The sequence below is a fragment of the Kitasatospora sp. NPDC101183 genome (genome assembly GCF_044767945.1).
GTDB lineage: Bacteria > Actinomycetota > Actinomycetes > Streptomycetales > Streptomycetaceae > Kitasatospora.
Genome location: NZ_JBIWOW010000004.1, coordinates 53,914 through 165,398, shown reverse-complemented (window position 1 = coordinate 165,398; position 111,485 = coordinate 53,914). Strand labels below are relative to the sequence as shown.

Sequence of the window (111,485 nt, the reverse complement as noted above, 5' to 3'; positions counted from 1 at the left end):
TGGCGGGCGCCGAGTCCGGTGGGCGGACGGTCCTGCTCGCCCTCGCGGCCGTCGCCGCCTCGGCGGCGCTGCTGAGCGGGCCGGTCGGCGGCGGGGCCGCAGCCGGGGCGGGCAGGGTCGTCAGACGGCGGGCGTGACGTTCAGCGCGTCCTGGGCCCGGTTCAGGCCGAGCCGCACCAGCGTCTCCAGGGCGTCCGCGCAGCGGTCCAAGTGGCCCGGCATCGCGGCCAGTTCATCCTCCGTGAAGCTCTTCAGCACGTAGTCGCCGACGCTCTGCCCCTTGGGCGGACGGCCGATGCCGAAGCGCAGCCGGACGAAGTCGCGGGTGCCGAGCACGTCGCCCACCGAGCGCACGCCGTTGTGGCCGCCCGGCCCGCCTCCGCGCTTGAGCCTGCCGGTGCCGTACGGGAAGTCCAGGTCGTCCTGCACGACCACCAGCCGGTCCACCGGCACGCCCCGGCGGCGCATCAGGGCGGCGGTCGGGCGGCCGGCCCAGTTGATGACCCACAGCGGCTTGGCCAGCAGCACCCGGCGGCCGTCCACCTCGATCTCGGTGACCATGGTGGCGATCCCGCTGCGGCGGAACCGGGCGCCGTGGCGCTCGGCCAGCCGGTCCACGGCCAGGAAGCCCGCGTTGTGCCGCGTCCTGCGGAACCACGGGCCGGGGTTGCCGAGGCCGGTGATCAGCCAGGGGGCGTCGGGGGTCATGCGCTGTGCTCCAAGTGGGGTGAACGCGGGCGGCCGGGGTGCGCGTCGAGTGCGCACCCCGGCCGCCCGGGGCGGTGCGGGGCTCAGGAGGCGGGAACGCCGGGGGCTGCGCCGCGCTCCTTGAGCATGTCGGTCATCAGCTGGACCTCCGAGGTCTGGGCCACGACCATCGACTGGGCGAGCCGCTTCTCGGTGTCGTTCTTCGCCGCGTCGACGTAGCCCTGGGCCATCTCGACGCCGCCCTTGTGGTGCTCGATCATCAGCTGGAGGTAGAACACCTCGGCGTCGCGCCCGCTGAGCGAACGCAGCTTCGCCAGCTGGGTGTTGGTGGCCATGCCGGGCATCAGCGAACCGTCGTGGGCCGCGTACTCGTGCCCCATCCTCATCCACGCCATCGGTGCGGCCGCCGAGTGCTGGGACAGCCCCCACTGGTCGATCCAGCCCATCATCATCCCGCGCTGGTTGGCCTGGGTGTTGATGATGTCGAAGGCGAGGGTACGGGTCGGCTCGTCGGTGGTGCGGTCCCGGACGATGAACGACAGGTCCACCGCCTGCTGGTGGTGGGTCGCCATGTCGCGGGCGAACCCGGCCTCGGCCGAGTCGTCCGCCGGGACGGACAGCGAGGACGAGCCGGAGGCCGACGACCCGCCGGCGACCAGGGCCGGCACGCCGAGCGCCAGCGCCACCGCGGCCGCGAGGGCGGCCGGCCACCACAGGCGCCGGCGCGGCGCGGGGGCCTGAGCACCCTCCTCGACGGCACCCTCCTCGACGGCGCCCTTCTCGACGGCGCCGTTCCCGGCGGCGTGCTCCTCGTGCGCGGGGCCGGTCACATCTGCCCCATGGTGCAGGAGGCGCCGGGCTCCTGGGTCTGCTTGCCCTGGACGTACTTGGTGAAGAACTGCTCCACGCGCGGGTCCGTCGCGCTGTCGACGACCAGCTGGGTGCTCCAGGCGTTCAGGGTGATGGTGCCCTGCTCGTCCGGGTACGGGCTCATCAGCGAGTACGGGGTCTTCTTCACCTTGTCGGACAGGGTCTTGATGTCGTCCGGGGTGGCCTTGCCGTTGTACGTCACCCACACCGCGCCGTGCTCCAGGGAGTGGACGGCGCGCTCGTTCTCCACCGGCTGGTCGTAGACGTGGCCCATGCAGTCCAGCCAGATCGCGTTGTGGTCACCGCCGACCGGAGGGGTCATCGGGTAGGTGACCTTCTCCTTGACGTGGTTGCGGGTCAGGTCGCCGAAGGTCTTCACACCGGGGATGTCCGCGTTCGCGGCCGCCTGGCGGTCCTCCTTCTGCTTGTTCTGGTCCATCACGACCCAGGTGCCGGCGGCGATCGCGCCGACGACCAGCACGCCCGCCGCCACCGAGGCGATGATCTTGTTGCGGCGGTCGCGGCGCTGCTCGACGGCGCGCAGCTCGGCTATCCGGGCGCGACGGTCGACGTTGGCCTGCTTGCCGCCGGACTTGTTGGACTGCTTCGAGGCGGAACCCATGGTGGTCGTCCTTCTCTTCACCGCGCTCCGGGGGCGGGCGCGGCGGTCGTGTGAGGTGGGAGGAGGTGCGGTCGAGTCCGCCGGCGGGGCACCGGCGGGTGGGTTCCGCTCAGGACCGTTGGACTTGGAGCAGGTGCAGGTCGGGCGCCGGGCGCGGACCGTCCAGCAGTCCGGCCCGCAGCACGCGGGGCGGCGCCTCGGGCACCACCGGGACGAGGGTCACGGCGGGCTGCGGCTGTGGCGGCGGGTTGGGCAGCTGGGCGTCCTGCGGGCAGAACGGGTGGCTGGAGCAGCCGTTGCCGCGGCGCTGCTCGCCGTCGGCGGTGCACAGGATCCAGTGGCTCTGGTCCCCGCCGTAGTACGGACGGTCCGCCGCGTGCGCGGGGCCGTCCTGCGGGCCCGGCTGCTGGTCGCCCGTCGCGACCGTCACCAGGGTGACGGCGGGGGAGCGGGTCGGGGCCGGGTGGGCGGCGGCGTCCAGCGCCTTCGCCTGGCCCGCGCAGGGCAGCATCGCCAGCAGCGCGACCAGCAGCAACACCCACAGAGCCGCCGGGCGGCCCGCCATCGCGGCCCTCCCCGGTCGGGGCGAGCTGGGGGCCGACGCGGTCATGCGGACATTTAATCAGCCGAACGAGTGAAGCGATGCCCCTCCTGGCCCGCCATTTTCCGCCGTCGGGGAGCGGGAACGGCCAGGAAACGGCCTGCTCCGGGTACATCCGGCAAACGCGGACGGAACGGGTCGGAGGCGGCACCGGAGCCCCCGGTGAACGGGTGGAGAAGCCCCAGGCGAAACGGCTGGTCGAGGCCGTGGCCGGGATGCTCCGGTCGATGACCGGTTGTCGCCGAAACCCGGACACGGTCGTTGCACTTGGAGACAATGACGTCGAGCCCGGCCCGCCGGGGGCGGCGCGGGACCATGGACGACCAGGAGCCGCCAGATGAGCAAGCAGGGTGCACCCGCACAGCCGCACCGGCCGGACGACGGCTGGTGGGACGCGGTCTACCAGGGCCCTGCCGGCACCCTCCCCGACACCCCGGACGCGGACGCGGGGGCGGGCACCGTCGACGACTGGTTCGACACGGCCGTCGGGCTCATCGGGCGGCAGCGGACCGCGGAGCCGGAGGTGGCGCCACCCCCTCCTCCCGTTCCTGCAGCCGCCCCTGAACCCGCCGCCGCCCCGGAGGTGCGGGACAGCGAGGTACGGGACAGCGACGTGCGGGACAGCATCGACGACTGGTTCGAGACCGCGATCGACGTCATCGGCCCCGAGTACGCCCCGGAGGCCACCCACAAGTTCCCCGCCCCCTCCTTCACGGCCGAGCCCGTCTCCCTGGACAAGACCCCGGCGGAAGCCGAACGCGACGCCGAGCCCGAGGCTGATCCGGAGCCCGAACCCGAACCGGAAGCCGAACCGGAAGCCGAATCGGAGCCCGATCCGGAGCCCGAGCCGGTTCCCCCGACCGCCACCGTCCCCGACCCGCGCGTCGCCATCGCCCGCCCCCCGATCGCCGAACCCGAGCCGGTTCCCCCGACCGCCACCGTCCCCGACCAGCGCCCCGCCGCCACCCGCTCCCCGCTCGCCGAGGAGCCGCCCGCCGTCCCGCACGTCGGCGAGCGCCCCCCGACGTACGGGCCCGAGCCGACCGCCGTCCCCGAGGCCGACCCGCACGAGCTCGCCGCGCTCGCCCCCGACACCGCCCTGGAGGGCGCCCAGTACGGCCCGACCGTGCTGCGCGCCGTCTCCGTCCGGGGCGACTCCGCCCGCTACCGCGGCGAACCCCGGCGCGACACCCTGCTGGTGACCAGGTTCGGCGACGGCCCGGACGGCCTCCTGCTCGCCGTCCTCGGCGGCTTCGGCCGCACGGGCTCCGCCGAGGAGCAGGCGCTCACCCCGCAGGCCGTCGCCACCGCCGCCGGCGAGGCCGCCCGCCAACTCGCCGCCGCGATCGGGCGCAGCCGCGACGGCCTGGCCGCCGACCTTCGCGCCGGGGCCCGCGACCGCCTCCGCTACGGCCTCCAGCGCCTCGCCACCGGCGCCGCCGCCCCGCTGCGCGCCCTGGCCCCCGGCGAGGAGACGGCCTCGCTGCACTGCCTGATGGTGTCGCTGGACCCGGAGGCCGGCTACCGGGCCGCCTTCGGCGTCGGCCCGGGCGGTCTCTACCTGCTGCGCTCCGGCCACTGGATCGACGCCTACGCGGCCCGCCTCCTCCACCACCCGGACGGCCAGCCCCCCGCCCCGGAGGCCCCCGCCCCGGAGCCGCGCCCCTTCCGCTTCCGCCTCGTCCCCGCGACCCCGGGCGACATCCTGCTCCTCTGCACCCCCGGCCTGGCCCGCCCCCTCGCCGACGAACCCGCCGTCGCCCACTTCCTCTCCTCCCACTGGACCCACCCCCACCCCCCGGGCACCGTCGACTTCCTCCGCCAGGTCCAAGTCCGCGCCAAGGGCTACGCCGACGACCGCACCGCCGCCGCCATCTGGACCGAATAACCCCCACCCGAGCCCAACCGTCGCAGGAAGTCGACCCCCTCGACTTCCTGCGCCACCACCGCATGTGCGTTCCGGGTCGGCCCCTTACGCCACCCACAGGGCCTGCGCACGAGAAGTCGGCTGAGCCGGGGAGAGGTCGATGGACGCGATCTGCTGTCGTCTGCCGCAGGCCGTCGAGGCCAACGCATGGGAAGTCGGCCCGGCCGACTTCCTGCACCGCACAGAGGCGGCGGCCTCTTCCTCAGGCTGCACAAGGGCGTTGATCGCCCCGGGCGCACAGCAGGGCTTCTCGACTGTGTCCGGCCTCCCCAGCGGGGCGGCGGCTGTCGGGGCGCTGTGGCAGCATCCGCGGTGTAGGGGATGTGGACTGGTCCGGGCTCTTTCACGCCGAGGGGCCCGCGAGCGATACGCCGCGGCGCCTGGCGGCTCTCCTCGGGGACGATGCGCGGGCCCTCGCCGACGGGTACTCGCACCTGTGGGCGGTGACGATCCGTCGGGGTTGCGGGGCCTGGCCCGCGACGGCGCCGACCGCGCTGCGCGCCGCCGGGCTGCTGGACGATCCGATGCTCGGCCCCGACGACCCCCACGCCGGCGGACGTGATGCTCGTTCACCTGTACGCGGTCGGCGTCTCCGCCGACCTCGGCGACCGGGCCGCAGACGTCCGCGTCCGGGGCCAGGCCCGCGCGCCGGAGCTGCGGGCCTGGACGAAGGGCTACCTGTCAGCCGCCGACGATCGCGAGCGGTACCGGCAGGACGGTACGGGCATCGGTGAACTCGTCCTGGACCAGGCGGCGTTGGCTTGCTTCGACCTCGCGCCGACGCTCCTGCGGCGAGTGCTGCCGCACCTCGCCTCGGGGCGGGGCAGGCGCAGGGCGTGTGCCGCCGCAGCCGTCGGCTCGCCGGCCCGCCACTCGGAGACCGCGGCGCAACGCCCGTTGGTCCTCCGGCAGTTGGCAGCGGCGGCGGCCGGGGCCCCGTACGACCTCGCGACGATCCTGCTGGCGGTCGGCCGCCTCGGCGGTGACATGCGCCCCTGGCTCGCCGATTCGAACCTGGGGTCCGGGGCTGTGCGGCGCGAACTGGCCGAGGCGCCCCACGAGTTCACCGGGTCCTTCGGCGACATGATGGCCCCGTCGCCGCAGTTCCCGTGCGAGCCCCTACTCCCCCCGCCCCGGAGTCGGTCAGCTGCGCAGCAGGGCACGGGCAGCGGCCATGGCGTGGCTGAGGGTCGTCGAACGGTGGGTGTCGGGGAGGCCGATGGCGAGGGGGACGGAGAGGCCGTCGAGGAGGGCGCGGAGTTGGAGGGCGCGGGGGGCGGAGGGGCCGGGGGTGAAGTGGCCGGTGGCGGTGCCCTCGTCGATCAGGGCGACGAGGTCGGCCTGCCAGGGCGCCTCGATCTCCTGCTGGCCCCGGCGGATCTCGGCGCTGGCGGGGGAGCGGCCCCACACCTCGACCCAGAGGATCCAGCGCGGGTCGCCGGCTCCTTCGGGCAGGTAGAGGCGCAGGTAGTCGTCGAGGCGGGCCCAGGGGTCGCGGGTGCGGTCGGCGAGGGCTTCGCGGCGGCGGGCGCCGAGCTGGTCCTCGCTCCAGCGCAGGGTTTCGAGGAGGAGCTGGTCCTTGCTGCCGAAGTAGTAGAGGAGGTGGCCGGCGCTCATCCGGAGCTGTTTGCCGAGCCCGGCCATGGTGAGTTTGGCCAGGCCGTGTTCGGCGATCGCGGCCCGCGCGGTGGCGTAGACCTCTTCGCGGGGGCGCGCGGGCCGGCGCGGGCGGGCGTCCGCCATGGGCACTCTCCCTCGGTGGTGCGGAGTGAGGAAGGCTACCCGGGCGGGAGCGCGCGGCTCCCGCCCGGGGCAGCCCGGGGCGGAGGTCAGGCCCGGGGCTGCTGCTGGGTGATGCAGTGGATGCCGCCGCCGTTGGCGAAGATCTCGCGGGCGTCGACGAGTTCCACGGTGCGCCCGGGGTAGGCCTCGGCGAGGACGGCGGCGGCCTGCTGGTCGCGCGGGTCGTCGAAGGCGCAGAGGACGACGGCGCCGTTGGCCACGTAGTGGTTGATGTAGGAGTAGTCGACCGGCTCGCCGTCCTCGTCCAGCAGGACGGTGGGGGCGGGCAGTTCGACGACCTCCAGCGGCCGGCCCTTGGCGTCGGTGGAGGCGCGCAGGATCGCGACGAGCTCCTGGCAGACGGCGTGGTCGGGGTGGGCCGGGTCCGGCTGGACGTGGGCGAGGACGACGCCGGGGCGGACGAAGGAGGCGACGATGTCGATGTGCCCGCGGGTGCCGAACTCGTCGTAGTCGCGGGTGAGTCCGCGCGGCAGCCAGATCGCCTTGGTGGTGCCGAGGAAGGCGTGCAGCTCGGCCTCGACCTCCTCCTTGGTCCAGTCGGCGTTGCGGCCCTCGCCGAGCTGGACGGTCTCGGTGACGAGCACCGTGCCCTCGCCGTCGACGTGGATGCCGCCGCCCTCGTTGATCAGCCGGGAGGCGAAGCGGCGCACGCCCGTCAGCTCGCCGATGTGCTCGGCGATGTCCTCGTCCTTGTCCCAGCGGGCCCAGGACTGCGCGCCCCAGCCGTTGAAGATCCAGTCGGCGGCGGCCACGGAGCCCTTGCCGTCGACGAGGAAGGACGGGCCGATGTCGCGCATCCAGGCGTCGTTGAGCGGCCGCTCCACGATCTCGACCCGCTCGGAGACGTACGTGCGGGCCTCCTCCGTCTCCCCGGTGTTGACGATCAGCGTCACCGGCTCGTACCGGACGATCGTGTCGGCGACGGCCGCCCAGGCCCGGCGGGCGGCGTGCAGCTGCTCGGGGCTCTCGAAGGTGGGGTTGACCGTGGGGAAGGCCATCCAGGTGCGCTCGTGCGGGTGCCACTCGGCGGGCATCCGGTAGCCGAGGGAGGCGGGCGTGGGGGTGGTCATCGTGGAGTCCTATACGGGTCGGAGGCCTCAGGGGACGTTTAGAACGGCGTTCAAACCTCTCGGGCCATTGAACCCGGCACACCGCGCCCTGTCCAGCACTGCCGTGAGGACCGTCGGGGCGGGGCCGGGGGCGCAGCCCGGGGCGCGGGGGCGGCCGGGCGGGGCGGACGGCGGCCGGGTGTGCGCGGGGCCGGGCGGACGGGGGCTCGAATGCGGCCCCCGTGCTTCGCAAACCCGTCCGGCGCGGGCAGTTGGATCACGCGGGCCTCCCCGTGCCCCTTTCACCCCGGGTGATCGGACGCACACTGTTGCAAACGCCGCCAACTGGGCATGACGATGGGTGGCCGGATCGACGAGGCCACCCGGCCGGCGGGGGTTCCGGAGGCGGGGGCCGGATTTCAGGGCGGGGGCACGTGGAGATGGACGGTCAGTCGCGATTCCCGCGGCAGCGGACGGGCTCGGGCGACGCCTACCGGGCGAGCCCGCCCCAGGGCCCGGCCGGGGGCCCGATGGGCGGCACGGGTACGAGCACGGGCACGGGCACGGCGCTGCCGGGTGCGCCCGCCCCCGGGTGCGCCCTGCACCGCCGCCTGCACCTGACGCTGGACCCGGCCGATCTGGTCGCGGTCGGCTCGGTGCGCCACCGGCTGCGCACGGCGCTGAGCCGCTGGGGGGTGCCGGAGCTGTCCGACACCGCCGAGCTGCTCTCCTCCGAGCTGGTCACCAACGCGCTGCTGCACACGGGCAAGGGCGCGGTCTTCGACGCCGTGCTCGGCACGGACCACCGGCTGCGGATCGAGGTGCAGGACGGCACCAGCCGCCTGCCCGGCCGCCGCCGCGACCCGGACGCCGAGTACGCGACCTCCGGGCGCGGCCTGCAACTGGTGGAGGCGCTCGCCGACTCCTGGGGCGTCCAGCTGCGCGGGGAGGGGAAGGTCACCTGGTTCGAACTCGCGACGCCCTGAACCGGGCCTCGGTTCGTCGTCGAAGCAACCCCTGAACAGAAGGCGGAACGGAAGGTTTCCGACCCGTTGCCATTGCCGCCCGGCCGAACATTGGACAGGATGGTGGGAATGTGTGTCCACGTGCGGGAAGCAGCGGGGAGACCGAACCTCGACTGACCACCGCCCGTCGCACCGACCCGATCCAGCACGACCACCACACCGCCACGCGGCCCGTCCGAACGGCCGGCGCGGTCCGTCACGGCAGCGGCAGGAGCAGCATGCCCACTGAGCCCGAGTCGCCGGGGCCGGCACTGCCGCCCGGCGCGTCCGCCGCCGAACCGCGGCCCACCGGCCGTACCGCCGACCCGCAGGCCGCCGACCGGGCCCGCCCGCCCGCGCAGTCCTCCCGCCGCGGCTCCCAGCGGATGCCCCCGAACCTGGCCACCGCCCGTCTGGCCCCGGTGCTCTCCGGCGGACTGCCGCCCGCCTCCGCCGACACCATGCCGGACTGGCTGGAGCCCGCGATGGCCGCCAACGGCATCGGCTCCTTCGACTGGGACATCCGCCGCGACGTCCTGGAGGGCGACCAGCGGGCCTGCACGATCGTCGGCCTGGACGCGGGGAAGAGCCGCTTCGACCGCACCGCCTCCTCCTTCCTCGCTCTGCTGCACCCCGAGGACGCGCCCGTGGTGCGCCGCCGGGTCGAGCGCGCGGTGGCGGAGCTCGGCCAGTGCGGCGCGTACTACCGCACCGTCGGCCCGGGAGGCGGTCTGCGCGCCGTCCGCTTCCGGGGCCGGGTGCTGGCCGACGCCTTCGGGCGGGCGTCCCGGATGGTCGGCTTCGTCTGGGACGCCACGGTCGAGCTGCACAAGCGCGACCACGCCGACCGGATGGCCCTGCTGCGCGAGGATCGCTCCCGCTTCATCAAGGAGGCGGCCCGCGCCCTCTCCGAGGCCGTCACCGTCCGCGACGTGGCCCGGGTGTTCACCGAGCTGCCCCTGCCCGGCCTGCCGCCGGACGGGCTGGTGCTCGCCTCCTTCGAGGCCGGACGGGCCCAGATCCTCGGCGCCTCCGGCTACCGCCCCGAGGGCCTGGCCCTGTGGGACCGCACCCTGCTGCCGCACGGCCACCCCGCCTCGGAGGCGCTGCGCCACCGGGCGCCGGTGTTCATCTCCACCCGCGAGGAGTTCCGCGAGGGCTACCCCGAGGTGTGGGAGCCGACCAGCCGCAACGGCAAGGGCTCCTGGGCGTACCTGCCGCTGGTGGCCAGCGGCCGGCCGATCGGGATCTGCGTGGTCAGCTTCGACGACGAGCGCGAGCTGGACGCCGACGAGCGCACCCTGCTGACCACCCTGGGCGGGCTGGTCGCGCAGTCCCTGGCCCGCGCCCGGCTGCACGACGCCGAGCACGAGCTCGCGGCGGGCCTGCAGCGGGTGATGCTGCCGCGCACCGTCCCGTCCGTCCCCGGCGTGACCACGGCCGTGCGCTACCTGGCGGCCGGCTCCGGCCTGCAGATCGGCGGCGACTGGTACGACGTCGTCCCGCTGCCCGGCGGTCACGTCGGCCTGGTGATCGGCGACGTCCAGGGCCACGACGTGCACGCGGCCGGGATCATGGGCCAGCTGCGGATCGCGCTGCGCGCCTACGCCGCCGAGGGCCACCCGCCCGAGGCCGTGATGGCCCGCGCCTCCCGCTTCCTCGCCGACCTGGACACCGACCACTTCGCGACCTGCACCTACGCCGAGGTCAACGTCGACTACGGCGTGGTCTACGCGGTGCGGGCCGGCCACCTCGACCCGATGGTGCGCCGCGCGGACGGCAGCGCCGCCGTGGTGCCGGTCGCGGGCGGGCTGCCGCTGGGCATCGGCCCCGACCAGGAGTACCGCGTCACCCGGTTCAGCCTGGACCCGGGCGAGACCGTCCTGCTCTGTACCGACGGCCTGGTCGAGGCGCGCGGCATGGACCTGGACGAGGGCATCGACCGGCTCGCCCGGGCCCTCGCCCGCCACCTGCCGGACCCGGAGACGGCCGAGCGCGACCCGCTGGAGGAGCTGGCCGACCGGATCGCCTCCCAGGCCGCCGACTCCAGCGAGCGCGAGGACGACATAGCGCTGCTGCTCCTGCGCTGGGACGGCCCCTCGGGCGGGCTCGCCGCCCAGCAGCTGCGCAGGCGCGTCGGCCAGGCCGACCTGGCGCGGATCGCCGAGGTCCGGGCGGAGCTGCGCGACGCGCTGCGCCGTTGGGGCGTGGCCGAGTTCATCGACACCGCCGAACTGCTCTCCTCCGAGCTGGTCACCAACGCCATCCGGCACACCGACCGGGACGCCATGTTCACCGCCCGGCTCTACCGCGAGCCTGCGGCGGACGGCGGCCGGGCGCGGCTGCGCGTCGAGGTGGAGGACGAGTCGGACCTCTGGCCGACCCGCCGCACGCCCGGGGAGCAGGCCTCCTCCGGGCGCGGGCTGATGCTGGTCGAGGCGCTCGCGGACGCCTGGGGCGTGGAGCCGCGCGGCTCCGGCAAGCGGATGTGGTTCGAGCTCAGCGGCACCACGGCCGCCTGACCCGCCCGCTCACCGGAGACGACGCTCACCCGAACTGCTGCTCCAGGTCCTTGAGTTTGCGCTCCAGCTCGTTCAGCCGGGGCAGCGTGACGGTGTCCTCGTCGACGGTGAGGTCGATGGTGCGCCGCTCCGGACGGGCCGGGAGCCCGGGCTGGACGACGGTGCCACCGGCCGCGCCGCCCGCCGCGCCCTCCGGCGCCTCGGCCGTCCCGCCCGCCTCGACGGCCCGGGGCGCGGGCGGCCCGCCGGTTATGGCGGTCTCCGAGCCGGGCTCCAACTGCCGTGCGGCGGGCGGGGTTCCGCGCCCCCGCCAGCCGCCGCTGCCGCGGTTGATGGCCCGGATCTCGGCCCGTTCGCGCCGTCCGGCCAGCTTGCGCCGCTCCTTGTCCAGCGCCCGCTCCCGCTTGTCGTCGCGGACCTCGTCCACCGCCTCGTCGAGGCTGCGCACGCCCTCCAGGAGCATCAGCGACCAGGCCGCGTACGTCTCCCGGGGCGCCCGCAGCCAGCGCACGATGCGGATCTGCGGCAGCGGACGGGGGACGAGCCCCTGCTCGCGCAGCGCCGCCCGGCGGGTCTGCTTGAGCGCCCGGTCGAAGAGGATCGCCGCGGACATCGACATGCCGGAGAAGAACTGGGGGGCGCCGGCGTGGCCGAAGCCGCGCGGGGCGTGGACCCAGTTGAACCAGGCCGAGGCGATGGCGAAGACCCAGACCAGCAGGCGGGAGCCGAGGGCGGCGTCGCCGTGGCTGGCCTCGCGCACGGCGAGGACGGAACAGAACATCGCGGCGCCGTCCAGGCCGAACGGGACGAGGTACTCCCAGCCCCCCGACAGGCCCAGGTTCTCGATGCCGAATCCCACCAGGCCGTGGAAGGACAGGGCCGCCGCGACGCCGGCGCAGCAGAACAGCAGCGTGTAGGAGGCCGCGCCGTACAGGGATTCCTTGCGCCGGCGCCTTTCCTCGGAACGCTCCCAGGAATCCGCCCCGCCGGCGGGGGAGGAGCCCCGGCTCCGGGCCAGGGCCACCAGGAGGGCGCTGACCAGCAGCCCCGCCACTGCGGTGACGGCCCAGCCGAGCGGTATGTCGGACAATTTCATCGCCGGAACCAGCCTCGCTTTCTGCCTCGCGCTTCCTGCACCGGATGTGCCACCGGATGTGCACACCGCGGTGTGCGCCGTGATGGCGGGGACCATCATGTCCGATGCTCGGCGGGGGAATGACCGATTCACCGTCAATGCGCTGAGTAGAGGGATTTCTGACCTCATACCGAGCTGATTGTCATAGGAATTCGGCGGCAGGAATTCCCGGAATTCCGGGCTTTTTCGGTTTCGGTTCGGGCGGGTGTTCGTCAACCGCGCATGACGCGGGGGCAGCCGCCGCACATGTCCCGGGGGGCCACGGTGTAGACGAGGCAGCAACTGGCCCGGGAGCGCGGGCAGCCCTCGGGGGCGTCGCCGCGATCGGGCGCCGGGGCCGCGAAACCCGCGCCCGGGGTGAAGGGGGACGGGGCGGGAGCGGGCCCGGCCGGTGCGCCGGGCGCGTGCGCGGTCCCAGCGGGCGCGTCGGCCCTGCCGGACGGGTGTGCGGCGGGCGCGAGCAGCGCGGACAGCTCGTCGCGCGCCCGCTCCGCCTCCCCGAGAAGTCCGCCCGCGTACCAGAGCCCCTCCACCACCGCGTCGGTGGCCATCGCCCACAGCACCCGGGGGCCGCGCCGCACCTCGGGGCGGAAGGCGGCCAGCACCGGGGCGAGGAACCCGTCCAGCGCGCACCGCAGTTCGGCCGCCAGCGCCCGCTCGTCGGCCGCGACGCGAACGGCTGCGGCGGGTGCGGCCGAGGCGGGCACGGCTGCCGCGGGTGCGGCTGCCGCGGGGTCGTCCGGCAGGCAGACGAAGCCCCGCGGACGGACCGTCAGCTCCGCCGACCCCGCGCCCCGGCGCAGCGCGACGTCCCCGGCCCCGAGCAGCGGCACCCGCCGCTCCAGGAACCAGGGCAGGGTGAACACCAGCGACAGCGGCCAGACGGCCCGGTGCAGGCCGAACCCGGCGGCCACGTCCGGCCGCAGGGGCCGTTCGTAGCGGGCCAGGCCCTGGCGGGCGTCGTGGCCGATCAGCTCGCGCACCGCCTCGGGCCGTTCGGCGAGGTCGGCGGCGGTGAGCCAGCCGTCGCCGGAGGGGGGCGGGCCCAGACGCACGCTCAGCAGCGGGGAGAGCGCGGCCAGCCGGTGGTACGCGGACGCGCCCGGGGTGCGGGGGTCGGCGGCGGGAGCGGGGGTGTGCGCCGGGGTGGTGAGGGGGGCGCACGGCGCGGGGCCGGGCCGGGTGCTGCTCGCGGTCATGGTCGGGCCCCATCGGGTCGACCGGGGCCGCGCATGGGGCCGGGTGGGGCCCGCCGCGCCGCACCTCGGCCCGTCGGGCCCGGCCGGACCGGGGCATGGCGGTGCCCGGGGAACGGCAAGGCGGAACCCGGCCGGAGTGCTGCTCACTCCGGCCAGGTTAGGCTCACCTTAGCTGATCGTGCCCCGGGTCTCGCTCCCGATGCGTCCGTCCGGGGGAGGCCCCGGCGCGCGCAGGGCGCCCAGCTGGCGCGCGAGCCAGACCGGCACGCCGCCCAGGGCGTGCACCAGCCGGGCGGCCTCGGCGCGCAGCCGGGCCGCCTCCTCCGGCTCGGAGACCTCGGCGAGCGCCGCGAGCGCCGGCGCCACCCCCACCGTGAAGCCGAGTTGCTCGCGCAGCCGCAGGGAGGCGTCGAAGCCCTCCCTGGCCCGGATGTGGTCCCCCCGGGAGAGCGCCAGCGCGGCGAGGTGGCGCCAGGTGTAGGAGCGCAGGAGCTCGTCCCCGCGCTCCCCGGCCGCGTCGTGCGCCCGGCGGTAGGCGATCCAGGCGGCGCTGCGGTCGCGCAGCAGGTTCTCGGCGACGAGCCCGCGCCGGAAGTCCAGCAGCGGGCGCCCGGGCGCGTCCGGCGGCAGGAGCGCGGAGGTGCGCCCGAGCGCCGCCTGCGCCTCGTCGAGCCGGTCGCGGGAGCCGAGCACGCTGGCCAGGTACGCGAGGAAGCCGCGGGCGCAGGCGGCGGCCGCGCGCTGCTCGGTGCCGGCGGCGAGGGCCTCCGCCAGCCGTAGGGCCTGTTCGGCCTGCGTCCAGTGGGAGGCCGTGAACAGGCACTGCTCGATGAGGAGTTCGGCCCGGCCGAGGGCGACCGAGGGGTCCTGCTCGGCGGCCGGGCGCAGCAGTTCGCCCGCCTCCTGCCAGCACCCCCGGGAGCGCAGCCGCCACACGGTGTCGCCCGTTTCCTCCGCCCGCCCCCGCCCGTCCGGGCCGCTCGGGCTCCATCCGTGCTCCGACAACGCCACCTCCTTGTGTGCGCCATCCAGCAGGGCGCGCACCCTCCCCCGGGCGCCCCGGCCGCGGCCCGTCCGCCGGAAAGCGGCAGGGCGGGGCGGCAGGGCGGACGTCGGGGCGAAGGGCCCGCGCTGTGGCGGCAATTCAACACGGGGGTGAGCTTGTGCACCAGATCACGAGCGGAGGTTGTTGCTTTTTCACGGTGGATGATCTAGTGGATCTCAGGAGGTCCAGCCGGTCTCCATGAGGGCCTCGGCGGCGCCGTTGGCGGGCTGGGGGACCCCGGCGAGGTCGAGGCTGAAGAGGGCGACGAGCAGCTGCTCGCCGCGGACGGTGGCCTGGTGGGAGTACCCGGCCAGGGTGAACATGGCGGCGGCCATCTCCTCGGCGTGGAGGGTCTGCATCCACAGGCACTCGACGGACTTGACGTCGGCCGGCTCCGTCCAGGTGTCGACCTGGGCGACCATCCGGGCGCCCAGCAGGGTCACGCCGTCGCGCTCCTGGGCCTCCGTCAGCTCCAGGTCGTCGAAGCCGAGCCACTCCAGGTAGCGGGCGGCGGTGAACACCGCGTCCTGGGAGGTGCGCACGGGGTGGGGGCGGAAGGGTGCGCGGTGGCGGAAGGGGCGGGTGCGGCCGGCGGAGGTGCCGGGCGCGGCGGGCGGGGTGGGGACGGGCGCGCCCATCGGGTGGGTGGGGTAGGGGCGGGAGGACTGCGGCCCCGGGGCGGCGAGCGGGGCGGCGGTGCCGGAGCCGAGGCGGGTCGCGCGGTCGACGGGGAGGCGGACGGTGGCGCCGCAGTTGCAGGTGAACTCCGGCTGCGGCCACTGGTCGGAGCGGCCGCAGTGCGGGCAGCGCATGCTCAGCCAGGAGTCCTCCCAGGAGCGGAAGCGCACCTGCACCGGCACCCCGCCGCGCAGCAGCGGGACCTTCAGGGAGGCGCCGCAGGGGCAGGGCAGCGAGGGCGGCTCGTAGAGGTGCTCGCGGCGGCAGGCGGGGCAGCGGATGGCCCGGGCGCCGCCGCCCGCCCCCGGTCCCGACCGCGCGGGGTCGTGTCCGGTGAAGTCGTCGGGCAGTCCGGCCATCGCGGGCTCCGTCCGTTGGGGTCGGGTGGGGGACTGTTCCCATGCTCCCCGATGCGGAGGGTGGTTGGCGCGGAATGCGGCAATCCTCAGGGATGGATCAGGGACGGTCGTCCGGCAGGTGGAGCGTGGGCGATCCGGACTCCTCCCCAGTGGTCACGCGGCCGGCCCGGCGGTGGTCATCCGGCTCCCCACCGGGCCAGGTCGGCGGGGGTGTCCAGGTCGTCCGGGACGGCCACGTCGGCGCACTCGACGAGGACCACCTCGGCCGCGTGCGCCGACAGCAGCGCCCGCGCGCCGGAGTCGCCCCGCGCGCCCGCGGCGGCCTCGGCGAAGTGCCGGGCGCCGATCAGGACGGGATGCCCGCGCCGGCCGCCGTAGGAGGCGGCGGCGAGGCCGGCGCCGGCCCGGTGCGCGGCCAGCAGCCGGGCGACGGCGGCCGGGGTGACGCCGGGGGTGTCCACGAGCATCACCAGCGCCGCCGAGGCGCCGGGCGGCAGGGCGGCGAGGCCCGCGCGCAGCGAGGAGCCCATGCCGCCCGCCCAGTCGGGGTTGGCGACCAGCCGGCAGCCCGGCAGGTGGGCGGTGGCCCGGACCCGCGCGGCCCCGGCGCCCAGCACCACCGTCACCTCCGGGCAGCCGCCCGCCCGGACGGTCGCCACCGCGTGCTCGACCAGCGGGCGGCCCCGGTAGCGGAGCAGCGCCTTGGGCCGCCCGCCGAGGCGCCGCCCGCCCCCGGCGGCCAGGACGAGCGCGGCGACGGGCCCTCGGGTGTCTGTCATGCCCCCAGCCTGCCCGCTCGCGGGGGCCGGGCGCATCGGAGGAAGCCACGAGCCGGACGCGGTGTCAGGGCCGGGGCCCGTCCTGTCGCCCGGCCCGGCCCGGCCCGGGCTGTCGCTCGGCCCGGCCCGGGCTGCGGGGTCAGGCCCCCGGGCCCGGTCGGGGTGTGAGCTTCGACATGCTCCTTGGCCTTCGCGTGGCGTCGCCTTGACCAGGTCTTGGGGCGGCTGGTCTGCTGGTTCGCCGTCACCCCGCCCCTGACCTTGGGAGTTCCCCGTGCCCGCCCGCCGTACCTGGCTCTCCGCCGCCACCGTGTTCCTCATATGCGCGCTCGCGCTGGTCGGTTGGCTGGTCGGCGGCCGCGACCACGACACCCCCTCCGCCTCCGGGGGCGCCCCCGCCGGGGGCCTGGGCACCAGCCCGCTGCAGAACCCGGACGGCGTCAAGCCGGGCCTGGCCCCGCTGCGCACGGCCGAGGAGCAGAAGGCCGGCCGCGACCTCATCGCCAAGGTCGCCACCGCCGCCCCCGGCGCCAAGGACGGCTACGACCGGGGCGAGTTCGGCCCCGCCTGGACGGACAGCGTCGAGGGCGTCCCGTTCGGCGGTAACAAGTGCGACACCCGCAACGACCTGCTCGCCCGGGACGGCACGGGCGTGGAGCGCAAGGACGGCTCGGACTGCGTGGTCACCGCGATGACCATCTACGACCCGTACACCGGCAAGAACGTCCAGTGGACCAAGCAGCAGGCCACGAAGATCCAGATCGACCACGTGATGCCGCTGTCCTACGACTGGCAGATGGGCGCCGCGAAGTGGGACAAGCTCAAGCGCGTCCAGATCGCCAACGACCCGCTCAACCTGATCCCCGCGGACGGCTCGCAGAACGCCTCCAAGGGCGACTCCGGCCCCGCCGCCTGGCTGCCCGCCAACACCGACATCCGCTGCTCGTACGCGGTGCGCTTCGCCCAGGTGTCGCTGAAGTACCAGCTGCCCGTCACCGAGGCGGACAAGAAGGCCATGCTCCAGCAGTGCGGAGGCTGACCGCGCCGAACCAGGGGGAAACCTTTCGCCGCACCCCCCGGTCCGGGGCCCAAATGTGACCCGGACCGGGGGTGGATGGTATCCGTGAGGGGTGGACTCGAAGATCCAACGCCCGCCCCGCAGCGCCCTGCCCGCGCTCGCCGCCGCGCTCGCCGCCGCGCTCGCCGCCGTGCTCACGGCCGCCGGCTGCACCGGCACGCCCTCCGCGAGCGCCCCGACCGCCCGCCCGCCGCTGGCGGACCGGGCCCCCGCGGCCGCCGCACCCGAACTGCGCGCGCTCTACGACCAGCGGATCGACTGGAGACCCTGCTCGGACGCGGCGGACGGCGACGAGTCGGCCGCCCAGTGCGCCACCATGAAGGCGCCGCTCGACTACGCGCACCCCGACGGCGAGACCATCGACGTCGCCCTCAGCCGGGTGCCCGCCGCCGACCCGGGCCGGCGCCTCGGCGCCTTGGTCCTCAACCCCGGCGGGCCCGGCAACTCCGGCACCACCATGGTGCAGTGGGGCTGGAAGGCCTACCAGGGCCCGCTGCACGACCGCTACGACCTCGTCGGCTTCGACCCGCGCGGCGCCGGCCGCACCACGCCCCTGCACTGCCTCGACGACCGCACCCGCGACGAGTGGACCTCCACCGACGACCCCGGCTACGACCACGGCCGCGTCCTCGCCGACGCCTGCCGGGCCAAGGACGCCGCCCTCCTGCCCCACCTGGGCACCCGCGACACCGCCCGCGACATGGACGTGCTGCGCAGCGCCCTCGGCCAGCGCAAGCTCGACTTCCTCGGCCTGTCCTACGGCACCTACCTCGGCGCCCTCTACGCCGAGGAGTTCCCCGAGCGCACCGGCCGCCTCGTCCTCGACGGCGCCGTGGAGCGCAGCACCGACCTGATGCACCTCAACGGCGAACAGGCCGTCGCCTACGAGGCCGAGTTCACCGCCTTCGCCACCGACTGCGCCGTCAACGACGACGGCTGCTTCCTGGGCAACGACCCGGCCACCGCCCCGCGCCGCCTCGCCGACTTCCTCGACGGCCTGCGCGAGCACCCCATGGCCACCGCGGACGGGCGCAGCGTCACCGCCGCCCTCGCCTGGGCCGGAGTCCAGGGCGTCCTCTCCGACGGCCGGCGCTCCTTCGAGCGGCTGCGCGACGCCCTGGAGCCGGCCGTCGCCCACGGCTACCCGGACGAGCTGATGCGCCTGGCCGACAGCGCCGACGGCCGTGACCAGGACGGCCGTTACGACACCCCCGCGGACGCCTACGCGGCCATCCACTGCGCCGACGCGGCCCTCGCCCCCAGCGCCGAGGACCTGCGTGCCTCCCTCGCCGACCTCGCCGCCCGGGCCCCGCTCACCAGCCGCCACGACACCCGCCTGGCCCTGCTCGACCCGGACTGCCGCCCCTGGCCGTACCGTTCGCCCGAGAAGCCGCACACCGTGAAGGCGCCGGGCAGCGCGCCGATCCTCGTCGTCGGCTCCACGGGCGACCCGGTCACGCCGTACCCGTGGGCGCAGCGGATGGCCGCCGGGTTCGAGCACGGGACGCTGCTGACCCGCGACGGGGACGGGCACACCGCGTACGACAAGAGCGCCTGCGTGCGCACGGCGGTGGCGGACTACCTGGTGGACGGGCGGATGCCGGCCCCGGGGACGCGCTGCGCCTCGGACTGACGGCGGCGGCGCGGGCCGGACACGGCGAAGGGGCGCTCCGCGCTGCTCGCGGTGCGCCCCTTCGCCGCCGGGGGTCGGGAGGTCGGGTGCTCAGGAGGTCGGGGCCGTCAGGTCGTAGAAGGTGGCCGTGCCGACGGTCCGCTTGGTGAAGTGGGAGGTCACCCAGGCCTCGATCTGGGCGCTCTCGGACTGCTGGCCGCCCTCGTCGGCGCCGGTCTCGCCGCCGCCGCCGAAGCCGCGGTGGGAGCCGCCGGAGAGGAACCAGTGGACCTTGCCCTGCTCGACGTCCTTCCGGAAGTCGGCCAGGCTCAGCGACGGGTCGGTGCCGTTGAAGCCGCCGAGGGCCATCACGGGCTTGCCGGTGGCGAGTTGGTAGCTGGCTGCGGTCTGGGAGCCGACGGTCGCGGCGGCCCAGGTGTAGTGGTCGGCATCCTGCTTCAGGAGGGCGGCGGCCTCCTCGCTGACCTTGGTGCCGCCGAGCAGGCCGCCCATGCCGCCCGCGCCGCCCATGGCGCCGGGGAAGCCCTCGGGGTCGGTGCCCGTGGCGCCGGGGAAGCCGGGGGCTCCGGCGGTGCCGTTGCCGCTGCCGGCAGCGCCGCGCTCGTGGCGGCCGTTGGCCTTGTCGGAGCCGCTGCCGGAACCGCCGCCGCTGCCGGAACCGCCGCCGAAGCCGGTGCCGTTGCCGCCGCCGGGGGCGGCACCCGCGCCCGGGAAGCCCGGGAAGCCGTTCTTGCCGCGCGGCGCCTGCCCGCCCGGGAACGCGCCGCCCCGGTGCCCGCCGCCCGGCCCGAAGGAGCCCTTGACGGACGGCCCGGCCGTGATGATCGAGCCGTTGTGCGCGGTGGTCACGGTGTCCACCGCGTACGCGGCCGGCCCGCCGAAGGCCGCGGCCAGGCCCACCAGGCCCGCCACCGAGGCGATCCGCGCCCCGAGCAGGCCCGAGGACCGCCCGGCCGCCCGGCCCCAGACCAGCGCGCCCGCGGCCGCCAGCCCGCCGACCAGCACCGCCCAGCGCAGCCAGGGCAGGAAGTCCGAGCTGCGCCCCAGCAGGACGAAGGCCCAGACCGCGGTGACGGCGAGCGTCCCGGCGAGCACCAGCGCCCACGGCAGCCGGTGCCGCGCCCGCCACAGCCCGTCCACGCCCATGCCGACCAGGGCGGCGACGGCCGGGGCCAGCGCCACCGTGTAGTACTGGTGGAAGATCCCGGACATGAAGCTGAAGACCAGCGCCGTGGAGATCAGCCAGCCGCCCCAGACCAGGAACGCCGCGCGGGCGGTGTCGGTGCGGGCGTAGCGGCGGGTCGCCCAGAGGCCGACGACCAGCAGGATCAGCGCGGCCGGCATCAGCCAGGCGATCTGCCCGCCGATGTCGGAGCCGAACAGCCGGGTGATGCCGGTCTGGCCCCAGCCGCGCCCGCCGTGCTGCGCGGCGCCGCCGGGCAGGTCCAGCCCGGCCGCCTGCCGCACACTCCCGCCGCCGACGCTGCCGCGCTCGTTGCCGTCGACCCGGCCGAGGCCGTTGTAGCCGAAGGTCAGCGAGAGGAAGCTGTCGTCCTGCGAGCCGCCGACGTACGGGCGGGCCGAGGCGGGCAGCAGCTCGACCACCGCGACCCACCAGCCGCCCGCGACGGCCACGGCCGCGCCCGCGAGCAGGGTCTGGCGCACCCGGCGCCACAGGCCGGTGGGCGCGACGACCAGGTAGACCACGGCGAAGGCCGGCAGGATCAGGAAGGCCGCCAGCGTCTTGGTGAGGAAGGCGAAGCCGAACATGGCCCCGGTGAACAGCAGCCACCGGGTGCTCGCCGACTCGACGGCCCGCACCATCCCGTACGCGGAAAGGGTGAGCAGCAGCACGAGCAGCGCGTCGGGGTTGTTGAAGCGGAACATCAGCGCCGCGACCGGCGTCAGCGCGAAGGCTCCGGCCGCCAGCAGGCCGCCGAGCGGGGAGAAGCGGCGGCGCACGGCCGCGTACAGCACGCCCGCGGTGGCGGCGCCCATCAGGGCCTGCGGGGCCAGGATCGACCAGGAGGAGAGGCCGAACAGGCGCACCGACAGGGCCATCGGCCACAGCGACATCGGGGGCTTGTCGACGGTGATGAAGTTCGCGGCGTCCGAGGAGCCGAAGAAGAAGGCCTTCCAGCTCTGGCTGCCGGCCTGGACGGCGGCGGAGTAGAAGGCGTTGGCCCAGCCGGAGGCGCCGAGGCCCCACAGGTAGAGCAGGGCGGTGGCGGCGAGCAGGCCGAGCAGCGCGGGGCGGACCCAGCGCGGGTCGTCCTCGCGGCCGCGCCAGGCGCGGGCGGGCAGCGTGCGAAGCCGCCCGGACCAGGAGGCGTACCCCTTCGGTCCGGCGGGCGGCAGGGGCTGCTCGGGGAAGAGCGGGGCCGGACGGTCGGCGTCCGGCTGCGGCACCTGCGGCGGCGGGTAGTTCGCGGCCTCGGGCCACGGTTCGCCGGCCGGAGGGGAGTAGCTGGTCGTGGTCATGCGCCATACGGTGCGTGGCGTGACTGAGAGAACCGTGAGACGACGCTGTGAGGTGGGTTTGATCTGCCGGATCTCACCCGGACGGGGGAGCCGTCAGGCCGCGGCGGGCATGGTGAGGTGCTTGCCGAGCCACTCCAGGGCCGGGGGGATCTCCCTCGTCCAGGTGTGGAAGTTGTGGCCGGCGGTGTCCAGGGTGATGGTGGACATCTTCGTCGGGGCCTTGAAGGCGCCGACCATGGCCTGGGTCTCCGCGTAGTTGTTCTCGTCGTTCGCGGTGGTCAGCAGCAGGGAGACGGGCGCCGGCGGCTGGTTCTTGAGCCGCCACAGCAGGTCGTTCTCCTGCTTGAGCCTGTCGTCGCCGCCGAAGAGGTCGCCGGTGGTCGGGTCGTGGGCGGCGCTGTAGTAGCCGGAGAGGGCGACGGCGGCCTGGTACGAGTCGGGCTTGCGCAGCGCGAACTTCAGGGCGCAGTAGCCGCCGGTGGAGTTGCCGATCACGGCCCGGTTGGAGGGCTCGGTGCCGATCCGGTAGGCGGAGGCGAGGGCCTTGGGCAGGTCGGTGGTGAAGAAGGTCTCCACCTGCGGGCCGTTCGGCACGTCGACGCACTCGGTGTCCCGGTCGACGAGGGTGGGGCGGGTCATCACCAGGATGGTCGGGGGCAGCTTCTTGCGCTCGATCGCGTCGAGGGTCGAGGCCGGGTACTGCATCAGGGAGATCAGCTTCTCGGGGGTGCCCGGGTAGCCGGTGAGGACCAGGGCCATCGGAAAGCGCTGCTTGGCGAAGTCCGGCTGGAAGTACTGCGGGGGCAGGTAGACGTACGCCTCGGTGCTCAGGCCGCTGCCGGCCCCTTTGACGGCGACCTTCTGGATCAGCCCGGAGCGGTCGGGCTCGGAGCCCTGCGCGGAGTAGAACTTCTGCTCGCCGGTGACGGCCACGCCGGAGGCGTTCGGCTGGTGGTCGACGACGGTGCCGAGGCCGCCGCTGGTGCCGAGGAGGTCGGTCCAGGAGCTGTAGAAGCCGAAGTAGCTGTTGGCGATCAGGCCCATCGCGACCAGCACCGCCACCTGGGCGGCCAGGAAGGCGCCGAGCCGGCCGAGCCAGGACTTCCACCCCTTCCCGCCGAACCTCGGCCAGAGCCACATGGTGGCGGCGAACACGAGGATCGCGACCACGGAGGCGACGATCTGGAGGGGGAGGCCGGTGAGACTGAGCACCCGCCCGATGGTAGTTGACCACCTGGGAGCTTCCTGGGCGGCCCCTGGGTTGGTGATCTCCGGGTAAGCGCTTGACCATGCCATTACATGATCGGGACGATGTGTGTGGAGTGTTGTCGTTCTGGGGTGGGGTCATGAAGTTCACGGGTAGGGCCGCTCTGGCGTTCGGCGGGGTGCTGGTGCTGGCGGCGTGCTCCGGAGGAACCGGGGAAGGCGCGTCGGCCGAGGCGTCGAGTTCCGCCGCGTTCGGATCGGCTCTGAAGGAGGCACTGGATCCGATCAATCAGGGGCTGGCCAAAGCAGTCGAGGCCAAGACCCCGAACGAGCTCTGGACCGCGCTCGGTACGGTCGGCTCCTTCGCGGGCCGCGCCAATCGGACCTTGAAGGCCGTCAGTGCGCCGTCCAGGGCGGAGCCGGCTCGTACGGAGCTGGTGAACGCCCTGGACGTCCTCTTCACCGAGGCGGGGACGCTCGGCGCGGATCTCTCGGACAAGAAGGTGTGCACCGTGGGCACCGGTCAGGGCCGCCTCGGCGCGGGGAAGGGCCTGCCGGGTGTCTCGGCGGCTGTGGCCAAGCTGACGGCGGGCGGATTTCCGGCCGTCTTCACCGTTCCGAAGCTGCCCGAACTGCCGCCGCAGTCGCGCGCGTTGGAGAACGGAACCGTGGTCCGCGAGGGGGCCAAGGACGGCAAGAGTACGTTGGAACTGACGAACAACGGCTCGGTGGACACGCTCTTCATCCTCGCCCAGAACAAGGCGTCGGTGACCTCGGTGTATGCCGCCAAGGGACAGAAGATCGTCATCGACGGCATCCGGGACGGGGTGTACGACCTCTACTACGCCTACGGGGTGGACTGGGACTCCGGGGCGAAGCAGTTCACCCAGGACTGCGCGTTCGCCAGGCTCCGGGAGAAGTACGACTTCGACGCGGCGGGCGGTGGAACCGTCTGGACGGTCGACATCAAGCCGGAGAAGGCCAAGGGCACCACCAAGGCGGAGGCCGAGACGATCTACACCACTCCGCAGCCGTAGATCTGTGTTGAGTCGATTTCCGTCCTAACTGTTGATTCCTTGTAGTGCGCATGGCACTTTCGTGCGTCGCGGGTCACGGCAACCAGCCGGGGCCCGCGATCCCCCACAAGGAGAGCCATGTTCAAGAGACTTGCCGCGACCGCCGCTGCGAGCGTCGTCGTCGCGGGCGGGCTGACCTTCGCCGCCGCCCCCGCGAACGCCGTCCAGGCCGCCGACCTGACCTCCACGATCGCCCTGAGCAACTGCTCGGCCTCGCTGGTCCGTTACCCCACCTCGGTGGCCGGCGACCGCGCGCTGATGCTCACCAACGGGCACTGCCTGCCGACGATGCCCTCGGCCGGGCAGGTCATCCAGAACGTCAGCGCCAGCCGCAGCGGAACCCTCCTCGACGGCGCGGGCAACAGCCTCGGCACCGTCCAGGCCGACAAGGTGCTCTACGCGACGATGACCGGCACCGACGTCGCGCTGTACCAACTCACCGACACCTACGGGTCGATCAGCTCCAAGTACGGCGCCACCGCGCTCACGGTCAACGACTCCCACCCGGTCGACGGCGCGGCGATGTACATACCCTCGTCGTACTGGAAGCAGGTCTGGAACTGCTCGGTCAACGGCTTCGTGCCGACCCTGCGCGAGGACCAGTGGACCTGGCACGACTCGCTGCGCTACAGCGCGGGCTGCAACACCACGCACGGCACCTCCGGTTCGCCGATCGTCGACACCGCCAGCGGGCGGATCGTCGGCATCAACAACACCGGCAACGACGACGGCGCCATGTGCACCCTCAACAACCCGTGCGAGGTGGCGGCGGACGGCACCACCACCGTCACCAAGGGCCAGAGCTACGGTGAGGAGACCTACTGGTTCACCACCTGCCTGGGCACCAACCGCGCCATCGACCTCAACGTCGCCGGCTGCCTGCTCACCAAGCCGGCCGGCAGCGGCGCGGTGTCGGTGAGCAACCCCGGCGGCCAGTCCACCGCGGTCGGCGGCGCGGCGAGCCTGCAGATCAACGCCTCCGGCGGCACCGCCCCGCTGTCCTACTCCGCCACGGGCCTGCCGGCCGGCCTGGCGATCAACGCCTCCACCGGCGTGATCTCCGGCACCGCCTCCACCGCCGGCAGCTACAACGTCACCGTCACGGCCACCGACGCCGCCGGCAAGTCCGGCTCCACCGCCTTCGCCTGGACGGTCACCGGTGGTGGCGGCGGGACCTGCACCCCGGCGCAGCTGCTGGGCAACCCGGGCTTCGAGACGGGTACGGCCGCGCCGTGGACCACCAGCTCCGGCGTGGTGGACAACAGCTCGGGCCAGGCGGCGCACGGCGGTTCCTGGAAGGCGTGGCTGGACGGCTACGGCTCCGCCCACACCGACACCCTGGCGCAGACGGTGACGATCCCGGCGGGCTGCAAGGCGACGCTGAGCTTCTGGCTGCACATCGACACCGCCGAGACGGGCACCACCGCGTACGACAAGCTGACGGTCTCGGTCAACGGCACCACGATCAAGACCTACTCCAACGTCGACGCGGCGGCCGGCTACCAGCAGCGCACCTTCGACCTCTCGTCCTACGCGGGCCAGAGCGTCACCCTGAAGTTCACCGGCACCGAGGACGCCTCGCTGCAGACGAGCTTCGTGATCGACGACACCTCGATCCAGACCAGCTGACGCACGGTCACGGCGCGAGCCGTCGAAGGGGCCCGGCGCAACCGCCGGGCCCCTTCGCGCGTGCACCCGGCGTTTCCCCGCTGTTGGGGAGGAGTTGGGGAGGGGTTTCTGAGGGATCGTCACCCACGCGCCGGAAGTCCCCCAACTCTCGTGCGTACCAAGACCTTAACGCTAAGCTCGCTGAGCGACGCGGCCCGGGGGAGTGATCCGGCGGCGCGGATTCCGTCGTGCCCTGGAGGAACCCGAGTGACTGACCTGGACTTCGAGCGGAAGGTCAACCCCTGGCTCTTCGACGCCAACGGGAAGCTCACCGACGCGGCGAAGAAGGAGCACCCGGACCTGGCCGCCGCCGAGTCCGGCACGGCGGCCCCGGGCTGGACCCCGCCGTCCACGCACACCACGGGCGGCGGCGGGACGGTGAAGGTGAGCCCGGACGCGCTGCGCAAGGCCTCGGGCAACGCGACCACCCTCAACACCGCCTTCGGCAAGGCCTGCAAGGACGCCTGGAAGGACCAGCCGTCCGCCACCCAGGGCATGGCGAAGGACTGGAAGGTCGTCGGCGCGCTCGCCACCGCGCAGGAGGTGTGGGCCGCGCAGGCGCAGGCCACCGGGGGACTGCTCGGGCGCATCTCCAACGCGCTGTCCGTCAACGCCGAGCAGTACGCGCGCGCCGACCAGCAGAACGCCAACAACTTCCCCACTCCCTGAGGCCGGCGGCATGAGCACCTACACCAACCTGCGCCAGGAGACCTTCCAGGGTCTCGACACCCTGGCCACGGCCTTCGAGGGCCTGACCCGTACCTGGACGTTCTCCTCCGAGCTCACCGGCGACGTGATCACGCCGCTGCGGGGCTCCAACTGGACGGGCACCACGGCCGAGGAGGCCGCCACGGCCGTCACCAAGGCCCGCAACGAGCTCGACGCGGCCTTCGAGGAGGCCGGCGCGATCGGCCGGGCGCTGCGCGAGGCGCACACCGAACTCGCCGCCGCCCGCACCGATCTGGACGCCGCCCTGAAGAAGGCCGCCGACAACTCCCTGACGGTGGACGCGACCGGGGCCGCCATCACCTGGCCCCCGCCCGACCCGGCGGCGGAGAAGACCGACCCGCACTACTCCGAGGCGTACAAGGAGACGAAGCGCAAGCTCGCCGAGGGCGTCGCCGCCGACATCGCCAAGGCCGTGGCCAGGGCCGAGGCGGCGGACGCCGCGGCCGCCACCGCGCTGGGCGGCGCCACCGGCACCGACAGGACGGCCTTCCGCCCGTCCTCGGGCCCGGAGGAGCAGGGCAAGCAGGCGGCCGACCTCCTCAAGCTCGCCGGGAACCTCAGCGACGCCCAACTCGACCAGCTCAACAAGCTCCTGAAGGACCACGCCAACGACCCGCAGTTCACCACGGCCTTCTACAACCGGCTCGGACCGGACGGGTTCCTCCAGTACTACGGGAAGCTGGCCACGGCCTCGGCCGACAAGGGCGGCAACCGCCCGCAGGCCATCGCCGACCTGCAGAAGAACCTCGGCCTCGCCCTGGCCAGTGCCACCGACACCCACAACCTCCCGCACCTGGACGACGCCTGGGAGGAGGGCCTGCGCAGGGCCGGCTACGCCCGGCAGGACATCTGGCCGCCCAACGCCCCGGGGCACGCCCAGAACCCGCAGGGCTACCAGATCCTGGCGAACATCCTGCGCAACGGGACGTACGACCCGCACTTCCTCGTCCCCATCGCCGAGCACGTCACCCAGCTCAGCCAGGGATCGGGCCAGTGGACCTCCGACCGCTGGAGCAACGACGACTTCCACTACCTGACGTACCTGGGCCTGCCGCCGGGCGCGGGCCACGGCGGCCACAACCCGATGGGCGGGGTGCTGGACGCGCTCGCCCACAACCCCGACGCCTCGGTGCAGTTCTTCAACGGCCAGGCCACCACGTACACCATGGACGGCAGGGTCAAGGCCGTCGGCCAGGACAACCACTACATCGAGATCCTGGCCAGGCCGGGCGCGGACTCGCCGCTGCGGGACGTCTGGCCGGGCCACGACGCGATGCGCGACCACGCGAACGCGCCGCTCGCGGAGTCCTTCTCCCACGCCCTGGAGGCGGGCGTCACCGGCCGCCCGTACGGCTCGCAGGACGCGCTGACGCCGCACACCGCGGACCAGGCCGGGATGATGGAGAAGGTCGTCCACGTCTTCGGCAACAAGGACGAGGTCAGGGCGCTGCGCCCCGGCGGGGACCTCGCCGTCATGGCGCCCGGCCTCGGCCACATGGCGGCCGCGTACATGGGCGACGTGCAGGGCGCCCTCTCCCCGGACGACAAGTCCCTGCCGCGCTTCGGCCACCCGGCCGCGCTGGAGCAGGCGGGCACGGCGAAGCTGCTCGGCGCGCTGGGCCGCGACCCCGACGCCTTCGGCGCGATCGCGCAGGCGCAGCAGGCGTACACCACCTCGCACATCCAGGACGTGTTCCAGCACCGGGCCGACTACGGCGCCCACGCCGACGCGGCCGTGCACAACGCGGCGCACGCCGGCGGCGAGGTCGCCGGGATCATCACGGCGGCGCGGACGCAGGAGATCGTCCACGACGTGAAGGCCCAGACGGAGGCGTACAACCGGGGCGTGGCCGAGAACTCGATGTGGGCGAAGTCGGCGTGGCTGATGACGGGCGGCGAACTGGGCAAGGCCGTGCCCGTGGTCGGCCCGGCGCTCGCGGAGCCGGTGAAGTTCTACATCGACGACATCTCCCGCAACTACTACATCGAGTCGAAGTTCGCGGACCCGGCCTCGCTCTCGCAGACGGACGGCGCGAACGCGGCGTCGGCCTCCGCCAAGGCCGCGGTGTTCGACGCCGCCCGGAACTCCGGGATGAGCGTGACGGAGGCCGAGGCCATGGCCACGGACACGGCGAACCAGGTGCGCTACGCGCACGCCGACGGGTCGGCGTTCTTCACCTCGGCCGTCAATGACTGAGCGCCGGCCTTCCCGGCCCTCCCGGCTTCCCCGGCGGCGTCGGCTCGCCGCCGGGGCCGCCGTGGTGGTCCTCGCCGGGGGCGCCTGGTGGTGGCGGTCGGCCCACGCCCCGGCCGAACTGCCCTCCGCCGCCTGCTGGTCGCTGCTCACCCGGGCGGACCTGTCGCCCCTCGCGCACGACGCGACCGGGACGTTCGTCGAGCAGGACACGACGTTCGGGCCCGGGTTCTCGGACGCCCTGCAACCGCGGCTGCGCCCGGTGGCGGGCGACCAGGACTGCGAGGTGCGCCGGGACGCGGGCGGCACCCTCGTGCGGGTCCTCGTGCGGGAGATGGACGAGCCGACAGCGACGGGCCACTACGGCAGCGGCGCGAAGGCGAGCAGCCGGCTCGACCTCGGCGCGGACGTGCAGGGGTGGGTCGGGGCGAGCGAGGTGGGTCTCGCGATCCGCTGCGACACCCCGGAGGGTGCGGGCCGGGGCCGTCCGTACGTGGGGATCGAGGTCGGCAGAGGGCTCAACCCCTCGCCCGCGACGGACGGGACGCACCGGGCGGTCCTCGACATCGCGCTGAAGGCGGCCAAGGGGGTCGTGAGGGACTACCCGTGCTCGAACGGGCTCCGTCTGCCGGACAGCGTCCCCGAGTCGGCGGGGAACTTCCCTGCCTTGGATCATTGAATCGGTCCTATGCTGATCCGATGATTCGGATGATCAAGCCGATTGACCTGGTGATATTCGACTGCGACGGCGTCCTGGTCGACAGCGAGGTCATCGCCGTGCGCGTGGTCGCGCGGCTGACGGCCGAACTCGGCTGGCCGCTGAGCGAGGCCGAGGTCGTCGAGAGGTTCGTCGGGCGGTCGGAGGCGGCCAACCACGCGATGGTCGCCGAGCGGTTCGGGGAGGCGGCGGCGACGCTCTTCGACGAGCGCTTCCGCGCGCTGCACGCCGAGGCCGTGGACGCCGGGCTGACCCCGGTGGACGGCCTGCCGGAGGCGCTGGACGCGCTCGCCCTGCCGACCTGCGTCGCCTCCAGCGGCACGCACGCGAAGATGCGGCACACCCTGGGCCGCACCGGGCTGTACGGGCGCTTCGAGGGCCGGATCTTCAGCGCCACCGAGGTCGGGCGCGGCAAGCCCGCGCCCGACCTCTTCCTGCACGCCGCCAAGGCGATGGGCGTCGACCCGGCCGCCTGCCTCGTGGTGGAGGACAGCGGCCCCGGCGTCCTGGCCGCCCGCGCCGCCGGGATGCGCGCGCTCGGCTACGCGGGCGGCGTCACGGCGGCGGAGCGGCTGGCGGGGCCGGACACGGTGGTCTTCCACGACATGCGGCAACTCCCCGCCCTCATCGCCGCCTACCAGTCGTAAGTGCCGCCCTCGGGGTTGAAGAACCGCCCGGACGCCCCGGTCAACGCCTCGCCGAGCTGCCGGGCGACCCGGCGCCCGCCCTCCTCGGCGGTGGCGGGCCCGGAGTTGTCGTTGAGGTCGGTGGCGCAGTAACCGGGCTCCAGCGCGCACACCTTGATGCCGTCCTCACGCAGCGCCCGGGCGTAGACCAGGGTGACGGCGTTGAGCGCGGCCTTGGAGGAGTTGTACGCGAGCAAGGTCGCGTGCTCCCAGATCGGGGAGTCCGGGTGGGCCAGGAAGTGGGAGAAGCTGCCGAGCCCGCTGGAGACGTTGCCGATCAGCGCGGCGGGGGAGCGGCGCAGCAGCGGCAGCAGGGCGTTGACGGCGGTGACGACGCCGAACACGTTGGTCTCGTACGTCTCGCGGACGGCCTCGACGGGCAGGTCCTGCGGGGCGCGCCGCCAGTCCCGGGCGACTCCGGCGTTGTTGACGAGGGTGTCGAGACGGCCGTACTCGGCGTCGATCAGCGCGGCCGCGGCGGCGGCCGTCGCCGGGTCGGTCACGTCCAGGTGGACGGGCCGGGCGGCGAGGCCCTGGTCGGCGAGCCCGGCGGCCGCGGCCCGGCCGCGCTCGGGGTCGCGGGCGCCGATCAGCACGGTGTGCCCGGCGCGGGCGAGTTCGGCGGCGGTGGCGAGGCCGATGCCCCGGGTGGCGCCGGTGATCAGGACGATGCGGTGTTCGGTGCGGGTCATGGGCTCCACGGTGGCGGCGGCGGACGGCGGCCGGGAGGGCAGTGTCGAGGGTGGTATCGGCGGTCCCATGGTGAACGGGCGGCGCGCGGGCGAGACTTGCGGCGTGGAACACGTGGACCGGGCGGAGCTGGCCGCCTTCCTGCGGGCCTGGCGGGCCCGCGTCCAGCCCTGTGACGTCGGCCTGCCCGCCGGCGGCCGCCGGCGTACGCCGGGCCTGCGCCGCCAGGAGGTCGCGCAGCTCGCGGGCATGTCGGTGGAGTACTACATCCGCCTGGAGCAGGGCCGGGGGCCGCGCCCGTCCCGGCAGATGATCGGGGCGATCTGCCGGGCGCTGCGACTGTCCGAGGACGAGAGCGCGCACCTGCACCACCTGGTGGGCGAGCCGCCGCTGCCGCCGAGCGGCCTGGTGCGCGAGGTGCGGCCGGGCGTCCTGCACCTGCTGGACCGGCTGGACGACACCCCCGCCATGGTGTGCAGCGCCGCCCGGGACGTGCTGGCCTGGAACGCCATGGCGGCCGCGCTGTTCGGCGACTTCTCCGCGCTGGCGCCCGCCGACCGCAACCTGGTGTGGCGCTTCTTCACGGACCCGACCTCCCGTGCCCGCCACCCGGAGCCGGACGCGTCGCGGTTCGCGCGCCGCGCGGTCGCGGACCTTCGGGCCGCCGCCGCCCGCTACCCCGCCGACAGCGGAGTGCGCCGCCTGATCGAGCGGCTGCGCGCGGGGAGCGGCGAGTTCCGCGAGCTGTGGGCGCTGCAGGACGTCGAGGTGCGCCGCTCCTCCCACAAGCGGATCCTGCACCCGGTGGTCGGCCCGCTGGACCTCGACTGCGAGGCGCTGCACGACCCGCACCGGGACCAGTGGACGATCTTCTACACGGCCGCGCCCGGCACGCCGTCGCACTCGGCGCTGCGGCTGCTCAAGGTGGTCGGCCACCAGGACCTGGCGGTGCGGGCGTAGGCCCTGCCCGGCTTAATCCGTTTGCCGGGGGCGGCGGTTCAGGAGCATCGTCGGGTCCCATGGCGACGAACCGCAGGATGCACGCCAACCAGGTGGACGTGGACGAGGCCCTGGTGGGCCGGCTGGTCGCGGGGAGCTTCCCCGAGTGGGCCGGTCTGCCGATCGAGCGGGTGGAGTCCCACGGCTCCACCAACGCGATGTTCCGGCTGGGCGAGGAACTGGTGGCGCGCCTGCCGATCAGGCCCTCGGCGGCGCAGGACGTCCTCGGGGAGCAGCGGTGGCTGCCGCACCTGGCGCCCTGGCTGCCCGTGCCCGTCCCCGAGCCGCTGGGCACGGGCGGGCCGACGGAGGAGTACCCGCTGCCCTGGTCCGTGCTGCTGTGGCGCGAGGGGGTGAACCCGAGGCCCGGGCGGCCGGACGCGCCCGGGCAACTGGCCCTGGACCTGGCGGAGTTCACCAACGCCCTGCACTGGGTGCACCCGGAGGGCGCGCCGCCTTCGTACCGTGCCGAGACGCTGCGGGACCGCGCCCCGGGCATCGCGGCCACGCTGGCCGAGCTGTGCGGGGTGATCGACGTCGGCGCGGCGGAGGACGCCTGGGAGGAGGCGCTGGAGGCGCCCGAGGCCGGAGGCCCGCCGGTGTGGATCCACGCGGACCTCCAGCCCGGCAATCTGCTGGTCGCGCCGGACGGGCGGCTCTGCGGCGTGATCGACTTCGGCTGCGCGGGCCTGGGGGACGCGGCGGTGGACCTGTTGCCCGCCTGGTACGTGCTGCCGGCCTCGGCCCGCCCCGCGTTCCGTACGGCCGTCGGCGCGGACGACGCGGCGTGGGCGCGGGGGCGGGGCTGGGCGCTGTCGGTGGCGCTGAACGAGCTGCTGTACTACCGCCGGAGCAACCCGGTGATGGCGGACACCGCGCGGTACGTGATCGGCGAAGTCATCGACAGCAGGGACTAGGCGGGCGGTGGGCGCGGGGTCGGGCTCCCGTCACGCCGGTACGGCGCAGAAGACGGAATCGGGAGTCTCCGCAATGCCTTCGAGGCAGAAGATGTCCATGGGGATGGGCCCGAGCCGCGCCACGATGAACGCGTTGGTGAACGGACCCTGTGCGGGAGCGCCGTTCGAGGCGGCGCAGTGGCCGAGGCCGCCGGTGACGCTGACCAGGTCGCACGTGTAGGTCGGAACGCTGGCGGCGTGGGCGGCGGGCGCGGCGATCGCCAGCGGGACGAGAGTCAGGGCGGCGGCGGTGGCCGCGGAGGCGATGAGACGTCGAACGGACATGAAGGGTCTCCTTGGGGCTGTGTCGGAACACTTGCCATCAGCCTCAACGGGCAGTGGCCGAGCGGCAACCGTGCGCATCCGAACGGGTCTTCGGTCGTCGAGCCTCACCGACTCCTCGTGCGAGCATTCACGACGCGGTCTCCTCGGGTGGCAGTCGCCAGTCGTAGACCCACAGGTCGTCCGCCCAACGGGGGAGGCCGGGGCGGGCCTGCTCGTCGGCGGGGACGCGCAACAGGCAGCGGTGGCGCAGGAGTTCGCGGCGTTCGGCGGGGGTGAGGCGGCGCTCGTCGGGGCCGAGGTTGTGCGGGTGCTCCTGCGGGAGGGCGGGGTCGCCGTCGATGGGGTGCTCCCCGGCGACGTTGAGCCGGTCGCCCTCGGCGGTGCGGTAGTCGAGCCTGAGGTCGGTGCTCCACTGGGAGTTGTTGCCCCAGCCGTGCGAGAGGTCGTGGGTGGGGCGGTCGGCGCGGCGGTGCGTCCAGTAGAGCGCGGAGCGGTCGGCGATGCCGCGTTCGGCGTGGGCGGCCCCCGCGCGGACGTGGACGCGGGCCCGGGTGAACAGCAGTTCGCCGAGCATCAGGCCGGGGGTGCGGACGGCGAGGAGTTCGATCGGGGCGTGCTCGTCCTCGGCCTGCTCGACCTCGGCGATCTCGTGCAGGAACGGGTCGAAGCCGGTTTCCGCGCTGTCGAAGGGTGTCATGCCGAGGTCGGTGAACAGCCGGAGGTAGGGCGGGATGTGGGGGTCGAGGAGGAGGTAGTCCGCGATCCTGCCGAGGGCGTAGAGCTCTTCGACGAGGCGGCCGTCGCCGTCCTTGCCGGCCCACCAGCCGGTCCCGTGGCGGGCGGCGGTGTGCAGCCGGGCGCGGTACTCGGGGGTGGCCCCGGTGGCGAGCCAGTGGTCGACAGCGCCCTCGTACGGGCCGTCGGAGTCGAGCAGGCTGTCGTAGAGCGTGCGGGCGTTCACCGGGCCGATCCTGGCAGGTTTTACCCTCCGGTCAACCACCTTTCCCGGCGGCCCCGGTAGCGTCCCCGATCATGGATGCGGAGAGCGAGAACATCGAGGTCGACGCCCGTGCGGCCGAACTGCCGGACGCCTGGCGGTCGGTGGTGCTGGCGAGGGTCGCGACGGCGGCCGTGAAGCTGCTGCGGATGGACGGGCGGGAGCTGCCGCCCGAGGTGCACGGGACGGACGAGGTGCTGTTCGTCGCCGAGGGGCGGCTCGAACTGGAGCTGGACGGCGCGGAGTTCAGCCTCCGAGCCGGCGGGCTGTGCCGGGTGCCGGCGGGTGCGCGGCACTCGGTGCGGGCGGGCAGCTCCGGGACGCTGCTGATCGTGGAGGTGCCCGAGGACTGAACCGGTCACCGGGGCACCCGGTGGCGCCACTCGCGGGTGAACACCACCGAACCGGCCTCCAGGGCCCGCAGCTGGACGACGCTGAGGAAGTGCCCGGCGTCGCACCGCAGTTGGGTGCGGGTCTGGACGGTGACGTCCCAGCCGAGGTCGGGGCGCTCCAGCCGGACGGTGTGGTCGGTGCGGGCCTGGGCGCTGAGCGGGGCGTCGGTGAGGACGCGGTAGGCGGTGACGGTGTGCTCGTCGCGGACCAGCCCGTCGGGCAGGGTGCGGGTGCCGTCCGAGGCGGGGGACAGGTCGGTGCGCCACTCCTGGCGGCCGAGGTCGTGGACGGTCACGCGCTCGGGCCGGGCGGTGAGCGGTTCGGTGAGGTGGACGTCCAGCGGCTCGGGCAGCGCCGGCTCCTCGAAGGTGACGGGCGCGGCGCCGACGTCGGCGGCGAGGTGGCGCACGGGCAGGCTCAGCACCGAGCGGGACGGGTCCACGGCGTAGCCGGAGTCCTCGGCGGGCGGCCACACCCAGGGCCAGTAGACGGAGGAGAGCGCGAGGCGCAGCCGGTGCCCGGCGGGGACGGTGGCGGCGCAGGCGGCGAGTTCGACCTCGGCGTCCGGGCCCGCGCCGACCCGTACGCCCCGGGTGAGCAGCCGCGAGGTGCCGTCGGGGCCGACGGTGCACAGGCGGGCGGTGAGCTGGGCGGGGCCGCCGTCCGGGCGGTCCCGCAGCCGCAGCCTCAGGACCGGGGCGCCGAGCAGCTCGACGGGCTCGGGCAGCGGCAGGGAGTCGAAGCAGACCGAGCGGCCGTCCTCCTCGCGCTGGTCCGGCGGCTGGTCGGCGGGGCGGCCGTGCGGGACGTACGCGCCGGCGTTGAGGCCGGTGTGCTGCGGGGAGCGGACGTGGACGTAGCGGTCGTCGGAGGCGGTGCCGGCGGTGCGCAGCGGGCCGTCGAGGCCGTAGTGGATCTCGCGGACGTCGGGGGAGGGCCAGGTCTCCTCGGCGGTCCAGCGGGTGCCGAGGCGGCTGCGCAGGGCGGGTTCGTCCAGGGCGCCGGTGTCCTGGCCGCGCAGCCAGTGGTCCCACCAGCGCAGGGTCTCGGGCAGGGCGGCCTCGGGCAGGCCGTGCGGCCAAGTGCCGATCAGGGCGCGGGCGGTGGGGGAGCCGGCGAGCAGGCGCAGGACGAAGGAGCAGGAGGGGTCGCCCCAGCCGGAGAGGGCGAGGACGGGGACGGGCACGGGGACGCTCGGGTCCCCGGCGGCGAGCCAGGTGTCGACGGGCGGTTCGAGGGCTTCGAGGCGGGCCAGCCAGTCGGCGCGCCAGGTGTCGCCGGCGTGGCGGGGGTCGGGCGGCAGGGCGGCGTCGGCGACGAGGGCGGTGAGGCGGGTGTGCAGGTCGTCGGCGAGGAGGGCGCCGCCGAGGCGGTGGCCGCCCTCGGGGCAGGCGGCGACGACGGCGGCGACGGTGTCGGCGGTGCGGGCGGCCAGGCGCAGGGCGGTGGTGCCGGCGGCGCCGACGCCGAGCAGGCCGAGGCGGCCGGTGCACCAGGGGCGGTGGGCGAGCCAGTCGACGACGGCGGCTCCGTCGGCGAGTTCGGTCTCGTCGCCGGGTTGGCCGGGCAGGCCGCCGGAGTTGCCGTGGCCGCGCGTGTCGACGCGTACGGCGGCGTAGCCGTGGCCGGCGTACCAGGGGTGGCGGCGGGCGTCCTCGGCGGCGGTGCGGTCGGTGAGGCGGCCGGAGGAGTACTCCAGGAGGGCGGGGACGGGCTGTTCGCCGACCGGGCGCCAGACCCGGGCGGCGAGGCGGGTGCCGTCGGGCAGCGGGATGCGCAGGTCCTCGCGGGTGGTGTGGAAGGGGTAGGACGGCATGGCCGCTCCCATCGGGTCCCGGGCCTCGGCAGTTCGACCCTTTCGACCCTAGGGGAGGATTCGGCTGATTTCCTGACGAATTGACCCGGAGTGGGGCTTGACCGGGGGTGGAAATTGACCAGGGAAACCATGCAACTCGGAAAAGTAAGCAACCCGGTCAGGAATCTGACCGGGTTGCCTGCTGAGGCGGGTACGGCTACCGCAGCGCGGCGAGCACCGCGTCCGCCATCGCCTTCTCGCCGGTGGCGTTCGGGTGGAACGGCACGGCGGGCGAGCCGGGCAGCGCGCCCTCCACCCAGCGGTCGTCCGAGCAGGCGTCGTGCCCGGCGGTCGGCGTCGCGGTGTCCACGTAGACGGCGCCGTTGGCCGCCGCCGTGGAGGCGAGCATCGCGTTGAGCCGCTGGAGCGTGGCGTGCAGGTAGGGGATGTCGCGCGGGGCGATCGGCTGGCGCAGCACGCAGGAGGCGCCGTCCGCCGGGAGCACCGAGGGGTAGCCGACCAGCAGGACCTTGGCCCGGGGCGCCTTGGCGTGGATGCGCCGCAGCGCGTCGGCCAGCTGCGGCCGGGCGCCCTCGATCCGCGCGGCGAGGTCGTCCTGGCCGTACTGCCAGGACAGGCTGCTCCAGTCCCAGTAGCCGTGGTTGAACACGTCCCGGCAGGGCGTGCCGAGCGGGTTGACGACGGCCCCGGCCACGCAGGTGGCGATGACGTCGCCCACGCCGAGGTCGGTGACGCCCAGGTCGTTGCCGCCGATCCCGAGGGTGACGAGGTCGGTGTCGGCGGTCACCGCGTCCAGCTGCGGGTCGTTGACCTTCAGGAAGGCGTCGTACTGCGGCTGCGTCATCGCCTTGACCTTGGCGGCGGAGCAGGTGACGTCGGTGTAGGCCTTCGCCCCGAGGGAGGCGGCGACGAGGTGGCCGTAGTTGTGGTCCGAGCGCAGGCACAGGCCGGCCGACTGGCCGGGCACGCCCGCCCCGGCGGCGTAGGAGTCGCCGAGCGCCACGTAGTGCCGGGGCGCGGGGGCGGCGGCCTGGGCGGTGGCGGAGGTGAGCGCGAGGGTGGCGCCCAGGGCGACGGCGGCGAGGGCGGTGGAATTGCGTACGCGGCGGGGCGGGCGGGAATTCCGGGCAGGGCTGAGCACGGGTTCCTCCTGGGGGAGAGAAACGAAGGGTGTGGGGGTCGTGCGGAGCCGCGGCCACAGCTACTCGCAGGTAAGTTACTGCCAGGTTTCGCCCGCGTCCATGCTTTCGGCGGGAATTCCCGAAATTCCGTCAGATGGCGGCCGGAGATATTTCGAATTCCGCTCCGCCGCGTATCGGAGCGATTTCCGAAACGGGTCGGAGCGGAATTCCCGCCGCTGCTTGTTACCGGCCGGTTGACCGGACGTCACCCCAGGCCGCAGTATCGGGCGCACATCGACGGCGCCCACCCCGGCGCGCCGCCGCCCGTGAGCCGCCACGGAGGACTGCGCATGGCCCTGGACGCCGACGTCATCGTCATCGGAGCGGGCCTCGCGGGCCTCGCCGCCACCGCCGAACTCGCCGACGCCGGGCGGAAGGTGGTCCTGCTCGACCAGGAGCCCGCGGCCTCGCTCGGCGGCCAGGCGCACTGGTCCTTCGGCGGCCTCTTCCTCGTCGACTCGCCCGAGCAGCGCCGGATGCGCATCCGCGACTCCCACGCCCTCGCCCGGCAGGACTGGTTCGGCACCGCCGGCTTCGACCGGCCCGAGGACGCCTGGCCGCGCCGCTGGGCGGAGGCCTACGTCGACTTCGCGGCCGGCGAGAAGCGTGCCTGGCTGCACGCGATGGGCGTGCGGTTCTTCCCCGTCGTCGGCTGGGCCGAGCGCGGCGGTCAACTCGCGGACGGGCCCGGCAACTCGGTGCCGCGCTTCCACATCACCTGGGGCACCGGGCCCGGGCTGCTCGAACCCTTCGTCCGCCGGGTGCGCGCCGCCGCCGCGCGCGGCCTCGTCGACCTGCGCTTCCGCCACCGGGTCACCGGGCTGGCCGCCACGGCCGGCGTCACCGACACCGTCACCGGCGAGGTGCTGGAGCCCAGCGCCGCCGCGCGCGGCGAGGCCAGCTCGCGGACGGTGGCCGGGCGGTTCGAGCTGCGCGCCCAGGCCGTGGTCGTCACCTCCGGCGGCATCGGCGGCAACCACGAACTGGTCCGCAAGGCCTGGCCGCAGCGCCTGGGCACCCCGCCGGCGAAGCTGCTCTCCGGCGTGCCCGCGCACGTGGACGGGCTGATGCTGGGCATCGCCGGCGCGGCCGGGGGGAACCTGATCAACGGCGACCGGATGTGGCACTACACCGAGGGCGTCGAGAACTGGGACCCGATCTGGGCCCGGCACGGCATCCGCATCCTGCCCGGCCCCTCCTCGCTCTGGCTGGACGCGACCGGCCGGCGGCTGCCCGTCCCGCTCTTCCCCGGGTTCGACACCCTCGGGACCCTCGAACACATCATGGCGAGCGGGCACGAGCACACCTGGTTCGTGCTCAACCAGCGCATCGTCGAGAAGGAGTTCACCCTCTCCGGCTCCGAGCAGAACCCCGACCTGACGGGCAGGTCGGTGCGCGGCGTGCTCGGACGGGCCCTGCCCGGCGCGCCCGGGCCCGTCCAGGCGTTCCTGCGGCACGGGCCGGACTTCGTCGTCGCGGGGAACCTCGCCGACCTGGCCCGGGGCATGAACGCCAGGACCCCCGAGCCGCTCATCGACCCGGAGGAGCTGCGCCGCACCGTCGAGGACCGCGACCGGCAGGTGGCCAACCCCTTCGCCAAGGACCTCCAGGTCACGGCGATCCACGGCGCCCGGCGCTACCTCGGCGACAAGCTGATCCGCACCGCCTCCCCGCACCGCATCCTCGATCCGGGCGCGGCCCCGCTGATCGCCGTCCGGCTGAACATCCTCACCCGCAAGTCGCTCGGCGGGCTGGAGACGGACCTCTCGGCGCGGGTGCTGCGCCCCGACGGGGAGGTCCTGCCCGGGGTCTACGCGGCGGGCGAGGCGGCGGGCTTCGGCGGCGGGGGCCTGCACGGGTACCGGTCGCTGGAGGGCACGTTCCTGGGCGGGTGCCTCTTCTCCGGCCGCACGGCGGGCCGGGCGGCGGCCCGGGCGGTGGGGTAGCGGGTCCTGCGGTAGCGGGCCGGGGGTAGAGGCCGACGGTCGTTCCGGCGCCCGGATACTGCTCTCCCGGGCGCCGGAACGGCAGCGGCCGGTCCGTCTCGTCCCCCGTACGGGACGCAGCGGCCGTTGCAGGGATCCAGACTGCCCGGGCGGGGAGCCCGGGGACTATCCGTTCCCGTGCACCCCACCCGTAACTTTTTGGATAGTCATACGCCGCCCTGGTCAGCGGGCACGGCGCAGCGTCTCCGAGGGCGTACGGCCGTAGGCCCGGCGGTACTCGGTGCTGAAGCGGCCGAGGTGGGTGAAGCCCCAGCGGCAGGCCACCTCGGTGACGGTGCCCGCCGCCCGGCCCTGCGCGACGGCGAGCAGGTCCTGGTGGGCCCGGTCGAGCCGGACGCGGCGCAGGTAGGCCAGCGGCGTGGTGTCGAGGTGGCGGCGGAACCCCTCCCGCAGCGCGCGCAGGCTGACCCGCGCCGCCTGCGCGATGTCGGCCACGGAGACGGCCTGGTCGGCGTGCTCCGCGCAGAAGTCCGTGGCCCGGCGCAGCGCGCTCGGCAGCACGGCGGGCCCGTGCTCCGCCGCCGTACGGCTCCAGGAGTGCGGCTGTGTGTCCAACAGCCCCTCGATCAGCAGCCGTTCGAAGTGCTCCAACGCCAGGGGCGAGCGGCGGCCGAGCGGGGAGACGACGAACTCCCGGAAGTGCCGGATGAGTTGGAGCCAGGCCTGGACGGTCGGATCGGCCGGGTCGAGCGCGGGCCGGAAGCGCACCGGCTCCCGGGGCACCTCGCCCGTCCGCGCGGCGAGCGACTGCTCGACCGCCTCCCGGGCGATCGCGAACGCGCCGTTGAGCGCAGGGTGGCCGAACTCCATCAGGACGACGTCCCCCGGCCCGGCGACGGACAGCGGCGAGGGCAGGGCGGTGCCGTTGGCGATCACGGTGCCCTCGCCGGAGTGCGGGAGGATGACGTTGTAGAAGTCCGGGATCTCCTCCGTCCGCAGGCGCACGGCCGCGCCGTAGCGGAGGTCGTAGAGCGCCACCCGGCCCTCGTGGAAGGCGCGCAGGCGGCTGGTGGTGTGCCGGCCGTCCCGGGTGCCGAGGACGGTCAGCCGGTGCGGGGAGAGCCGGTGGCTCACGGCCTCGCGGAACTCCTCGATGTCCCCGCCCTCGTAGAGGCAGAGCGGCCCGGTGGTGTCGGCGGGGGCCTCGGCCTCAGTGGTCATGGAGGACCTCCCCGACTCCGGGGCCGGGCGCCGGGGCGGCGGCCGCGGCCGCGCGGCGGCGGGCCCGGAGGGCGGTGGCGGCGGAGCAGGCCGACAGGAGCAGGCCGAGGCCGGTCAGCACGAGCGAGCCGACCAGCTTGCCGGGCAGGTCGGGCGGCTCGGGGCCGGTGTGGAAGACCACCCGCTCGCGCAGCCGGGCGAGGTCGACGGTGCCCCGGTGCTCGTCGCCGGCGTACGTACGGGAGTCGATCGCGGCGGCGCGGCTGTCGCCGAGCAGGAAGGCCCGGCCGAGGGGGACGGTGACGTCGAAGTCCTCCCGGCAGGTGCCGGCCTGCCGGGCGGGCGGTTCGTCCAGGGGGCGGCCGTCGAGGGTGAGCCGCCCGCCGGAGCAGACGAGGCGGTCGCCGCCGAGGGCCAGGACGCGGGAGGCGATCCGGCCGTGGAGGTCCCAGGGGGAGTCGACCAGGTAGACCTCGCCGCGCAGGACCCAGCGGGGGTCGGCGTGTTCGGCGAGCATCCGGTCGCCGGGCCGCAGGCCGGGGGCCATGGCCTCGCCGGCCATCCGGTGGACGGAGTAGCCCCCGGTGAGCACCACGCCGAGCCCGAGCGCGGTGCTCGCCACGCCCAGCACGGCGAGCACCGCCGCCGCGCGCCGTCCGCGCACCCTCGTCCCCGGCGTCTTCTTCGCCACGGCCGCCGACCTCCCCCCGATCCGGTCCCGGCAGCCTACGGGCTGGGGGCGCGCGGTTGTTCGTGAGCGGGGTAGGTGGGTTGGCGAGGGGCGGCCGCGGCCCGGGGCGGCACCGGTTCGTGGGCGGGGTGGTGGAGGGCGGGGCGGGACCGCCTGCGGGCTCCGGCGTGCGTCCGTTCGTGGGCGGGCTGCCGGGTTGGGGGCGGAGCGGGGCGGGCAGGGGTGCCGGTCGGCGCGGGAACGACGACGGATAGGGTTCCCGGGTGCCGCACGGGCACCGACCAGGAGGGGAGCCCCAGCGATGAGCCGCCGAGACCGCGACAGCCGCGACCGCCGTACGGGCGCGGGCGCCCCGGTCACCGTCACCGTCTGCCGGGGCTGCTGCTGCGGCACCGAGGCGAAGCACCCGGGTGTGGACCACCGGGGCCAGTTCGAGCGGCTGCGCACGGCGGTCGGTTCGGCGGGCCGGGTCCGGGCGGTGGGCTGCCTGGACGTCTGCACCCAGTCCAACGTCGTGGTGGTCGGCCCCTCCAGCGAGGGCCGCGCGGCCGGGGGCCGTCCGGTCTGGCTCGGCTTCGTGATCGCCGACGAGATGATCGACGAGATCGCCTCCTGGGTGCACGCGGGCGGCCCGGGCCTCGCCGATCCGCCGGGCCTGCTCGACCTCCAGCTGATCTCCGTCTCGCGCCGCGTCCGTGAGGCCCTGCCGGAGTGACCGCGAATATCGTCGGACGATCCGTCAGATCCGCTTCTCCCCGGCGCCCGTGCGGGCGTCACCACTACCATGACCGGAGGCATCGGGCGGTTCCGGGGGCAGGAGGACGAGGATGACGCTGGTCTGCCGCATCTGTGCGGGCACCGGGCGGACCGCGGGCCTCAGTTGCCGGACGTGCCAGGGCACCGGCACCACCGAGATGGGCGGCGGGGGCGGCAACTGCTTCCTCTGCGACGGCACCGGCGTGTACGTCCGCTACCGCGTGGACGCGGCGGGCACTAAGCAGGCGTACCGGGACGAGATCTGCCGCACCTGCGACGGCACCGGCAACCGGGCCGCGACCCGGTGGGACGAACCGGCCTCCTGAGCGGCTTTCCGACGCACGGTCAATCCGTGGTCCGGGTGGGGGCAATGATGCGCTGTCTCCCCGGTGTGTACATGCTCTTTACCGATTCATGGTCGAACGTTGGTGTTCGAAGGGGGCGCACGCTGCGACCCGTTCACCGCGCGTCCGTGTGCGGTCAACGCTCCACTGGGAGAGTCCCGCGCATGGATATTCCCAACATGGGCGTGCCGGCCGAGCTCGCCGACCGCATGAGCATGGCCGAGCAGCACGAGTACCTTCGGGCCCGTTTCTCCCGTCGCCGCATGCTGCGCGCCGGCGCCGTCACCGTGGGCGCCATCGCCGTCGGCGGCACGCTCGCCAGCGGCACCGCCTTCGCCGCCCCCGCCAGCCCCCAGCTGCTGACGGACGGTACGACGGCCGGCATCGACGGCGCGCTGGTCGCGCCGGTCGGCCGCCACCTCCAGTTCGGCCCCGAGCCGGACACCCAGTTCCGCATCTCCTGGCAGGTGCCGGCCCCGGTCAAGAAGCCGTTCCTGCGCTTCGGCAAGCACCCGTGGGACCTCAGCCACAAGGTCCAGGCCGAGGTGCGCGCCCTCCACACCCCCGCGCTGACCCCGACCGGCCAGCCGGTGGACCAGTACTACCTGCACGTGGCGCTGGAGGACCTCCAGCCCGACACCACGTACTACTACGGTGTCGGCCACCAGGGCTTCGACCCGGCCTCGCAGCAGCAGATCTCCACCCTGCACACCTTCCGCACCGCGCCCTCGCGCGACCACCGCTGGGGCAAGGTGTACGAGCCGTTCACCTTCACCGCCTTCGGCGACCAGGGCGTCAGCTCCCACGCGGCGGGCAACGACCACATCATCAAGGCCCAGAACCCGGCCTTCCACCTGCACGCCGGCGACATCTGCTACGCCGACCCGGCGGGCTCCGGCACCGACCCGGACAAGTCCGTCTTCAACGCGAAGACCTGGGACGACTTCCTGGTCCAGACCGAGACGGTCGCCGCCGAGGTCCCGTGGATGGTCGCCTACGGCAACCACGACATCGAGGCCTGGTACTCGCCGAACGGCTACGGCGGCGAGAACTCCCGCTTCTACCTGCCGAACAACGGCCCGGACCCGCGCACCGTCCCCGGCGTCTACACCTTCCGCTACAAGAACGTCGGCGTCATCTCCCTCGACGCCAACGACGTCTCCTACGAGATCCCGGCCAACCTCGGCATCTCGGCGGGCAAGCAGACCAAGTGGCTGGAGCGCACCCTCAAGGACCTGCGCAACGACGAGACCATCGACTTCGTCGTGATCTTCTTCCACCACTGCGCCTTCTCCACCACGGTCGCGCACGCCTCCGAGGGCGGCGTCCGCGAGGCCTGGGTCCCGCTGTTCGAGAAGTACCGCGTGGACCTGGTCATCAACGGCCACAACCACATCTACGAGCGCACCGACGCCATCCTCGGCAACAAGGTCTCGAAGCAGGTGCCCAGCGGCGCCACCCTCGAGCCCGCGAAGGACGGCGTGGTGTACGTGACGGCCGGCGCCGCCGGTCGCAGCCTGTACAAGTTCGACGTGCCCGACACCTACGAGGGCCACGAGAACCACCAGGACGAGGTCAAGACCTACTACTGGAGCAAGGGCAAGGTGAAGACCACCGAGACCATCCAGTGGTCGCGGGTTCGCTACACCGGCTACTCGTTCATCAAGGTCGACGTCACCCCGGCGCACCTGGGCCAGAAGTCGGCCATGAAGGTCACCGCGCTGACCGAGGACGGCAAGCAGATCGACAACTACACGATCCTGCGCAAGGTCGGCGAGGGCTGGGACTCCAACCGCGACGACGACGGCGAGGGCGGCGGCTGGGGCTGGTAACACCCCGTCGGGGCCCCGGCGCCGAGGCTCGCAGCCCCGGCGCCGGGGCCCAGTGCCTCAGCGCCGGGGCCCGTACATGATCACGGCGACCCCGGCCAGGCAGACCAGGGCGCCCGCCACGTCGTAGCGGCTCGGCCGGAAGCCGTCCACGACCACGCCCCACAGCAGCGAGCCGGCCACGAACACCCCGCCGTACGCGGCCAGCACCCGCCCGAAGTTGGCGTCCGGCTGCAGCGCGGCGACGAAGCCGTACGCGCCCAGCGCCACCACGCCCAGCCCGGCCAGCCACCACGGCCGCTGCTCGCGCACGCTCTGCCAGACCAGCCAGCAGCCGCCGATCTCGGCGAGCGCGGCGAGCACGAACAGGGCGGCGGAGCGCAGGACGGTCATGGTCGGCAACCCTACGGCGCTCAGACCTGCCGGTACGTCGCCAGGAAGCGCCCGATCCGGTTGATGGCCGTCTCCAGGTCGTCGGCGCGCGGCAGGGTGACGAAGCGGAAGTGGTCGGGGCGCGGCCAGTTGAAGCCGGTGCCCTGGACGACGTGGATCTTCTCGCGCAGCAGCAGGTCCAGCACGAACCGCTCGTCGTCCACGATCCGGTGCACGGCCGGGTCGAGCCGGGCGAAGGCGTACAGCGCGCCCTTGGGCTTGACGCAGCTGACGCCCGGGATCTCGTTGAGCGCCTTGACCGCGATGTCGCGCTGCTCGGTGAGCCGGCCGTTGGGCAGGACCAGGTCGTTGATGGACTGGTGGCCGCCGAGCGCGGCCTGCACGGCGTACTGGGCGGGCACGTTGGGGCACAGCCGCATGCCGGAGAGCATGGTCAGGCCCTCCAGGTAGTCGCAGGCGTGCTGCTTGGGACCGGAGACGACCAGCCAGCCGCTGCGGAAGCCGGCCACCCGGTAGGACTTGGAGAGGCCGTTGAAGGTGAGGGTGAGGACGTCGTCGGCGAGGGCGGCCAGGCAGTGGTGCTCGGTGCCGTCGTAGAGGATCTTGTCGTAGATCTCGTCGGCCAGGACCATCAGGTGGTGGCGGCGGGCCAGATCGAGGATGCCCTCCAGCAGCTCCTTCGGGTAGACCGCGCCCGTGGGGTTGTTGGGGTTGATGACGACGATGGCCTTGGTGCGGGCGGTGATCTTCGAGGCGATGTCGTCGAGGTCCGGGTACCAGTCGGCCTCCTCGTCGCACAGGTAGTGCACGGCCTTGCCGCCGGCGAGCCGGACCACCGCCGTCCACAGCGGGTAGTCGGGCATCGGCACGAGCACCTCGTCGCCGTCGTCCACCAGCGCGGTGACGGACATCTGGATCAGCTCGGAGACGCCGTTGCCGAGGAAGACGTCGTTGACGGTGACGCCCTGGACGCCGCGCTGCTGGTAGTACTGCACGACCGCGCGCCGGGCCGGCAGGATGCCCCGCGAGTCGCTGTAGCCGTGCGCCCGGGTCAGGTTGCGGATGATGTCCTGGACGATCTCCTCCGGCGCCTCGAAGCCGAAGGGCGCCGGGTTGCCGGTGTTCAGCCGCAGCACGCTGTGCCCGGCCTCCTCCAGGGCGTTGGCCTGGTCGACCACCGGACCCCGGATCTCGTAACACACGTCGTTCAGTTTGCTCGACTGCCGAAACTCCATCTGCGGCCTCCCGACCGTCCGAGCACCACCCGATTCACTGCTGATGCTTTGTTCTACCAAGTGAGTACTTGGAAAGTCCAACCTCTTGGCTATGCTGATCCCCATGTCACGCCGAAGCTACGACCAGTACTGCGCCGTCGCCCGCGCCCTGGACGCGGTGGGGGAGCGCTGGAGCCTCCTGATCGTCCGTGAACTCCTCGCCGGCCCGCGCCGCTACACCGACCTCCACGCCGACCTGCCCGGAGTCTCCACGGACATCCTCGCCGCCCGGCTCAAGCAGCTGGAGGGCGACGGGCTCGCGACCCGGCGCAAGCTGGAGCGGCCGGCCAGCGGCACGGTGTACGAGCTGACCGGGCGCGGGCGCGAACTGCGGCCGGTGATCGAGGCGTTGGGGGAGTGGGGGCTGCCGGCCCTGGGGGAGCAGCGGCCCACCGACGCGGTGCGCGAGCACTGGGTCACGGGTGCTCGGGTCACGGCTGCCGGGGGCGCGACCGTCGCGGGGTGAGCGGCGCACGCGGGGAGGGCTGGGCTGAGCGGGGCGGCGGCAAGGCCCCCGTCGCCGGCCGCCGCCCCGTGGGACCAGGATGGCGCCCGCCGATAAACGGACGGTCGACGCGGAATGAGCGTGCGCCTCCCCGCGCACGCGCCGCCCTGTGCGCCCCCGTACGATCGTCGGACCGTGAACACTTCCGAGGGAGAACGGAGCCGTCCCGTGCCCACCACGCCCCGCAGCTACGCCAGTTACGTCGCGGTCGGCGACTCCTTCACCGAAGGCATGTGCGACGAGCTGCTCCCTGACGGGCACTACCAGGGCTGGGCCGACCGCGTCGCCTCCGCCCTCGCCGCCGAGACCCCCGCCGGAGGCTTCCGGTACGCCAACCTCGCCGTCCGGGGCAAGCTCATCGGCCAGATCCACGACGAGCAGCTCGCCCCGGCCGCCGGGATGGGCGCCGAACTCGTCACCCTCGCGGGCGGCCTCAACGACGTGCTGCGCCCCGGCTGCGACCTGCAGCGCGTGGAGCGGCTCCTCGGCCACTGCGCCGCCGAGCTGAGCGCCGCCGGCGCCACCGTCGTCCTGTTCACCAGCACCGACCCCACCCGCCGCCTCGCGGGCAGCGCCCGGCTGCTGCCCGCCATCCTGCGGATGAAGTCCTTCGTGCAGGAGCTCGGGCGGCAGGACGGCTTCGCCGTCGTCGACCTCTTCTCCGCGCCCTGCTTCGACGACCGCCGCCTCTGGGCCGAGGACCGCCTCCACCTCTCGCCCGAGGGCCACCGCCGCGTCGCCGCCGGAGTGCTGGAGGCCCTCGGCCGCCCCGCCGGCTTCGACTGGCGCGCCCCGCTGCCGCCCGCCGCCCCGGCCGGGCGCGGCGAGAAGCTGCGCTCCGACGCCCGCTGGCTGCGGACCCACCTCGGCCCCTGGCTCGGGCGCCGCCTCACCGGCCGCTCCTCCGGCGACGGGCGGCCGCCGAAGCGGGCGGAGCTGCTGCCGTACTCGTAGCTCTCAGTGCTTCGGGGGGTCCAGGACGAGGCTCGCCATCGGGGAGCGGGTGATCCAGCCCATCGTGCGGTAGAGCGCCTGGCCGTCCGAGGTGCCGACCAGCACGCCGGTGCGGGAGCCCCGCTCGTGCGCGGCGGACTGCAGGGTGCGCATCACCACCCGGCCGAGGCCCCGGCGGCGGTGCTCGGGCGCGGTGGTGATCTGGTCCGGCACGGCCACCGGGCCGGCCAGGCCCGCCTGGCCCCGGGCGGCGAAGTGCCCGTCGGCGGTGCGCACCAGCGTCCGCAGGACGCCGCCGCGCTCCCAGGTGGTCACGGTGTAGCCCGCCGGGGGCGCGGCCGGTTCGTGGCGGAGCGGGAGGGTCATCAGGAAACCCGGCTGGTCGAGGCGCCAGCGGTCGTCCAGCCACGGGCGCACCACGGCGTCCTCGACGAACAGCTTGAGCCAGGTGGTCGGGGCCGTCGTCTCCTCGTCGATCTTGCGGACCTCGGCCTCGGTGGGCTCGGGCAGCACGTGCCGGGCCACCTCCCGGTCGGGCGCGCCGACGTCGATCGTCCAGCCCCACGGCTGCTCCACCGGATCGGCCGCTCCGCGCGAGACCGTCCAGCCGGACATCCAGGCCCGGACGAGGTCGGTGGTGCTCTGGTCCAGCATGCGAGTCCCCCGAGTGTTATAGGTGAAATGCTGTTGCACACCTTACGCGGGGAGGGCTCGGCCGCCCAGTAGAATTCTGGGGTTCACAGCTCCGGTTCCGCTGGAAGGACCCTCGCACGTGCCCGAGACCGAGCCGACCCCGCTCGACTCCGACTGCCGCAACTGCTTCGGGCTCTGCTGCGTCGCCCTGCCCTTCTCCGCCGGCACCGACTTCGCGGCCGACAAGCGGGCCGGCAGCCCGTGCCGCAACCTGCAGACGGACTTCGGCTGCGGAATCCACGAGCGGCTGCGCGGCGAGGGCTACCCCGGCTGCACGGTCTACGAGTGCTTCGGGGCCGGGCAGCGGGTCTCCCAGGTCACCTTCGGCGGGCGCAGCTGGCGCGAGGACCCGGCGGGCGCGGCGCCCATGGTCGAGGTGTTCCCCGTCGTGCGGCAGCTCCACGAACTGCTCCGCCACCTCACCGAGGCGCTCACCCTCGACGCCGCCCGGCCGCTGCACGCGGAACTGCGGGCCGCCCTGGAGGAGACCGACCGGCTGGCGGGCGGCACCCCCGAGGAGATCCGGGCCGTCGACGTACCGGCACTGCGGGGGCGGATCGCCGAACTCCTGCTGCGCGCGAGCGAACTCGCCCGGGCCTGCGTACCGCGTCGCCGCGAACACCGGGGCGCCGACCTCTTCGGCGCCCGCCTGCGCGGCGCCGACCTGCACGGGGCCAACCTGCGCGGGGCGATGCTCGTCGCCGCCGACCTGAGCGGCGCGGACCTGCGGCTCGCCGACCTCACGGGCGCGGACCTGCGCGACGCCAACCTCGCCGGGGCGGACCTGGGCACGGCGCTCTTCCTCACCCAGTCCCAGCTCACCGCCGCCCGCGGCGACGCCTCCACCCGCCTCCCCACCACCCTCACCCGCCCCACCCACTGGCCCACCACGGCCACCCCCGCCCCGGCTTCCCGCCCGGGCGGCCGCCGCCCGTCCCGCCGTAGGTAGGGGCGTGGGAGCCCCCCGGCTCCCACGGCGGCCGAGCTCGCCCCTGCGCTGCGGCAGCGGGGCGGGCGATTCGGGTGCGGCGGCCATGGGCGTTCCCGGCTCCCACGGCGACCCGGCTTTCCAGCGCGCCGCCGCCGGACGGCGGCTGGCAGGGACGCGATTTCAACCCCACGGCAACCCGGCTCACCACCCCGCTGCCGCCGGGCGGCGGCAGCGGGGCATGCGATCGTCGCTGTAGCGGCCTGGGCGCTCTCCAGCTCACGGCTGTCCAGCCCGCCGCTCGGCATCTTGCTCCGGCACGACTGGATCCGGCCCCGGGCGCAGGTACATCGGAGGCGGCCGCCCGTCCCGCCGCCGGTAGATGCGTGGGAGCCCTCCGGCTCCACGGCGACCGAGCGTGCCTGTCTTGCTGCCGCCGGGCTGCGGCAGCAAGACAGGCGATTACGCGCCCATGGCAACCCGGCTTACCGGCGCGCTTCAGCTGTTGGGCCTCTGCTGCGCCCGCTCCGCCAGAAGCCGCGGGCCCGCTCCGGCGACCCCGCCGGAGCGGGCCTGTTCTGGTGGTTCTCGCCCTGCTGCCTGCCTCGCGCCCGTCGGGCCCGGGGGACGTCTCCGAACGCTCTCAGCCGCGTGTCGCTCTCACCCGCTGCGGTTCCTCGTGCTGCACCGCTGCCACCGACTCACCTCATCGCTCTCGCCCCCACCGTCCTCAGGAGGCGGCGGCGGGGGGTGGGCCAGGTGATCTCGAAGTAGCGGACGTGGGCGTCCTCGCCGGTGGGGTGCATGCCGGCGGCGGTCATGACGTGGTGGGAGGCGTGGTTGTCGAGGTCGGCGTCGCCCTTGACGCGGGTGATGCCGCGGGCGCGGGCGAAGCGGAGGAGTTCGCGGAGGGCCTCCGAGGCGTAGCCGTGGCCGCGGGCGGAGGGGACGAGGCCGTAGCCGATGGTGACGGTGCCGGTCTCGTCGGCCGGGCCGTGGAAGTCGGCGCCGCCGATCACCCGGTCGTTCTCGCGCAGGAGGATCTGGTACGTGCCGAAGGGGCGCGGATCGCCGTCGGCGGCGCAGGTGTTGAGGAAGCGCCGGGCGGCGGAGACGTCCCCGTCGGTGGGGTAGTCGGGTGCCGGCCGGGGGCCGCCGTCACCGGCTGCCAGGCGCTCGGCCTCGGCGGGGTTCAAGGGATGGAGTACGAGTCGTGTGGTCACAAGATCGCCCATGATCCGGAGGGGTATCACGCGGGCTGATCAGCCGCCAATCCGATTGTCCTTCACTCGTGGAAGGCTGTGCCCCGTGAACCTCGCAGACCTCACCCTCGACCGCTGGTGCGCCCTCGACCTTCCCACCGCCCGCCGCGTCGCCCGGCAGGCGGCCGAGGCGACGGGCGGCCGCCTGGTCGCCGTCGAACGGTCCGACGGCGACCGGTGCCCCCGGGCCCGGATCGACTGGCAGGGACGGGAGTTCGCCCTCGTGCCGGGAGTCTCCGTCCGGCCCGTTCTTGAGGTGTGAGCCTCAGGAGCCGCCGAAGGAACGGGGGAAGGCGGCTTCGAGCACGGTCGCGACGTCCTCCTCGGGGACGGCGGCGCGGATCGCGGCCAGTACCCCGGGGAGGTCCTCCTCGCTGATGCTGCCCGAGTAGCGCAGTCGCAACGGTCCGACGACCGCGACGAGTTCGGGCCTCAGCCGCATCCAGCCCCGGGCGAACTCGACCTCCTCGGCGACCTGGTCCATGAACCAGCGCATCACCTCGTACGGGAGGCGCACCTCCGGCTCCCGGGGGTCGAAGCTGAGGTACGGCTCCTTCGCCGGGTCCTCGTCGGGGACGACGGCCGCGGCCACGAACCGCTGGTCGGCGACGCGGTTCAGCTCCAGGACGTACGCGTCTTCGGAGGGGGAGTACAGGGAGGTGATCGCGTACTCCCCGCCGGGGTCGCTCGGAGGCATGGCCCCCACGCTGTCACGGCGCCGGGCCTGGCAGGAAGGGGCATGGCTGACGAGATGGCACCCCACCCCCTGGACCCGGTCGGGCGGATGCTCGCGGAGCGGGCCTGTGAGCGGATCGTCCTGGACTGCGCCCACCGGCTCGACCTCGGCGAACCCGCCTCCGTGGCCGAGCTGTTCACGCCCGACGGGGTGTGGCGGTGGCCGGCGGGGGAGCGCCGCGTCGAGGGGCGGGAGGCGCTGCGGGCGTACTTCGGCTCGCGCCCGGCGGACCGGCTGTCGCGGCGGCTGATGACCAATGTGCTGGTGACGGTGGAGTCCCCGACGGCGGCGCGCTCGGTCGCGTACCTGTCGACGTACCGGGTGGACGGCTACGCGGGCGGGATGGTCGAGCCCCGGCTGCCGACCCAGGTGGGCCACTACGAGGACGTCTTCGAACGGGTGGACGGCACCTGGCTGTTGGCCTCCCGCACCGTCCATCTCCCCTTCGGCGCGGAGACGGCCCGGCTCCCCGGCTGAGTCGGGCCGGCCGCCGGCCGCCGGCCGCGCACGGGACGTCGGACCGGCCGACTTCCCGTGCGCGCCACCGGGCCTCAGGCGGTGAGCAACTCCGCGCGCAGGGCGTCGATCTGGGGGCGGTCGAGGCCGAGGGGGCCGGTGAGGTAGGCCTCGACGGAGCCGTGGCGGGCGGTGAGGTCGGCGAGGGTGAGGCGGATGACGGTCTCCGGGGCGCGGCCGTAGGCGGGCCAGCGCAGGGTGCGGCCGGGGTGGGCGGCGTGCCAGTCGGCGACCAGCTGCGCGGTGGCGCGTTCGGTGAGGGCGAAGTCGGCGGCGATGTGGTCCTCGCCGACGCCGAGGAGGGTGAGCAGCAGGGCGGCGATCAGGCCGGTGCGGTCCTTGCCGGAGGCGCAGTGGAAGGCGACGGGGCCCTCGGCGGCGGCGATCACGTCCAGGGTCTGGCGGATCTCCTTGACCCCGTCCTCGGCGACCTCGCCGAAGCGGTCCGCGAGGTAGCGCCAGGGGTCGAGGCCGGGGTCGATCTCGGCCTGGTCGTACGGGCGGTGCTCGATGGAGAGGTTGTGGTACGCCAGCCCGTCGAAGTCCGGTATGCGGCCCTTGGCGGAGATCTCCCAGGGGTAGCGCAGGTCGATGACCGTGCCGACGCCGAGGGAGCGCAGCCGGGCGAGGTCGGCGGGGGAGTCGGCGAGCTTGCCGAGGGAGTCCGAGCGGTAGAGCCGGCCCCAGCGGACCGTCCGGCCGTCGGCGGCGGGATAGCCGCCCAGGTCACGGAAGTTGTGCAACTTCTCGAAACGGTGGTGACGCGTCGTCATGTGCAGGAAGCGTAGCGGTTCGCCCGGGCGGCATGACCGGAGCAGATTTCTTACCCGAATAAATTCTTGACCAGGTTCAGTTATGCTGAACGGGAGGAAGCGCGACGACAGCGGAGGCGACAGCGATGGCACAGGCGGCGGAGGGCATCGACGGCGAGCTGGCCCGGGAGCGGGCCCACGTCGCCCGGTGCCGGGAGGCGCTGCGGGCGCAGGTCGAGGACGCCGGGTACCAGGTGGTCGCGGGCGAGGACGTCTCCGGCGACGGCGCCAGCGCCGAGGCGCTCGGCCGCTACCTGCGCACCCGCGCCAGGCGGATGGCCGAACTCCCCGACAGCCCGGCCTTCTTCGGCCGGCTGGACTTCGGCGACGGCCCCGAGGCCGGGGACCACCGGGGCCAGCGCTACCATCTGGGCCGCCGCCGCGTCTTCGAGGACCCGACCGCCCCGCCGCTGGTCGTCGACTGGCGCGCCCCCGTCGCCCGCGCCTTCTACCGGGCCAGTGCCACGGACCCGTACGGCCTGGCCCGCCGCCGCAGGTTCGGCTGGGCGCCCGCCGCCCTCGGCACCCCGGAGGAGCTCACCGGCCTGGAGGACGAGCCCCTCGACCGCCCCGCGGCGGCGGCCCCCGGCGGCCTGCTGATCACCGAGATCGAGCGCCCCCGCACCGGCCCGATGCGCGACATCGTCGCCACCATCCAGCCCGAACAGGACGAGCTGGTGCGCGGCGAGCCCACCGAGTCGGTCTGCGTGCAGGGCGCCCCCGGCAGCGGCAAGACGGCGGTCGGCCTGCACCGCGCCGCCTACCTCCTCTACACCCACCCCCAACGCCTGCGCCGGGGCGGCCTGCTGGTGATCGGCCCCAACCGCACCTTCCTGCACCACATCGCCGCGGTCCTGCCCGCGCTCGGCGAGTCGGACGTGGCCCAGTGCACCGTCGAGGAGCTGGTCGAGGGCCACGAGGTCCGCGCGGAGGACGGCGATCGCGCCGCCGCCCTCAAGCAGGACGCCCGGATGGCGGAGGTGCTGCGCCGCGCCCTGCTCGCCCGCGTCCGTACGGAGGGCGCCGGGCCGGTGGTGGTGGCCGACGGCTCGTACCAGTGGCGCCTGCCGGGCTCCCTGCTGGACCGGCTGGCCGAGGAGGTGCGCGACCAGGGCGCGCCGTACGCCGTCGGCCGGGAGAACCTGCGCACCCGGGTGGTGACGGCCCTGCGCGACCAGGCCGAGCGCCGCTGCGGGGTGACCGGCGGCGCCTGGCAGGCCCGGGTCGGCCGCAGCCGCCCGGTGCGGGAGTTCCTCGACGCGGCCTGGCCCGCCGTCCGCCCGGCCCAGGTGGTCGCCGAACTCCTCACCGAGGAGGCGGTGTTGGCGCGGGCGGCGCAGGGGCTGCTGGGGGAGGAGGAGCAGGCGGCGCTGCGGTGGGCGAGGCCGCCGCGCTCCTGGAAGAGCGCCCGGTGGTCCCGGGGGGACGTGATGCTGCTGGACGAGGCGGCCGGGCTGATCGAGCGGCCGCCCGGCTTCGGGCACGTGGTGGTGGACGAGGCGCAGGACCTCTCGCCGATGCAGTGCCGGGCCATCGCCCGCCGCAGCGGCTTCGGCTCGCTGACCGTCCTCGGCGACCTCGCCCAGGCCACCACACCCTGGTCGGCCCGGAGCTGGCCCGAGCAGCTGGCCCACCTCGGCAAGCCGCAGGCCGCCGTGGTCGCGCTCACCACCGGCTTCCGCGTCCCGGCAGCGGTGACGGCCCTGACGAACCGGGTGCTGGCCGCGCTCGCGGTGGACGTGCCGCCGGCCGTCTCGCTGCGGCGCGACGGGGAGGTGGGCGTCCACCGCATCGAGGACGGCGACGGGGCGGAGGCGGCGGGGGTGGTGGCGGCGGTGCGGCGCGCGCTGGAGCGGGAGGGCTCCGTCGCGGTGATCACGGCCGACGCGGCCGCCGGGCGGACGGCCGCCGCGCTGAGCGCCGCCGGGATCGCGCTGGAACCGGAGGAGGGCGCGAGGGTGACGGCGCTGCCCGCCACCCTCGCGAAGGGGCTGGAGTACGACCATGTGATCGTCGTGGAGCCCGCCGCGATCGTCGAGGCCGAGGAGCGCGGCCTGCACCGGCTCTACGTCGTCCTCACCCGCGCCGTCTCCCGCCTGGACGTCCTGCACGCCCGCCCGCTGCCCGAGGCCCTGGCCTGCGGCGGCGCCGGCGCGAGCGGTTAGAGTCCGGGGCATGGACGTAGACGACGCGGACACCGCCCGCCGGCACCGGATCGCCGATCTCCTCCCCGACGAGGGCGCCGCGCAGGACTTCAGGGACTCCTGGCAGATCGGCGAGCAGGGGGCCGGGCTGGTCGTGCTGGTCGAGCGGCTGCTCGCCGGGCAGGTCCCGCTCGGCGGGGAGGACCGCGCGCGGATCTCCGTCCTGGCCCAGGAGTGGGGCGTCCGGGACGCCGTCACCCCCGGCCTGGTCCGCTGCCTGGGCGACGGCGGGCCCACCCCCGTCCAGCTGCTCGACGGGGACGCCGACGAGGCCGAGGTGCTGACGGGTTTCACCGAGCCGGAGCTCGCCGCGCTGGTGCTCGTCCCGTGGATCGGCTGCACCCGCTGCGGGCAGGTCCTGCTGCGCGCCCACACCTGGGAGGACTGGGACGACCTCTCCCACCTCGTGCAGGGGTACGCGATCACCGGCCCCGAGCGGGCCACCGCCCTGCGGACCTTCCCGGCCGACGCGCCGGGCGAGGCCTTCGCCGCGCTCCTCGAGGACTGCCCGGCCGGTTAGCGCTGCCCCGCGCGCCCCTGCCCCGCGTACCCCTCGGCCAGCAGCTCGAAGGCGCGGGTGGCGTTGCCGACGGCCTCGAAGTGCAGCTCGTCGGCGGACTGGCCGTCGTCGCGGATGCGGTGCCAGTTGTGCTCGGCCAGGACGCGCAGGGTGGCGGTGATCTGGGCGGCGAGCAGCGGCGCGGTGAGTTCGCGCGGGCCGGGCAGGTCGGCGGCCTCGCGCAGCGCCCCGGCGAGCGAGCGCTCGGCGCGGGCGAGGTACTCGGCGGCCCGGGCGGTCAGCGCGGGGGTGCTGCGGGCCAGCTCGCCGAAGGCGAGGACGGCGGGGTGGTCGCTGAGCCCGGTGATCGGGTCCCGCCGGGTGAGGCCGTCCAGGAAGTCCCGGTGCAGGGCGTCCAGCGGTGACTCGCCCCGCGCCCGGCCCCGGACGACGTCGGCCGTCTGCTCCTGGTGGTCCGCGTAACGGTGGACGACCAGGTCCTCCTTGGTGGGGAAGTAGCTGAACAGCGTCGGCTTCGACACCTCGGCCGCCGCCGCCACGTCCGCCACCGACACCTGGTCGAAGCCGCGCTCCAGGAACAGCCCGATCGCGGCCTCGGAGATCGCCCGCCGCGTCCGTTCCTTCTTGAGTTCCCGCAGTCCGCTCATGCCGCGAGGGTAGCACCGGACCTTGACCGGGGAAGGTTTCTGACCCGGTTGCGTCCGGCAGGGGCTCACACGCTGCGGTCGGCGAGGACCTCGCGCAGCACGTGCCGGGCGTTGGCGGTGCGCGCCGGGTCGGTGTGCCGGTAGTACGGGATGGTGACCACCGCGATGGAGAGGGCCCAGGCGCGCCCCCGGGCCCAGGTGGCGTCGTCGACCGCGAGGGCGGCGCGGAAGGCGGGGCGGACGGAGGCGGGCAGCAGGTTCCAGGCCACGATCAGGTCGGAGGTCGGGTCCCCGACCCCCATCAGGGCGAAGTCGACGACGGCGGCCAGCCGCCCGGCCCGGTTGACCAGCAGGTTGCCCGGGGTGAGGTCCCCGTGCATCCACACCGGCGGGCCGGAGTGCTCGGGAAGGCGAAGCGCCTTGTCCCACAGGGCCGTTGCGGCGGCCCCGTCGATCGCGCCGCCCAACTGCGCGATGGCCGCCCGGGTCGCGCCGTCCCGCGAGGCCAGCGGCACGCTGCGGTGCCCGGCCGGGCCGCCGGACGGATTGGCGGAGCGCAGCGCGGAGAGGAACCCGGCGAGGTCCCGGGCGAGCCCGGAGGGCGCGGCCACCGCCCCGGCGGACGGGTTGGCGCCGGGGAGCCAGCGCAGCACCGACCACTCCCACGGGTACCCGGCGGCGGGCTTGCCGACCGCGAGCGGCACGGGTATCGGCACCGGGAGCCGTGGCGCCAGCCGGTGCAGCCACTGCTGCTCCCGCCGGACGTCCCCGGCCGCCCACTCCACCCGGGGCAGCCGGACGGCGAGTTCGGGCCCGAGCCGGAACATCGCATTGTCACCGAGAGGACCGGTCGCACCTGTCACACCGGTGGTCGCACCCGTCACACCGCCCACGGGCGTCACCGATGTCACCGGCGTCACCGGCAGGCCCGTCCACTGCGGGAACTGGGCGGAGAGCAACCGCCGCACCAGGGCCGCGTCGAGGGCCGGTTCGGCGGAGTGCATCCGGGCGGCAGCGCACATGCCCGGCAGTGTACGGCGGCGCCCGCGGCCGTTCCGTCGCATTCCCGAACTGTGCACACTCGTGCGCAGCTCGCGCACAACGGCCGCCGGAACGGCCCCGCCCGCAGGCCCGGAGAGCCCGCGCCACGCCCGGCGGCGCAGGGTGCGGCCGGGAGCCCTCACCGGCACCTGCCAGAATGCAGGGCGTAGGGCGACAGCACTGAAGGAGAAGGTGACCGGCTTCGTGACCACGCCAGTCGAACAGGGGGCCCGGCAGGCCCAGCAGGCGATCGAGCGGAAGATCGCCGAGGAACTGGGCGTCCGCGAGGGGCAGGTGAAGGCGGCCGTCGACCTTCTCGACGGCGGCGCGACCGTCCCCTTCGTGGCCCGCTACCGCAAGGAGGCCACCGACTCGCTGGACGACGCCCAGCTGCGCTCCCTCGAGGAGCGGCTGCGCTACCTGCGCGAGTTGGAGGAGCGCCGGGCGGCCGTCCTGGAGTCCATCGAGGCCCAGGGCAAGCTGGACGACGCGCTGCGCGCCAGGGTGCTCGCCGCCGACTCCAAGGCCCGTCTGGAGGACATCTACCTCCCGTTCAAGCCCAAGCGCCGCACCAAGGCCCAGATCGCCCGCGAGGCCGGCCTGGAGCCCCTGGCCGACACCCTGCTCGCCGACCCCTCCCAGGACCCGGCCGCGCTCGCCGCGCAGTACCTCAACGAGTCGGTGGCGGACGGGAGCGCGGCCCTGGAGGGCGCCCGGGCGATCCTCGTCGAGCGCTTCGGCGAGGACGCCGACCTGGTGGGCTCGCTGCGCGAGCGGATGTGGACGCGCGGGCGCGTGGTCGCCACCGTCCGCGACGGCAAGGAGGGCGACGGCGCCAAGTTCGCCGACTACTTCGACTTCGCCGAGCCGTACACCAAGCTCCCCTCGCACCGCATCCTGGCGATGCTGCGCGGCGAGAAGGAGGAGGTGCTCGACCTCGAACTCTCCCCGTACGACGGCGAGTCCGAGGGCGACCTGCCCGGCGAGAACGACTACGAGCAGCGCATCGCCGCCCGCTTCGGCGTCGCCGACCACGGCCGCCCGGGCGACAAGTGGCTGGGCGACACCGTCCGTTGGGCCTGGCGCACCCGCATCCTGGTGCGCCTGGGCATCGACCTGCGCTCGCGGCTGCGCGCCGAGGCCGAGGAGGAGGCGGTGCGCGTCTTCGCCGCCAACCTGCGCGACCTCCTGCTCGCCGCCCCGGCCGGCACCCGCGCCACCATGGGCCTGGACCCGGGCTTCCGCACCGGCGTGAAGGTCGCCGTGGTGGACGCCACCGGCAAGGTCCTCGCGTACGAGACGATCTACCCGCACCAGCCCGCCAACAAGTGGGACGCGTCGATCAACTCCCTGGCGGTGCTGGCGAAGAAGCACGACGTGGACCTCGTCGCGATCGGCAACGGCACCGCCTCCCGCGAGACCGACAAGCTCGCCGAGGACCTGATCAAGCGCCACCCCGAGCTCAAGCTCACCAAGGCGATGGTCAGCGAGGCCGGCGCCTCCGTCTACTCGGCCTCCGCCTTCGCCTCCCAGGAGCTGCCGGAGCTGGACGTGTCGATCCGCGGTGCGGTCTCCATCGCCCGCCGCCTCCAGGACCCGCTGGCCGAACTCGTCAAGATCGACCCCAAGTCGATCGGCGTCGGCCAGTACCAGCACGACCTCAGCGAGGTGAAGCTCTCGCGCTCGCTGGACGCCGTGGTCGAGGACTGCGTCAACGCCGTCGGCGTGGACGTGAACACCGCCTCGGCGCCGCTGCTGACGAGGGTCTCCGGCATCACCGGCACGCTGGCCGACAACATCGTGGCCCACCGCGACGCCAACGGCCCGTTCCGCACCCGCAAGCAGCTCAAGGACGTGGCCCGGCTGGGCCCCAAGGCCTTCGAGCAGTGCGCCGGCTTCCTGCGCATCCCCGGCGGCGACGACCCGCTGGACGCCTCCAGCGTGCACCCCGAGGCGTACCCGGTGGTGCGCCGCATCCTCGCCTCCACCGGCGGGGAGCTGCGCGAGCTGATCGGCAACGGCGAGCGGCTGCGCGCCCTGCGCCCGGCCGACTTCGCCGACGACACCTTCGGCGTGCCGACCGTCACCGACATCCTCGGCGAGCTGGACAAGCCCGGGCGCGACCCCCGCCCGGCCTTCCGCACCGCGACCTTCAAGGAGGGCGTCGACAAGATCGGCGACCTGGAGGTCGGCATGGTGCTGGAGGGCGTGGTCACCAACGTCGCCGCCTTCGGGGCCTTCGTCGACGTGGGCGTCCACCAGGACGGGCTGGTGCACGTCTCGGCGCTGTCGCGGAACTTCGTCAAGGACCCGCGCGAGGTGGTCAAGCCCGGGGACATCGTCAAGGTGCGGGTGCTGACGGTGGACGTGCCGCGCAAGCGGATCGGGCTCACGCTGCGGCTGGACGACGAGGTCGGGCGCGAGCGGGGCGAGCGCGGCGGTGACCGTGGAGGCGAGCGTGGCGGCGAGCGCGGTGAGCGCCAGGCCCGCCCGCCGCGACAGGAGCGCCGCGGCGGTGGCCAGGGCGGTCAGGACAGGCGCAGCGGCGGCGGCCAGGACAGGAGCGGCGCCCCCGCCCCCGCCAACGGCGCCATGGCCGACGCGCTGCGCCGCGCGGGCCTCACCGGCGGCAGCAGCGGCAACGGCGGCGGCGGGAAGAACGACCGCCGCTCCGGGCGCCGCTGAGCGGGCACGCGACGCACGCGACACACGCGACAACGGCCGGGGGGGGGGGGGGGGGGGCCCCCCCCCCCCGCCCCGCCGGGGGCCCCCCCCGCCCCGGCCCCCCCCCCCCGGGCCCCGGGGCCCCGCCCCCCCGCCCCCCGGCGGCGACCCCCCCCCCGCCCCCCCCCCGCCCCCCCGGCGGGGGGGGGGGGGCCCCCCCCCCCCGCCCCCGGCCGTTCCGGTCACACGGTCATACGGTCACACCAGCAGCTTGTCCTTGGCCCGCTGGAACTCCTCGTCGGAGATCAGCCCCCGCGTGTGCAGGTCCGCCAACGCCGCGAGGTCGTCGACGTGCGTGCGGGGGCCGCCTGCCTCCGGCGTCGCCGCGTCCCTGATGTACGCCTTGACGGCGGCCTCCGTCTGCTGGGCCTGGGAGAGGTCCCGCTTGTGCATCGAGTCGCCGCGGGCGATCAGGTACGCGATCACGCCGATCAGCGGCAACAGGATCACCAGGACCAGCCAGCCGGCCTTGCCCCAGCCGCTCAGATCATGGCTGCGGAAGATGTCCGTGATGATCTTGAACAGCAGGAAGATCCAGAGGATCCAGAGGAACAGCTCCAGCATCGTCCAGAAGATGTTCAGCAGCGGGTAGTCCGCAGCGAGCTGAGAAGCGAGGTGATAGGTGCCCATGGCCGAGAAATATCACCGCAAACCGGGCAGGGCCTGCTGATGCTCGGCCGTTCGAGTGATGCCTAGCCCCGCCCGGCGCGCCGCCGCAGCTCCACCGCCAGGCCGATCAGCTCGGCCCACCACTCCTCGTGCGAGGTCAGCAGCAGCCGCTGCGCCTCCTCCGCCGTCACCGTGCGGACCTCGACGACCTGCTCGCCGTCCTCCGGGTTGGTTGGCGTGGAGTCGACCACGACGTCCGCCCAGCCCCACAGCCAGGCCTTCTCCGGGTGCGGCTGCCACGGCCGGTACGGCACCGGGTCGTCCGTGCGGCAGCGGTGCGCGCCGAGCCAGTCCGGCTCACCGAGCAGCCGGGCGCCCGCCTCCTCGCGCAGCTCGCGGGTCAGACAGGACAGCACGCTCTCGTCCTTCTCCCGCGTGCCGCCGGGCAGGAACCAGTGGTCGCGGTCGTCCCGGCACAGCACCACGCCGCCGTCCTGGAAGCCGACCACGTGGATGTTGGTCACCAGACCGTCCGGCGGCAGGACCGTGGAGAACAGGGCGTCGTAGCGCCCCCAGGTCCAGTACTGCGGCGCGTGCAACGCCGGGAAGAGGGAGGCGAGTTCGGCGGCTCTGTCGGAGGTCTCGGGGTCGGCCCGGTGCGTGGTGTCGGTCATTCGGTGATCGTAGTGCCGGCCGGGAAACGGCGGGGGGCGCTGGGATGGACGATGGTCACCGCAGGGGCGGAGGCAGAGGCGGAGGCAGGTACGGACGTGGAGGCCGAGGCCGCGCGGGGCCGGTGCAGCACCGGCTCGGCCGGGGAGACCGTCCAACTCCCCAGCGCGATCTCGGCGGTGATCCCCGGTCCGAACCCGGCGATCAGCCCCGGGGTGCCCTCCGCGACGCCGCCCTCGGCGAAGAGCCGGGCCAGGGCGTCGAAGACGACGGCGCTGGCGATGTTGCCCCGCTCGGTGAGGGTGGCCCGGCTGTGCCGGAAGGCGGCGGGCTCCAGGTCGAGGTAGTGGCACAGGTCGTCGAGGATGCGCGGCCCGCCCGCGTGGACGATGTAGAAGCCCAACCCCGAGACGTCCCACCGGTGTTCGTCGGCGAGCGCGCGCAGTGCGGGGGCGAGCATCGCCATGGTGCCGGGCACCCGCTTGTCCAGCTGGAAGTGGAAGCCCGTCTCCCGCACCCCGTACGAGATCCAGCCCTCGGTGTCCGGGACGAGGTGCGAGCCGTTGCGTTCGAGCCGGATGCCGTGGCCGCCCTCCCCGCGCACCACGACGGCCGCGATCGCGTCCCCGAACAGGCCGTTGGAGAGCAGCGAGCCGACGCCGAGGTCGGTGGGCTGGTAGCAGAGCGAGCAGAACTCGCAGGCCACGATGAGGACGTTGGCGCCCGGGTAGGCGCGGCAGAAGTCGTGCGCGCGGCTGACGGCGGCGCCGCCGGCCGCGCAGCCGAGCTGGGCGATCGGCACCTGGCGGGTGTCGGAGCGGAAGCCCATGGTGTTGATCAGCCAGGCCGTCATGGAGGGCATCATGAAGCCGGTGCAGGAGACGTAGACGATCAGGTCGACGTCCCTCGCGTCCAACTCGGCGTGTGCGAGCGCCTGTTCGACGACCTCGGGCACGCGGCGCTTGGCCTCGCGCTCGTACACCTCGTTGCGGGCGGCGAAGCCCGGGTGGGTGAGGGTCCGCTCGATCGGCTGGACGAGATGGCGGGTGCGCACGCCGGTGTTCTCGATCAGCCGCAGGGCGAGGCCGAGTTGGGGATGGCCGGCGTGGAGGGTGCGGGCCAGGTCGAGGGTCTCGTCGAGGGTGATGACGTGCTCGGGCACGGCGACGGCGGGGCGGCAGAGTGTGGCCATGGCGTGGGTTTCCCCCAGGGTCGGGCGGTGTGGTGGGGGAGGGCTACCAGGCGAGCGGCAGCGTCTGCGGGAAGCGCCAGATGGAGCCGGAGTTCCAGTCGAGCTCGGAGGGGTCGACGGCCAGGCGCAGCCGGGGGAAGCGCCGCAGCAGCGTCCCGATGGCGACCTGGAGCTCCATCAGGGCGAGGTGCGAACCGAGGCAGCGGTGCTGGCCGTGGCCGAAGGTCATGTTGACGGGCCCCTCGGTGCGGTCGAGGTCCAGCACGTCGGGGTCGTCGTAGGCGGCCGGGTCGCGGTTGGCGGTGAGGTACGAGACGTGGACGGGCTCGCCGGCGCGGATCAGCACCCCGCCCACCTCCACGTCCTCCAGGGCGACGCGGGCGATGCCGACGCCCTGGCGGAAGGGGATGAAGCGCAGCAGCTCCTCCAGGGCCTGTGGCAGCGCCTCGGGCCGGGTGCGGAGCTTGGCGAGCTGCTCGGGGTGGGTGAGCAGGGTGTAGGTGATGTTGCTCAGCTGGTAGGTGCTGGTGTCGTGGCCGGTGACCAGCAGGACCATGGCCATGACGGCGAGTTCGTCGTCCGTCAGCTCCTCCTCGCCGTCGCGGGCGACGGCGAGGGCGCTGATCAGGTCCTCGCCGGGGGCGGCGCGGCGGGCGGCGGTGAGGGTGGTGAAGTAGGCGCGCAGGCCGGCCTTGGCCTCCTCCTGGCCCTCCCGGCTGCCGGGGCCCATCCGCATCATCGCGACGGCCCGGGCCCGGAGTTGGTCGCGGTCCTCCTCGGGGACCTCCAGCAGTTCGCAGATGGTGTGCAGCGGGAGCCGGGAGGAGAGGAAGTGCGTGAGGTCGGCGGGGGCGCCGTGCTCCTCCATCTCGTCCAGGTACCCGTCGACGACGGCCTGCGTCCGGGGGCGCATCCGCTCGACCTGGCGGTTGGTGAAGCCCTGGGCGACGAGGCGGCGCAGCCGGTTGTGGGCGGGCGGGTCCATCAGGTTGATGGACTCGGCCTGGGCGATCGCGGCGGGTGTCATGCGCGGGAGGTCCCGGCCGATGCCGGCGGCGCGGCTGAACCGGCGGTCGGTGGTGACGAGTTTGACGTCCTCGTAGCGGGTGACGAGCCAGGCCTCGCCCTCGCCGTGCGGCAGGCGGACCCGGGCGACCGGGGCCTCGGTGAGCAGCCGCTTGAGGAGGGGGTCGAACTCCAGGCCGTCGGTGTGGTGGAAGGGGCAGTCCCACACGGGGGCGGTGGTGGTCACGGGCCAGTCCAATGGTCTTCGTCATGCGGGGAGGCGCCGGCCCGGACGGTGTGTCACCGCCCGGGTACGGACATGCCGATGTTCCCCCATGAACTGGCAAAAATGTGAATCCTCCGAACTGTTCGCCCCATCGAGTGAGATGGATGATTGTCCGACGAACTATCTGGATCTGTAGGGGAGTTGACGGTCAGTCGTCCGATCCGCCCGGCGACACCAGTCCGGTCTCGTAGGCCAGGACCACCGCCTGCGCCCGGTCGCGCAGGTTCAACTTGGCGAAGATCCGGGCGACATGGGTCTTCACCGTCGACTCGCTGAGGGTCAGTTCGGCCGCCAGTTCGGTGTTGGACAGTCCGCGCCCGAGCAGGGCGAGCACCTCCGCCTCGCGCGGGGTGAGCGGCGCGAGGTCGCGGTGCAGCCGGGGCGCGGCGGACGCGGAGGCCGGGTCGAGGGCGCCCGCCGCGAAGCGCTCGACCAGGCGCCGGGTGATCGAGGGGGCGAGCAGCGCGTCGCCCGTGTCGACCAGGCGGACGGCGGCCGCCAGGTGCGCCGAGGTGACGTCCTTGAGTAGGAAGGCGCTCGCCCCGGCCGAGAGCGCCGCGTAGACGTACTGGTCGAGGTCGAAGGTGGTCAGCATGATCACCCGGCAGCCCGGGACCCGGGCCAGGATGCGGCGGGCCGCCTCCAGGCCGTCCATCACGGGCATCCGGATGTCCAGCAGGGCGACGTCCGGCCGGTGGGCGACGGCCGCGGCCACCGCCTCGGCGCCGTCGCCCGCCTCGGCGACCACGTCGATGCCGCGCGCCGTGAGGATCATCCGGAAACCGGTGCGGACCAGTTCCTGGTCGTCGGCGATCACCACCCGGGGGCGGCGCGGCTGCTGCACGGCGTCCTCTGTCACGGCGTCCTCCGTCACGGCCCCTCCAGTGGGATGCGCGCCCGGACCCGGAAGCCGCCGCCGAGCCGGCGCCGGGCGTCCAGGTCCCCTCCGTACACCGCGACGCGCTCGCGCAGGCCGACCAGCCCGCGCCCCGCGCCGTCCGGCCGGGGCTCCCCGGCCGGACGGCGCGGGGCGCCCGAGAGCACGCTCGGGCCGCTGTTGAGCACCTCCACCCGCAGGTAGTGGTCCGCGTACCGCACCGTCACCTCCGCCGTCACCCCGCCCGCGTGCTTGAGCGCGTTGGTCAGCGCCTCCTGGACGATCCGGTACGCCGTCACGTCCACCCCGCCCGGCAGCGGCCTCGGCTCGCCCGAGATCCGCACCTCCACCGGCAGCCCGGCGAAGGCGAACCGGTCGATCAGCGGGCTCAGCCGGCTCAGGCTCGGCTGCGGGGCGAAGCCGTCCGCGCCCGCGCCCCCGTCCGTACCGGGCTCCGAGCCGTCCGCCGCCGGGGCGAGCAGGCCGAGCAGGTGGCGCAGCTCCGTCATCGTGTCCCGACCCGCCGCTTCGACGGCGGCCATCGCGGCCGCCGCCTCCTTCGGCATCGTCTCCAGCACCTCGCGCGCGGCCCCGGCCTGGACCACCATCAGGCTCACGTTGTGGCTGACGATGTCGTGCAACTCGGCGGCGATCCGCGCCCGTTCGGCGTCCACGGCCGTACGGGCGGCGCTCTCCCGCTCCCGTTCCAGCAGCCAGCCGCGCTCGCCCGCCGCCGTGCGGTGGCGCCTGCGCGTCCGGGCCAGCGCCACCGCCAGCCAGAGCGCGACGGCGCCCGCCGCCCCGGCCGCCGCGAGGGCCGCCCATGTCATCCCCGTTCCCCACACGCCGGAAAGCTTCGCAGGTCATCACATGATCCACATCATCCGGGGGTGCCGCCCGGATACATCCCCGGTACTACGGTCCGACCGGGTTACATCCGGGGTGGGACGCCCGGCCGAGGCGGCCGCGCCTACGGTCGTCCACCATGAGCAACGACCACGACGGGACCACCCGGGCCGACGACGCGCAGGTCGTCGTCGAGCTGACCGGCGTCCACAAGGAGTTCGGCGACGCCAAGGCGCTCGACGGCGTCGACCTGCGCATCCGCGCCGGCGAGGCGGTCGCCGTGATGGGCCCCTCCGGCTGCGGCAAGTCCACCCTGCTGAACATGGTGGCCGGCCTCGACCGGCCCACCGCCGGGACGGTACGGGTCCAGGGCCAGGACCTCGGCGCCCTCAACGAGACCGGGCTGGCGCTGTTCCGCCGCCGCAACATCGGCATGATCTTCCAGTTCTTCAACCTGATCGACGACCTGCCGGCCCTCGACAACGTCGCCCTGGCCGCCCAGCTCACCGGCACCACCGCCCGCCAGGCCCGCCGCCGCGCCCTCGAACTGCTCGACGAACTCGGCGTCGCCCACCGCAAGGACGTCTACCCCGCCACCCTCAGCGGCGGCGAGCGCCAGCGCGTGGCCGTCGCCCGGGCGCTGATGAACCGCCCGGCGCTGCTGCTCGCCGACGAGCCCACCGGCGCGCTGGACAGCCGCTCCGGCGAGCAGGTGATGGACCTGCTCATCGACCTCAACCAGATCGGGCAGACCCTGCTGATCGTCACCCACGACCCCAACCTGGCCACCCGCTGCGCCAGCCGCCTGGTCGAGGTCGAGGACGGGCGGGTCGCGCGCGAGCGGGCCCTGGAGGCGAGCGCATGACCGGCGCGGTGTGGCGGGCCTCCCGGGCCGCCGTGAAACGGCGCAGGCTCCAGACCTTCGTCATCGGACTGGTGGTGCTCTGCTCCACCACCACCGTCGTCCTCGCCCTCGCGGTGATCAGCGCCGCCCGGGCCCCCTTCGACACGGCCTTCGACGGCCAGCGCGGCGCCCACGTCGTCGCCGCGTTCGACCCGGCCAAGGCTCCGGCGGACCGGTTGGCCGCCACCGCCCACCGGCCGGGCGTCGAGGCGGCGGAGGGCCCGTTCCCGCAGGCCGTCCTGCGGATGCCCGTCGACTGGTACGGCCGCCCGCCCGGCCCGCTCACCCTGACCGGCCGCGCGGACCCGGCTCACGGCTCGGTGGACCGACCCCAGTTGCTGGCCGGCCGCTGGGCCGCCGCGCCCGGCGAGGTGGTCATCCAGCAGCCCTTCGCCGGCTACCCCGACAACGCGCTCGACAGGCCGCTCCCCGGCCAACCCGGGCTGACCGTCGTCGGCTTCGCCAGCAGCATGAGCGAGTCCACCGGCGGCTGGGTCACCCCCGAGGGGATCGAGGCCCTGCACCCCACCGCCCTGCAGATGCTCTACCGCTTCTCGGACGCCGACAGCGAGCAGCGGCTCACCGCCGCGCTGAACACGGCCACCGAGGGGCTGCCCAAGGAGGCGCTCGTCAGCGGGCAGTCCTACCTCAAGCTCAAGCAGGCGTTCTCCTCCGGCGCCGACGCCTACCTCCCGGTGATGACCGTCTTCGGCGTCCTCGGCCTGGTCGTCGCCGTGCTGATCGTCGGCAACGTGGTCAGCGGCGCGGTCGTCTCCGGGTACCGGCACATCGGCGTGCTCAAGTCGATCGGCTTCACCCCGCGCCAGGTCCTCGTGGTCTACCTGACCATGGTCTCCGTGCCCGCCCTCGCGGGCACCGTCCTGGGCACGGCGGCGGGCTGGGCGCTCGCCGGGCCGATCCTGAAGACGGCGTTCACCGGCATCATGACCGGCACCGCCGTCATCGAGCCGGCCGGCTGGCTGCCCGCCGCCACCCTGCTCGGCGTCCCGCTGCTCGTCGCCCTCGCCGCCGCCGTCCCCGCCTCCCGGGCGCACCGGCTCTCCGCCACCGAGGCGATCTCCGCCGGCAGCGCGCCGCGCGCCGGGCGCGGGCTCAAGGTGCAGCGCTGGCTCAGCGGCACGAGACTGCCGCGCGCCGTCAGCCTCGGCCTCGGGCAGCCCTTCGCCCGCCCGGCCCGCAGCGCGCTCACCATGTCGGCGATCGTCCTCGGCGTCGTCACCGTCACCGTCAGCACCGGGCTCAGCAGCACCCTGATCCGCGCCGTCGGCCCGGGCGGCGACGACACCGGCACCCACACCTACGTCCACGTCCAGACCGGCCACTTCGCCCACGGCAACGCGGCCGCGTCCAAGCTGACCCCGGCCCGGATCGAGGCCCTGCTGCGCACCACCCCCGGCGCGGAGCGGGTCACCACCCGGGGGCTCGCCCAGGCCACCCTGGTCGGCTTCAACCAGCCCGTCTTCATCGACTTCTACGGCGGCGACGAGGCGGCCCGGAAGCTGCACGCCGTCGAGGGGCGGGACGCCACGGGGCCCGGTGAGGTCCAGGCCGGGCCCGCCTTCCTCGACCAGCGCGGCCTCAAGCTCGGCGACCGGATCACCGTCGACCTCGACGGCCGGCAGCAGACCCTCACCATCGTCGGCGGCGAACTCCAGGGCAACGCCCGGTCGATCACCACCAACGACGCCACCAGGGCCCTGTTCACCGAGGACGGGCACGTCGTCGAGTACTACATACGGCTCGCGGCGGGCGCCGACGCGGCCGCGTACACCAAGGCCGTCACGGACGGGGACCCGAGCCTCGTGGCCGACGTGACCGAGGTGACCATGACCGGGCCGGTCGCCGCGATCATCACCTTCAGCACCATCTTCACCATCCTGCTGTCGGTGGTCGCCTCCCTCGGCGTCTTCAACACCGTGCTGCTCAACATCCGCGAACGCCGCCGCGACCTGGGCATGTTGAAGTCGATCGGGATGACGCCCCGGCAGGTCGTCGTCATGACCGTCACCTCGGTGGCCTGGCTCGGCGCGCTCAGCGGGGCGATCGGCATCCCGCTCGGCATCCTGGCGCACCGGCTCATGGCGCACAGCATCCGCATCATCGACTTCCCCGAGTCGATGGTCGACGTCTGGGGCGCGCCGCTGCTCGCCGGGCTCGCCTGCGCGGGCGTGGCGATCGCCGTCCTCGGTGCCCTCGTCCCGGCGCGCTCGGCGGCGCGGCTGCCGATCGCGGAGGTGCTGCACAACGAGTGAGCGGTGCACGGGGGTAGGGGGCGGCCGACGTGGCCGCCCCCTCGCGTGTTTCCTGACGCCCGATCAGCGCTCGACGTGAGGGCGCCTATCATCGCGGCATGGCCACCGCTGAGCTGATCCGCATCGTCTCCCGCTCCTCGCCCATGGCGCTCGCCCAGGTCGAGCGGGTCCGCGCCGAACTCGCCGCCCTGCACCCGGGGGCGCGCACCCAGGTCGTCCCCGTCACCACCTCGGGCGACCGCTGGATGGGTGATCTCGCACGCCTCGGCGGCAAGGGCGCGTTCACCAAGGAGGTGGACGCCGCGCTGCTCGCGGGGGAGGCCGACGTCGCCGTGCACTGCCTCAAGGACGTGCCCGCCGACCGCCCGCTGCCCGCCGGGACGGTCTTCTCCGCGTACCTGCGCCGCGACGACATCCGCGACGCCCTCGTCCACTCCGGCGGGCTCACCCTCGACGAGCTGCCGGCCGGCGCCCGGATCGGCACCTCCTCGGTGCGCCGCATCGCCCAACTCGCCGCCTCCCACCCGCACCTGGACTGCGTGCCGATGCGCGGCAACGCCAACAGCCGCCTCGCCAAGCTGGCGGCGGGCGAGGCGGACGCCCTGCTGCTCGCCGTCTCCGGCCTGGAGCGGATCGGCGAGCAGGGCCGGATCACGGACGTCCTCGGCGTCGACACGATGTGCCCGCCGATCGGCGCGGGCATCCTCGTCCTCCAGTGCCGCGAGGGTGACAGCGCCACGATCGACGCCGTCACCGGCCTCGGCCACCACGACACCTGGCGCGAGGCGGCGGCCGAGCGGATGTTCCTGCACGTCCTCCAGGGCCACTGCAACAGCCCCATCGCCGGGTACGCCGCGGCGGAGGCGGACGGCCGACTCTCCCTGCGCGGACGGGTGTTCAGCCCCGACGGCAAGCGGGTGCTGGACGCCCACGAGTGGGCCGGTGCCCTGGACCCGGAGGACCTGGGCACCTCGGTGGCGCTGGCGCTCCAGCGGCAGGGCGCCCAGGAGTTGATCGCGGGCATCCCGCACTGAGCCGGGCCCTCATGGCGATCTCTTTGCTCACGTGAACTGGTCCGGCGCGCTTTCAGCTGTAATGATTCGAGGGCGCGCGCAAGGCAGTTGACGATAAGTCAGGGGCAAGGCCCGTCGGGGGTGGACGTGGAGCCGTTGAGACCGACCGATCCGACCGTGATCGGTGGCCGCTACCGGCTGTTGGCCCGGCTCGGTGCCGGCGGGATGGGGGTCGTCTACCTGGGCCGTTCGCCCGGCGGGCGGCTGGTGGCGGTCAAGTGCGTGCACTGGGACCTCGCCACCGACCCGGGCTTCCGGCGGCGCTTCACCCGGGAGCTGGAGGCCGCCCGGAGGGTCGGCGGCTTCCACACCGCCCAGGTGGTCGACGCCGACACCGAGGGTGACCCGCCCTGGATCGTCACCGCGTACATCCCGGGGCCCTCCCTCACCGAGGCCGTCGCCGAGCACGGGCCTCTGCCCGAACCGGTGTTGAGGATCCTCGGCGCCGGCCTCGCCGAGGCGCTGGCGGCCGTCCACGCCGCCGGGCTGGTGCACCGCGACCTCAAGCCGTCCAACGTCCTGCTCGGCGAGGACGGCCCCCGGGTCATCGACTTCGGCATCGCCCGGGCGCTGGACGGCGCCTCGATCACCCGCACCCAGACGGTCATCGGCACCCCCGGCTACATGGCGCCCGAACAGATCGCGGGCGGTGAACTCGGCCCGGCCTGCGACCTGTTCAGCCTCGGCCGGGTGCTCTGCCACGCGGCCGGCGCCGACCCGTACGGGGCCGGCACACCGCAGGTGCTGCTGTACCGGATCATGAACGCGGAGCCGGATCTGAGCGGGGTGCCCGTCACCCTGCGCCCGCTCGTCGCCGCCTGCCTCGCCCGTCGGCCGGAGGACCGGCCGACACCCGGGCAGGTGCTCGCCCTGCTCGGGCCGCCCGCGTACGGCGGGCCGAGCGGCTCCTGGCTGCCGGAGCCGCTGCGGTTACGGGCGCAGGTGCCCGTGCCTGCGCCCGTGCCCGCTCCCGTGCCTCTGCCCGCACCGGTTCCGGCCACGCCGACCGCCGTGGTGCGGCCGCCCGTACGGCGCTGGCGGCGCCCCTGGGTGCTGGTGCCGAGCGCCCTCGCGCTGGTCGCGGCGGCCGTGGTGGTGCCGCTCTCCCTGACGGACGACACGAAGGCCAAGGGGTCCGGGCTGACCAACGACGGGTTCGTCGTCGCCAAGGACGGCGGCGGCTCGCCCGACTGCGTCATGGGCGGGATCAGCGGCGCGGGCGGGGCCGTCGACGCCGGCCAGGGCCCGCCCCGGACCGTCCCCTCCGGCACCCCGCACCCGCCGACGCTCGGGACCCCGGCGCACGCGGACTCGATGGAGCCGGGCCAGGCCGTCGAGCTCACCTGGACCAGGACCGGCTCGGTCACCAGGGTGTTCACCGCCTTGGCCGGAAGCTCCGACTGGAGGGCCTCCGGCTGGCTGGCCACCGCCTCCTGCACCTTCCGCCCCAGCGAGACCGGGCTCTACCAGTGGGCCGTGCTCAGCGCCGACGGCGCCACGGGCACCGTCAGCAGCGGCTGGAGCGAGGTCCGCTACCTCGACGTCCGCCCGCCCGGCACCCCCGGCTCGGTGAAGGGGCTCGGCATCCCTGCGGCCCCGGTGCTGGTGGCCCCGTCGGACCAGGCCGGGGCGAAGGCCGGGCAGCCGATCCAACTGAGCTGGGCCAGCCCGGAGAAGCACGCCGACGTGAGCATCCTGGCGCCGGGCGCCAAGGACTGGCAGCGGATGCCCTGGCAGGACGGCACCACGTTCCTGTACACCCCGCCGACGCCCGGCACCTACCTGTGGGTGGTGGACGTGCTGGGGCAGACCGCCTGCAAGGCCGTCCAGTGCGTGGGCCCGTCGAGCGAGCAGCGGTACCTGATCGTGCAGTGAGTGCAGTGAGGGCCCGCCGCCCAGAACCGCGCGGGTGTTCGGGGCGTCCGTTGAAGCGTGATTTCTGCTGTGCTCGGCGGGATGCCGATGTTCTGGCCCGGGCTCCTGCTCTCGCTGGTCCCGGCGGCCCTGCTGAACCGGCCGGTGGGGCGGGCGCTGCGGGCGCACTGGGTGGTGGGGTTCGTGCTGCTGCTCGGGCTGGGCGGGGTGCTCACGGCGACGCTGCTGCCGGAGGCGTTCCAGCTGTCGGCGGGCGGGGCGCGGCACTGCGAGGTGGCGGGCGCCCGGCACCGGGGGCTGCACGAGGTGCTGGCCGCGCCGCACCTGGGGATCAAGCTGGCGGCCTTCGCCGTGGTGGGCCTGGCGGCCACGCTCGCCGGGAGCCGCCGGCGGGCCGCGGCGGTGCTGGTGGGCGCGGTCGCCCTGCCGTTCGCGGTGGCGGCCGTACGGTACGCGGTGCCCGCGATCGGGCGGCCGTGCGACGCCCAGGACGTCTGGGACGGCCTCCAGGGCGTGGCGCTGGGTGCCCTCCTCGGCCTGGCGGCCCGCCCGCTGGCCCGGGTGCGGTCCGGGCTGCGGGCCCGGATGCGGGCTTAGAGCAGCGGGAAGAGCCGGGCCACGGCGGCGACAGGGCGCGCGTCGGCGGGGCGGGCCGCCGGGTCGGTGTCGCGGTGGCGGTACGGGGCGAGCAGGCGGCGGACGGCCTCGCCCACGGCGGCGAGTTCGGCGGGGGTCAGGTGCACGACGGCGCTGAACGCCTCGTCCTGCCGCCACTCGGCGGGGGCCTGCGCGCGCCGGGCGAGCCAGTGCTGGTAGCTCTCGTCCTCCAGTCCGCGGGCCAGTTCGCCGAAGTCCTCGTCCGGGAGCGGTGCTTCGGACGGCTGCGGCAGCCGCCAGGGCCGCGCCCGCCCGTCCACGGCCGGGGCCTCCTCGATGAGCCCGTGCCGTGCGAGTTGGCGCAGGTGGAAGGAGCAGAGGCCGGAGCTGTGACCGAGCGCGGCGGCGGCCTCGGTGGAGGTGAGGGTGCCGCGTTCGGCGAGCAGGCCGAGCAGCGCGGTGCGGACGGCGTGTTCGCGCAGGGCGTCGGAGGTCAGATCTTCGGTCACTTTGCAAAGTCTGCTACTTTGCAAAGCCGCTGACAACCCGACACCGCGAGGAGCCCGCCGATGACCGACCGCCCGCCCGTCCTCCGGGTGACCGAGCAGGGCGAGCCGATCCTGCACGGCCCCTGCCGCCCGGCCGGCGAACAGGACTTCGGCAGCCCGGAGTTGGCCCGCCTGATCGACTCGATGTTCGCCACCATGTACGTCGCGGACGGCGCCGGCCTCGCCGCCAACCAGGTGGACGTCGACCTGCGCCTCTTCGTCTACGACTGCCCCGACGACGACGGCATCCGCCACACCGGCCACCTCCTCAACCCGGTGGTCGAGCCGCAGACCCCCGGGCGTCGCCTGCTCGAGGAGACCGAGGGCTGCCTCTCCGTGCCCGGCGCCAACGCCCTCCTCGCCCGCCCCACCCGGGTGGTGGTGCGCGGCCGGGACCAGCACGGTGCCCCGGTCACCGTCGAGGGCACCGGCTACTTCGCCCGCTGCCTCCAGCACGAGGCCGACCACCTCGACGGCGGCCTCTACGTCGACCGCCTCGGCCGGCGCGACCGCAAGGACGTGCTGCGCCAGGTCGAGGAGCGCCGGGAGGAGGTCTTCGCCCGCCGCGACCGCGCCGCCGAGAAGCTGAACTGGCGCGGCCCGGTCGTCAGTTGCCCCTCCACCTGCCGCTGCCGCCGCCTCGACGCGGAGGCCGCGCGGTGACGCACCTGGCCGACGTCCGCGCCTCCTACGACACCGTGGTGGACGGCTACCTGCGCCTCGTCCCCGCGCCCGAGGCCATGGATGCCTGGTCGCGGGCGATGCTCGCCGCCTTCGCCGAACTCGTCCGGCGGCAGGAGCGCCCCGTCGCCGACCTCGGCTGCGGCCCGGGGAGGGTGACGGCCCACCTCGCCCGCCTCGGCGTGCGCGACGCCTACGGCCTGGACGTCTCCGGCGGGATGATCGCCGCCGCCCGCCGCCTCCGCCCCGAACTCCGGTTCGTCCAGGGCGAGATGGCCCGCCTCGGCGAGCCGGACGGAGCCCTCGGCGGCATCCTCGCCTGGTACTCCGTCCACCACACCCCGGCCGCCGAACTGCCCGCCCTCTTCGCCGAGTTCCACCGCGCACTCGCCCCCGGCGGCCACCTGCTGCTCGGCGGCCACGTCGGCGAGGGGGTGCGCCGGCCCACCGAGGCGTACGGGGGCCACCCCGTCTCGTACGCCTCGCACCTCGTCCCGGCCGAGCGGCTGGTGGGTCTCCTGGTCGGAGCCGGGTTCACCGTCACCACCCGGCTGGAGCAGCCCCGCCCGTCTCACCCCGCAGGGGGATACGTCGCCCTCCTGGCGGAGCGCTGAGGCGGCACCACAGGGGGAGCCGGTCCGCCCGCACGGGCGATGCGTCGACGCGGGGCCGGGCGGGAGGCTGGGCGCATGCTGAAGATCCCGGTCGGGGACACCGAGAACCCCGTGCCCGTCTGGGCCCTGCGCCTCGCGAAGGCCCTGCCGTTCGTCGTCCTGCCGCACTGCCTGTGGCGGCTGCCGTTCGCCTTCGACTTCGAGATGGGCCTGGTCGACCAGTCCGGCCACGGGCCGATGCCGTGGTGGGCCACCCCGTACGTGTTCGGGCTGAGCCTGCTCACGGAGGCGGTGGCGCTGCTCACCCTGGGGCTGGTCAGCGGCTGGGGCGAGGTGTTCCCGCGCTGGGTGCCGTTCCTGCGGGGCCGCCGGGTGCCACCGCTGGCGGCGGTGGTCCCGGCGGTGCTGGGAGGGCTGGTGCTGGTCGGCCTCTTCGGCGGGATTCCGCTGGCCTGGTTCGGCGTGATCGGCGACCTCGGATTCAGCAACGGCTGGTGGGACGCCCTGTGCCGGATCTGCACCGGCCCGGCGACGCTCTGGGGCCCGATCACCCTCGCCTTGGCCTTCGCCTACTACCGCCGCCGGAACGGGAGTTACCAGTCGGCGACCCGGTAGTCCTTGAGGAACACCCCCGACTGCGGGTCTCCCGCCTCGCCGCGCACGATCGGGTCGTACACCCGGGCGGCCCCGTCGACGATGTCGAGCGGGGTGCGGAAGCCCCGGTCGGCGATCCGGGCCTTGGCCGGCGCCGGGTTCTCGTCGGTGATCCAGCCGGTGTCGACGGCGCACAGGTGGACGCCCCGGGTGGCGAGGTCGGCGGCGGAGGTGCGGGTGAGCATGTTGAGCGCGGCCTTGGCCATGTTGGTGTGCGGGTGCCGGGGCGTCTTGTTGCGGACGGCGAACCGGCCCTCCACCGCCGTGACGTTGACGATGTACCGGGCGGGGTGCGGCGAGGCGAGCAGCAGCGGGAGCAGCCGGTCGCAGAGCAGCACGGGGGCGAGGGCGTTGACGAGCTGGACCTCCAGGACCTCGGCGGGGTCGAGCGAACCGAGCTTTGCGGACCAGGAGTTGGCGTCCGCGAGGTCCGGCAGCAGCCCGGCCTCGTCGGCCAGGGAAGCCACGGAAGCCACGGAAGCCAGGGAAGCCAGGGAAGCCAGGGAGGCCGGGGAGGCCGGGGAGGCCGGGGAGAGCAGGGAGAGCGGCCCTTCGCCCCCCGAGGGCAGCGGGGCGGCCCCGGCCGGCGGCCGGAACCCGGGGGCGTGCCCGATCATCCGGCGGTCGGCGGCGGGCAGGGCCTCGCGCTCCCCGGCGGCCAGCAGGGCGTAGGACTCGGGCGGGCGGCGCAGCGTCTGGGCGGCGTTGTTGACCAGGATGTCCAGCGGACGGCCCTCGGCACGCAACTGCTCGGTCAGCCCCAGGACTTGGCGCGGGTCGCGCAGGTCGATGCCGACGACGGTGAGCCGGTCCCACCACTGCGCGCTGCCCTCGGCGGCGCGGAAGCGGCGGACGGTGTCCTGCGGGAAGCGGCTGGTCACGATGAGCTCGGCGCCGTCGCGCAGCATCATCAGGGCGAGCTGGAAGCCGATCTTCACCCGGCCCCCGGTGAGCAGGGCGCGCCGGCCGCGCAGGTCGGTGCTCAGGGCCCGGCGGGCGGTGTTGTCGGCGGCGCAGGCGGGGCAGAGCCGGTGGTAGAAGGCGTCGACCCGCTGGTAGCGCTGCTTGCAGATGTAGCAGCGCTGGGGTTTGAGCAGGTCGCCGACCGAGCCGATGGCCGTGGTCAGCGGGGCGTCCTCCCGCCGGGCGAGGGCGCCGGTGGAGGTGGCGGCGAGGAGGGCCGCGTCGGCCTCGCGCTCGGCCTGCCGGGCCTCCTGGCGGCGGCGCTTGCGGCTCTCCATCACGAAGGAGCTGAGCTGGCGCTCCGCGTGGAGGCGGGTGCGGTCCCGGGACGGGAGGGCGCGCAGCCGGCCGAGGGTGCGGCCGAAGGCGGCGAGCTCCTCGGGGGTGAGGCTGCTCGCGTCGGCCGCGTCGTCGGCCGGCGCGATGGTGGTCAACTGCTGGTGATGGTCGTCCCGGACCGTCATGTCCGCCCCCTCGTGTGGATCAGGTGAGGGGGACTGTAGCCAACGGTCCGGGACGATGAGATGTCAATTTTCCCCGGTCAAGGGAGAGCTCAGCCCGCGTACTGCGAGAAGATCTTGGCGAACTCGTAGGGCTGCTGCGGGATGTTGGTGCACTTGGCGAGCGAGCCGCCGGTGCAGGCGTTGGCGTCGCGGGTGGAGTCCCAGAAGGCCAGCAGGCCGAGGTGGTTCTGCTTGGCGAAGGTCACCAACTGCTGGGCGGCGGCCTGGTTGTAGATCTGGTGGTCGTCGTTCTCGCCGATCATCGGCGTGACGCCGACCATGGACCACAGCTGGGGGTCGGTCTTGGCCGGGTAGAGCGACTTGAGCTGGCCGAAGGTCGACTGTGCGGCCTGGACGGCGGCGTCGCCGTAGTTGCTGCCGGTGCGGTAGTAGTCCATCGCCATGACGTTGACCAGGTCGAGGTTCACGCCGGCGTCCCGGGCGGACTTGACGATCGCCACGCCCTCCGAGGTCAGGCCCTCGGGCAGCACGGGCAGGGTGAGGGAGACCTTGAGGCCGGGGTGGGCCTGCTGGAGCTTGGCCAGGGCGGCCGAGCGGCGGTCGTTGGAGACGGTGTCGGCGATGGCCGCGCCCTCGATGTCGAAGTCGACGTAGCGCAGGTTGTAGGCGTTCACCACGGCGTCGTACTCGGCGAACAGCGAGTCCACCGAGGTGCAGGCGGCGGCGAGTTCGGTGCCGGCGGCCCCGCCGAAGGAGAGCTTGACGTCGCCGCCGGCGGCGCGCAGCGCGTCGACCTGGTCCTTGGCCCAGCCGCTGCGCGGGTCGTAGGCGTTGAACCAGCTGGCCTTGCAGCCGACGCCGGTGACGAAGCCCATGCTGTAGCCCTTGGCGCCGCCGGCCTTGGACATGTCGGGCATGGACGGGGTGGGCCAGGCGCCCATGTCGATGTACGGCGCGACGGGCAGCGCGACGTTCGGCGGCGGGGTGCTCGGGCCGCCGGTCGGCGTGCCGGTGGGGCCGCCGGTGGGCGTGCCGGTCGGGGTGTCCGTGGGGGTGCCGGTCGGGCCGCCGCCGCCCGGGCCGGTGAGGACGAGGTCGTCGGCGAGGTAGGAGCCCTGCCCGTACCAGCCGTGCACGTAGACGGTGACGCTGGTGGTGGAGGGGCCGGTGGTGAAGCTGGTGGACAGCTGCTGCCAGGAGGCGCCGCCCGGGGTCCAGACCGCCGGGTCGGTGACGCCGCTGCCGGTGGCGCCGAGGTAGACGTACTGGCCCTGGACCCAGGCGCTGAGGTTGTACGTGGTGTTGGGCTGGACGCTGACGGTCTGCCCGCACTGCGCGGTGTCGCTCGCGCTCGCGGCGCCCTTGAGTGCGTACGTGCCGCTGTGGGCGCCGGAGTTGACGACGCTGCCGGTGCCGCCGGAACAGCTCCACGGGCTGAGCGAGCCGCTCTCCAGCCCGCCGTTGGCGAGCAGGTTGCCGTCCGCGGCGCCGGCGCTTCCGGCGACGACGGCGAGCCCGCCGGCGGCCAGGACGGTGGCGGCGGCGAGGCTGAGCAGCTTGGTGCGGCGGGAGGCGGGGCGGCGGTGGGTGGGGGCGTGCTGGGGCGCGCTGGGCATGGGGAAGTGCCTCTCGGAAACGGTGGGCCGCCCGCGCCGCGAGGGGGGAGACGCGGGGCGGGCGGCAGCTCTGGGGCTGAACCGGTGTGGGGGAGCGCGGTGTTGTGCTGTGCATCAAACTGGACTAGACCAGGTGTGCACGTCAAGCGTCTCCCGGCGGCCGGAGGTTCACCGGAGGCAGGTTTTAGGAACGGTTAAGACAGGGCCGACGGCGGGTCAGTTGCCGCAACAGGCCTTGCACTCCTTCACCTGGATGTCGTCGAGCACCGGGCCGTAGGCGCCGCGCACGGTGCTGGTGAAGCCCAGGGTGGTGGTGGCCCCGCGGGCGACGAAGGTGAACTGCCGCCCCACGTAGCCCATGGCGGCCCTGGTCTTGCCGGTGACGTCGAAGGTGAAGTCCTGGAAGTCCTGGCCGTCGATCTCGGCGCGGCCGGTGCGGATCGCGGGCCCGCCGCCCGGGTTGCCGGCCAGGGCGTACGTCACCGAGTAGGTCGCGCCGGGCACGGTGGCGAAGGTCTGGGCGATGGCTCCGCTGTCGGCGCCGTTGAGGTCGAGGGACTGGTCGCCCTCGGCGGCCTGCCAGAAGCCGGCGCCGATCAGGTCGACGCTGCCGCTGGTGATCCGCCACGGGCCGATGTTCTGACCGGCGTTCAGCTCGGTGAAGTTGTTCGCCGGGGCCTTGGGCGACTCGAAGCTGCCGTCGTCGAAGCGGCTGGCCGCGCGGTGCTGCGGGCCCGCGGCCTGGGCGGGGGCGGCCAGTGCGGCGGTGGCCAGGCTGGTGCTGGCGGCGAGCAGGACGGCGACGGCGGCGGAGCGGGTGCGCGTGAACGACATGGGTGTTCCTCCCCGGTGGGCCGGCGGGAGCGCCGGCGGACACGGCGGCCGGATCGGCCGCATGCAGAGCGTCGACCTCCCCCGGAAGCCCTGCCAAGACCGGACGGGCGGCGCCCGGTGGTATGACCGGCCGCGATGCGCGCCCCCGCACGCCGGTTTGCGCGGAGGCGGCCCCGGGCGGCACGGGCCCCGCGCCCGGCCCCGGCCCGGCATCCGGACCGGGGTTCGACCGGCAGCGGCTCCGCGCCCGGTGGTGAATTCCCCGTCGTGCGCCCCGCCGGACGCCTACGGTTGCCCGATGACCATACGAACGTACGCGGCTCCGTTCGACGGCCCGCGCATCTGCTTCCTCGGCGACTCCTTCGTCCAGGGCCTCGGGGACCCGGAGTTCCGCGGCTGGGTCGGCCGGGTCCTCGCGGCCGCCGCGCCGCACGCCACCGCCTTCAACCTGGGGGTGCGCCGCGACACCTCGGAACGGGTGCGCCGACGGTGCTGGGTCGAGGTCGAGGCCCGCTCCCTGCACGGCGCCGATCACCGGCTGGTGCTCTCGGTCGGCGCCAACGACGCGATCACGGAGGGCGGCGCCCCGCGCGTCGCCCACGAGGACACCCTGGCCAACCTGGCGGCCGTGCTCGACGGCGCCCGCGAGCGCGGCACGGCCGCCCTGGTGGTCGGCCCGCCGCCGGTGGTGTGCGGGGGAGCGGAGCACCTGGAGCGGCTGACCGCGCTCGCCCCGGCGATGGCCGCGCTCTGCGCCTCGTACGGCGTCCCGTTCGTGGACGTCACCGCCGCGCTCGCCCGGGACGCGCTCTGGACGGCCGAGGCCGAGGCCTCCGACGGCGCGCACCCGGGCGCGGGCGGCTACGCGCGCCTGGCGGAGCTGGTGCTGGCCGGGGGCTTCGCGGACTGGATCGGGCGGGAAACGGTCTAGGGCGTCCGCGAACCCCCCGCTGCCCGGCGGGAGTTCGCGGACGCCCGGTCAGCGGGGGCGGTCAGTGGGGGAGGGGGCGGTCAGCGCTCAAGGACCCACACCAGCTGCCGCCCGGTCTGCCCCGGGGTCTGGACGGCCGCCTCGGACACCCGGTCCAGCCGGTAGCCGAGCTTGCGGGGCACGGCGGCGCTGGCCGCGTTCGCCTCGTCGCAGCGGATCTCCACCCGGGCGATCCCGGGCAGCGCCAGCGCCGCCTCGGTCAGCGCCCCGGCCGCCGCCGTGGCGATGCCGCGCCCGACGTGTCGCTCGGAGACCCAGTAGCCGATCTCCAGCGCCCCCGGCCCGATCCGCCCGTGCAGCCCGGCCGCGCCGACCACCGACCCGGGCTCCTCCGCCAGCCCGGCCAGGTACAGGAAGTCCGTCCCGGCCTCCCAGGCGGCCGTACCCGCCCGGGTCAGCTCGACCGTCCGGGCCATGGTCGGGGCCTCCGAGGCCCAGGGCATCCACGGCCGCAGGTGGTCCAGGTTGGCGACGAGCGCCCGGTTCAGCGCCGGGGCGTGGCCGGGGCGGCGGCGGCACAGCCGCAGTCCGCCGGACAGCCGCAGCAGTTCGGGCGGCCGCCCGGCGGTGACGGGTGGCGGGGGCGCCGCCGGGCCCGAGGCGCAGGAGGGTGACTGAGGGTGGGTCATGACCCGGATTATGTCCTTGGCCCGAACCTGTCACCATCCGTTTTCGCCCGGTCACGGGGGCGCGCGGCAGGGGCGCTCAGAGCCGCACCATCACCTCGTCGAGATCCTTGCGCCGCAGATCCGGCACCCGCGCCCCCTCCGCCGGGTACCCGACCGGGATCACGTACGCGGCGCGCTCCTCCGAGGGGCGCTCGCACACCTCGTTGAGGAAGCGCATCGGACTGGGCGTGTGCGTCAGCGTCGCCAGCCCCGCCTGGTGCAGCGAGGACAGCAGCAGGCCGACGGCGATCCCCACCGACTCCTTGGTGTAGTACGGCCGCGGCGAGCCCGGCCCCTTGTGGACCTCGAACACCACGATCACCGCCGGCGCGTCCTCCAGGAACGGCTTGTGCCAGTCGGTGCCGATCGGCGCCAGCGCCGTCAGCCACTCCTCGGAGGCCCGGTGCCCGTAGAACTCCCGCTCCTCGGCCTCGGCCGCCTCGCGCAGCAGCCGCTTGCGCCCGGGGTCGGTGATCACCACGAACCGCCAGGGCTGGACGTGCGCGCCGCTGGGCGCGGTGCTCGCCGTGCGCACCGCCCACTCGATCACCCCCTCGGGGATCGGGCGGGTGTCGTAGTCGCGGACGGTCCGGCGCTGTGCCATCACGTCGTGGAACGCCTTGCTCCGGGCCTCGGCCTCGTGGGCCGGCACCGTCATCGGGGTGAGCGGGACGGTCGGGTACGACGCGGCCGCCACCACTGTGCTGTCAACCATGGCCGACAGCACAGCACATGACGACCGCGCCGGGAAGAGGTCGAGACCAATCGGAGGCCGGCTGGGGGCGTGTCCTTCGGCTCACGCCGGGCGGTCGACGTGAGCCGGAAGACACGCCCTACAGCTCGTGCACCCGCCCGTCACGGACCTCGATCCGGCGGTTCACCGCGACGGTGTCCAGCATCCGCCGGTCGTGGGTGACCAGCAGCAGGGTGCCGGTGTACGAGCCGAGCGCCGACTCCAGCTGCTCGATGGCGGCCAGGTCCAGGTGGTTGGTGGGCTCGTCCAGCACCAGCAGGTTGACCCCGCGGGCCTGGAGCAGCGCCAGCGCGGCCCGGGTGCGCTCGCCGGGGGAGAGGGTGTCGGCGGGGCGCATCACGTGCACCGCCTTGAGGCCGAACTTGGCCAGAAGGGTGCGCACCTCCTCCGGGTTGAGCTCCGGGACGGCGGCGGCGAAGGCCTCGATCAGCTTCTCCTCGCCCAAGAAGAGGCCGCGTGCCTGGTCCACCTCCCCGATCACCACGCCCGAGCCCAGTACGGCGCTGCCGCCGTCGAGCTCGAGGCGCCCGAGCAGGGCGGCCAGCAGGGTGGACTTGCCCGCGCCGTTGGCGCCGGTGATGGCGACCCGGTCCGCCCAGTCGACCTGGAGGTCCACCGGGCCGAAGGCGAAGTCGCCGCGCCGGGCGACGGCCCCGCGCAGGGTGGCGACCACCGAGCCGGAGCGCGGGGCGGCGGCGATCTCCATCCGCAGCTCCCACTCCTTGCGGGGCTCCTCCACCACGTCGAGGCGCTCGATCATCCGCTGGGTCTGGCGGGCCTTGGCGGCCTGCTTCTCCGTGGACTCGGTGCGCTTGGCCTTGGCGTTCTTGTCGTTGTCGCCGTTCTTGCGGCGGGCGTTGCGGACGCCGTTCTCCATCCAGTTGCGCTGCATCTGGGCCCGGGCCTCCAGCCCGGACCTGGTGTCCGCGTAGTCCTCGTACGCCTCACGGGCGTGCCGGCGGGCCACGGCGCGCTCCTCCAGGTACGCCTCGTAGCCGCCGCCGTACAGGTTGATCCGGTTCTGGTGGAGGTCCAGCTCCAGCACCTTGGTGACGGTGCGGGCCAGGAACTCGCGGTCGTGGCTGATCACCACGGTGCCGGTGCGCAGGCCCTTGACGAAGGCCTCCAGGCGCTCCAGGCCGTCCAGGTCGAGGTCGTTGGTGGGCTCGTCGAGGAGGAAGACGTCGTAGCGGGAGAGCAGCAGCGAGGCGAGGCCAGCGCGGGCGGCCTGGCCGCCGGACAGGGCCGTCATCGGCAGGTCGAGGGAGACCGTGAGGCCGAGGGAGTCGGCGACCTCCTCGGCGCGCTCCTCCAGGTCGGCGCCGCCGAGGTCCAGCCAGCGGTCCAGGCCGGCGGCGTACGCGTCGTCGGCGCCCGGGCGGCCCTCGACCAGGCCCTCGGTGGCCTCGTCCAGCTCGGCCTGGGCGGCGGCCACGCCGGTGCGGCGGGCCAGGAAGGCGCGCACCGACTCGCCCTCGCGGCGCTCGGGCTCCTGGGGCAGGTGGCCGATGTTGGCGCCGGGCGGGCTGAGCCGCAGCGAGCCGGCCTCGGGGGTGTCCAGTCCGGCGAGCAGCCGCAGCAGGGTGGACTTCCCGGCGCCGTTCACCCCGACCAGGCCGATCACGTCGCCGGGGGCGATCACCAGGTCCAGGCCGGAGAAGAGGGTGCGTTCGCCGTGGCCGGCGCTGAGGTCCTTGACTACGAGTGTGGCGCTCATGATGGGGCCGATTGTAGGAGGACCGGGGGCGGGACCGGAAAAGCGCGGGGGCCGCGGCCTGCTCGGCCACGGCCCCGCGCTCCTCGGTGGATCACCGGCAGCGGGTCACTTCGACTTCTTCGAGAAGTAGTCGAACATGTGTGCGGCGACGTCCTCCAGGTACGGGCCCGCCTCGTAGGTGTTGGCGTTGTTGCCGATCGAGGTGTCGCTGACCAGGGCCGGCTTGCCGTCCTTGGTCGCGTACCAGCCGCCGCCGCTGCTGCCGCCGGTCATGGTGCAGCCGATCACCAGCATCGGCGGGCGGGACGCGTCGCCGGTCTTCTTCGAGGGCTTGCCGCCGTCGCAGTGCTCCAGCTCGACGCCGTCGAAGGGCTTGCCGGCCGGGAAGCCGTAGCTGGTGATCGCGACCTGGTCACGCGGGGCGTTGAACCAGATCGGCACCGAGCCGCCGACCGTCTCCTCCAGCGACTTGCCGTTGCCGGCCGGGTTGGCGACCTTGACGATGCCGAAGTCGTACTGGCTCCACGGGCCGCCCTTCTCCGGGTCCGCCTCGCCCGCCCACTGCGGGGAGACCATGCCGGAGGTGGCGCCCCACTCGCCGTACGGCTCGGCGGCGGCCTCGTCGCCCTGCTTGCCGCCGCTCAGCAGCCCGGTGCTGTTGTACGCCGGGGCGAAGGTGATGTTGGTGTAGTACTTGCCGTTCTTGCCGCCGTGCAGGCAGTGGCTGGCGGTCCACACCAGGTTGCTCTTGCCGGGGTTGGCCGGGTCGGAGACGACGGTGCCGGAGCAGACGTAGTCCTCGTTGCCGTCCTTGAAGAAGATCTTGCCGTTGACGTGCAGGTTCTTCGCGTACGGGTGCGCCGCGGGCTTCGCCGGGACGGCGGCGGGCATCTGGTCCGGGCCGCCGGCCGGGGGCTGCGTGGCGGTGGGCTGGGCCGGGGCCGAGGTCGGCTGCGCGGGCGGCTGCGTCGGGTCGGCCGGCTGGGGCAGCGGCTTCGGCTTGGCGTTGAGCAGCTTCTGCAGGTTCCAGTAGCCCTTGACGGCCGGGGTGATGACGTTCGACTGCGCCCACTTGTCCCAGTCGTCGAACTTCCAGGTCTTCAGCTCTTCGACGGTCGGCAGCTTGAACGGCGCCGCGCCCGGCTTGGTGCCCGCCACGGTCGGTGCGGTGGTCTGGGCGATGGCCGGGTCGCTGTTGTCCGGACCGCAGGCGGTCGCGGCCAGGACCGTCAGCGCGGCGACGGAGGCACCCAGGACGGCGCGGCTCGACCGGGTAATCGGTGACATGAGTTCAAATCCCCCTGTTGACTACCGCCGTTCGGTCCGGTCCGCGGGAGCGGGCGCCGGGCCGACGGCGCATAACAGGTGTGGAGTCTGCCATGCGGCCGGACGGGTGATCGCCGCGGGCCCGGACCGGTACGCGGCTGTCACCGGATCGGCACGGGATCGGCACCCGGCCCCCGTTGCGCGCCTCGGCCGGCCCCGGCGGGTAATTCAGTTGCGGCCGACCACCGCGCCGCCTAGCGTTGCGGGAGTCGTCAGCCAGACAAGGAGAAGGCCGTTGCTCTACTGAGGTCCCGAGACACCGCCCCGCCGCGCAGGCCCCCGTTGCCGCGCGGTGCGCGAGGTGTGCGACCTCAGTCCCGGCCCCCGGAGCGCCCTGTCACGGCGCGCCCCCGCCCTGTCGCGTAGGCCGTACGGTCCCCCACACCCGCGGTGTCTCCCGTGTTGCTCACCTCACCCCACAGCAACCACCCGGGAGCCCACCATGGCACAACCCACCACCGCCGTCCTCTGCACCGACCTCGCCTTCGAGTGGCCGGACGGCAAGCCCGTGTTCGACGGCTTCAACCTCGCCGTCGGCCCGGGCCGCACCGGCCTGATCGGGCTCAACGGCGCCGGGAAGTCCACCCTGCTGCGGCTGATCGCCGGAGACCTCGCACCCAGCCGCGGAGCCATCCGCGTCGCGGGCGAACTCGGCTACCTGCCCCAGGGGTTGACGCTGGACACCGCCCTGCGGGTGGACGAGGCGCTCGGCGTCCGCGCCGCCCGCGAGGCCCTGCACGCCATCGAGTCCGGCGACACCGACCAGCGCCACTTCGACGCGATCGGCGACGACTGGGACGTCGAGGAGCGCGCCCGCGCGACCCTGGACAAGCTCGGCCTGCGCCGCCTCGGCCTCGACCGCACCACCGGCGAACTCTCCGGCGGGGAGGCCGTCCTGCTGCGCCTGGCCGCCCTGCTGCTGCGCCGCCCGGACGTCCTGCTGCTGGACGAGCCGACCAACAACCTCGACCGGGCGGCCCGCGAGCGGCTCTACGAGACGGTGGCCGGCTGGAACGGCGTCCTGCTGCTCGTCAGCCACGACCGCGAGCTGCTGGAGCACGTCGACCAGATCGCCGACCTGAGGGACGGCGAAGTGACGTGGTACGGCGGCAACTTCGGCGACTACGAGCGCACCGTCGCCGCCCAGCAGGAGACGGCCGAGCGGCTGCTGCGCAACGCCGAGGCCGATGTCCAGCGCCAGAAACGGGACTTGGTCGAGGCCCGTACCCGCCTGGACCGCAGCGCCAGCTACGGCAAGAAGCGCTCCGTCACCCGCAACGACCCGCACATCTTCGCCGGGATGCTCAAGCGCAAGGGTCAGGAGACGGCCGGCCGTCTCCAGGGCATGCACACCGAGCGGCTGGAGGAGGCCAGGCAGCGCCTGGCCACCGCCGAGGAGGCCGTGCGCGACGACGCCGAGATCCGGATCGACCTGCCGCGCACCGCCGTCCCGGCCGGCCGTACGGTGCTCGCCCTGCAGAAGGTCCGGCTGCCGAACGGCGCCGCCGCCGAGCTGGACCTGCGCGGGCCCGAGCGGATCGCCCTGGTCGGCGGCAACGGCGCGGGCAAGACCACGCTGCTGCGCACCATCGCGGGCGAACTCGCCCCGGTGGAGGGCATGGTCACCACGGCGGTGCCGTTCCGGCACCTGCCGCAGCGGCTCGACCTGCTGGACGACAAGCTGAGCGTGGTCGAGAACGTCAAGCTGTTCGCCCCCGCCGCCGGGGACAACGCGATCCGTGCCCGGCTCGCCCGCTTCCTGTTCCGCGGGGCGCGGGCCGACCAGTCGGCCGGCACGCTCTCCGGCGGCGAGCGCTTCCGGGCCACGCTGGCGGCGCTGCTGCTGGCCGACCCGCCGCCGCAGCTGCTGCTGCTCGACGAGCCGACCAACAACCTCGACCTCGCCAGCGTCCGCCAGCTCACCCAGGCGCTCGCCGCCTACGAGGGCGCGCTGATCGTGGCCAGCCACGATGTGCCGTTCCTGCGCGGCCTGGGCCTGACGCGCTGGCTGGAGCTGGACGGCGAACTGCGGGCGGTGGAGCCGATGTAGGGGCCTTTCGAAAGCTCCCTACCGCTCGTCCTCGGCGAGGATCCGGCGGGCCGTGCTCAGGGCGGAGTCCTTGAGCGCGGCCAGCTCCTCGGTGCTGAACACCGGGGTGCGGACGTCCGGCGCGATGCCGGGGCCGTCGAAGGTGGTGCCCTCGCGGGTGAGGTACTTCTCGTTGGGCAGGAGGACGGCGAAGTCCGGCGAGAGCATCTTGCGCAGCACGTCGGAGAAGACGCCCTGGGTGTTGTCGCCGATCCGGGTCACGTGCGGGGAGCGGCCCATCAGCGCCTGGGTGAAGGTCTCGGCCGCGCTGGCCGAGATCGAGGAGGTCAGCAGCGTGACCGGCCCGGTGAAGTGCTCCCCGTGCTTCCCGTGCTCCCCGTGCTCCCCGGCGGAGGGCCGCACGGTGATCGGCTGCGGCCGGGTGAACTTCGTCGGGTCGGCCGGGTCGTTGCGCGCCACCTTCCGGTAGGCGAGGTACGGGCAGTCGGTGAGCCGGGAGGCGATCTGCAGCCCGAGCCCGTCCGAGCCCCCGCTGTTCAGCCGGATGTCGATCACCAGGCCGGAGAGCGCGTCCGGGTCGGCGAGCAGGGCGTCGAGCGCCCGGTCGAGCTCGGCGGCCTGGCTCGCGTAGTCGCCGTCGGTGTAGCGGCTGAAGCCGCTCACCCGCAGGTAGCCGACGCCGTCCGGGAGCCGGCCCACCCCGAGCTTCCCGCCGGCGAAGACCTGCTCGGGGCCGGTGAGCTGGGCGGCGACGGCCTTGCCGGCCCGGTCGATCAGCTCCTTGGTGCGCGGCAGGGTGTCGGGCCGCTCCCCGCCGAAGACCTCCTTCGGCGCGCCGTTGACGAACCGGGCCAGGGCGGTGTGCCCGTCGCCCAGCGGCCGGAGCGTGTCGATGAGGATCTCCTGCAGCCGGTCGGTGGTCGTGGTCGGGGTGATCTTCTGCCGCTGCTCGTCCCGGACGGCGTGCCAGTCGATGCCCTTGGCGGCGAAGAAGGGGTAGTTCTCCTCGAAGTCCTCCCAGAACCGGTCGAAGACGGAGAGCGGGTCGTTGGGCGCCGGGAGGGTGCACAGCGCCGGCAGGGCGTCGATCCGGTTCAGCGTCTTGCTGTCGATCCCGCCGTCCTCCCGCTCGATCGCCTGGTCGCGGCCCTTCGGGGTGAGGCTCAGCCCGGTGTGGCCGAGCATGAAGCGGACGGTGCCGTCCGGCCCGGGCGGACCCGCCTGCGTGATGGTGATCCCTCCCGGCACACAGCTGTGGGTGGTCTCGTCGTAGGTGGTCAGCTTCCCTCCGGCGATGGTGACCACCGTGCCGTAGCCGTCCATCCGCCAGACCCCTTCCAGCGAACGGCCTTTCCCCGCCTGGGCCGTGGCCACCCCCGGGGCCACCGCGGCGACCGTCGTCGCCAGGGCTGCTGTCGCGACCGCCGTGGCCACCGCCCTGCTGATGCTTCCGTGCGTCATCTCCGGCCTTTCGCCGTTGTCCGGCCTCCCCCGCGGAACCCCTCCGCCGCCGCCCTTGCGACGCTAGGCCCGCGGGCGCCGGCCGGGCGTCATCCGAGGCGTGGCCCGTGTGCCATCCCGTGGGCCCATGCGGGCGCCCGGGCGAAACCGCCTCCGGAGGTATTGACCGGCTGTCGTGAACTACCCTGGGCGTAAGGGGAGTTCTGGCCATGTGCCCGCGCGGGTGAGGGGCCCGGGGCGTTCCTGTCGGCGGGTGAAGGACCGCGTCACCCGGGCAGCACGAACCCGGACTCGTACGCGGCGATCACCGCCTGGGTGCGGTCCCGCGCGCCCAGCTTGGCGAGCACGCTGCCGACGTGCGTCTTCACCGTCTCCTGGCTGACCACCAACTCCCGGGCGATCTCCCCGTTGTTGAGCCCGGCGGCCATCAGCCGCAGCACCTGCTGTTCCCGGTCGGTCAGCCGTCCGAGCGGCCCCCGGGCCGGGGCCCCGGCGCTGCCGCGCCCGTCCTGCGGGGCGCCGTGCCGCAGCGCCAGGTCCCGTACGGCGGAGGGGAACAGAAGCGAGTCGCCGCGCGCGACCAGCCGCACCGCCTGGACCATCTCCTCCGCGCGGGCCCGCTTGAGCAGGAAGCCGGAGGCGCCGGCGCGCAGCGCGTCGTACACGTGGTCGTCGTGCTCGAAGGTGGTGACGACCAGGATGCGCGGCGGCTCCTCCATGCCGGTGATCAACTGCTCTGTGGCCCGGATGCCGTCGATGCCGGGCATCCGGACGTCCATCAGCACGACGTCCGGGCGCAGTTCGCGCACCAGCGGCACGACCTCGGCGCCGTCGGCGGCCTCGCCGACGACGGTGAGGTCCGGTTCGGCGTCGATCACCACCCGCAGGCCCATCCGGACCAGCCGCTCGTCGTCGGCGATCACCACACGGATCGTTTCGTCCACCTCGGTCATGCCATCCCTCCCACCGGCAGCCAGACGGCCAGCCGCCATGTTGTTCCGTCCTCGTCGGGCCCTGCCGTGCTCCCGCCGCGCAGGGCGGTGGCGCGTTCCCCGATCCCGCGCAGTCCGCGCCCGCCGCCGGGGCGGCTCGGGCGGGACGGGCCCAGCGGGTTGGTCAGTTCGATCTCCAGCCGCTCCCCGGCGAGGCCGATGCGCAGCCCGGCGGGGGCGGGGCCGGCGTGCCGCAGCACGTTGGTGAGCCCCTCCTGCACGATCCGGTACGCCTCGCGTGAGACCTCGGCGGGCAGGGAGGCCAGGCCGGGGGCGAGTTCGGAGTCCACCGTGACGCCGGTGCGGGCGAGTTGGCGCAGCAGGTCGTCCAGTTCGGCGAGGGTGGGCCCGGCGGGGCCGGCGTCCTCGGGGCCGTCCTCGCGCAACAGGCCGAGCACGGTGTCGAGTTCGGCGACGGCGGCCCGGGCCGTCTCCTCGATGGCCTGGAGCGCCTCGGCGGCGAAGTCCGGGTCGGTGCGCAGCACGCGGGCGGCGGCCGAGGCCTGGATGCCGACGGCGCTGAGCGCGTGCCCGACGGAGTCGTGCAGCTCGCGGGCGAGCCGGTTGCGCTGGGCGAGCACGGTGGTCCGGCGCTCGGCGGCGGCGACCCGCTCCTCGGGGGTCGGGCCGAGCAGGACGGCGGCCGCGCGGGCCAGGAGCGCGCCGCAGCCGGCGCTGACGCTCGCGAGCAGCAGCAGGACGGCCAGGCCGAGGAGGGGGCCGATCTGCATCCAGCCGGGGAGGTGGTCCGTCCAGTACCGGGAGATGTTCGCGATGTCGCCCACGCTGATCATCAGCGCCACCGCGAAGGGGAACCCGCCGAGCGTCAGCCCCGAGACGATGCCGCCGAAGAAGACGTGCAGGACGAACCAGGCGGCGGTGCGCCACCGGGCGCCCCAGGAGCGGGAGGGGCCGGTGGCGAGCTCCTCGGGCCGCTCCGTCGTGCACAGCGCCCGCGCCGCCGAGCCCTCCAGGCCCCGGACGACCGGGACGAGCGCGGTGACGGCGGCCATCGGCAGGGAGGTGAAGAGCGAGGCGATCAGCAGGAGGAACTGGTCCTCGGGATCCCGGCCCGGCCTGAGCACCCCGAGGAAGGTCACCGAGAGCATCCAGAACGGCATGAGCAGCGCGCCGCCCAGCACCAGGTGCACCCACCGCAGGCGGGCCCCGCGCCCGAACAGCGCCCCCGCCACGCGACCTGACCGGCCGCCAGCCCCCATGATCACCTCGCAGACTCTACGGCGACCGCGTCCCACCGGGCGAGTGCGCCTCTCTCGGTGAGGGCGACGGCGCCGGCCGCCAGGACGAGCAGCCCGGTGGCGACCTGCGCGCACTGCACCAGCGGCAGCAGCCCGGGCACGGCGTGGTGGAGGTCCCGCACGGTGGTCCCGGTGGTGCCGTACATGATCGTCTGCCAGGCGCCCCAGCCGAGCAGCGCCGCGGCGCCGGTCCAGGCCGCCAGCATCGGCCACAGCAGTCGGCGCCCCGGCCGCAGGCGGAAGACGAGGACCAGCAGGCCGACCGGTGCCGCCACGGCCATCATCGCCATGACCGCCTCCAGCGTCCGCGGGCCGCGGGTGCCGTGGTCGGCGAGCGAGGGCGGGAGCCCGGCGGTGCCGCCCGCCGCCCAGTAGACGTGGGCCGTGGCGACGCCCGCGGCGACCAGCGCGGCCACGCAGGCGAGGCTGCGCTGCACGGTGAGGGTGGGGGAGTCCGGCAGGTCGCCGATCCGCTCGCTCAGCAGCCCGGCCCAGCGCCGCCGGGCGTACAGCAGGAAGGCGGTGATCAGGGCGAGGCCCTGGACGCTGAACCCGCCGTACACCAGGGGCATCACCCAGTCGCTGAACCCGGCCACGCCGGAGGGCGTCTGCGGGGCGGTCTCCGGGCCGAGCACCAGGTCGAAGGCGAGGGAGACGGGCAGGCCGATCAGGATCGTCCCGAGCAGCCCGGTGGCCACCCACATCGGGAAGGCCACCAGGCCGGCCGGGACCTTCCAGCCCCAGGGGCGGACGAAGGCGAGGGCCAGGGCGAAGGCGACCGCGTCCATCCCGAAGCTGAGCAGGTTCGGAATCCAGAGCTTGTCCAGTTGCGCGGCGTCGTCCACCCCCACCGCGAACCCGGCCAGCCAGAGCAGTTTGAGCGTCAGGTACGGCAGGGTCGCGGCGACGGCGGTCCAGGCCGCGCCGGCCCGTACGGAGCGTTCGTCGATCCTCATGCTCCGATGCTGGCGGGCGGGGCCGGGGCGCGGCCTCGGCCCCGGGTGCGAACCGGCTCCCCCGGCCGGGGGATCTTCGGCCCGGCGGCGTCATCAGCCCAGGCGGTGGACGAGCCGCCCCTCCTGGGGGTCGGTGCGGCCCTGCGGGTCGGGCCGCAGGCCGAGGCGTTCGGCGAGGCGGCGGGAGGGCAGGTTGTCCTCGTGGATCAGGGCCGTCACCGGCACGCCGGGGAACCGGGGCAGGGCCTCGGCCATCGAGGCCCGGGCGGCCTCGGCCGCGTAGCCGAGGCCCCAGGCGGTGGGGCGGTAGCGGTAGTAGAGGTTGAAGACCCGCTCCTCGAAGAGGGTGTGGAGGAAGAGCCCGGTGAATCCGATGATCGTGCCGGGGTCCTCGCGGGTGGCGACGGCGCAGTAGCCGACGCCGTCGCGCTCCCAGTCCTCGACGAAGCCGTCCAGCATCTCCCGGCTCTGCCGCCGGTCGCGGTGGGGCCCGAAGGGGTTGTACCGGTTGGTCTCCGGGTCCCCGTGGATGGCGAACACCGCCTCCAGGTCGTCCTCCCGGGGCCGGCTGAGCACCAGCCGCTCGGAGACGGTGACGACGGTGCGCTGCCCTTGCCCGATGGTGGTCACGGAGGTTCCCCCTGATCCCTGCGTAATAGTCTCAGGGCAGTATAGAGCATTACCGACTCCGGGTGCCGCTCCATTCGCCGGGGAGCGGCGGCGAGCCGAACGGGGCTGGCCGGAGGGCTTGTTACCGGCCGGTCGCTTCCCTATCATCGCGAGTGTGACAGCTGTACTGTCACACCCCGTCGGAAGGGTTCGGCAGCCAGTGCACGACACGAGCGCAACACCGGAACGGGCCCGCGCGACCGGGCCGCTGGCCGGGGTGCGGGTGGTGGAACTCGCCGGGATCGGCCCCGGGCCGTTCGCGGCGATGCTGCTCGGCGACCTCGGCGCCGACGTGGTGCGGATCGACCGGCCCGAGCCCTCGCCGCTGGGGACGGACCCGGCGTACGACCTGACCAACCGCAACAAGCGCTCGGTGCTGATCGACCTCAAGGCGGCCGACGGCCCCGGCCGGGTGCTGGACCTCGTCGAGCGCGCCGACCTCCTGATCGAGGGCTACCGCCCCGGCGTCGCCGAGCGCCTCGGCGTCGGCCCCGAGGCCTGCCTGGCGCGCAACCCCGCGCTGGTCTACGGGCGGATGACCGGCTGGGGCCAGGACGGCCCGAGGGCCGCCACCGCCGGGCACGACCTCGGGTACGCGGCCGTGGCCGGCGTCCTCGGCCTGGTCGCCGGCCCCGGGGGAGCGGCCGAGGCGCCCGGCATCCCCGCCAACCTGCTCGGCGACTACGCGGGCGGCTCGCTCTACCTGGTCGTCGGCCTGCTCGCCGGGCTCCACCACGCCCGCGCCACCGGCACCGGCCAGGTCGTGGACGCCGCCATCGTGGACGGCGCCGCGCACCTGGGCAGCATGCTGTGGGGCCTGCTCGCCGCCGGTCGCTGGCAGGACCGCCGGGGCGTCAACCTGCTGGACGGCGGCGCCCCGTTCTACGCCGTCTACCCGGCCTCGGACGGCGGGCACCTGGCCGTGGGCGCGCTGGAACCGCGCTTCTACGCCGAGTTCGCCCGCCTGCTCGGCCTCGGCCCGGACGCGCCCGGGCAGTACGACCTCGCCCGCTGGCCCGAACTGCGCGCCCGCATCGCCACGCGCTTCGCCACCCGCACCCGGGCCGAGTGGGAGGCCGTCTTCGCCGGAAGCGACGCCTGCGTGGAACCCGTCCTGACGATGCGTCAAGCCTCCCTGGACGAACACCTCCTGGTGCGCGGCACCTACGTCGAGGCGGGCGGCATCACCCAGCCCGCCCCCGCCCCGCGCTTCTCCGCCACCCCCGGCGCGCTGCGCCGGCCCCCCGCCCGCCCGGGCGCGGACACCGCCGAGGTGGCCCGCGACTGGGGCGTGGCATCCATCGACTCGGCTGCGGACCAAGGAGAGTAGCGTTGCAGCGGGACATCTTCACCGAGCAGCACGAGGACTTCCGGGCCACCGTGAAGGCCTTCCTCGCCAAGGAGGTGCTGCCGCACTACGACCGGTGGGAGAAGGACGGCATCGTCGACCGCTCCGCCTGGCTCGCGGCCGGCCGCCAGGGCCTGCTCGGCCTCGCCGTCCCCGAGGAGTACGGCGGCGGAGGCACCCCGGACTTCCGCCACGCCGCCGTGCTGGCCGAGGAGTTCGCCCGGGCCGGCGCCTCCGGCCTCGCGATCGGCCTGCACAACGACATCATCGGCCCGTACCTGACCTCCCTCGCCACCGAGGAGCAGAAGCGCCGCTGGCTGCCCGGCTTCTGCAGCGGCGAGCTGATCACCGCGATCGCGATGACCGAACCCGGCACCGGCTCCGACCTCCAGGGCATCCGCACCCAGGCCGTCGACCACGGCGACCACTTCCTGCTCAGCGGCGCCAAGACCTTCATCTCCAACGGCATCCTCGCCGACCTCGTGATCGTCGTCGCCCGCACCACCCCCGAGGGCGGCGCGCACGGGCTGAGCCTGCTCGTCGTCGAGCGCGGCACCCCCGGCTTCGAGCGCGGCCGCAACCTCGACAAGATCGGCCAGAAGGCCCAGGACACCGCCGAGTTGTTCTTCCAGGACGTCAAGGTCCCCAAGGAGAACCTGCTCGGCGAGCTCAACGGCGGCTTCGTCCACCTGATGCAGAACCTCGCCCAGGAGCGGCTCACCATCGCCGCCGCCGCGATCGCCGGCGCCGAGTACCTCGTCGAGATCACCACCGAGTACGTCAAGCAGCGCGAGGCCTTCGGCCGCCCGCTCGCCAGGCTCCAGCACGTGCGCTTCGAGATCGCCGAACTGGCCACCGAGTGCGCCGTCACCCGCGCCTTCGTGGACCGCTGCATTACCGAGCACAACCGCTACGCCCTCACCCCGGCCGACGCCTCGATGGCCAAGTGGTGGGCCACCGAACTCCAGAAGCGCACCGCCGACCGCTGCCTCCAACTGCACGGCGGCTACGGCTACATGAACGAGTTCCCGGTCGCCAGGGCGTTCGTCGACGGCCGCATCCAGACCATCTACGGCGGCACCACCGAGATCATGAAGGAGATCGTCGGCCGCTCGATCCTCGGCTGACCCTCCGGGCCGGCATCGCCAACCCCCCTGCCCCGAAAGGCGTTTCACCGTGACCACCGAAGCGTACGTCTACGACGCGATCCGCACCCCGCGCGGCCGGGGCAAGGCCACCGGCTCGCTGCACGGCACCAAGCCGATCGACCTCGTCGTCGGCCTCATCCACGAACTGCGCCGCCGCTTCCCCGGCCTGGACCCGGCCGCGATCGACGACATCGTCCTCGGCGTCGTCAGCCCCGTCGGCGACCAGGGCTCCGACATCGCCCGGATCGCCGCCGTCGCCGCCGGACTGCCCGACACCGTCGCCGGCGTCCAGGAGAACCGCTTCTGCGCCTCCGGCCTGGAGGCCGTCAACCTGGCCGCCGCCAAGGTCCGCTCGGGCTGGGAGGACCTCGTCCTCGCGGGCGGCGTCGAGTCGATGTCCCGGGTCAAGATGGCCTCCGACGGCGGCGCCTGGTTCGCCGACCCGATGACGGCCTACGAGACCAACTTCGCCCCGCAGGGCATCGGCGCCGACCTCATCGCCACCATCGAGGGCTTCTCCCGCACCGACGTGGACGCCTTCGCCGCCGAGTCCCAGGCCCGCGCCGCCAAGGCCCAGGCCGACGGCCTGTTCGACCGCTCCGTCGTCCCGGTGCTCGACCGCAACGGCCTGGTCGTCCTGGAGCGCGACGAGTTCATCCGCCCCGGCACCACCGTCGAGACCCTCGCCGGCCTCAAGCCCTCCTTCGCCGCCATCGGCGAGGCCGGCGGCTTCGACGCCGTCGCCCTGCAGAAGTACCACTGGGTCGAGGCCGTCGACCACGTCCACCACGCCGGCAACTCCTCCGGCATCGTGGACGGCGCCGCCCTCGTCGCCATCGGCAACCGCGAGGTCGGCGAGCGGTACGGGCTGCGCCCGCGCGCCCGGATCGTCTCCGCCGCCGTCTCCGGCTCCGAGCCGACCATCATGCTCACCGGCCCCGCCCCGGCCACCCGCAAGGCCCTCGCCAAGGCCGGGCTCACCGCCGCCGACATCGACCTGGTCGAGATCAACGAGGCCTTCGCGGCCGTCGCGCTGCGCTTCGTCCGGGAGATGGGCTTCCGCCACGACCAGGTGAACGTCAACGGCGGCGCCATCGCGCTCGGCCACCCGCTCGGCGCCACCGGCGCGATGCTGCTCGGCACCGTGGTCGACGAGCTGGAGCGGCGCGACCTGCGCTACGGCCTGATCACCCTCTGCGTGGGCGGCGGCATGGGCATCGCCACCGTCGTCGAGCGCGTCTGACCCTCCCTCCCAGACCTGGAGCCACCTGAGATGAGCGACACCACCACCATCCGCTGGGAGCAGGGCCAGGACGGCGTCGTCACCCTCGTCCTCGACGACCCCACCCAGTCCGTCAACACCATGAACGAGGCCTTCACCGCCGACTTCGAGGCCGCCGTCGACCGGCTCGCCGGCCTCGGGGACGCGCTGCGCGGCGTGGTCGTCACCTCCGGCAAGAAGACCTTCTTCGCCGGGGGAGACCTCAAGCTGCTCTCCGCCGCCCGCCCCGACGACGCCGCGGGCGTCTTCGAGAAGTCCATGCGGATCAAGCGCTCGCTGCGCCGGCTGGAGACCCTCGGCCGGCCGGTCGTCGCCGCGATGGGCGGCAGCGCGCTCGGCGGCGGGCTCGAACTCGCCCTCGCCTGCCACCACCGGATCGCGCTGACCAACCCGGCCGCCCGCTTCGGCTTCCCCGAGGTCACCCTCGGTCTGCTGCCGGGCGGCGGCGGGGTCGTCCGCACGGTGCGGCTGTTCGGCATCACCGACGCGCTGCTGACGTTCCTGCTCCAGGGCCGCCAGTACCGCCCCGAGCAGGCGCTGGAGCACGGGCTGGTGCACGAACTCGTCGACTCCCCGGAGGAGTTGACGGCCCGGGCGAAGGCCTGGATCGAGGCCAACCCGGAGGCCGTCCAGCCCTGGGACGTCAAGGGCCACAAGATCCCCGGCGGCACCCCGGCCACCCCCGCCTTCGCCGCCAACCTGCCCGCCTTCCCCGCCAACCTGCGCAAGCAGCTGAACGGCGCGCCCTACCCCGCCCCGCGCAACATCCTCGCGGCCGCCGTCGAGGGCTCCCAGGTCGACGTGGACACCGCGATGGTGGTCGAGGCCCGCTACTTCACCGAGCTGGCCTGCGGGCAGACCAGCAAGAACATGATCCAGGCGCTGTTCTTCGACATGCAGGCCGTCAACTCCGGGGCCGGGCGCCCGAAGGAGGTCGAGAAGCGGCTCGTGCGCAGGGTCGCGGTGCTCGGCGCCGGAATGATGGGCGCGGGCATCGCCCACACCTGCGCCAAGGCGGGCATCGAGGTCGTCCTCAAGGACGTCAGCATCGAGGCCGCCGAGCGCGGAAAGGCGTACAGCGAGGGCCTGCTGAACAAGGCGATCGCGCGCGGACGCTCGACGGAGGCGAAGCGCGACGCCCTGCTCGCGCTGATCACCCCCACCGCCGAGGCCGCCGACCTGGCCGGCTGCGACGCGGTGATCGAGGCCGTCTTCGAGAACACCGAGCTCAAGCACAAGGTGTTCCAGGAGATCGAGGGCGTCGTCGCCCCCGACGCGCTGCTCTGCTCCAACACCTCCACCCTGCCGATCGGCCAGCTCGCCGAAGGCGTCGAGCGGCGGGCGGACTTCATCGGCCTGCACTTCTTCTCGCCCGTCGACAAGATGCGCCTCGTCGAGATCATCCGGGGCCCCGAGACCGGGGAGGAGGCGCTCGCCCGCGCCTTCGACCTCGTCCGGCAGATCGACCGGACGCCGATCGTGGTCAACGACTCGCGCGGCTTCTTCACCTCGCGGGTCATCGGGCAGTTCCTCAACGAGGGCGTCGCCATGGTCGGCGAGGGCGTCCACCCCGCCTCGATCGAGCAGGCCGCGGCGCAGGCCGGGTACCCGGCGAAGGTGCTCTCGCTGATGGACGAGCTGACCCTCACGCTGCCGCGCAAGATCCGCGACGAGTACCGGCGCTCGGTCGAGGCCGTGGGCGGCGCCTGGACGCCGCACCCGGCGGACGCGGTGGTCGACCGGATGGTCGACGAGTTCGGCCGGCCCGGGCGCAGCGGCGGTGCGGGCTTCTACGAGTACGGCGAGGACGGGCGGCGCGGGCGGCTCTGGCCGGGGCTGCTGGAGCACTTCGGCGGGTCCGTCGAGGTTCCCTCCGAGGTTCCCTTCGAGGACCTCAAGGAGCGGATGCTCTTCAGCGAGGCGCTGGACTCGGTGCGCTGCCTGGAGGAGGGCGTGCTGACCTCCGTCGCCGACGCCAACGTGGGCTCGATCCTCGGCATCGGCTTCCCGGCCTGGACGGGCGGGGTGTTCCAGTACATCAACGGCTACGAGGGCGGCCCGGCCGGCTTCGCGGCCCGCGCACGGGAGTTGGCGGCGGCGTACGGGGAGCGGTTCGCGCCGCCCGCGCTGCTGGAGCGGATCGCGGCGGAGGGGCGGACGTTCACGGACCGGGGCTGAGGTTCACGGACCGGGGCGGACGTTCACGGACCGGGGCTGACGGTTCATCGAAGCGCGCCGGGTGGGGCCGTCTCCTCGGGGACGGCCCCACCCGGCGCGCTCTTGAGCTGCCCGCTGAGCTGCCCTCGGAGTTCCTCGCCCAACTCCTCGCGCAGGAACCGCTGGAAGGCGGTGACCAGGGCCTGGGCCACCATCGGCTGGATGTGGTCGGTGAGCGCCTTCATCCGGGCCAGGTCCTCGGCGTCCGGCGCGCTCTCCCGGTACGGCTTCCAGACCGTCTCGCGGAACAGCCGCTGCAGCTCGCGGGCCGTCGCCCGGCTGTGCTCCAGGACGACGGCGCGGGCGGCGAGGAGGGTCTCCAGCGGGATCGGGACGTCCAGGATGCGCACGCCCAGCGGGAGCAGGCCCGGGTCCGCCCGGAACAGCTCCGGGTCCTCGGTGCGCTCCAGCGCGCCCATCGCCACCAACCGGTCGACCTGCTCCTCCGACAGCCCGCGCCCGGCCCGGCGCTCCAGCTGGGCGCGGCCCAGCTCCTCGGCGGCGCCGGGGGTCCAGGAGGCCACCAGCGCGCGGTGTATCGCCAGGTCGAGGGGGGAGCTGTCCTGCGGCAGGCGGGCGAGGTAGCGCTCTATCGCGGCAAGGGTGAGCCCCTGGCGCTGCAACTCCTCGATCAGCTCCAGCCGGTCCAGGTGGGCGGCCCCGTACAGCCCCACCCGGCGCGGGCCCAGCTCCGGCGGCGGCAGCAGGCCCTTCGTCCCGTAGAACCGCACCGTGCGCACCGTCATCCCGGCCCGCGCCGCCAACTCGTCCACCGTCAGCCGCGCCTCGCCGCCCATGGTGCCGTCCCCGTCCGCCGCCCGTGCGCCCTGCTTCCGGGCGCTGTCACACCGCTGCTGTGACAGCAGAAGTGTGACAGCGCCTGCCGGGCCGGTCCACCGGGGCCGGTGGCGCGCTGTGACCGGCGAGTCGGTTCGGTGCGGGCCCGGGTCGGTGTGGGCCCGGGTCGGCGGGCTCGGCCCGGACTCGGCCCGGGCTCGGCCCGGACTCGGTTCAGCGGGAGGCGGGGCCGGTGAGGGTGGGGTGGTGGCGGCGGGTGACCTCGGGGTGGGCGCGGGTGTAGCCCTTCCACTCGTTGAGGCCGAAGTCGGCGAACAGCGGGTTGTCCGGGTCCTCGGTGGCGCCGGGGGCGTGGTGGGCGTGGGGGAAGTCGAGCGGCGCCACGTGGGCGTCGAGGCGGGGGTTGTAGAAGAACGGGACGGAGAAGCGCTCGCGGGCGCCGACCGGGCTCACCACGCGGTGATTGGTGGCCTTGAGGTAACCGTCCGTGGCCACTTCGAGCAGCTCGCCGAGGTTGACCACGAAGGCGCCCGGCATCGGCGGGACCTCCAGGAAGCCGCCGTCCGGCAGCTCCACCTGGAGGCCGCCCACGGTGTCCTGGAGCAGCAGTGTGATGAAGCCGTAGTCCTTGTGGGCGCCGACGCCCTGCCCCGCGCCGTCCGGGGCGGTGCCCGGGTACCGGACCAGCTTGAGCCGCAGGTGGGGGTGGCCGGCGAAGGCCTCGTCGTAGAAGTCGGGGCTGGCGCCGATCGCGGCGAGCAGCTCGTGCAGCAGCCTGCGGGCGACCGCACCCAGCCGGTCGATCCAGCCCAGCGCGGCGCCGCGCAGCTCGGGCAGCGCCTCGGGCCACTGGTTGGGCCCCTCCAGCCACCAGTACGGGGGCTCGCCCTCGCCGGGCACGTGCGCGGGCAGCTCGGCGCCGATGTCCAGCTGGTCGCGCCAGTCCTGGCTGCCGCCGGTGCGCTCGTCGCCGGTGCGGGTGTAGCCCCGGTAGTGGGGGGAGTTGAGGTTGCTCACCGTGAGCCGGTCGGCCTCGGGGAGGGCGAAGAAGGCGCGCATCGCGTCGGTGAGCGCTGCCGTCTCCTCCGGCGTGACGCCGTGGCCGACGAGCTGGAAGAAGCCGACGCCGGTCGCCGCGGCGCGCAGCTCGTCGTGCAGTCGGCGATGCTCCTCGGGGCCTCCCTCGGCGAGGGAGAGGTCGATCACCGGGAGGGCGTCGAGCCGGCCCGGTGAGGCGGGGGCGGCGGGGGTGCCGGAGCCGTTTTCGGGTACGGGCGTGTGCTGCTGCGTCATTGGTGACATCCGCTGGTCTCGTCCCGGCTCGGCCCGGTGATCGACCGAGGGTGACCGGAGGACCCGCCTGGTGCGGAGGGCGCCCCGGGAGCCGGGTGGTGGTGGCGGCCGGAGCCGCCGTGAGGGTGGGTGGCGCGAGGTTCAGCTGGAGCGTCGACAGGACATGCTCGTCACGCGGAGCAGGTCCACGTGGCGGCGTCGAACAAGGATGAGCACCTCACCAGCCTAAATGACCGTTTCCGGCGCGGGCGAGCCCCCTGCAGCGATGGGCCACTCCTCTCCTGTCGGTTGTCCTGTCGGTCGTCCTGCCGGTGGCCGGTCGGTAGCCGGTCGGTAGCCGGTCCTTCCTCGGGCGATGCCTCCTTCTCAGGCGTTGTTGAGGTGGGCGAGGACGGCGAGCACCCGGCGGTTGTCGTCGTCGGAGGGCTGGAGGTCGAGCCGGACGAAGATCGACGCGGTGTGCTTGGCCACCGCCCGCTCGGTGATCACCAGTTGCTGGGCGATCGCCGCGTTGGACCGCCCCTCCGCCATCAGCGCCAGCACCTGCCGCTCCCGGGGGGAGAGCGTGGAGACCGGCCCCGCGGAGGAGTTGTGGGTGAGCAGGCGGGTGATCACCTCCGGGTCCATCGCCGTGCCGCCGTCGGCCACCCGCCGGATGGCGTCGATGAAGCTGGCGCCGTCCAGCACCCGGTCCTTGAGCAGGTAGCCGATCCCGCCGGTGCTGCCGGCCAGCAACTCGCGGGCGTAGAGCTGCTCGACGAACTGCGACAGCACCAGCACGGGCAGGCCCGGATGCTCCTTGCGGGCCGTCAGGGCCGCGCGCAGCCCCTCGTCCGTGAAGGTCGGCGGCAGCCGGACGTCGACCACGGCGATGTCCGGCCGGTCGGCGGCCACCGCGGCGAGGAGCTCCCCGCCCGTCTCGACGGCCGCCGTGACCTTCATGCCGTTGGCCTCCAGCAGCCTCGTCAGGCCGTCCCTGAGGAGGAAGAGGTCTTCGGCGATGACAACGCGCACGGGATCTCCAGGTTCACGATGGTCGGACCACCGGGTGGGCTGCTGATCGCGAGCACCCCGTCGAAGGCGGCCAGTCGGCGTTCGGTTCCGCTGAGACCTGTCCCCTTGGACGGGTCGGCGCCGCCGCGCCCGTCGTCGGTGATCGATATCCGCAGCAGCCCGTCACTGTGCCCTATCTCGATCCACACGTGCGAGGCCCCGGCGTGCTTCACCACGTTCGCCAGCAGTTCCGTCACCGCGAAGTAGGCAGCCGACTCCACCGGGGCCGGCGCCCGGCCGGGCAGGGCACCGGAGAAGGTGACCGGCAGCGGCAGATCCAGCGCCGTGGCCTCGACCGCGTCGGCCAGCCCCCGGTCGGCCAGCACCGGCGGGTGGATGCCCCGGACGAGGTCCCGCAGTTCGCTCAGCGCCTTCACCGAGGAGAGCCGGGCCTCCGTCAGCAGCGGCCCGATCGCCTCCGGGTCGTGCTTGAGCTGCTCGGCCACCGTCAGCAGCATGCCCAGGGCCACCAGCCGGGCCTGCGCCCCGTCGTGCAGGTCCCGCTCGATGCGGCGCAGTTCGGCCGCCCCGGCGTCGATGGTGTCGGCCCGCGTCCGGGCGAGGTGGCGGACCCGCAGGGCGAGCTCGGCCTCCCGCGTCGGGCCGAGCAGGGCCCGGGCGGCCCGCTCGTGCAGCCGCAGCACCGGCGGTGCTGCCCACAGCGCGGCGGCCGGGCCGAGCCACAGGAAGATCCCGTACACCATGAAGAGCGGGAAGAGCAGCCCGTTGCGGCCGAAGACCTCCAGGGCGATCGGCGTCAGCACGACGGCGGCGGCGGTGAACAGCACGGCGCAGCCGGTGAGCAGCGCCCAGGCCGCGTCCCGCCACGTCGCCGGGTCCGCCAGCCAGCCGCCGACGCGCAGCCGCCGCCAGGGGCCGGCGTCCTCCGCCGGGCGGCGGTACGGCACCGGCACGGGCCGCCCGCTCCACCGGCCCACGACCCGCCTGCTCTCCGTCGCGATCCAGCGGGCGCCCAGCAGCCCGAACACGACCATCGCGGGCGCCAGCCAGAACGACGCCGCCCGGCCGCCGGGCGGGGCGCCACCGTAGACGTGGGCGGCCATCACGGCGAGCGAGCCGGGGGCGAACAGGGCGGCCCCGACCGCCCGGCCGCCGCCCCCGGTGGCCCAGCACAGCGCCCACAGGGCCACGGGCGCCATCGGCACCGCCAGGATCAGTGGTCCGCCGAGCGTCCTGAACGGCTCGGTCTCGTCGGGCCCGAACAGGGCCGTGGCCAGCAGCACCGGCCCGGCCAGCAGCGAGACCAGCCCCACCACGGCCAGCGTCACCACGTACCAGGCCCGCACGCCGTCCACCACGGCCCGGCCGACCCTCCGCACGATCCTCCCGGGCAGGCCCGGCTCCCTGCGTGTCAGCGTCCCCACCGTCACGGTTCCTCCTCTCCGGCCTCCGGGCGGCGGCCCGGAGTCCTGTTCCCGGAGCCCCCGTCGGCCCGGTCCTCGATCCGTCGGAAGGAAGTCTGCACAACTGGGCGACCCGAATTCTCTAGGCCTGGACACCCAGTTCGAGGTGTATCTGGATACACCCCCGAGACACCGTCCAGGCGGCTGTCGACGGAGTGGTCCGATTACGTAGCGTCATGTCCCGTCAGCCGGCCCGGAGTTCCGGAGTCGGTCCGCACGACCTTTCCCATGACTTTCCCCACGACCTTGGAGGGAACGTGAACGCGCCGATCATCCGGCTGCGCGGCGTCGGCAGGACGTACGACAGCTCGGACACCGCCCACCCCGCGCTGGCCGGGCTGGACTTGGAGGTCCGGGCCGGTGAGGCGCTCGCCGTGCTCGGCCGCTCGGGCAGCGGCAAGTCCACCCTGCTGAACCTGATCGCCGGCCTCGACCGCCCCAGCGAGGGCAGCGTGGAGGTCGACGGCGTGGCCGTCCACGAGCTGGGCGAGGCCGCGCTGGCCGAGTACCGGCGCGCGCGGATCGGCATGGTGTTCCAGTTCTTCAACCTGCTGGACGACTTGACGGCCCTGGACAACGTGCTGCTCCCGGCCCAGCTGGCGGGGACGGGCCGTGCCGAGGCCCGGGCGCGGGCCGCCGAGCTGCTGGAGCGGCTCGGGGTGGCCCGGCACGCCGGAGCCCTCCCGGGCCGGCTCTCCGGCGGCGAGCGCCAGCGGGTCGCCGTGGCCCGCGCCCTGATGAACCGTCCGCCCCTGCTCCTGGCCGACGAGCCGACCGGGGCGCTGGACACGGCCTCCGCCGCCGATGTCCGCGACCTGCTCCGGGGGCTCAACGCCGAGGGCCAGACGATCCTGCTGGTCACGCACGACACCGCGCTCGCCGAGGCCTGTGCCGGCCGCACGATCGAGCTGCTCGACGGCCGGCTGGTCCGGGACACGGCCGTCGGGTCCGAGGCCGTCGGGCGGTCGGCCGGGCAGTCCGCAGCGCAGCCCGCCCCGCAGTCCGCCGCGCAGCAGGGGGCGGTGCGATGAGCGCCCTGGGCAAGGTGGTCCGGGCCGGGGTCGGCCGCAAGCGGGTGCAGACCCTCGTCATGGTGCTCACCACGATGATGTCCGTCACGGCGTGCATCCTCGCGGTCGGGCTGCTGGTCGCCGCCCGGGCGCCGTACCAGCACTCCTTCGACGCCCAGCACGGCGCCCACCTCAACGCGCTGTACGCCCCGGGGGCGAGCCCCGCCCAGCTCGCCGCCGCGGCGCACGCGCCGGGTGTGACGGCCTCGGCCGGCCCCTACCCGGCGGTCAGCGTCCAGCCGCGCTCCGAGGGCACCGAGATCCCGCCCTCCGGCAGCCTGCTCCCGCCGATGACGCTGATCGGCCGGGCGCAGGACGGCCCGATGGACGATCTGCAGATCACCAGGGGCCGGTGGATCGCCGGCCCCGGCGAGGTCGTGTTCCTGGACGGGCACTCCCCGATCGCCGTCGGCGACAGCATGCGGTTCACGGACCTCCCGGGGCAGCCAGTGCTCAAGGTGGTCGGCCTGGCCGCCTCCGTCTCCTGGAGCGCGGACGGCTGGATCGCCCCCGAGCAGATCGCCGGGCTCACGGCGCCGGGCACGACGCCGGGCTCCCAGTACCTGTACCGCTTCGCCCACGCCGACACGGACGACGAGGTGACGGCCGACCGCGCCGCGCTGGCCGCCGCCGTGCCCGGCGGGGCCCTCGTCAAGGTCACCTCCTACCGCCCGGCCCAGCAGGAGGCCAACCGGACGGCCTCCACCTTCGTCCCCTTCGTCACGGCCTTCGGGGTGCTCGGCCTCGCCATGTCGGTGCTGATCATCGGTGTGGTGGTCAGCGGGGCCGTCAGCGCCGCGACCAGGCGGATCGGCATCCTCAAGGCCCTCGGCTTCACCCCGGCCCTGGTGGCCCGGGCCTACGTCGGGCAGGCGCTGATCCCCGCGGGGATCGGCACGGCCCTCGGCGTGCTCCTCGGCAACCTGCTCTCCGTGCCCGTCCTGGGCGTGGCCCACAAGGCGCTGCGCGGCGCCGAGCTCGGCATCCCGCCCTGGGTGGACGTGGTGGTGCCGCTGGCCGCGCTGGCCGCCGTGGCGGGCACGGCGCTGGTGCCCGCGCTCAGGGCCGGGCGGCTGCGCACGGTCGAGGCGCTCAGCGTCGGCCGGGCCGCGGGCGGCACCAGGAGCGGCTCAGGGAGCGGCGGGTCCGGCGCCCGGGGCGGGGCCTCCGGCCTGCGGGGGTGGATCGACCGCCTCCCCGGCCCCCGCGCCCTGACCCTCGGCCTGGCGAGCCCGCTCAACCGCCCGGCCCGCTCGGCGACCACGGCCGCCGCCGTGGCCCTGGGCACGGTCGGGGTCACCCTCTGCGTCGGGCTGACGCTCTCCCTGGGTTCCGTCCAGGACGGCTTGGAGGCCGGCCGCTCCAGCAAGGTCGTGGTCGACGTCCCGTTCGACGGGGACAAGGCCGTCGACCACGTGGACGAGGCGGCCGTGGCCCGGGCGATCCAGGGCCGCCCCGGCACCCGGGCCTGGTACAGCAGCGTCCCGTCCCCGGCCGCCCTGGCGGGGGACACCGGCCGCTCCCAGGTGACGGCCCTCAGCGGGGACGCCTCCTGGGACGGGTACCAGCTGGTCTCCGGCCGCTGGTTCCACGGCCCGGGGGAGGTCGTGGTCGGCTCCGGCTACCTCCGCGCCAACCGGGCCAAGGTGGGGGACACGGTCACCCTCACCGACCACGGCCGCACCACCCGGGCGACGATCACCGGCGAGTTCCTGACCACCGGCGGCCAGGTGCTCCTCGACCGGGCGACGCTGGCCCCGCTCGGCGACGACATCGCCCCCGAGGCCTTCGTCTTCCACATCGACCTCACACCTGGAACGGACACCCAGGGCTACGCGGACGGGCTCGCCGCCGCCGTCAAACCGCTGGGCCTGAGCGCCGAGCCGGGCGGGGGCCGCATCAACATCGTCGTGCTGGCGATGAACTCCCTGGCCGGGATGCTCACCCTGCTGCTCACCTCGGTCGCCGGCCTCGGGGTGCTCAACACGGTGCTGCTGGACACCCGGGAGCGGGTGCACGACCTCGGCGTGCTCAAGGCGCTCGGGATGTCGCCCCGGCAGACGATCGGCATGGTCCTCACCTCCGTCAGCGGCACCGGGCTGATCGCCGGGCTGATCGGGGTGCCGCTCGGGATCCTGGTGCACCACCTGGTGATGCCCGCGACGGCCCGGGCGGCCGGGATCGGCGTTCCCGACGCGGACCTGGCGGTGTTCGACCCCTCGGTGGTGGGGCCGCTGATATTCGGCGGCCTGGTGCTGGCCCTGCTCGGGGCCGCCCTCCCCGCCGTCTGGGCGGCCCGGACCAGGACGGTCACGGCCCTGCGGACGGAGTGACGGAGCGGGCCGGGGCGGGCGGAGTGGCGTCCCTCGCCCGCCACTGCACCCGCCCGGCCGCCTGTTCCGCCAGGCTGGCTCAGGCTGTCCGGCTCAGGCCGGCCGCGCCTCCGCGTACGCCTCCATGGCCGCGCGCTGGTAGGCGGCCAGGCCCGGGGCGATGGCCTCGTACGCGGCGCGCCACTGCTCGTTCTCCGTGCAGGAGCGCGCGATCGCGAGCCACTCCTCCGCCGGGACGGCACCGGGGCCCGAGGCGTCGCCCGCTGCGTCACTGGGCAGTGAGCCGGGCAGTGAGCCGGGGAGCGAGCCGGGGAGCGAGCCGGGGAGCGAGCCGGGGAGCGAGCCCGCGCGGACGGCGACGAGCATCCGGTGCTCCTCCTCGATCATCCGCTGCACGGGCTCGGCCCCGGCCGGGTGGCCCGCCGCGAGCAGCTCCGCCAGGCGGATCATCCGGGCGGTGCGCTCGCGCTGGCCGGCCTCGATCTGCTCCGGGGTCATCGCGGCGGTCGCCCGGCGGGCGGCCTCGGCCTGCTCGGGGAAGTCACGCAGGCTCGCGTCGACGTCGGCGGGCTGGATGCCCTCGAACAGGTTCTCGGGGCGGTTGATGCTGGTCACGGTCGTACCGTCCTCTCGGGCGCGTTCCAGGTCGGCGATCGTGCGGGAGACGGTGGCGGCGAGGGCGTCGAGCCGCTCGCGCTCGGCGAGGAGCCGGCGGTGGTGGCCCCGCAGGGCCTCCAACTCGTCGACCTCCTCGCCCAGGATCAGCGCGATCTCGCTCAGCCCCACACCCAGTGCCCGCAGCACGAGGATCTGCTGGAGCACCAACAACTGCCGCTCCTCGTAGTAGCGGTGGCCGTTGGAACCGATCCAGGCCGGGGGTAGCAGCCCGATCTCGTCGTAGTGCCGCAGGGTGCGTGCGGTCACCCCGCTCATCCGCGCCACCTCGGCGATCGGCCAGGCCACGGCCACTCCTCGTCCCACGCATGTGCTCGACCAGGGCCGGTTCCTCCGGCCCTGGTCACGACCGTACGAGCTGCCGCTGCGGCAACTTCAAGCCCGACTCCGCACTCGACCCCGAGCCCGACCCCGAGCCCGACCCCGAGCCCGATTCCGACCCCGGCGAACAGGGCCGCCCGTCACCCCTCGCCGAACCAGTCGAGCGACTGTCCGTGCGGCCCGGTGAAGGCCACCGGCCGCTCGTCCAGGGCGAGGAGGAAGAGGCCGGAGCGGCTCGGTGCGACCCCGTCGGGGAGCCGCCGGGCGACGGTCGGCAGCACGGGCAGGGCCTCGTTGGAGATCCAGTGCCCCGGCAGCTCGCGCATCGTGGCGGCGAACTCCTCCCGCGCCTCCGGCGGCAGGTAGGCCAGCACGGCGCTGTGGAACACCACCGGAGTCGCCCCCGCCGGCGCCTGCGCCACCAACTCCCGTACCGTCGCGTTGAGATCGCCGCGCACCAGGTGCGGCGGCTCGGCCCGGGCGACCCGTACGGCGCCGCGCAGCCGCTCCAGCCGGTGGGTCTGCTCCGGCCAGACCAGCGCCTCCAGCCAGCGCATCTCCTCCTCGGAGCGGACGTCCAGCGGGTTGAGGTCGATCCCGGCCCGCCACACCACCTCGGGCATCCGCACCCCGGGCCCCACCCCGACCGGAGCCGGCCCGCTGACCGCGCAGTCCAGCGTCACCATGTCCCCGGAGGCCTCGGAAGCCCCGGAGCCCCCGGAGCCCCCGAACTCCCGGACGGCCCCGCCCTCGACGGCACCTCCGCCCCCGACGGAGTACCGGTACCGGTACCGGTCCGGGTACAGGCACAGCCCCGCCGAGGCGCCGACCTCGATCAGCGCGAGCGGCTGCGGCAGCGAGGCCAGCAGCGGCAGCAGCGTGGCGCACCGCCCGGCCTCGTTGGTCTGCGTGCTCCGCTCCCGCATCGCCGCCGATACCCCGCCCCAGTGCGCCTCCGTCCAGGCGCGGAACTCCGGCCACCCCGCCGCCACCGGTCCGCCCAGGAACCGGACGGCGCCGAACAGCAGGTTGGGCTGCCGCTTGGCCTCCGGCAGCTCCTCCAGCAGTTCGACCAACCGCCCGTCCCCGGCCACGCGTTCGGCGAGGTCCTGGTAGACCGCCGAGTTGCCGCGCGCCTCGTTCTCGGCGAAGCGCCGGTAGAGCCCGCGCACGGAGCCTTCCGCACCACCGTCCATAGTGCCCATTCCCACCCGAATCCCCCTGGACTTCCGTGCCGCTGAACAGAATTGGACCGACCTTGGAGGCGCCTTGGTCATCCCTTTGCCACCCGCTGGACGATCGCTAACCCGGGCCCCGCGAGAGTGAGGCCACCCGGAGGATACGCCTCCGGAAAGCCGTGCAACTCCCCACCCCAGGAGGTCCCATGAGGCCCGCGTTCCGTACCCGCACCGTGCTCGCCACCGCCGCCGTGGTGGCGGCGGTCGGCACCTTCACCGCCGGGGTCGGCGTCGCCCAGGCGGGGGAGGGCGAGAACCGCCGCGGAAAGTCGAGCGAGCGCGAGATCGCCGCGCTCTTCGACCAGTGGAACACCGCGCTGCAGTCCGGCGACGCCGAGGAGGTCGCCGACCGCTACGCGCCGGACGCCGTCCTGCTGCCCACCGCCTCGCCGGTGATCCGCACCGACCGCGCGGGCATCGTCGACTACTTCGAGCACTTCCAGCAGAAGAAGCCGCGCGGCGAGAAGATCCGCTCGGTGATCAACGTCCTGGACGCCAACTCGGCCGTGGACGCGGGCCTCTACCGCTTCCACCTCACCGACCCGAAGACCGGCGTCACCAAGGCGGTCGAGGCCCGCTACAGCTACGAGTACGAGAAGCGCGGCGGCAAGTGGCTGATCATCAACCACCACTCCTCGGTGCTCCCCGCCGAGGGCTGAGCGCGCCCCGCTGCGCCGACCGCTGCGCCAGCCGCAGCGAGATCCGCACGCTGAGCCCGCCGCCGGGCGCGTCCGCGAGGGCCACGGTGCCGCCGTCGTCGGTGACCAACTGCTTGACGACGGCCAGCCCGAGGCCCGAGCCGGACCGCCCGGTGAGGCCCTGGCCGCGCCAGAACCGGTCGAAGGCCCGGGACTTCTCGGCGTCCGACATCCCCGGGCCCTGGTCGAGCACCTCCAGCAGGACCTCCCCCTCCGGGCCGTCCCCGGCGGGCCGCACGCCCGGCCGAACACCCGGCAGGACGCCGGGCAGGACACCCGGCCGGGCACCGGGCCGGACCGTGATCCGCACGGTGATCCGCCCGCCGTCCGGGGAGACCTCCAGCGCGTTGGAGAGCACGTTGTCCAGCACCTGCTCCAACCCGCCCGGCCCGGCCAGGACGGACAGCTGCTCGCCCGCGGCCTCCTCCGCGACCGAGCCGACCGAGCCGACCGAGCCGACCGCGCCGGCCGCGACGGCCAGGACCACCGACACCCCGCGCTCCGCCGCTGCCGCCCGCCACACGCCCAGCCGCTCCTCGACCAGCTCGCGCAGCGCCACCGGCTCCGGGACGGACACCTTGGCCTCCGCCCGCGCCAGCACCAGCAGCCCGTTGACCAGCCGGCTCATCCGCACCACCTCGGCCGTGGCCAGCTCCACGTCCTCCCGGACGAACTCGTCGTCCACCCCGTCCGCGATGTTGTCCAGCGACAGCCGCAGCGCGGTGAGCGGGGTCCGCAGCTGGTGGGAGGCGTCCGCGACGAAGATCCGCTGCGAGGCGACCAGGGTGTCCAGCCGCTCGGCGCCCTGGTTGAGGGTGCGCGCCAGGGTACGGGTCTCCTGCGGGCCGGTGACGGGGGAGCGGGCGGTGAGGTCGCCGTCCCCGAACCGGCTGGCCATGTCGTTGAGCTGGCGCAGCGGCTTGGTGAGCAGCCGGGCGACGATCGCGCCCAGCCCTGCCGCGACGGCCAGCACCCCGACGGCGAGGACGGCCCGGAAGCCCCAGATCCGCCACAGCCGGTCGCTGAGGTCGGCGGTCGCGTAGCGGATGCGCACCGCGCCGACGATCCGCTCCCCGTCGTCGCGGGCGTGCGCGGGCACGGTGACGACCAGCTCCGGGCCCCACACGAACCGCGAACCCCAGTCGGCGGTGCTGCGCCCCTCCCGCAGGGCCCGGGTCAGCGCCGCGTCGCCGTCACCGGAACCCCGAGTGACGGAGGCCAGCGGCGGCACGGCCGACCCGTCCGCCGCCACCACCTCGACCCGCCCGGGCGTCTCGTCCGCGTACGCCCGGGCGACCCGGGCCAGCGCCTGCCGAGCCGCGGCGTCCCCGTCGCCGTCCCCTCCGCTCCTGCCGTTCCCGCTGCTCCCGCCGTTCCCGTCGCCGAGCAGCAGCGCCATGGTCGTCGCCTCGCGCCGCACCGACTCCTCGGTGTCCCCGCGCAGCTGGGCGGTCAGCGTGAACGCCACCGGCACGGTGAACGCGGCCAGCGCCACGCCGACCAGCAGCACGTAGCTGACGATCAGCCGCCGGATCACGGCGAGCCGCCACTGTTGCCGCCACCGCCACCGCCACCGCCACCGCCGCTGCCGATGTCGTCGCCACCGTCAGGGTCCACGACCAGCCGGAACCCCACCCCCCGCACCGCCTCGATGGCCACCGCGCCCGCGAGCTTGCGCCGCAGCGCCGCCACGTGCACGTCCAGCGTCTTGGTCGGCCCGAACCAGTTGGCGTCCCAGACCGCCTCCATGATCTGTTCGCGCGACATCAGCGCGCCCGGCTCCTCGGTGAGGAAGGCCAGCAGGTCGTACTCCTTGGGGGTGAGCGCCACCTCGGCGCCGTCCAGCCGCACCCGGGCGGCCCGGCGGTCGACGGTCAGCCGGGGCCCGTACCGGTCCGGTCCGGCGACGGGCCGGGCGCCGTCCGGCCCGCCGTGCTCCCCGTGCTCCGCGCACTCCCCGGGCCGCACCCGCCGCATCACCGCGCGGATGCGGGCGATGACCTCGCGCACGCCGAAGGGCTTGGACACGTAGTCGTCCGCGCCGATCTCCAGCCCGACCACCCGGTCCGTCTCGTCGCTGCGGGCGCTGATCACGATGATCGGCACGCCCCCGCGCCGGCGCAGCGCCCGGCACACGTCCAGGCCGTCGGTGTCGGGCAGCCCGAGGTCCAGCAGCACCAGGTCGTACGGTTCCGGCTCGGCGAGCGCCGCCGCCCCGGTGGTCACCCAGGTGACCGCGAACCCGTACCGGACCAGCCCGCGCCGCAGCGACTCCGCGACCGGTTCATCGTCTTCCACCAGCAATACGCGCACGGTGGCACCCTATTGACCTGCGCCGACCGTTCGAACACCCGGGCCCGGCCGGTTCGGCCGCACGGGTGGTTCAGCGCCCGGGCCCCGGCTGCCAGTCCAGGCCCGGGTACGGGCGCGGCCGCAGCACCCGCAGCAGCGCGGTCCCCGCCCACACCACCACCGACAGCAGCGCGTAGAACAGCAGCAGCGCCCAGAACGGCGTCGCCGACACGCTCTGGTCCTCGAACCGGCACCACGCGTCCGGCGGCAGCCAGGACGCGCCGGTCTCCAGCAGCTGCCCGCCGCCCGTCACCAGGCCCCGCTCACAGCGTTGGTCGAAGTCCAACGACCGTGCGTACAGCAGGCCGTACACCGTTCCGGCGGCCGCGAGCGAGAGCAGCGCGACGGTGCCGAGCAGCACCGCCCGTCTTCGCCCGCCGCCCGCCGTACGGATGTTCGTCACCGGGGCAGCGTACCGGCGCGCCGCGCCCCGCGAGGCGGGGATGCGGGGACGCCGCGAGGCCGGGACGCCGGGAGTGCGCCCGCCGGGCCGCCGCCGGGGATCACCCCAGGAGGCCGCCCAGGTACCCGTCCTCGGCGAGCAGCCGCCAGGAGCAGCCCGGGGAGGCGAACGCCGCCGGGTCGACGGCCTCCACCAGCCCGTCCACCACCGTGCTCAGCAGCGACTGCGGGTCGAACACCGCCCAGGTCTCCCGGCCCCGGCCGCCCTCCCAGCGCTCCCACTCGGCGCGTAGCCGCCCGTACGTCCACAGCGCGTACAGCAGGGCGGAGAGGTCCCGGTTGAGGTACGCCTCCGGCTGGCCGTCGTCGTACCAGTCCGGCAGCTCCAGCCGGCCGGTGACGCCGTCCAGCGCGATGGTGAGGTCGGTCGGCCAGTCGCCGAGGGCCAGGAAGTCCCGCTGGTAGGGGCGCTGCTCCTCGCCGTCGAAGTACTCGGGGTACGCCTGCCCCATGGTGACCAGCGGCTCCGCGCAGGCGCCGAAGAACGCCCCGCCCATCGGCAGGCCGATCTCGGTGAGCAGCTGCCGGGTCGGGCCGTGCCGCAGGGCCTCGGGCAGGGTCTCGGGCCGGTAGCGGTGCACCAGGCCCGGGCCGTCCTCCTCGTCCGTCAGCGCGGCCAGCTCCTCGACCAGCTCCGGGCCGATCGCGTACGCGGGCCCGTCCGCCCCGCCGGGCAGCGCGCCCCAGCCCAGGGCCCGCACCAGCAGCGCGGTGTCCCAGTGCGCGGGCGGAGCGGCCTCGGGCCGGTCGAACAGCGCCGGGTCCAGCTCCCGCATCCGCCGCCGCGCCCCGGCCATCACCTCCGCCACCACGGCGGGGCCGCGCCGCCCGTCCAGCGCCTCCGCCCGCCGGGCCCCGTCGGCCACCGCGTCGACCTCCCGCACCAGCGCGGCCAGCGCGGGCAGGCCGGAGGCCAGCCGGTCCCGGCGCGCGCCGCTGTCGCCGAGGAACACCTCACCGGTGACGCCGTCCAGCAGCACCAGCCCGCCGGCGACGGCGAACGGCGCGCGGTACTGCGTCTCCCCGAGGACGTACAGCCGCTCCGCCCCCGACGGGAGGTCCCGCAGCGGGCCGTCGCCGAGCACCCCGAAGTCCAGGAACGCCCCCGCCTCCGGCAGCCCGCCCCCGACCAGGAACTCCCGGCTCCCCACGTGCACCAACCCGCCCGGCAGCCCCGCCGCCACCCGCGCGCACCCCATCCGCCGCCCCCTCGCCCTCCACCCGCCTGACCACCCCGACCCTAGCGGCCCCACCCGACACCCCT

The 111,485-nt window shown here is 74.4% G+C and carries 101 protein-coding genes and 3 pseudogenes (2 of these 104 only partly in view); 45 read left to right on the top strand and 59 right to left on the bottom strand.

Features of this window, described 5'->3' with window-relative positions; all coding sequences use genetic code 11:
- On the top strand, window positions 1-137 hold the end of the coding sequence (locus tag ACIRRS_RS06440) for an MFS transporter (RefSeq protein ID WP_402965952.1). Its footprint begins 1,375 nt before the window's first position; only the last 137 of its 1,512 coding nucleotides appear in the window; its start codon lies off the left edge, out of view; its stop codon occupies window positions 135-137.
- On the opposite strand, the gene pth is transcribed toward ACIRRS_RS06440, so the two are convergent.
- The 4 genes from pth to ACIRRS_RS06420 form a co-directional block, all read right to left on the bottom strand.
- Complete coding sequence (gene pth / locus ACIRRS_RS06435) at window positions 121-708, bottom strand: aminoacyl-tRNA hydrolase (RefSeq protein WP_402965949.1); 588 nt, start codon at window positions 706-708, stop codon at window positions 121-123. The two genes, ACIRRS_RS06440 and pth, sit on opposite strands and share 17 nt — an antisense overlap.
- 83 nt (window positions 709-791) lie before the next feature.
- Window positions 792-1,424, bottom strand: coding sequence for a DUF305 domain-containing protein (locus ACIRRS_RS06430; RefSeq protein WP_402966372.1), 633 nt, complete (start codon window positions 1,422-1,424; stop codon window positions 792-794).
- 110 nt (window positions 1,425-1,534) lie between these two features.
- Window positions 1,535-2,200 (bottom strand): DUF3105 domain-containing protein, encoded by a 666-nt coding sequence (locus ACIRRS_RS06425; RefSeq protein ID WP_402965946.1) that lies wholly within the window; start codon window positions 2,198-2,200, stop codon window positions 1,535-1,537.
- Between the two features lie 109 nt (window positions 2,201-2,309).
- Entirely contained in the window at window positions 2,310-2,765 is a 456-nt protein-coding gene (locus tag ACIRRS_RS06420; RefSeq protein WP_402965943.1) for a hypothetical protein, read from the bottom strand.
- A gap of 373 nt (window positions 2,766-3,138) precedes the next feature.
- On the opposite strand from ACIRRS_RS06420, the gene ACIRRS_RS06415 reads away from it, so the two are divergent.
- Entirely contained in the window at window positions 3,139-4,689 is a 1,551-nt protein-coding gene (locus ACIRRS_RS06415) for a protein phosphatase 2C domain-containing protein (protein ID WP_402965940.1), read from the top strand.
- 720 nt (window positions 4,690-5,409) lie between these two features.
- Here the strand turns inward: ACIRRS_RS06415 and ACIRRS_RS06410 are convergent.
- From ACIRRS_RS06410 to ACIRRS_RS06400, 3 genes are all read right to left on the bottom strand, one after another.
- Window positions 5,410-5,535, bottom strand: a complete 126-nt coding sequence (locus ACIRRS_RS06410; RefSeq protein ID WP_402965937.1) for a hypothetical protein — start codon at window positions 5,533-5,535, stop codon at window positions 5,410-5,412.
- A gap of 336 nt (window positions 5,536-5,871) precedes the next feature.
- A complete protein-coding gene (locus ACIRRS_RS06405) occupies window positions 5,872-6,471 on the bottom strand; it encodes a TetR/AcrR family transcriptional regulator (RefSeq protein WP_402965934.1) in 600 nt (199 codons plus the stop codon).
- An 86-nt stretch (window positions 6,472-6,557) separates the two neighbouring features.
- The gene (locus ACIRRS_RS06400; protein WP_402965931.1) at window positions 6,558-7,601 is read right to left on the bottom strand and encodes an agmatine/peptidylarginine deiminase; all 1,044 of its coding nucleotides are present in this window, start codon (window positions 7,599-7,601) and stop codon (window positions 6,558-6,560) included.
- A 419-nt stretch (window positions 7,602-8,020) separates the two neighbouring features.
- Here ACIRRS_RS06400 and ACIRRS_RS06395 point away from each other — a divergent pair, with 419 nt between their 5' ends.
- Entirely contained in the window at window positions 8,021-8,566 is a 546-nt protein-coding gene (locus ACIRRS_RS06395) for an ATP-binding protein (RefSeq protein WP_402965928.1), read from the top strand.
- Window positions 8,567-8,823: 257 nt separating this feature from the next.
- Window positions 8,824-11,106, top strand: coding sequence for a SpoIIE family protein phosphatase (locus tag ACIRRS_RS06390; RefSeq protein WP_402965925.1), 2,283 nt, complete (start codon window positions 8,824-8,826; stop codon window positions 11,104-11,106).
- Window positions 11,107-11,131: 25 nt separating this feature from the next.
- Here the strand turns inward: ACIRRS_RS06390 and ACIRRS_RS06385 are convergent, their stop codons facing one another.
- From ACIRRS_RS06385 to ACIRRS_RS06365, 5 genes are all read right to left on the bottom strand, one after another.
- Window positions 11,132-12,202 (bottom strand): DUF2637 domain-containing protein, encoded by a 1,071-nt coding sequence (locus ACIRRS_RS06385; protein WP_402965922.1) that lies wholly within the window; start codon window positions 12,200-12,202, stop codon window positions 11,132-11,134.
- Window positions 12,203-12,453: 251 nt separating this feature from the next.
- Window positions 12,454-13,440 (bottom strand): (2Fe-2S)-binding protein, encoded by a 987-nt coding sequence (locus tag ACIRRS_RS06380; RefSeq protein ID WP_402965919.1) that lies wholly within the window; start codon window positions 13,438-13,440, stop codon window positions 12,454-12,456.
- Between the two features lie 168 nt (window positions 13,441-13,608).
- Window positions 13,609-14,445 (bottom strand): hypothetical protein, encoded by an 837-nt coding sequence (locus ACIRRS_RS06375; RefSeq protein ID WP_402965916.1) that lies wholly within the window; start codon window positions 14,443-14,445, stop codon window positions 13,609-13,611.
- Window positions 14,446-14,661: 216 nt separating this feature from the next.
- Window positions 14,662-15,522, bottom strand: a complete 861-nt coding sequence (locus ACIRRS_RS06370) for a hypothetical protein (protein ID WP_402965913.1) — start codon at window positions 15,520-15,522, stop codon at window positions 14,662-14,664.
- Between the two features lie 176 nt (window positions 15,523-15,698).
- A complete protein-coding gene (locus ACIRRS_RS06365) occupies window positions 15,699-16,301 on the bottom strand; it encodes an NTP transferase domain-containing protein (protein ID WP_402965910.1) in 603 nt (200 codons plus the stop codon).
- Window positions 16,302-16,575: 274 nt separating this feature from the next.
- Between ACIRRS_RS06365 and ACIRRS_RS06360 the strand changes: the two genes are divergently transcribed.
- Both ACIRRS_RS06360 and ACIRRS_RS06355 read left to right on the top strand, forming a co-directional pair.
- Entirely contained in the window at window positions 16,576-17,340 is a 765-nt protein-coding gene (locus ACIRRS_RS06360) for an HNH endonuclease family protein (protein WP_402965907.1), read from the top strand.
- Between the two features lie 91 nt (window positions 17,341-17,431).
- Window positions 17,432-19,012 carry an alpha/beta hydrolase gene (locus tag ACIRRS_RS06355; protein ID WP_402965904.1) on the top strand — a complete coding sequence of 527 codons (1,581 nt, stop codon included), beginning with the start codon at window positions 17,432-17,434 and terminating at the stop codon, window positions 19,010-19,012.
- 90 nt (window positions 19,013-19,102) lie between these two features.
- Here the strand turns inward: ACIRRS_RS06355 and ACIRRS_RS06350 are convergent, their stop codons facing one another.
- Window positions 19,103-21,493: a glycosyltransferase family 39 protein gene (locus ACIRRS_RS06350; RefSeq protein WP_402965901.1), complete on the bottom strand. Its 2,391-nt coding sequence runs from the start codon at window positions 21,491-21,493 to the stop codon at window positions 19,103-19,105.
- A 93-nt stretch (window positions 21,494-21,586) separates the two neighbouring features.
- A complete protein-coding gene (locus tag ACIRRS_RS06345) occupies window positions 21,587-22,705 on the bottom strand; it encodes an alpha/beta hydrolase (RefSeq protein ID WP_402965898.1) in 1,119 nt (372 codons plus the stop codon).
- A gap of 173 nt (window positions 22,706-22,878) precedes the next feature.
- Between ACIRRS_RS06345 and ACIRRS_RS06340 the strand changes: the two genes are divergently transcribed.
- From ACIRRS_RS06340 to ACIRRS_RS06310, 7 genes and pseudogenes are all read left to right on the top strand, one after another.
- Window positions 22,879-23,736 (top strand): hypothetical protein, encoded by an 858-nt coding sequence (locus ACIRRS_RS06340; protein WP_402965895.1) that lies wholly within the window; start codon window positions 22,879-22,881, stop codon window positions 23,734-23,736.
- A 117-nt stretch (window positions 23,737-23,853) separates the two neighbouring features.
- Window positions 23,854-24,471 (top strand): annotated as a pseudogene (locus ACIRRS_RS06335) (serine protease); the annotation flags it as partial.
- A 201-nt stretch (window positions 24,472-24,672) separates the two neighbouring features.
- Window positions 24,673-25,404, top strand: a pseudogene (locus ACIRRS_RS06330) (putative Ig domain-containing protein); the annotation flags it as partial.
- 246 nt (window positions 25,405-25,650) lie between these two features.
- Complete coding sequence (locus tag ACIRRS_RS06325; RefSeq protein WP_402965892.1) at window positions 25,651-26,112, top strand: WXG100 family type VII secretion target; 462 nt, start codon at window positions 25,651-25,653, stop codon at window positions 26,110-26,112.
- Between the two features lie 10 nt (window positions 26,113-26,122).
- Window positions 26,123-28,369, top strand: a complete 2,247-nt coding sequence (locus tag ACIRRS_RS06320; protein WP_402965889.1) for a hypothetical protein — start codon at window positions 26,123-26,125, stop codon at window positions 28,367-28,369.
- Window positions 28,362-29,045, top strand: a complete 684-nt coding sequence (locus ACIRRS_RS06315; RefSeq protein WP_402965886.1) for a hypothetical protein — start codon at window positions 28,362-28,364, stop codon at window positions 29,043-29,045. Before ACIRRS_RS06320 ends, ACIRRS_RS06315 begins: the two co-directional genes overlap by 8 nt.
- A gap of 29 nt (window positions 29,046-29,074) precedes the next feature.
- Entirely contained in the window at window positions 29,075-29,731 is a 657-nt protein-coding gene (locus ACIRRS_RS06310) for an HAD family hydrolase (protein ID WP_402965883.1), read from the top strand.
- On the opposite strand, the gene ACIRRS_RS06305 is transcribed toward ACIRRS_RS06310, so the two are convergent.
- Window positions 29,719-30,462, bottom strand: coding sequence for an SDR family NAD(P)-dependent oxidoreductase (locus ACIRRS_RS06305; RefSeq protein WP_402965880.1), 744 nt, complete (start codon window positions 30,460-30,462; stop codon window positions 29,719-29,721). The genes ACIRRS_RS06310 and ACIRRS_RS06305 overlap by 13 nt on opposite strands.
- A gap of 103 nt (window positions 30,463-30,565) precedes the next feature.
- Here ACIRRS_RS06305 and ACIRRS_RS06300 point away from each other — a divergent pair, with 103 nt between their 5' ends.
- Window positions 30,566-31,420, top strand: a complete 855-nt coding sequence (locus ACIRRS_RS06300) for a helix-turn-helix transcriptional regulator (RefSeq protein WP_402965877.1) — start codon at window positions 30,566-30,568, stop codon at window positions 31,418-31,420.
- 59 nt (window positions 31,421-31,479) lie between these two features.
- Window positions 31,480-32,376: an aminoglycoside phosphotransferase family protein gene (locus ACIRRS_RS06295; protein ID WP_402965874.1), complete on the top strand. Its 897-nt coding sequence runs from the start codon at window positions 31,480-31,482 to the stop codon at window positions 32,374-32,376.
- Window positions 32,377-32,406: 30 nt separating this feature from the next.
- Here ACIRRS_RS06295 and ACIRRS_RS06290 read toward each other — a convergent pair whose 3' ends face one another.
- Window positions 32,407-32,700, bottom strand: a complete 294-nt coding sequence (locus ACIRRS_RS06290) for a hypothetical protein (RefSeq protein WP_402965871.1) — start codon at window positions 32,698-32,700, stop codon at window positions 32,407-32,409.
- A gap of 127 nt (window positions 32,701-32,827) precedes the next feature.
- A complete protein-coding gene (locus ACIRRS_RS06285; protein ID WP_402965868.1) occupies window positions 32,828-33,661 on the bottom strand; it encodes a hypothetical protein in 834 nt (277 codons plus the stop codon).
- Window positions 33,662-33,732: 71 nt separating this feature from the next.
- Here ACIRRS_RS06285 and ACIRRS_RS06280 point away from each other — a divergent pair, with 71 nt between their 5' ends.
- Window positions 33,733-34,050: a cupin domain-containing protein gene (locus ACIRRS_RS06280; RefSeq protein WP_402965865.1), complete on the top strand. Its 318-nt coding sequence runs from the start codon at window positions 33,733-33,735 to the stop codon at window positions 34,048-34,050.
- Window positions 34,051-34,055: 5 nt separating this feature from the next.
- On the opposite strand, the gene ACIRRS_RS06275 is transcribed toward ACIRRS_RS06280, so the two are convergent.
- Window positions 34,056-35,906 (bottom strand): CocE/NonD family hydrolase, encoded by a 1,851-nt coding sequence (locus ACIRRS_RS06275; protein ID WP_402965862.1) that lies wholly within the window; start codon window positions 35,904-35,906, stop codon window positions 34,056-34,058.
- Window positions 35,907-36,102: 196 nt separating this feature from the next.
- Complete coding sequence (locus ACIRRS_RS06270; RefSeq protein ID WP_402965859.1) at window positions 36,103-37,047, bottom strand: SGNH/GDSL hydrolase family protein; 945 nt, start codon at window positions 37,045-37,047, stop codon at window positions 36,103-36,105.
- 330 nt (window positions 37,048-37,377) lie between these two features.
- Between ACIRRS_RS06270 and ACIRRS_RS06265 the strand changes: the two genes are divergently transcribed.
- Complete coding sequence (locus tag ACIRRS_RS06265; protein WP_402965856.1) at window positions 37,378-39,033, top strand: FAD-binding dehydrogenase; 1,656 nt, start codon at window positions 37,378-37,380, stop codon at window positions 39,031-39,033.
- 222 nt (window positions 39,034-39,255) lie between these two features.
- Here ACIRRS_RS06265 and ACIRRS_RS06260 read toward each other — a convergent pair whose 3' ends face one another.
- Both ACIRRS_RS06260 and lepB read right to left on the bottom strand, forming a co-directional pair.
- Window positions 39,256-40,254, bottom strand: coding sequence for an AraC family transcriptional regulator (locus ACIRRS_RS06260; RefSeq protein ID WP_402965853.1), 999 nt, complete (start codon window positions 40,252-40,254; stop codon window positions 39,256-39,258).
- Window positions 40,244-40,945, bottom strand: coding sequence for a signal peptidase I (lepB, locus tag ACIRRS_RS06255; RefSeq protein WP_402965850.1), 702 nt, complete (start codon window positions 40,943-40,945; stop codon window positions 40,244-40,246). The genes ACIRRS_RS06260 and lepB overlap by 11 nt, the downstream gene beginning before the upstream one ends.
- A gap of 301 nt (window positions 40,946-41,246) precedes the next feature.
- On the opposite strand from lepB, the gene ACIRRS_RS06250 reads away from it, so the two are divergent.
- The 3 genes from ACIRRS_RS06250 to ACIRRS_RS06240 all read left to right on the top strand — a co-directional run bounded on the left by ACIRRS_RS06250 (window position 41,247) and on the right by ACIRRS_RS06240 (window position 43,877).
- Window positions 41,247-41,660, top strand: coding sequence for a (2Fe-2S) ferredoxin domain-containing protein (locus ACIRRS_RS06250; protein WP_402965848.1), 414 nt, complete (start codon window positions 41,247-41,249; stop codon window positions 41,658-41,660).
- Window positions 41,661-41,772: 112 nt separating this feature from the next.
- Window positions 41,773-42,027, top strand: coding sequence for a hypothetical protein (locus ACIRRS_RS06245; RefSeq protein ID WP_402965845.1), 255 nt, complete (start codon window positions 41,773-41,775; stop codon window positions 42,025-42,027).
- A gap of 182 nt (window positions 42,028-42,209) precedes the next feature.
- Window positions 42,210-43,877, top strand: coding sequence for a fibronectin type III domain-containing protein (locus ACIRRS_RS06240; protein WP_402965842.1), 1,668 nt, complete (start codon window positions 42,210-42,212; stop codon window positions 43,875-43,877).
- A 57-nt stretch (window positions 43,878-43,934) separates the two neighbouring features.
- Here ACIRRS_RS06240 and ACIRRS_RS06235 read toward each other — a convergent pair whose 3' ends face one another.
- Both ACIRRS_RS06235 and ACIRRS_RS06230 read right to left on the bottom strand, forming a co-directional pair.
- On the bottom strand, window positions 43,935-44,267 hold the full coding sequence (locus ACIRRS_RS06235) for a YnfA family protein (RefSeq protein ID WP_402965839.1): 333 nt from the start codon (window positions 44,265-44,267) through the stop codon (window positions 43,935-43,937).
- Between the two features lie 20 nt (window positions 44,268-44,287).
- Window positions 44,288-45,502, bottom strand: coding sequence for a pyridoxal phosphate-dependent aminotransferase (locus ACIRRS_RS06230; protein ID WP_402965836.1), 1,215 nt, complete (start codon window positions 45,500-45,502; stop codon window positions 44,288-44,290).
- Window positions 45,503-45,605: 103 nt separating this feature from the next.
- On the opposite strand from ACIRRS_RS06230, the pseudogene ACIRRS_RS06225 reads away from it, so the two are divergent.
- Window positions 45,606-45,956: pseudogene (locus ACIRRS_RS06225) on the top strand (winged helix-turn-helix transcriptional regulator); the annotation flags it as partial.
- Between the two features lie 258 nt (window positions 45,957-46,214).
- Window positions 46,215-47,000 carry an SGNH/GDSL hydrolase family protein gene (locus ACIRRS_RS06220; RefSeq protein WP_402965833.1) on the top strand — a complete coding sequence of 262 codons (786 nt, stop codon included), beginning with the start codon at window positions 46,215-46,217 and terminating at the stop codon, window positions 46,998-47,000.
- Between the two features lie 3 nt (window positions 47,001-47,003).
- Here ACIRRS_RS06220 and ACIRRS_RS06215 read toward each other — a convergent pair whose 3' ends face one another.
- Window positions 47,004-47,654, bottom strand: coding sequence for a GNAT family N-acetyltransferase (locus ACIRRS_RS06215; protein WP_402965830.1), 651 nt, complete (start codon window positions 47,652-47,654; stop codon window positions 47,004-47,006).
- Window positions 47,655-47,772: 118 nt separating this feature from the next.
- On the opposite strand from ACIRRS_RS06215, the gene ACIRRS_RS06210 reads away from it, so the two are divergent.
- Window positions 47,773-48,642, top strand: a complete 870-nt coding sequence (locus tag ACIRRS_RS06210; protein WP_402965827.1) for a pentapeptide repeat-containing protein — start codon at window positions 47,773-47,775, stop codon at window positions 48,640-48,642.
- Between the two features lie 680 nt (window positions 48,643-49,322).
- On the opposite strand, the gene ACIRRS_RS06205 is transcribed toward ACIRRS_RS06210, so the two are convergent.
- Window positions 49,323-49,856: a GNAT family N-acetyltransferase gene (locus ACIRRS_RS06205; protein WP_402965824.1), complete on the bottom strand. Its 534-nt coding sequence runs from the start codon at window positions 49,854-49,856 to the stop codon at window positions 49,323-49,325.
- A gap of 73 nt (window positions 49,857-49,929) precedes the next feature.
- Between ACIRRS_RS06205 and ACIRRS_RS06200 the strand changes: the two genes are divergently transcribed.
- A complete protein-coding gene (locus tag ACIRRS_RS06200; protein WP_402965821.1) occupies window positions 49,930-50,145 on the top strand; it encodes a hypothetical protein in 216 nt (71 codons plus the stop codon).
- A gap of 3 nt (window positions 50,146-50,148) precedes the next feature.
- On the opposite strand, the gene ACIRRS_RS06195 is transcribed toward ACIRRS_RS06200, so the two are convergent.
- A complete protein-coding gene (locus ACIRRS_RS06195) occupies window positions 50,149-50,580 on the bottom strand; it encodes a hypothetical protein (protein WP_402965818.1) in 432 nt (143 codons plus the stop codon).
- Between the two features lie 42 nt (window positions 50,581-50,622).
- On the opposite strand from ACIRRS_RS06195, the gene ACIRRS_RS06190 reads away from it, so the two are divergent.
- A complete protein-coding gene (locus ACIRRS_RS06190; protein WP_402965815.1) occupies window positions 50,623-51,096 on the top strand; it encodes a nuclear transport factor 2 family protein in 474 nt (157 codons plus the stop codon).
- A 74-nt stretch (window positions 51,097-51,170) separates the two neighbouring features.
- On the opposite strand, the gene ACIRRS_RS06185 is transcribed toward ACIRRS_RS06190, so the two are convergent.
- Window positions 51,171-51,908 carry a tyrosine-protein phosphatase gene (locus ACIRRS_RS06185; protein WP_402965812.1) on the bottom strand — a complete coding sequence of 246 codons (738 nt, stop codon included), beginning with the start codon at window positions 51,906-51,908 and terminating at the stop codon, window positions 51,171-51,173.
- A 125-nt stretch (window positions 51,909-52,033) separates the two neighbouring features.
- Here ACIRRS_RS06185 and ACIRRS_RS06180 point away from each other — a divergent pair, with 125 nt between their 5' ends.
- Together ACIRRS_RS06180 and ACIRRS_RS06175 are read left to right on the top strand one after the other, a co-directional pair.
- Window positions 52,034-54,112: a HelD family protein gene (locus ACIRRS_RS06180; protein ID WP_402965809.1), complete on the top strand. Its 2,079-nt coding sequence runs from the start codon at window positions 52,034-52,036 to the stop codon at window positions 54,110-54,112.
- Window positions 54,113-54,122: 10 nt separating this feature from the next.
- On the top strand, window positions 54,123-54,671 hold the full coding sequence (locus ACIRRS_RS06175; protein WP_402965806.1) for a hypothetical protein: 549 nt from the start codon (window positions 54,123-54,125) through the stop codon (window positions 54,669-54,671).
- Here the strand turns inward: ACIRRS_RS06175 and ACIRRS_RS06170 are convergent.
- Both ACIRRS_RS06170 and ACIRRS_RS06165 read right to left on the bottom strand, forming a co-directional pair.
- Window positions 54,668-55,318 carry a TetR/AcrR family transcriptional regulator gene (locus tag ACIRRS_RS06170; RefSeq protein WP_402965803.1) on the bottom strand — a complete coding sequence of 217 codons (651 nt, stop codon included), beginning with the start codon at window positions 55,316-55,318 and terminating at the stop codon, window positions 54,668-54,670. The genes ACIRRS_RS06175 and ACIRRS_RS06170 overlap by 4 nt on opposite strands.
- A gap of 65 nt (window positions 55,319-55,383) precedes the next feature.
- Window positions 55,384-56,340, bottom strand: coding sequence for an aminoglycoside phosphotransferase family protein (locus ACIRRS_RS06165; RefSeq protein WP_402965800.1), 957 nt, complete (start codon window positions 56,338-56,340; stop codon window positions 55,384-55,386).
- Between the two features lie 223 nt (window positions 56,341-56,563).
- On the opposite strand from ACIRRS_RS06165, the gene ACIRRS_RS06160 reads away from it, so the two are divergent.
- Window positions 56,564-59,044 (top strand): Tex family protein, encoded by a 2,481-nt coding sequence (locus ACIRRS_RS06160; protein ID WP_402965797.1) that lies wholly within the window; start codon window positions 56,564-56,566, stop codon window positions 59,042-59,044.
- A gap of 237 nt (window positions 59,045-59,281) precedes the next feature.
- Here the strand turns inward: ACIRRS_RS06160 and ACIRRS_RS06155 are convergent, their stop codons facing one another.
- The 6 genes from ACIRRS_RS06155 to ACIRRS_RS06130 form a co-directional block, all read right to left on the bottom strand.
- Window positions 59,282-59,713 (bottom strand): SHOCT domain-containing protein, encoded by a 432-nt coding sequence (locus ACIRRS_RS06155; RefSeq protein ID WP_402965794.1) that lies wholly within the window; start codon window positions 59,711-59,713, stop codon window positions 59,282-59,284.
- Between the two features lie 62 nt (window positions 59,714-59,775).
- Entirely contained in the window at window positions 59,776-60,366 is a 591-nt protein-coding gene (locus ACIRRS_RS06150) for an NUDIX domain-containing protein (protein WP_402965791.1), read from the bottom strand.
- Window positions 60,363-61,556 carry a type III polyketide synthase gene (locus ACIRRS_RS06145; protein WP_402965788.1) on the bottom strand — a complete coding sequence of 398 codons (1,194 nt, stop codon included), beginning with the start codon at window positions 61,554-61,556 and terminating at the stop codon, window positions 60,363-60,365. Before ACIRRS_RS06145 ends, ACIRRS_RS06150 begins: the two co-directional genes overlap by 4 nt.
- A 43-nt stretch (window positions 61,557-61,599) precedes the next feature.
- Complete coding sequence (locus tag ACIRRS_RS06140) at window positions 61,600-62,808, bottom strand: cytochrome P450 (RefSeq protein ID WP_402965786.1); 1,209 nt, start codon at window positions 62,806-62,808, stop codon at window positions 61,600-61,602.
- A gap of 187 nt (window positions 62,809-62,995) precedes the next feature.
- Window positions 62,996-63,706 carry a response regulator gene (locus tag ACIRRS_RS06135; RefSeq protein ID WP_402965783.1) on the bottom strand — a complete coding sequence of 237 codons (711 nt, stop codon included), beginning with the start codon at window positions 63,704-63,706 and terminating at the stop codon, window positions 62,996-62,998.
- Window positions 63,707-63,717: 11 nt separating this feature from the next.
- Window positions 63,718-64,554 (bottom strand): sensor histidine kinase, encoded by an 837-nt coding sequence (locus ACIRRS_RS06130; protein WP_402965780.1) that lies wholly within the window; start codon window positions 64,552-64,554, stop codon window positions 63,718-63,720.
- Window positions 64,555-64,709: 155 nt separating this feature from the next.
- Between ACIRRS_RS06130 and ACIRRS_RS06125 the strand changes: the two genes are divergently transcribed.
- From ACIRRS_RS06125 to ACIRRS_RS06105, 5 genes are all read left to right on the top strand, one after another.
- Window positions 64,710-65,435 carry an ABC transporter ATP-binding protein gene (locus ACIRRS_RS06125; protein ID WP_402965777.1) on the top strand — a complete coding sequence of 242 codons (726 nt, stop codon included), beginning with the start codon at window positions 64,710-64,712 and terminating at the stop codon, window positions 65,433-65,435.
- Entirely contained in the window at window positions 65,432-67,747 is a 2,316-nt protein-coding gene (locus ACIRRS_RS06120; RefSeq protein ID WP_402965774.1) for an FtsX-like permease family protein, read from the top strand. The genes ACIRRS_RS06125 and ACIRRS_RS06120 overlap by 4 nt, the downstream gene beginning before the upstream one ends.
- Before the next feature lie 98 nt (window positions 67,748-67,845).
- Window positions 67,846-68,781 carry a hydroxymethylbilane synthase gene (gene hemC / locus ACIRRS_RS06115; RefSeq protein WP_402965771.1) on the top strand — a complete coding sequence of 312 codons (936 nt, stop codon included), beginning with the start codon at window positions 67,846-67,848 and terminating at the stop codon, window positions 68,779-68,781.
- A 135-nt stretch (window positions 68,782-68,916) separates the two neighbouring features.
- Entirely contained in the window at window positions 68,917-70,695 is a 1,779-nt protein-coding gene (locus ACIRRS_RS06110) for a serine/threonine-protein kinase (RefSeq protein WP_402965768.1), read from the top strand.
- A gap of 57 nt (window positions 70,696-70,752) precedes the next feature.
- The gene (locus ACIRRS_RS06105; RefSeq protein ID WP_402965765.1) at window positions 70,753-71,292 is read left to right on the top strand and encodes a hypothetical protein; all 540 of its coding nucleotides are present in this window, start codon (window positions 70,753-70,755) and stop codon (window positions 71,290-71,292) included.
- Here ACIRRS_RS06105 and ACIRRS_RS06100 read toward each other — a convergent pair.
- Window positions 71,289-71,801 carry a helix-turn-helix domain-containing protein gene (locus ACIRRS_RS06100; RefSeq protein WP_402965762.1) on the bottom strand — a complete coding sequence of 171 codons (513 nt, stop codon included), beginning with the start codon at window positions 71,799-71,801 and terminating at the stop codon, window positions 71,289-71,291. The genes ACIRRS_RS06105 and ACIRRS_RS06100 overlap by 4 nt on opposite strands.
- A gap of 60 nt (window positions 71,802-71,861) precedes the next feature.
- Between ACIRRS_RS06100 and def the strand changes: the two genes are divergently transcribed.
- The 3 genes from def (at window position 71,862) to ACIRRS_RS06085 (ending at window position 73,750) form a co-directional block, all read left to right on the top strand.
- Window positions 71,862-72,503 carry a peptide deformylase gene (gene def / locus ACIRRS_RS06095; RefSeq protein WP_402965759.1) on the top strand — a complete coding sequence of 214 codons (642 nt, stop codon included), beginning with the start codon at window positions 71,862-71,864 and terminating at the stop codon, window positions 72,501-72,503.
- A complete protein-coding gene (locus tag ACIRRS_RS06090) occupies window positions 72,500-73,135 on the top strand; it encodes a class I SAM-dependent methyltransferase (RefSeq protein WP_402965756.1) in 636 nt (211 codons plus the stop codon). Before def ends, ACIRRS_RS06090 begins: the two co-directional genes overlap by 4 nt.
- Before the next feature lie 75 nt (window positions 73,136-73,210).
- Window positions 73,211-73,750 carry a hypothetical protein gene (locus ACIRRS_RS06085; protein WP_402965753.1) on the top strand — a complete coding sequence of 180 codons (540 nt, stop codon included), beginning with the start codon at window positions 73,211-73,213 and terminating at the stop codon, window positions 73,748-73,750.
- Here the strand turns inward: ACIRRS_RS06085 and ACIRRS_RS06080 are convergent.
- The 3 genes from ACIRRS_RS06080 to ACIRRS_RS06070 all read right to left on the bottom strand — a co-directional run bounded on the left by ACIRRS_RS06080 (window position 73,729) and on the right by ACIRRS_RS06070 (window position 77,666).
- Entirely contained in the window at window positions 73,729-75,216 is a 1,488-nt protein-coding gene (locus ACIRRS_RS06080) for an SDR family NAD(P)-dependent oxidoreductase (protein WP_402965750.1), read from the bottom strand. The genes ACIRRS_RS06085 and ACIRRS_RS06080 overlap by 22 nt on opposite strands.
- An 89-nt stretch (window positions 75,217-75,305) precedes the next feature.
- On the bottom strand, window positions 75,306-76,832 hold the full coding sequence (locus tag ACIRRS_RS06075) for a carbohydrate binding domain-containing protein (RefSeq protein WP_402965747.1): 1,527 nt from the start codon (window positions 76,830-76,832) through the stop codon (window positions 75,306-75,308).
- Window positions 76,833-77,048: 216 nt separating this feature from the next.
- Window positions 77,049-77,666 carry a choice-of-anchor C family protein gene (locus tag ACIRRS_RS06070; protein WP_402965745.1) on the bottom strand — a complete coding sequence of 206 codons (618 nt, stop codon included), beginning with the start codon at window positions 77,664-77,666 and terminating at the stop codon, window positions 77,049-77,051.
- A gap of 298 nt (window positions 77,667-77,964) precedes the next feature.
- Between ACIRRS_RS06070 and ACIRRS_RS06065 the strand changes: the two genes are divergently transcribed.
- On the top strand, window positions 77,965-78,597 hold the full coding sequence (locus tag ACIRRS_RS06065; protein ID WP_402965742.1) for a GDSL-type esterase/lipase family protein: 633 nt from the start codon (window positions 77,965-77,967) through the stop codon (window positions 78,595-78,597).
- 80 nt (window positions 78,598-78,677) lie between these two features.
- Here ACIRRS_RS06065 and ACIRRS_RS06060 read toward each other — a convergent pair whose 3' ends face one another.
- The 4 genes from ACIRRS_RS06060 to ACIRRS_RS06045 all read right to left on the bottom strand — a co-directional run bounded on the left by ACIRRS_RS06060 (window position 78,678) and on the right by ACIRRS_RS06045 (window position 83,083).
- Window positions 78,678-79,286, bottom strand: coding sequence for a GNAT family N-acetyltransferase (locus ACIRRS_RS06060; RefSeq protein WP_402965739.1), 609 nt, complete (start codon window positions 79,284-79,286; stop codon window positions 78,678-78,680).
- Window positions 79,287-79,362: 76 nt separating this feature from the next.
- On the bottom strand, window positions 79,363-80,040 hold the full coding sequence (locus ACIRRS_RS06055) for a nitroreductase family protein (RefSeq protein ID WP_402965736.1): 678 nt from the start codon (window positions 80,038-80,040) through the stop codon (window positions 79,363-79,365).
- Between the two features lie 118 nt (window positions 80,041-80,158).
- Complete coding sequence (locus ACIRRS_RS06050; RefSeq protein ID WP_402965733.1) at window positions 80,159-81,796, bottom strand: ABC-F family ATP-binding cassette domain-containing protein; 1,638 nt, start codon at window positions 81,794-81,796, stop codon at window positions 80,159-80,161.
- Window positions 81,797-81,901: 105 nt separating this feature from the next.
- Window positions 81,902-83,083 carry a trypsin-like serine peptidase gene (locus ACIRRS_RS06045; protein WP_402965730.1) on the bottom strand — a complete coding sequence of 394 codons (1,182 nt, stop codon included), beginning with the start codon at window positions 83,081-83,083 and terminating at the stop codon, window positions 81,902-81,904.
- Window positions 83,084-83,564: 481 nt separating this feature from the next.
- Here ACIRRS_RS06045 and ACIRRS_RS06040 point away from each other — a divergent pair, with 481 nt between their 5' ends.
- A complete protein-coding gene (locus ACIRRS_RS06040; protein ID WP_402965727.1) occupies window positions 83,565-85,172 on the top strand; it encodes an ABC-F family ATP-binding cassette domain-containing protein in 1,608 nt (535 codons plus the stop codon).
- A gap of 18 nt (window positions 85,173-85,190) precedes the next feature.
- Here ACIRRS_RS06040 and ACIRRS_RS06035 read toward each other — a convergent pair whose 3' ends face one another.
- The 5 genes from ACIRRS_RS06035 to ACIRRS_RS06015 all read right to left on the bottom strand — a co-directional run bounded on the left by ACIRRS_RS06035 (window position 85,191) and on the right by ACIRRS_RS06015 (window position 90,470).
- Complete coding sequence (locus ACIRRS_RS06035) at window positions 85,191-86,633, bottom strand: S41 family peptidase (protein WP_402965724.1); 1,443 nt, start codon at window positions 86,631-86,633, stop codon at window positions 85,191-85,193.
- A 266-nt stretch (window positions 86,634-86,899) separates the two neighbouring features.
- Complete coding sequence (locus ACIRRS_RS06030) at window positions 86,900-87,586, bottom strand: response regulator (protein ID WP_402965721.1); 687 nt, start codon at window positions 87,584-87,586, stop codon at window positions 86,900-86,902.
- Entirely contained in the window at window positions 87,583-88,845 is a 1,263-nt protein-coding gene (locus ACIRRS_RS06025; RefSeq protein WP_402966370.1) for a sensor histidine kinase, read from the bottom strand. Before ACIRRS_RS06025 ends, ACIRRS_RS06030 begins: the two co-directional genes overlap by 4 nt.
- Before the next feature lie 2 nt (window positions 88,846-88,847).
- Window positions 88,848-89,840 (bottom strand): hypothetical protein, encoded by a 993-nt coding sequence (locus ACIRRS_RS06020; protein WP_402965718.1) that lies wholly within the window; start codon window positions 89,838-89,840, stop codon window positions 88,848-88,850.
- A 93-nt stretch (window positions 89,841-89,933) separates the two neighbouring features.
- A complete protein-coding gene (locus ACIRRS_RS06015; RefSeq protein WP_402965715.1) occupies window positions 89,934-90,470 on the bottom strand; it encodes a GNAT family N-acetyltransferase in 537 nt (178 codons plus the stop codon).
- Window positions 90,471-90,669: 199 nt separating this feature from the next.
- Between ACIRRS_RS06015 and ACIRRS_RS06010 the strand changes: the two genes are divergently transcribed.
- The 4 genes from ACIRRS_RS06010 to ACIRRS_RS05995 are packed head-to-tail and all read left to right on the top strand — an operon-like array spanning window position 90,670 to window position 96,465.
- Entirely contained in the window at window positions 90,670-91,839 is a 1,170-nt protein-coding gene (locus ACIRRS_RS06010) for a CaiB/BaiF CoA transferase family protein (protein WP_402965712.1), read from the top strand.
- 2 nt (window positions 91,840-91,841) lie between these two features.
- The gene (locus tag ACIRRS_RS06005; RefSeq protein WP_402965709.1) at window positions 91,842-92,984 is read left to right on the top strand and encodes an acyl-CoA dehydrogenase family protein; all 1,143 of its coding nucleotides are present in this window, start codon (window positions 91,842-91,844) and stop codon (window positions 92,982-92,984) included.
- Window positions 92,985-93,033: 49 nt separating this feature from the next.
- Entirely contained in the window at window positions 93,034-94,248 is a 1,215-nt protein-coding gene (locus ACIRRS_RS06000) for an acetyl-CoA C-acetyltransferase (RefSeq protein ID WP_402965706.1), read from the top strand.
- Window positions 94,249-94,278: 30 nt separating this feature from the next.
- Complete coding sequence (locus ACIRRS_RS05995) at window positions 94,279-96,465, top strand: 3-hydroxyacyl-CoA dehydrogenase NAD-binding domain-containing protein (RefSeq protein ID WP_402965703.1); 2,187 nt, start codon at window positions 94,279-94,281, stop codon at window positions 96,463-96,465.
- A gap of 44 nt (window positions 96,466-96,509) precedes the next feature.
- Here ACIRRS_RS05995 and ACIRRS_RS05990 read toward each other — a convergent pair whose 3' ends face one another.
- The 4 genes from ACIRRS_RS05990 to ACIRRS_RS05975 all read right to left on the bottom strand — a co-directional run bounded on the left by ACIRRS_RS05990 (window position 96,510) and on the right by ACIRRS_RS05975 (window position 101,039).
- The gene (locus tag ACIRRS_RS05990) at window positions 96,510-97,301 is read right to left on the bottom strand and encodes a MerR family transcriptional regulator (protein ID WP_402965700.1); all 792 of its coding nucleotides are present in this window, start codon (window positions 97,299-97,301) and stop codon (window positions 96,510-96,512) included.
- Window positions 97,302-97,515: 214 nt separating this feature from the next.
- Window positions 97,516-98,595 carry an isopenicillin N synthase family dioxygenase gene (locus ACIRRS_RS05985; protein WP_402965697.1) on the bottom strand — a complete coding sequence of 360 codons (1,080 nt, stop codon included), beginning with the start codon at window positions 98,593-98,595 and terminating at the stop codon, window positions 97,516-97,518.
- Between the two features lie 366 nt (window positions 98,596-98,961).
- A complete protein-coding gene (locus tag ACIRRS_RS05980) occupies window positions 98,962-99,609 on the bottom strand; it encodes a response regulator (protein WP_402965694.1) in 648 nt (215 codons plus the stop codon).
- Window positions 99,561-101,039 (bottom strand): histidine kinase, encoded by a 1,479-nt coding sequence (locus ACIRRS_RS05975; RefSeq protein ID WP_402965691.1) that lies wholly within the window; start codon window positions 101,037-101,039, stop codon window positions 99,561-99,563. Before ACIRRS_RS05975 ends, ACIRRS_RS05980 begins: the two co-directional genes overlap by 49 nt.
- 290 nt (window positions 101,040-101,329) lie before the next feature.
- Here ACIRRS_RS05975 and ACIRRS_RS05970 point away from each other — a divergent pair, with 290 nt between their 5' ends.
- Entirely contained in the window at window positions 101,330-102,103 is a 774-nt protein-coding gene (locus ACIRRS_RS05970) for an ABC transporter ATP-binding protein (protein WP_402965688.1), read from the top strand.
- Window positions 102,100-104,475 (top strand): FtsX-like permease family protein, encoded by a 2,376-nt coding sequence (locus ACIRRS_RS05965; RefSeq protein WP_402965685.1) that lies wholly within the window; start codon window positions 102,100-102,102, stop codon window positions 104,473-104,475. The genes ACIRRS_RS05970 and ACIRRS_RS05965 overlap by 4 nt, the downstream gene beginning before the upstream one ends.
- A gap of 93 nt (window positions 104,476-104,568) precedes the next feature.
- On the opposite strand, the gene ACIRRS_RS05960 is transcribed toward ACIRRS_RS05965, so the two are convergent.
- On the bottom strand, window positions 104,569-105,438 hold the full coding sequence (locus ACIRRS_RS05960; RefSeq protein WP_402965682.1) for a MerR family transcriptional regulator: 870 nt from the start codon (window positions 105,436-105,438) through the stop codon (window positions 104,569-104,571).
- Between the two features lie 173 nt (window positions 105,439-105,611).
- The gene (locus ACIRRS_RS05955) at window positions 105,612-106,667 is read right to left on the bottom strand and encodes a DUF2332 domain-containing protein (protein ID WP_402965679.1); all 1,056 of its coding nucleotides are present in this window, start codon (window positions 106,665-106,667) and stop codon (window positions 105,612-105,614) included.
- A 188-nt stretch (window positions 106,668-106,855) separates the two neighbouring features.
- Here ACIRRS_RS05955 and ACIRRS_RS05950 point away from each other — a divergent pair, with 188 nt between their 5' ends.
- A complete protein-coding gene (locus ACIRRS_RS05950; protein ID WP_402965676.1) occupies window positions 106,856-107,368 on the top strand; it encodes an SgcJ/EcaC family oxidoreductase in 513 nt (170 codons plus the stop codon).
- Here ACIRRS_RS05950 and ACIRRS_RS05945 read toward each other — a convergent pair.
- The 5 genes from ACIRRS_RS05945 to ACIRRS_RS05925 form a co-directional block, all read right to left on the bottom strand.
- A complete protein-coding gene (locus tag ACIRRS_RS05945; RefSeq protein WP_402965674.1) occupies window positions 107,331-108,944 on the bottom strand; it encodes an ATP-binding protein in 1,614 nt (537 codons plus the stop codon). The genes ACIRRS_RS05950 and ACIRRS_RS05945 overlap by 38 nt on opposite strands.
- Window positions 108,941-109,720: a response regulator transcription factor gene (locus tag ACIRRS_RS05940; protein ID WP_402965671.1), complete on the bottom strand. Its 780-nt coding sequence runs from the start codon at window positions 109,718-109,720 to the stop codon at window positions 108,941-108,943. The genes ACIRRS_RS05945 and ACIRRS_RS05940 overlap by 4 nt, the downstream gene beginning before the upstream one ends.
- 70 nt (window positions 109,721-109,790) lie before the next feature.
- Window positions 109,791-110,162: a hypothetical protein gene (locus ACIRRS_RS05935; protein WP_402965668.1), complete on the bottom strand. Its 372-nt coding sequence runs from the start codon at window positions 110,160-110,162 to the stop codon at window positions 109,791-109,793.
- Between the two features lie 100 nt (window positions 110,163-110,262).
- A complete protein-coding gene (locus ACIRRS_RS05930; protein ID WP_402965665.1) occupies window positions 110,263-111,420 on the bottom strand; it encodes an SUKH-4 family immunity protein in 1,158 nt (385 codons plus the stop codon).
- 41 nt (window positions 111,421-111,461) lie between these two features.
- Window positions 111,462-111,485: the 3' portion of a hypothetical protein gene (locus tag ACIRRS_RS05925; RefSeq protein ID WP_402965662.1), read on the bottom strand. Its footprint extends 882 nt past the window's final position; 24 of the gene's 906 nt are visible here — the last part of the coding sequence; its start codon lies off the right edge, out of view — the gene reads right to left on this strand; the stop codon is at window positions 111,462-111,464.

What these genes read in the sequence shown, in the direction of transcription:
- ACIRRS_RS06400 (WP_402965931.1), bottom strand. Translation starts at nt 7,601, where the DNA reads ATGACCACCCCCACGCCCGCCTCCCTCGGCTACCGGATGCCCGCCGAG.
- ACIRRS_RS06025 (WP_402966370.1), bottom strand. Translation starts at nt 88,845, where the DNA reads ATGGGGGCTGGCGGCCGGTCAGGTCGCGTGGCGGGGGCGCTGTTCGGG.
- ACIRRS_RS06370 (WP_402965913.1), bottom strand. Translation starts at nt 15,522, where the DNA reads ATGGCCGGACTGCCCGACGACTTCACCGGACACGACCCCGCGCGGTCG.
- ACIRRS_RS06085 (WP_402965753.1), top strand. Translation starts at nt 73,211, where the DNA reads ATGCTGAAGATCCCGGTCGGGGACACCGAGAACCCCGTGCCCGTCTGG.
- ACIRRS_RS06195 (WP_402965818.1), bottom strand. Translation starts at nt 50,580, where the DNA reads ATGCCTCCGAGCGACCCCGGCGGGGAGTACGCGATCACCTCCCTGTAC.
- ACIRRS_RS06035 (WP_402965724.1), bottom strand. Translation starts at nt 86,633, where the DNA reads ATGACGCACGGAAGCATCAGCAGGGCGGTGGCCACGGCGGTCGCGACA.
- ACIRRS_RS06020 (WP_402965718.1), bottom strand. Translation starts at nt 89,840, where the DNA reads ATGAGGATCGACGAACGCTCCGTACGGGCCGGCGCGGCCTGGACCGCC.
- ACIRRS_RS06295 (WP_402965874.1), top strand. Translation starts at nt 31,480, where the DNA reads ATGGCGACGAACCGCAGGATGCACGCCAACCAGGTGGACGTGGACGAG.
- ACIRRS_RS06365 (WP_402965910.1), bottom strand. Translation starts at nt 16,301, where the DNA reads ATGACAGACACCCGAGGGCCCGTCGCCGCGCTCGTCCTGGCCGCCGGG.
- def (WP_402965759.1), top strand. Translation starts at nt 71,862, where the DNA reads ATGACCGACCGCCCGCCCGTCCTCCGGGTGACCGAGCAGGGCGAGCCG.
- ACIRRS_RS05955 (WP_402965679.1), bottom strand. Translation starts at nt 106,667, where the DNA reads ATGGACGGTGGTGCGGAAGGCTCCGTGCGCGGGCTCTACCGGCGCTTC.
- ACIRRS_RS06385 (WP_402965922.1), bottom strand. Translation starts at nt 12,202, where the DNA reads ATGAAATTGTCCGACATACCGCTCGGCTGGGCCGTCACCGCAGTGGCG.
- pth (WP_402965949.1), bottom strand. Translation starts at nt 708, where the DNA reads ATGACCCCCGACGCCCCCTGGCTGATCACCGGCCTCGGCAACCCCGGC.
- ACIRRS_RS05995 (WP_402965703.1), top strand. Translation starts at nt 94,279, where the DNA reads ATGAGCGACACCACCACCATCCGCTGGGAGCAGGGCCAGGACGGCGTC.
- ACIRRS_RS06065 (WP_402965742.1), top strand. Translation starts at nt 77,965, where the DNA reads ATGACCATACGAACGTACGCGGCTCCGTTCGACGGCCCGCGCATCTGC.
- hemC (WP_402965771.1), top strand. Translation starts at nt 67,846, where the DNA reads ATGGCCACCGCTGAGCTGATCCGCATCGTCTCCCGCTCCTCGCCCATG.
- ACIRRS_RS06405 (WP_402965934.1), bottom strand. Translation starts at nt 6,471, where the DNA reads ATGGCGGACGCCCGCCCGCGCCGGCCCGCGCGCCCCCGCGAAGAGGTC.
- ACIRRS_RS06420 (WP_402965943.1), bottom strand. Translation starts at nt 2,765, where the DNA reads ATGGCGGGCCGCCCGGCGGCTCTGTGGGTGTTGCTGCTGGTCGCGCTG.
- ACIRRS_RS06280 (WP_402965865.1), top strand. Translation starts at nt 33,733, where the DNA reads ATGGATGCGGAGAGCGAGAACATCGAGGTCGACGCCCGTGCGGCCGAA.
- ACIRRS_RS06120 (WP_402965774.1), top strand. Translation starts at nt 65,432, where the DNA reads ATGACCGGCGCGGTGTGGCGGGCCTCCCGGGCCGCCGTGAAACGGCGC.
- ACIRRS_RS06415 (WP_402965940.1), top strand. Translation starts at nt 3,139, where the DNA reads ATGAGCAAGCAGGGTGCACCCGCACAGCCGCACCGGCCGGACGACGGC.
- ACIRRS_RS06075 (WP_402965747.1), bottom strand. Translation starts at nt 76,832, where the DNA reads ATGCCCAGCGCGCCCCAGCACGCCCCCACCCACCGCCGCCCCGCCTCC.
- ACIRRS_RS06165 (WP_402965800.1), bottom strand. Translation starts at nt 56,340, where the DNA reads ATGTGCGCTGCCGCCCGGATGCACTCCGCCGAACCGGCCCTCGACGCG.
- ACIRRS_RS06305 (WP_402965880.1), bottom strand. Translation starts at nt 30,462, where the DNA reads ATGACCCGCACCGAACACCGCATCGTCCTGATCACCGGCGCCACCCGG.
- ACIRRS_RS06180 (WP_402965809.1), top strand. Translation starts at nt 52,034, where the DNA reads ATGGCACAGGCGGCGGAGGGCATCGACGGCGAGCTGGCCCGGGAGCGG.
- ACIRRS_RS06350 (WP_402965901.1), bottom strand. Translation starts at nt 21,493, where the DNA reads ATGACCACGACCAGCTACTCCCCTCCGGCCGGCGAACCGTGGCCCGAG.
- ACIRRS_RS06170 (WP_402965803.1), bottom strand. Translation starts at nt 55,318, where the DNA reads ATGAGCGGACTGCGGGAACTCAAGAAGGAACGGACGCGGCGGGCGATC.
- ACIRRS_RS06205 (WP_402965824.1), bottom strand. Translation starts at nt 49,856, where the DNA reads ATGGGCGATCTTGTGACCACACGACTCGTACTCCATCCCTTGAACCCC.
- ACIRRS_RS06380 (WP_402965919.1), bottom strand. Translation starts at nt 13,440, where the DNA reads ATGACCGCGAGCAGCACCCGGCCCGGCCCCGCGCCGTGCGCCCCCCTC.
- ACIRRS_RS06045 (WP_402965730.1), bottom strand. Translation starts at nt 83,083, where the DNA reads ATGTCACCGATTACCCGGTCGAGCCGCGCCGTCCTGGGTGCCTCCGTC.
- ACIRRS_RS06250 (WP_402965848.1), top strand. Translation starts at nt 41,247, where the DNA reads ATGAGCCGCCGAGACCGCGACAGCCGCGACCGCCGTACGGGCGCGGGC.
- ACIRRS_RS06155 (WP_402965794.1), bottom strand. Translation starts at nt 59,713, where the DNA reads ATGGGCACCTATCACCTCGCTTCTCAGCTCGCTGCGGACTACCCGCTG.
- ACIRRS_RS05930 (WP_402965665.1), bottom strand. Translation starts at nt 111,420, where the DNA reads ATGGGGTGCGCGCGGGTGGCGGCGGGGCTGCCGGGCGGGTTGGTGCAC.
- ACIRRS_RS05950 (WP_402965676.1), top strand. Translation starts at nt 106,856, where the DNA reads ATGAGGCCCGCGTTCCGTACCCGCACCGTGCTCGCCACCGCCGCCGTG.
- ACIRRS_RS05965 (WP_402965685.1), top strand. Translation starts at nt 102,100, where the DNA reads ATGAGCGCCCTGGGCAAGGTGGTCCGGGCCGGGGTCGGCCGCAAGCGG.
- ACIRRS_RS06190 (WP_402965815.1), top strand. Translation starts at nt 50,623, where the DNA reads ATGGCTGACGAGATGGCACCCCACCCCCTGGACCCGGTCGGGCGGATG.
- ACIRRS_RS06275 (WP_402965862.1), bottom strand. Translation starts at nt 35,906, where the DNA reads ATGCCGTCCTACCCCTTCCACACCACCCGCGAGGACCTGCGCATCCCG.
- ACIRRS_RS06310 (WP_402965883.1), top strand. Translation starts at nt 29,075, where the DNA reads ATGATCAAGCCGATTGACCTGGTGATATTCGACTGCGACGGCGTCCTG.
- ACIRRS_RS06315 (WP_402965886.1), top strand. Translation starts at nt 28,362, where the DNA reads ATGACTGAGCGCCGGCCTTCCCGGCCCTCCCGGCTTCCCCGGCGGCGT.
- ACIRRS_RS06130 (WP_402965780.1), bottom strand. Translation starts at nt 64,554, where the DNA reads ATGACATGGGCGGCCCTCGCGGCGGCCGGGGCGGCGGGCGCCGTCGCG.
- ACIRRS_RS06240 (WP_402965842.1), top strand. Translation starts at nt 42,210, where the DNA reads ATGGATATTCCCAACATGGGCGTGCCGGCCGAGCTCGCCGACCGCATG.
- ACIRRS_RS06175 (WP_402965806.1), top strand. Translation starts at nt 54,123, where the DNA reads ATGGACGTAGACGACGCGGACACCGCCCGCCGGCACCGGATCGCCGAT.
- ACIRRS_RS06395 (WP_402965928.1), top strand. Translation starts at nt 8,021, where the DNA reads ATGGACGGTCAGTCGCGATTCCCGCGGCAGCGGACGGGCTCGGGCGAC.
- ACIRRS_RS06390 (WP_402965925.1), top strand. Translation starts at nt 8,824, where the DNA reads ATGCCCACTGAGCCCGAGTCGCCGGGGCCGGCACTGCCGCCCGGCGCG.
- ACIRRS_RS06150 (WP_402965791.1), bottom strand. Translation starts at nt 60,366, where the DNA reads ATGACCGACACCACGCACCGGGCCGACCCCGAGACCTCCGACAGAGCC.
- ACIRRS_RS06080 (WP_402965750.1), bottom strand. Translation starts at nt 75,216, where the DNA reads ATGACGGTCCGGGACGACCATCACCAGCAGTTGACCACCATCGCGCCG.
- ACIRRS_RS06215 (WP_402965830.1), bottom strand. Translation starts at nt 47,654, where the DNA reads ATGCTGGACCAGAGCACCACCGACCTCGTCCGGGCCTGGATGTCCGGC.
- ACIRRS_RS06425 (WP_402965946.1), bottom strand. Translation starts at nt 2,200, where the DNA reads ATGGGTTCCGCCTCGAAGCAGTCCAACAAGTCCGGCGGCAAGCAGGCC.
- ACIRRS_RS06185 (WP_402965812.1), bottom strand. Translation starts at nt 51,908, where the DNA reads ATGACGACGCGTCACCACCGTTTCGAGAAGTTGCACAACTTCCGTGAC.
- ACIRRS_RS06060 (WP_402965739.1), bottom strand. Translation starts at nt 79,286, where the DNA reads ATGACCCACCCTCAGTCACCCTCCTGCGCCTCGGGCCCGGCGGCGCCC.
- ACIRRS_RS06265 (WP_402965856.1), top strand. Translation starts at nt 37,378, where the DNA reads ATGGCCCTGGACGCCGACGTCATCGTCATCGGAGCGGGCCTCGCGGGC.
- ACIRRS_RS06235 (WP_402965839.1), bottom strand. Translation starts at nt 44,267, where the DNA reads ATGACCGTCCTGCGCTCCGCCGCCCTGTTCGTGCTCGCCGCGCTCGCC.
- ACIRRS_RS05990 (WP_402965700.1), bottom strand. Translation starts at nt 97,301, where the DNA reads ATGGGCGGCGAGGCGCGGCTGACGGTGGACGAGTTGGCGGCGCGGGCC.
- ACIRRS_RS06040 (WP_402965727.1), top strand. Translation starts at nt 83,565, where the DNA reads ATGGCACAACCCACCACCGCCGTCCTCTGCACCGACCTCGCCTTCGAG.
- ACIRRS_RS06290 (WP_402965871.1), bottom strand. Translation starts at nt 32,700, where the DNA reads ATGTCCGTTCGACGTCTCATCGCCTCCGCGGCCACCGCCGCCGCCCTG.
- ACIRRS_RS06245 (WP_402965845.1), top strand. Translation starts at nt 41,773, where the DNA reads ATGACGCTGGTCTGCCGCATCTGTGCGGGCACCGGGCGGACCGCGGGC.
- ACIRRS_RS06145 (WP_402965788.1), bottom strand. Translation starts at nt 61,556, where the DNA reads ATGGCCACACTCTGCCGCCCCGCCGTCGCCGTGCCCGAGCACGTCATC.
- ACIRRS_RS06070 (WP_402965745.1), bottom strand. Translation starts at nt 77,666, where the DNA reads ATGTCGTTCACGCGCACCCGCTCCGCCGCCGTCGCCGTCCTGCTCGCC.
- ACIRRS_RS06055 (WP_402965736.1), bottom strand. Translation starts at nt 80,040, where the DNA reads ATGGTTGACAGCACAGTGGTGGCGGCCGCGTCGTACCCGACCGTCCCG.
- ACIRRS_RS05985 (WP_402965697.1), bottom strand. Translation starts at nt 98,595, where the DNA reads ATGACGCAGCAGCACACGCCCGTACCCGAAAACGGCTCCGGCACCCCC.
- ACIRRS_RS06050 (WP_402965733.1), bottom strand. Translation starts at nt 81,796, where the DNA reads ATGAGCGCCACACTCGTAGTCAAGGACCTCAGCGCCGGCCACGGCGAA.
- ACIRRS_RS06125 (WP_402965777.1), top strand. Translation starts at nt 64,710, where the DNA reads ATGAGCAACGACCACGACGGGACCACCCGGGCCGACGACGCGCAGGTC.
- ACIRRS_RS06230 (WP_402965836.1), bottom strand. Translation starts at nt 45,502, where the DNA reads ATGGAGTTTCGGCAGTCGAGCAAACTGAACGACGTGTGTTACGAGATC.
- ACIRRS_RS06320 (WP_402965889.1), top strand. Translation starts at nt 26,123, where the DNA reads ATGAGCACCTACACCAACCTGCGCCAGGAGACCTTCCAGGGTCTCGAC.
- ACIRRS_RS06030 (WP_402965721.1), bottom strand. Translation starts at nt 87,586, where the DNA reads ATGACCGAGGTGGACGAAACGATCCGTGTGGTGATCGCCGACGACGAG.
- ACIRRS_RS06260 (WP_402965853.1), bottom strand. Translation starts at nt 40,254, where the DNA reads ATGACCACTGAGGCCGAGGCCCCCGCCGACACCACCGGGCCGCTCTGC.